The organism is Aquimarina sp. 2-A2 (assembly GCF_045505135.1).
Taxonomy (GTDB): Bacteria; Bacteroidota; Bacteroidia; order Flavobacteriales; family Flavobacteriaceae; genus Aquimarina; species Aquimarina intermedia.
On sequence record NZ_JBJKFI010000007.1, the window covers coordinates 57,672 to 173,014 of the forward strand.

Here is a 115,343-nt window from a genome sequence, read left to right on the forward strand (position 1 = left end):
TCACTTGAGCAACTAACGAGGAGGTAATAATCATACATATAACAACACAGAGTTGTCTGAGTTGAATTTGGTAATGCTTCCACTTGTAAAAAGCGGAGGGGGTTAAGGTTTTCATGATTTTTGTGTTTAAGTTAAACTTGATATATAATTATTATATAAAAGTTGGTTCTTCCTAAAAGTAAAGAGAAGCATTAAACACCAAAAATTAATTCGCTGAACGACGATAAACCACTGATTTTTGACCTGAAAATGAAGATGACGTGTAGATTATAGGAGAAAACACCAACTCTAAATTATCACTAGCTACTTCAATCAAACTTTAAAGAAGAGCTTCTTTCTAAAAAAGAAAAAAGCCAAAAGTGTATAAAATGAAACGACTACGAGTGCATAAAATAATGAAGCTAGCGTTCGATCTATGAAACTGTACATAAATAAATTCTCAAAAAGCCAACTATGTACGGAAACCTCGTTTTTGACCTTAATCAGATAAAATGCTTTTGTAATTAAACTGGAGGTGAAGTATATAAAAATAGCATTAGCTCCAACATATTTGACAATGGCACCAAAATCTCGTTTTTCCTGATCCATAAAATGGTAGAATATAGCCAATAACAATGTACTATAACCTGCAGTCACCAATACAAAACTACTTGTCCATAATGCCTTATTGATAGGAAAAACAATACTCCATATATAGCCGACTAAAAGTAGTACACTACCTATACCACTCAATAAAAAAAACTTTCGATTATTTTTACTGACAAGAATCTCTCCTATAAAAACGCCAAGTAAAGCCGACACAAGAGAAGGCAATGTACTCAAGATACCTTCGGGGTCATAATCCGGTTTCCATAAGTGGCCTTTCAACAGAGTTTGATCCAAATAGTTAACCCAATTATTCGGCGCACGATTTAGCGTGGGTAAGCTTCCATCTGGCAAAGGCACGTAAACCATCCACAACCAGTAGCCCAACAAAATAGTTGCTGCGAGACTAATTAATTGTATTCTTGTGCAGTTGAGATAGGCTATTGATACAATACAAAATACTAGACCGATACGTTGTAGCACTCCGGGTAAACGTAATCCTCCAAAATTAAAAAAGGGGATGTATGGTGTAAAGGCATTAATTATCAGTCCGAGTGCTATTATTTTAAAACTTCGGATTAAAATCTTTTTATAAGTAGCTCCTTCTGCAACTTTACTTTTATAAACCAAAGAAATTGAAATGCCCACGATGAATATAAAAAAAGGAAAAACAAAATCAGCCAGACTCAATCCATGCCAGGGAGCATGTAGTAAAATTTTATATGCATAAGACCAATCCCCGGGAGTATTGACCAATATCATTGTCATGATCGTAAGCCCTCTCAAGAAATCTACAGACTGAATTCTTTGTCTCATTTCTGATTAGGTTACCAGCCGCTTACCTGTGCTTTTCCAAACCAGTATTAATAAAACCCCGGCAGTTAAAGCAATTATCGTAGTAACACTTGCTGTAAGATACTGCCCATATATCCAGTTCCCTGTAGCAAACATGCAACTATACACCAATATACAGCCTAGGATCATAGCAAGGATCCCCGAAGGAACAAACCAAGATTCGTTGGACTTAACGATCTCAATATTTTCTTCTTTTGCTCGTTGCAATACGGTCTTCCACCCGGGACCCCCTGGTTGTATTCTTCTATAAAAATCAAAAAGTTTTGAATCATCATCAGGACTTGTTAAATAGGTAACCACGATCCAAATAATGGTCGTTAAAAGAACCACAAATGGAAATTCAAACCAGTCTGGAAAAATCCCCGGAGTTACTACGTCATTATCTAGTCCCCCGAAGAGATATCGATTCACAGCGGTAGTACTAATTACTATAGAGATCATTCCCGAGGCGAACATCGCAGAAATTTCACTCCATGCATTAATTCGCCACCAAAACCATCGCAAAATAAAAATGAGTCCTGTTCCTGCACCAAACATTAAAATATATTTGAAAATCTGAACTGCATTTGTTAGCGCTAAAGCAATCAATGTACTAACTACCATCAAAAAAATAGTTGCTATCCTTCCTACCGCCACCAATCTTTTTTCGGAAGCCTCTTTATTTACAAATTCTTTATACACATCGTTAACCAGATAGGATGCTCCCCAGTTTAGATGAGTAGAAATGGTAGACATGTACGCAGCCACTAACGAAGCTGCAACAAGACCTATCAGTCCGGAAGGTAACCTAGTAAGCATTGCCGGGTACGCAAGATCATGTCCTAACTTATCATCGGTAATTCCGGGAAAAGCTTCTTTTAAACTTGCCAAATCAGGAAAAACGACTAATGATGCTAAAGCTACAATAATCCATGGCCAAGGTCTCAACGCATAATGCATAATATTAAAAAAGAAGGTGGCTCCAATGGCATGATTTTCATTTTTTGCGGCTAACATACGCTGTGCAATATAACCTCCTCCACCAGGTTCAGCACCTGGATACCAAGAACTCCACCATTGTACAGCCAATGGAATTATAAATAAGGTAATCAATGCTTTTTTATCACTCCAACTTGGAATCAGCGCCAGCTTATCTTTAATTGCCGGATTGGAAATTAAATTACTCATTCCTCCCACCTCCGGAAGATTAACACAATAATAGGCAGCACCAATGGCTCCGGCCATCGCTACAAAAAATAATAAAAAATCAGAATATACTACCCCTTTAAAACCACCCACTGCGCTAAAAATTAAGGTTATTACCCCGGCATATCCAACAGTTTCCAAAGCAGATAACCCTAACATCACCTGACCAATTTTAATCGCTGCCAAGGTCACTCCAGACATGGCAAGAATATTAAAAATAAATCCTAAATACACTGAACGAAATATGCGTAAAAAACGTGCTGATTTGCCAGAATAGCGGAGCTCGTAAAACTCCATATCAGTTTTGACGTTGGAACGCCTCCATAATCGGGCATAAATAAAAACTGTAAGCAAGCCTGTGAGTAAAAATGCCCACCAAACCCAATTACCCGAAACTCCATTTTGACGTACAATATCGGTAACGAGATTTGGAGTATCCGTAGAAAATGTAGTTGCTACCATAGAGAATCCAAGTAACCACCAAGGCATATTACGACCAGATAAAAAATACTCGGTAGTATTCTTTCCAGACCTTCTGGATACGACTAACCCTATGATCAAAGTAGTTAAAAAAAAGGTTGCAATGATGCAATAATCGAGTGTTGATAAAACCATAGTATTATTCGTTTAATAAATTTCCTTTATTTTTAATGATTCGTTGTTTTGCGTGCATGACATAGTTTCTACCCAGAGGAATTCGTTTAGTCCCTATCTCAATTAAGTTTCCTTCTATAGATTTCACCTTATCTATAGCAATTGCGTAGGACTTATGAACTCTTATAAAATTTTCATCCGGTAACTCATCGCTTATACTGGACAGACTTTTATGGGAAACATAGGTGCCTTCAGTCGTACTTACCCGTATATAATCTTTTAGACTTTCGATATAAAGTATATCATGCAGAAAAATTTTGACCAGTTTCTTATCTACTTTTAAGAAAATATGCGGTGACTGCTCAAAATCAAGGGCCGTGTGTAGTTTATTTTCTATGATGAGTCTATTAGTAAGTTTATTGATCGCTTTGAGAAATCTACTAAATGGAAACGGCTTTACCAGATAATCCAAAACTTCTAATTCGTAACTCTCTATTGCGTATTCTTTATAAGCGGTTGTGATAATAATCTGGGGATACTTTGGGATGCATTTTAAGAACTCAAGTCCATTCATCCGCGGCATATTAATGTCCAAAAAAATAACGTCTACTTTACCTTCTTCAATGATAGAGAGCGCCTCTAAAGGTGTTCTGTAAGCTCCAACTATTTCAATATTCTTAAACTCATCAATAAATGATTCAATCACCTCTATCGCCAATGGTTCATCATCTATAATAATAGCTTTAATATGCATTATATTGGTATTTTAAGGATAACTTTAAATTCATGTTCAGTAGTATGTATGTTTAAATTATAATCTGAACCATATAGTAATTGTAATCTTCTTTCTACATTTTTAATTCCGATACCATTATTTAAATTTAAACTATCACAAGGAGCACATGTATTTATCACTTCAAAATGTAATACTTCTTGTGTAATTGTAAAATTCAAAGACATCTTCATTTTCCCAGTTTTTGATGGCCCATGTTTAAAAGCATTTTCTACAAAAGGAAGAAATAGCAAGGGCACTACCGCTACCTCATCGATATTGCCATTAATTTCAACCTTAGATGTAACATAATCCCCAAATCTAACCTTTTCTAGTTCTATATAATTATCGATATGATCAATTTCTTTGAGTAATGGAATTCTTTTTTTACTGGTTTCGTATAGCACGTATTTCATAATGTCCGAGAGCTTGAGAACTACATAGGGGGCTTTTTCTGATTTTTTGAGCGTAAGTGCATATAAATTATTTAAGGTATTAAAAAAGAAATGCGGTTGAATTTGGGCTCTTAAAAAATTGAGTTCCGTTTGAAACTGAAGTTCTCTTAAATCGGTATTTGCATCTTGCTCCTTTATAAAATCCACTGTAAATTTTATTGCAGTGGTAAGTCCCAGTACGTATAATTCCCCAATGGTTACCGCTAAAATATGATTTAGACCAAAAGGTGCCAGACGTCCCTCCACTTCCGGCCAGATATCTTCGGTTACCAACCATAAATTTAATCCTGATCTTATAATATAATGCAAAGCTAAACTCAGAAATATCCATAGAAAATACAAGGTGTACTTTTTCTTCAGAATTAAACGAGGAACTAGATAATACACATTGATATATACCAATATAATATGAAGCGGAAACTCAACTAAATTGGACTTAAAAGAATACATAAAATCTCCAAAATAACTTCCCCAACGCATTACGTTAAAAGCAAAGTATATCACCCAAAAATAAAAATGATAGCGTCTCTTTATCGTTCTTTTAACTCCGTTTCTTTGCATCTAAAAAGTTTTAAAAACATACAGATAATATAATTTTTAACAAAAAATTTTGAAAAATGTAAGACTATTTGAGAGATTACACAAGAAAAATAAAAATGGACCCACCTTTAAAAAACAGTTATCTTTTAATCCTAGTTATTGGTTGTATAAAAGGTGTCGTTGGTCTAAAAAAAAATATTAGCTGCATTATTTAATTTACTTTGAGGTCGATTCTAATACATATACCAATGAAATACTATTTATTTCGTATAGCAATTATACTTATACTTTTACCATATATAGGAACTGCACAAGAAAAAATATCGGTTGCAGGGACGGTAATCGCAGCAATAAATCAATCCCCTTTACCTGGGGTCAATATTACTATCAAAGGCTCCAAACAAGGAGTTCAGACCGACTTTGATGGGAACTATATGATTCAAGCACTTCCCAACGATGTTTTAATTTTTTCATATATCGGAATGTCTTCGCAAGAAGTGGCTGTAAACAATAGAAATCAAATTAATATCCAACTGCAAGAGGACGCACAGCAATTGGATGATGTAGTCATCACAGCACTCGGAATCAAAAAAAGCAGAAAATCCCTTACCTATGCTGCTCAGGATATTAGCGCAGAAGAACTTGTACGAGTTAAAGATGCCAATCCTATAAACAGTCTCGCGGGCAAGGTTTCGGGAGTTGTTATTAATAGGAGTGCTTCTGGAGTCGGTGGATCAGTTAAAGTAACCCTGCGTGGGAATACATCCACTCGAAACAATCAACCATTGTATGTTGTCGATGGAATCCCTTTACTCAACAACTCCTCAATACAACCAACCGACACCTTTGGAGATGTCGACAATGCAGGAAACCGTGATGGCGGAGACGCACTTTCACTTATAAATCCAGATGATATAGAAAGTATAACTGTTCTCAAAGGAGCATCGGCCTCTGTATTATATGGAAGTCAGGGTTCCAACGGAGTCATACTAATAACAACAAAAAAAGGGAAATCAGGATATTTTAAGACTTCTTTCTCCTCAAGTCTAACTGTTGACGAAGCCGCTTATATTGTAGATTTTGATTCTCAAGGGGAGCAAAGTATTGATGACTTTTATACTACCGGAACAACAGCAATTAATTCGATATCTATATCTGGCGGCACAGAAAATGCACAAACATACTTTTCGTATGCAAATACCTTTGTTACGGGAGTAATTCCAACACACGAGATAAAGCGTCACACTATAAACGTACGGGAAACAGCAAAACTATTTGACGCCAAAATGACTATGGATGCAAGCGTTTTATTGTCGACTCAGGACATCCTCAATAAACCTGTATCAGGTTTCTATTTTAATCCGCTAGTAGGAGTCTATGGCTTTAACGCAGAGAATGAATCTCTTAATGATTACGAAGATTTTGAAGTCTTTGATCCATCACGTAATTTAATGACGCAACGCTGGTATCAGGATACAAGTGACATTGAACAAAACCCATATTGGATTTTGTATCGTAATGCCAGTGAAGATATAAACCAAAAAGTATTAGCCTCTCTATCTCTTAACTATAAATTCAACACTTGGTTATCATTACAAGCCCGAGGTAGTTACGATCAGAATTTTTATAAGTTTCAACGTAAAGCGTATGCGACAACTAACGCTACTCTAGCTGCCACCAGAGGAAGATATGTTTATAATGATGTTGAAGACACTCAGTTATATGGAGACTTGATTCTTACCATCGATAAGAACATATCAGATTCATTTAACCTCACAGCAAATGTTGGTACCAGCATTCGCAAATCTGATTTGGGTAAATCCATTTTTTTAGATAGTGGGGTTAGTGGTAATCTTAAAGTGCCCAATGTATTTGTGCTCTCCAATTTTGAAGTTGGTGTGGAAGGCAGTAATCCTATTCTAAATGAAACTCAAGCCGCCCGAACTGAAGTGCAATCCCTTTTTGCAAGTACAACCTTAGGTTATAAAGAAATGTTGTATCTGGATCTTACCGCACGTAACGATTGGTCCTCAACGGTAGCAGACTCTTTTTTCTATCCATCGGTCGGTGTTACGGGGATCCTTACAGAACTTTTTGAAATGCCAGCATTTATTGATTATGGTAAAATTCGAGCATCGTATGCAGAGGTTGGAAATGGTGTACAGAGCTATGCCAATAATCCTCAAAGCATAATAGGTACCGGACAGGAACTCATTGTACGTCCTACAACTTTTCCTTTTGACGAATTGAAACCTGAAATACAAACATCTATAGAAATTGGAACAGAGTGGAAATTTTTAAATGATCGATTTGGGTTCGACATAGGTTTATACAAGACTAATACAAAAGATCAATATATGACTGTTCCCAGTGGAGGAGCTCCGACGTTAAATGGCGAAGATGCTCAGTTTTTTGCTATCAATGCAGGTGATTTTGAAAACAAAGGAGTTGAAGCTTCCTTTTTTATTAAACCCATACAAACTGAAACTATAACATGGGAGTCTTTCTTCAATTTTGCCACTAATAAAAACACCATTAAAAAACTTGATGATCGTCTGCCGTCTGACAATATCCCCCTTACCCCAATAAGTGTAAACTCTTATGCTTTGTTCATTAGAGAAGGAGGATCCTTTGGTGATATTTATGGTCGCAAGTTGAAAAAGAATGAACAAGGTTTACCAATTCGAAGTGGCGGTAATTTTAGTCTAGCCGATCCTTCAGAAAATACAATAGCAGGTTTTGATTACTTAGGAAATGCAAATCCTGATTTTAATTTAGGGTGGAGTAATACCATACGATATAAAAATATCACACTCGACTTTTTGATTGATGGCCGGTTTGGAGGAGAAGTAATGAGTTTGACACAAGCACAAGCAGATTTAAACGGAACAACTAAGAGAACAGGTACTATAAATATTTTTGACGAAGACTTAAATCAAGTGGTTTCTATTGAAGCTAAAGATTATTACAGAAGTATCGGAGGGCGTAACGGTTTCTCTAGTGAATATATATATGATGCTACTAACATCAGATTAGCCGAACTCTCACTAGGCTATAAGTTTAAACTAAAAGACACTAGCTTTTTCCGTTCTATCAATGCATCATTCATCGCAAGAAATCTATTCTTTTTTCACAAAGACGCTCCATACGATCCGAATGTCTCATTAAGTACAGCAGATGGTCTTCAGGGTGTAGATATTTACGGATCACCTGCGACGAGAAGTTTTGGTTTAAATCTTGGCCTAACCTTTTAAGCAACTATGTATCAACTACATTATAACATTAAAATTAGTAAAAATGAAAACTCTACTATATAACTTTTACATAGCTTCCTTCCTACTCGTATCTATTGTATCATGTACAGATGATTTTGAGGATGTTAATACCAATCCGTTCGGAGTGTCTCAAAAACAAAGTGAGGCAGACTTCTCCAATCTAAAAGCACCTTTTAAAAATATATTTTTAAATATTTATCGCTATACTCCGACATGGCATACACAGTTACAACATAACTTAAATGCTGATACTTTTTGTGGTTATATGACACCTCCACGACCTTTTGCAGGGGGAGCAAATACAACCAATTATGCATTTATTGATTTCTGGGATCAATGGGCTTGGGATATTCCTTTTTCTGAAAAAGGAGTGATGCAAAATTTTAACGATATCAAAAAACTTACAGAAGACCGATTTCCAACCATATATGCCGTTGCACAAATACTACGCGTAGAAACCATGCATCGAGTGACAGATGTTTATGGCCCAATTGTGTATTCTCGATATGGGGATCTTAGTGTATCTAATGCAGTATTTGACTCTCAAGAACAAGTATATGATCTATTTTTTGAAGAGTTGGACGCTGCAATCATACAGCTTGTTTCAGATAAAAACAATGGTCAACTTGCAAATTTTGATTTTGCTTATAGTGGCAATGTCAGTAACTGGATACGATTTGCAAACACGCTACGCCTTCGCCTTGCTATGAGAATAGTGAATGTAAATCCACAAAAAGCCAAGTTAGAAGGTGAAAAATCTATTAATCATCCTGAAGGCTTATTACTCTTAAATTCTCAAAATTTTATCGTTAATGGTGGAGCTATTCATCCTTTGACTGTTTTTAATTCGAGCTGGAATGATACGCGCATGAATGCCTCTATGGAATCATTTCTTGTAGGATACAATGATCCGAGAGGGGGCATTTTATTTCAAAATTCTGAGGTTACTCCGGGAGAACTTAAAGGTATACGGTCCGGCATGCCATTATTAAATCAATACAGCGATGAGATAAGTCAAAAAGAAGATTATACTCCATTTTCAAAATTAGGAAAAATGTTTGATGCGGATGAGAATCCTACCACTTCGATAACCCTAATGACTGCAGCCGAAGCTTATTTTCTTCAGGCTGAAGCAGCACTTAGAGGCTGGAGTGGAGCCGGTGATGCTCAAAGCAACTACGAAACCGGAATACAAATCTCGTTTGGACAAGTTAACGCTCCCAATAGTACCGAATATATATTGGATAACATATCAACACCATCAGATTACATTGATCCAGTGAATCCTGAACACAATATCAATAAACAAACCTCGCTCACTGTAGCGTGGAATGCAGGAGATGATCAAGAAACTAAATTAGAAAAAATAATAACTCAAAAATGGATCGCAATTTTTCCAGATGGCCAAGAAGCATGGAGCGAATTTCGTCGTACGGGTTATCCCAAAATTTTTCCCGTAGTTGTTAATAATAGTAATGGAACCGTTGATACTAATATTCAAGTGAGGCGTCTACCCTTTCCGGCAAGTCAAAGAACTGCAAATCCAATCGGAGTTGAACAAGCAAAAGGATTGCTAAAAGGACCAGATGGTGGGGGGACGAGATTATGGTGGGATGTTGAAGGCGGTAATTTCTAAAAAAAACTATTTCCAATTTTGACCTTAAAAAACAACCTATAAAAACAAGTATATGGTTCAAGAGATTGAATATAAACAAGTTGGTAAATTTGAAGAAACCAAATTTGAGAAAATACATAATGAAATTTTCTCAAGCTCTCTGCACGCTTCAAAACTAGTAGCCCATGAGATCGCTAAACTTATAAAACAAAAGCAACAAGAAGGATTACATTGTGTGTTGGGATTAGCCACAGGATCTTCTCCTATTAAAGTGTACGAAGAATTGGTAAATATGCACCGCTCCGGTGAACTTAGCTTCCATAACGTAATCACTTTTAATTTGGATGAATATTACCCAATTGATCGTGATCATCAACAGAGCTACTATCATTTTATGCATCAGCATTTGTTCAATCATGTGGATATTATGCCCGAAAACATTCATATTCCCGACGGTAGTATTTTATTAGAAGAAATGGATCAGTATTGTATTGATTATGAATTGAAGATAAAAAAATATGGAGGGCTGGATTTTCAATTATTAGGTATCGGTCGAACGGGTCATATCGGATTTAATGAACCGGGTTCACATCCAAATTCCGGAACACGGGTCATAACATTAGATCATATAACACGAAGTGATGCAGCATCCGATTTTAATGGCATTGAACATGTTCCTAAAAAAGCAATTACTATGGGCATCAATACCATTTTGAAAGCCAAACGTATTATTCTTCTTGCTTGGGGACATAAAAAAGCACCCATGATAAAAGATACGATTGAAGGTACTGTATCTTCAAGCGTTCCTGCTACATTTTTGCAAAATCATCAAAATATCACATTAATTTTGGATGATGAAGCAGCCTCAGAGTTAACAAGGATTAAAACACCCTGGCTTGTAGGTCAATGTATCTGGACTGAAAAACTTAGATTAAGGGCAGTTACCTGGTTAAGTGAATTATTAAATAAACCAATCTTAAAACTTACCGATAAGGACTACAATGAGCACGGGATGTCTGGATTACTAGCCATCGAGGGTTCATCCTATGAACTTAATATCAAGATATTTAACCATCTGCAGCACACTATCACCGGCTGGCCGGGTGGAAAACCAAATGCCGATGATACCCATAGACCAGAACGTGCACTACCTAAAAAGAAAAGAGTCCTTATTTTTAGTCCGCATCCTGATGACGATGTAATCTCCATGGGCGGTACATTCTTACGATTAATTGATCAAGGACATGATGTTCATGTAGTATATCAAACCTCGGGTAACATTGCCGTAACGGATCAAGAGGCCTTAAAGTTTGCTGAAGTTTTTAATGCCTTTACTAATAGCCCAAATTCTTCAAAATTTCAAGAAACTATCTCGTTTTTGAAGTCAAAAAAAACGAGCGATCGTGATTCGGATGCTATCCTAAAGATAAAGGGCTTGATACGTCGTATGGAATCCTTGGGAGCTATTCGTCATCTGGGTTTAAGCGATGACAAAGTTCACTTTCTGGATTTGCCTTTTTATGAGACCGGAAGAGTAAAGAAAAAACCACTATCCCGCGAGGATATTACGCTTACCAAAAATATTATTGAAAAAATTGCACCACATCAATTGTACGCTGCAGGAGATCTGGCCGATCCGCATGGTACACATAAAATATGCCTTGATGCAATTTTTGCTGCTTTAAAAGATCTTAAGTCGTCAACATTTATGGATGACTGCTGGGTTTGGCTCTATCGCGGCGCATGGCAAGAATGGGATGTTTCAGAAATAGATATGGCTGTTCCCTTGAGCCCCGATGAGGTAACCAAAAAAACAAACGCTATTCTTCATCATCAATCACAAAAAGATCGAGTGATGTTTCAGGGAGAAGACTCAAGAGAATTTTGGCTAAGAGCCAGAGAACGGAATAAGAACACGGCCATATTATATGATGCCCTAGGCCTTGCAGATTATGAGGCTATTGAAGCGTTTAAAAGATATATTTATTAGCCAATCAATATATTGTGTGTTTGCCAAAATAATCCCTTCTTTTTTGGAGAAGGGGTTATTTATAGCAACCTACTAACTAAGACCAGCAAATTTAAATATTCATATAACACCTAAATATCTATGATTTTAGTAGCTGACAGCGGTTCTACCAAATGTGATTGGGTACTATCTAATTATAACGGAAAGCCAATTCACAAAGTTCAGACTCCGGGATTAAATCCGTTAGTCTACACCACCAACCAGCTTCTACAGATAATTGAGAATTCAGTAATTCTTTGTCAATATAAAGAGCATATTGATCATATCCATTTTTATGGAGCCGGTTGCAACTCAACACGAACTAATCAAATAATTGAAAAAGTTTTGCTATCCATATTTACTAATAGCATAAGTATAACTGTTCAAGAAGACATCATAGCCGCTGTGCATGCTGTAACAGATAATCCAGGAGTAGTTTGTATTTTGGGTACAGGAGCAAACAGTTGCTTTTATGATGGGGTGGAAGTATTTCAAAAAGTCCCGGCGCTGGGTTATGTATTAGCTGATGAGGGTAGCGGAAATTATTTTGGAAAAAAAGTACTGAAAGATTACTACTTTAAAAAATTGCCCCTCCCTATTGCTTACAGTTTTGAACAGCTATGTTCACCAGTATTAGACACAATTCTCTCTAATATTCATAACAGTACGAATCCTAGTAAATATTTGGCCTCTTACGCAAGGTTTTTGTTCGAACATCGTGGCAATGCTTATATAGAAAACCTCTTAGAACAAGGTGTAGAAGAATTCGTAGCATTATATATCACGCCCTATAAAAAAGAGCTTGAACAACACCCTATACACTTCGTAGGATCAATTGCTTTTAATTTACAAGATATCATAAAAAAACAACTTAGCGGTCTTGGTTACAACGTGCAACGATTCCTTAAAAGTCCAATAACTAAACTCACAAATCAAATAATCACTAAAGGAATATAAGCATTTATGACTAGAAAGTTTTTTTATATAGCCTTACTCCTATCAACTCCCCTATGGACTGCTTGCAATCTTTCCTCTGGAAAAGACACGATACAATATGTAGATGTTTCTATTATTCCTCATCCTGAAATAGTTAAAATCTACAAAGGTGATTTTACTATAGACTCAAACACAAAACTTGTTTACAATAATGCTCAAAACCATGCTATAGTAAACCTCCTTAAACTAGAGCTAAAGAAAACTACTGGTTTGGTTTTAGAAACTTTCAAATCCGATACAGTTGACAAAAATGTGGTGGCTTTAACAATAGATGAACAATTACCAGGAAGTGATGAATCCTACACCCTTACTATTACTTCAAAAAATATCATCATTACAGCAAAAAAAGACAATGGTCTGTTTTATGGTGTGCAATCCTTTCTACAACTCCTCAAAAATTGCACTACTAAAAAGTCTCTCACGCTTCCCAATGCTAGTATTACAGATGCTCCGAGATTCCCTTGGCGAGGCATACATTTGGATGTTTCGCGTAATTTTTTTTCTGTCTCGTTTATAAAAAAACAACTTGATATTTTAGCTCAGTTAAAAATCAATAAATTTCACTGGCATCTTACGGATGATCAAGGATGGCGAATCGAAATAAAAAAGTATCCAAAACTCACAGAAATCGGATCTGTACGAAAGAACTATGATGGTACCACGCATCGTGGCTTTTATACACAAGAGGAGATAAAAGAAGTAGTAGCTTACGCCAAAGAACGGTTTATAGATGTCGTTCCCGAAATTGACACTCCCGGACACGCCATGGCCATTTTAGCAGCTTATCCTGAGTTTGCTTGTCAACATGGAAATTACCAAGTTCGAAATTTATGGGGAGTTGAGTCAAAAATACTTTGTGCCGGTAAGGAGGCTACCTTTCAATTTATCGATGATGTTTTTAAAGAAATAACACCTTTATTTCCTTACGAGTATATACACGTGGGAGGTGATGAAGTTCCTAAAACGGAATGGAAGAACTGTGACCGTTGTCAAAAAAGAATTGAAGCGCATTCCTTAGATAAAGAAGCCGGATTACAGAGTTATTTTATGTCCCGTGTTGAAGGTCTTCTCAAAAAATATAACAAAAAAATGATCGGCTGGGATGAAATTTTAGATGGTGGAATAACTTCAACAACAACAATAATGTCATGGCAGGGTGAAGATGGTGGTATAAAAGCTGCAAATAGTGGCCATGATGTAATTATGACTCCGATCAACTACACGTACTTTAATTTTTATCAAGGTGATCCGGTAGTAGAACCGCTAGCGTTTGGAGGTAATATTTCACTTCAGAAGGTTTACAATTATGATCCCATACCTTCCACTATAGATAAAAACAAAAGAACACATATCCTAGGAGTTCAAGGAAATATCTGGACAGAATATGCGTCTAACGAAGAAACAGTTGAATATTTAGCCTATCCAAGAATTGTTGCCTTAGCTGAAACCGCTTGGTCATCGAAAGAAAATAGAGTATATACTTCTTTTTTGAAGAGACTAAAAAAAATCTATCCCGTGCTCGATCGCGCAGACGTGAATTATCATATACCTCTTCCCGAGGGACCGGATGCGGATAAGTTAATATTTACGGATTCTATAACTATTCCTTTTACCACTTCCTATCCAATAAAAATGGTCTATACATTGGATGGAACAGCACCGACAAAAAATAGTATTATATATAAATCGCCTATAACTATTTCACAAAATTCTACACTAAAAATAGCATCCATCCTGCCTCATGGAAAAATGAGTGCTGTTCGTACACTTCATTTAAAAAAGGTAAATTATGTAGAAGCCACTGATCCAGGAAATACCTTAACACCAGGTTTGAACATAACAACGATTTATGGTTATTTTGAAACCATCCCTGACCTTTCCAAACAAAAAGAGGCAAAAACAACTACTATTACTGAAATCAAACAAGCAAATACAACCTATAATTGGGGACATAATATTGAACCAGATAATTTTAAGGCTGTAATATTGGAGGGCTTTATAAAAGTCTCTGATGATGGCATATATGCATTCTCAAGTGCTCAGGATGAGGTTTGGATTGCGAATGAATTGATTATTGAAAATAATAAAACAATAAAAAAACATCTTACCCAAGGTTACATAGCATTGAGAAAAGGCTTACATCCTGTAAAAATTATATTCCTTAATACTGTAAATGAAGGATGGGCCACAGATTGGAATCCTGTAGAATTAAAATTTAAAACTAATAAACAAAATGAATACACCCCGGTAAAAGGTGATATGTTATACCATAATGCTTCCGAATTGTAGATATATCTATGAGAAAAACCATTCCAAGTAGTTTCAAAAAATCTGTATTACCTCCAATTTATTTCCAAATACTTTAAAATTTTACAGTATTACGCAGTAGCACGTATAGGTGCCCAGTGAGAGCACAACATTCCAGGTGCTGCCTTTTGAGGGTTAGCACAGGTGGGTCCTTGATAACGAGAACAGGTTGTGCAGTTAGGGTCATCCTTCAACGAGGCTCTCATTTCAAAACTATCACAAGTATGACGATTACTCACGGTTGTTTGATGCGTTGTACAATATTCTCCTTCAATTAAGTGCGAACAGTTTAGACAACTGTTTCCAAGTCTGATAGCCATAACATTTGTTTTTATAATTACACTTAAATTTAAGACTTAAACAAAAAAGAAACAATATAAATTAGCTACTAATCTATTCGTTGCTGTTCTCTCAGTTTATCTTTCTTCAATATTTTATCTTTAAGTTTAGTATTACCAAAATTATACCTCAAACCTATTCTTACATATTGACTTTCATCATCAACCTCAGAAAAAATATCCTGATTCTGATATTGTGTTGTTGTGATAACGTTATCCGAGTTCAAAATATCATTAAAATTAAGTGTTAAAATCATTTTGTTATCAAATAGCTCCTTTTTAAAACCTAAAGAAAGTCTAATTCTTTCAGCTCTTTTATCGGCACCATTGAGATATGGTGAAAGATAAAAGAAAGTAAGGTCTCCGGTTAAAGTTTTGTCCTTTGATAAAGTTAAATAATTCCCCAAATAGGAATAAAAAACCCAAGAAGAGTTTGACTGATTTATGGACTGAGCAAAAGGAACCTTAAATACTATATCTTGATATTGAACTGTACTTTGAAAATAAATATTCCAGAAGCTCGTTATATTTGTATATGTGTTAAAATCTAAACTGTAAGCCACGTCTTTCTCTGTATTCAAATTTGTATATTCTAAAGTCTTCAATATATTGTCTTGAATACTAAATTCATAAATTGGATCTTTTTCATAGCTGTATGATATATCAAAATTATACTTATCATTTATAGTATATAGTAAACTGAATTCATGTATTATGGTAGGTTTGAGTTCTGGATTACCAACGTAATATGAATTATCATTTAAATAATATCTGAAAGGATTTAACACTCGGTATCTGGGTCTGCTTATTCTTTTTGCGTATTTGAGACTTATTACGTTATTTTCGTTTGCTTCGAATTGCATATAAACAGTTGGAAATATTTTAAAATAATCATTTTCATTTATTTCACTTGTCGTTTTTGATTCCCCCTGTAAATCAGTGTACTCGCCTCTTAGGCCTAATTTAAAGTCCCACTTTTTCCATGCAGCGCCATAACTACTGTAGAAAGCATAATTTGATTCTTTATAGAGGAAATTATTAGTTCTTGAATTATCTAAATTGTCGGTTCCATCAACTCTATTGAAATATTTCAAATCATTATCAGAATCAATAAAGGAAACTTTAGTCCCTATTTCTAAAATAGAACTATTTATAGGTAGTTCATAATCTATTTGTGATGAATAAATATCAATTTTTTGATAATTATCTATTAGAAACGTGTTATCTCTTATAAATTCTTTGGAGGGTAGGAAATAATCAGTATCGACAAGTTGGTCTTCTAATTGTTTATAGTCTGTAAAATGCGCATTTATATTCAGTCGTTCACCATCTTTTTTAAAGTTAATTTTGTAATCTAAATTATAAGAAAAATTTCGTTTATCCCTATCGATCGTATTATTGGTCACAAAGAGAGAATCTAGTATCAAAGAAGAGTTCAAAATATTTGTAGTTGACTCATTTTCTCCTTCCCAATCAGGAGAAATAAATCCATCAACTGTAAAGGATATTGAATTTTTGGTTGTTACCTGATAATTAGTTTGAAATCTAAAATTATGATCTTTCTTTCTACTGGATCGATTCCAATTGGCATTCCATCTTGAATTCAGAGAATTATCCTCTTCTAAGTAGTTAACTCGATTGAAAGTTTTTTGATTCCATCGCTGAGGACTGAATGTATAATTGAGGTTAAGATCGACTTTATTTAACTTAAAGAACTGACTTGTACCAATAGCATGTTTACCTAATCTAGCTTGTGTATAATTGTAGTTGATACTGCCTTTATAACCTTCAGATAGATTTTGTTTTGTGCGTATCAGAAGAATTGCGCCTCCTTCTGCATCATATCGGGCGGGAGGAGTAGTTATCACCTCTATTGCTTTAACCATAGTTCCAGATAAACTTTCTAAATAGCTCTTGATTTCATTAGCCGGAATTTGAACCTTTGTATCATTCATATAAACAGTTATGTTTGTAGAGTTTTTGATCATTATATTGTTTTGATCAATGATGACTCCCGGCGTATTTCTAATGATGTCCCAGGTATTATTTTCTGAGACTATGGTGTTTTCAACATTAAAAATTAATCTGTCTATTTTTCTGTCTAACGTAGGTTTTTTAGATATGACAACAACTTCATCTAAATTGTTTAATCTTTCACTCAAAGACACGTTTTGAACTGTATCTCCAATGATCTCTATAGGTAGCTGCTTCGTTTGAAAACCTAGACTGCTCACCTTCAACATATACGATCCGCTATATATATTATCTATTTTGTAATGTCCATTTTCGTCAGAAATGCTACCTTTATAAACACTGGAATCCTTTACCCTAAGTAGTATAACATTTACATAAGGTAAAATTTCATTTTTAGAGCTTGAAACCAGTCCTTCTAATGATATTGTTTGTGCTACCGTAACACTACAAAACAATATGGAAATTAGAACTATTAATTTTTTCATGATACAATTTTTATAAAAACAAAGATTGTAATTTTAAATACGGTTTCTGGTTAATGATCGGTTAACGATGAGTTAATCGATATTTTTAAAATGTTATCTAGCTATTTATATCATATTTTTGAGTAAATGAATAAAAAAATTAATGAGTTTTTAGTGTTGATTGTAACTATCGCAGTTATAACATTGTTTTCTATACAATATTATTTAGTCAAAAGCACCTACACTTATAGGGTAGCTCAATTTAGATCCGAAGTTGAAAAGAAAACTGACAAGATTATAAAGAATTTTACTGCAGAAAACAGAATCTTATCAGATATTGATATTTATCACAATAAACTCAATAATGAATATTTTAATAAAAAGATTTCTAGAAACAAACTAATGAAATCATTGGTAACATATAATCCGGGAGATTCTATAACTCAAATTCTTGACAAAGAGTTTAGGAGAGAAATCCCATTTATGGATATCGATTTTGCTTTAATAGCTAGAAAATATATAATTAAATACGACACTTCGAGTGCTGATACCATATTTAATAAAAGTTCTAATATGGATAACAAAATATATGGAACATTAGATAACCTGAACAGATCCTTTATATCCGAAAGTTTTATAGCGAGTACAAGTGGATTATTTACTAATAAAAAAGGCGAAGAAGTAAGGTATACTTTACTAACACAAAATGATTTTCATATATCAATAAAACGTTGGGAATGGATTGTTTTAAAAAGAATGAGTATGTTTTTTATACTCATTGTAATCTCGATTATAATTATTTTAGGTGCTATTTTTTACACTTTAAACGCATTGGTAAAACAAAAAAAGATTAATGATGTGAAATCCGATTTGATAGATAATATAACTCATGAATTTAGAACTCCACTGACTACATTATCAATTGCCGCCGATACCTTATACAGAGCTGAACTCATTGATAATAAAGACCTATTCATACAAGTTATAGATACTATTAAGCGTCAAAGTCTACATTTAAAAAAGTTAATGGATCAAGTGATACATAGCTCATTGGGAGCTCATGAAATTATATTAGAAAAAGCATTTTTAGACCATGAAACATATTTTAATGCTCTCATAGCTGACCAACAATTAAGTATGAAAGATGTTACCATAAAATCATCTGTAGCACCGATAACTTTGGACATCTTAATAGATAAGTTTCACTTTACAACAGCTATTATTAACATTGTTAACAATGCTGTCAAATATGGAGCAAGTAAAATTCTTTTTACGACTACTTATAATGATTCAACGTATACTATTGAAATTGAAGATGATGGCTATGGTATCGAAAAAGATAATTTAATTAGAATTTTTGATAAATTTTTCAGAGTTGAAACTGGAAATATTAGAAATACGAAAGGGCTCGGACTTGGATTATATTATGTGAAGCAAATTATTGAAGCGCATGATGGAACGATAATGGTAAAAAGTGTACTGACAAAAGGAACTAAATTTACAATTAATATCCCAAATCAACAGACATGATACATTTGTTATTAGCCGAAGATAATGTGGATCTAGGAGGTGTTTTAAAACAATATCTTGAAATGAACAATTTTAATGTTCACTGGGCGAAAAACGGGGAAGATGCTCTTGAAATATTTAAAAAAAACGAGCTTTCAATTTGCGTTTTAGATATTATGATGCCAATACTTGATGGATTCAGTTTAGCTGAAAAAATGTTGAAAATGAATTCTGATATTCCCTTTATATTTCTAACCGCCAAAGGTGCCAAACGAGAAAAAATGAAAGGGCTAAAACTAGGCGCTGATGATTATATCGTAAAACCATTTGAAGCTGATGAACTGGTAGCCAGAATTAATAACATTCTTAAAAGAACAAGGCCTCATAATGCTGCTGAAAAAGAAACTATTAAAATTGGCAATTTTTCCTTTAGCCGAAGTGATTTGATCCTTAAACATATAGACAAAACACAAAGATTAACACAAAAGGAAGCAGATCTGATTGCTTTTTTATATCACAACAGACATCAACTGATAAAAAGAGGAGATATACTCTCCACAGTATGGGGCAATGATGATTTTTTTTCTGGAAGAAGCATGGACGTTTTCATTAGTAGATTAAGAGGATATTTTAGAAAAGATTCCAATATTTCTATTAAAAGTATACGAGGTATCGGCTTCGAGTTCAATATTAAAAACAAAAATAAATAATATGAGAAAAGTACTTATATACATGTTTATACTATGTTATACTATAAATAATTATGCGCAAAATAATGAAACCTCACGCGATAAGACCCCTGTTAATCCAGAGGAGAATGACACATCTCTTTTGGTAAATATCAATCAAGGCAGTACACAGTTATCTATAAAAAATTCGGGTGATTTTTTTAATGTAAAGGCTACTTTTAAAGATAAAGAAAAGAAAAAAGTTCGCTTACTATTAGAATCGCACTTGGGTGATGGAATATTTGATAAATCGAATTATATATGGATTAAGAAATCAAGTGATCAGCTTTACTATAGAATAGTTTTATCGGATAACAAGCTTGATATGTTCTTTGATAAAGCTCTGAATTCGGAGATGTTTTATGAGAAGTTTTCTCAAATGAGTAATGACCTAAACAAAATTTTACTGAAAGAAAAGTCAAAATAACATTGATACTTTTTTATAAAAAAACTGAATTACAAACCTTTAATAAAGGTTTGCCTAATACATATAAAACTTATAATAACCTCTAAACTTCAAAGGAATATGGAACAAAATTTGAACATAGCAGAAAAATCATTTTCAAATGAATGGTGGGAGAAGTTCGTGACAGCCACAAATGGATTTAGTGGCTGTACCGTCAGAAAAAACATGTTTAATAAAAGTCAATTAGAAACTTTTCACAAATATGTTGTTAATACCATTAGAACTATAACTTCAAACGAGGATAGGATTGATGATGCCAGAGTAGGTTTATGGTTCAATCACGACCCTAATATTGATACCAAAACCTTTTTCAAAAATCATCCAATCCCTGAGAATTCTAATATACAGGAGTGGATTTACGCAATATTTCAGAGAGAGGTTACCTATGGTCTGACAATGAATTTTGCTGAGAGTCACAACGATGAACTTTCTGATGAGATACATCGCTATATCGCTCCATATTTAGAAAAGCATGGGATACCTGTTGAAGGAATTAACACGACCCTAATTGTTGGTAATTACGGCTGGACACCCATTGGCATCCACAATGACAAAAGAGGAGAATACATTATACACTTTCACTTAGGTCCGGGAGATAAAGATATGTATATATGGGATGAACAAAAAGCAATTAAAAAAGGTTTTGTCCCGCGGCAACCTGTAGAGAATGTTTCAGATTATATGAATGATTACGATAGAAAGTATACGTTTGGAAAAGGGGATTTATTTTCAATGCCAGGTAGATGTGTTCATATAGGAAATACAAAAGAATTTTCTGTAGGAATTATCATACAATTCAATATGTCCTCGTTGAAAAATCTATCCAAACGTCTATGGCTTGATTTAAATCATAAAATTATTAGTCATAAAAATGAAAAAAAAATATTACCGCTTCCACCCTATAAAGAAACAAGGCATCATGAGTATAATAAAATGATTATGGAGCATCTTAAATATTATAACGTAAATGCTAAAAATAAGGTAAGTGATATTTTAAAAGACAGTTATCGAGATCATAAACTAGGGTTGCTTAGTAATGGAGGGTATATCAGAGCTCCTTTTGTAAATAAGGAAAAATTATTAATGGCCTATAAAAATCAGGATAAAAAGAGTGACTTTAGATTAAGAAGCACTGCTAGAAAGATTTTATACTATATTAAAAATGATACAATTTATATTTTCTCGAACAATAATAAATTTTCTATCAAGAATCATCCGAGTTACACAAAGTTAATCGAATTACTGAACAATAAAGAAATTATAAACTACGCTGAAGTTATCGCTGATGAGAGAAAATTGATACCGTTTATAAAAATGTTATATATGAATTTAGGGGTGTCCTTTTTGTCTGAACCAGAATAAAATTCAATTCTCTTAATTTTAAGATAGCTCGAGCTGATTATGCACCAAATTAAAGTATCTACCCCGATTAAGTAATAATTGTTGATGACTACCAATCTCCTCAATTGTACCATTATCAGATAACACAATAATTTGATCGGCATTTTTAACTGTACTCAATCGATGTGCAATTAAGAGAACAGTCTTGCCATTAAAAAAAAGATCTAGCTTCCCAGAAATTTCTTTTTCATTTTTTGCATCTAATGCAGATGTGGCTTCATCAAATAATAAAAACTCCGGAGCCTTGTATAATGCTCTCGCCATTAGCAAGCGTTGTTTTTGCCCAGTACTTATGTCGACACCCTCACTACCAATTTTTGTCTTAAATCGCATAGGTAAATTATCAATAAAACTATATATATTAGACATCTCACACGCCTGAATTAATCGCTCTCTATTATATTTATGGGAAGTAATTATATTTCGTAAAATTGTATCGTTAAAAATATAACCTTCCTGCATGACAACTCCACAATTACTTCGCCATATTTCATGATTTAAGTGATTAAGTGGCTGGTCACCAATACGAATCTGCCCTCTTGTAGGGGCGTAAAATTTCAGGATTAATTTTAATATTGTGGTTTTACCACTTCCACTTGCACCCACGATTGCAGTAATCTTCTTTTGTGGAATTGTAAAAGAAATAGTATCCAGAACGTTAACCGATGTGCCTGAATAACGAAAAGAGACCTCATCAAAAATTATATCACCATTAATTTCAGATTTTTCATTCGCTGAAGCAACAAAAGTTTCTTCCTCTTTGTTGTGAATTTCCATTATTCGCCGAAAACCTAAGCGGATATCTTGAAAATTATTTAAAAAGGCAACGATCTGATTAATCGGTCCACTTAAACGTCCAATAACATAAGAAATAGCGAGTAACGTACCTAATGTCATTTCACCTCTTATAACTAATAATGCTGCAATTAATATAAGAGCTATATTTTTAACTTCATTGATAAGAGAAGCACCGTCTAGCTGAAATTGCTCTACCTTTAAACTTTCCATATCACGCGCGTAAAGTTTGGTTTTAACCTCTTCCCACTCCTCTCTTTTCAAGGACTCATAACTATTAAGTTTAATATCCTGCATTCCATTCATCAACTCAATTAGCTTACTATTTTCTTTACTTTTTAAAGAAAAGAATTTAAAATCAAGAACTTTACGCTTGTTAAAAAAAATCATGATCCAGAAAATGTGAACTACGGTTCCCGCTAGAAATACTGAAAATAAAATTGGGTTGTAATAAAGAAACAGACCGCTAAATAGTATGATATTGAGAATAGAAAATAGTGCTAAAATAGAGTTAGAGGTAAAAAACCTTTCAAGATTGTCATGATCCCTAATACGTTGAAATAAATCACCAGTTAATTTAGAGTCAAAATATGAAATTGGAAGCTTTGTAAGTTTTTGTATAAAATTTGAAATTAAATTTATATTCAGTTTCATACTAAGTTTTATGACTATCCAATTACGAATAATATTAGCAGTTTTATAGCCAATAAAAACTGCTATGTATGCTATTGACGCTAAGTATACGAAGTTAACATCTTTAAATTTAACTCCATCATCAATAATTTGCTGTGTTAAATAAGGAAATAAAAGTTCCAGACTACTTATTAGAAAGACTAACAAAACTATTCTTAAGAACTGCCATTTGTAATCTTTTAGCTGAGTTTTTAAAAAAGTAATTGATCTTTCCTTAAGATTATCAATATGTTTTTTACGGTAGAATTCGTCTAGTGGTTGAACGTGTAAGATGATCCCCTTTTTTGAGGTTTCTTTCTTATTTTTCACTCCTATCCAATTCTCAAAAAATGATGCTTTAGTATGTTTAATTTTTCCTAGTTCAGGATCAGAGACGTAGACATGACTATTAGTAATCTTATGTATGACCACAAAATGTTCCTGATTCCAATGTGCGATAATAGGTAAAGGAATTTCATTTTGAAGATCTTCATAACTTTCCTTTCTCGCTATTGCATAAAAACCGAGTTGTTCTGCTGCTCTAATAAGTCCTGTAAGAGATGTGCCATTACGTGTAGTCTCACTTAACTTTCTAATATATTCGATATCTATTTCTTGACCATAATGCTTACTAATAATTTTTAGACAAGAAGCTCCGCAGTCCTTTGATTCAGACTGTATATAGGATGGAAATTTGTTGAACATCATACAACTACATATTAAAGTATTCGTGTAAAAAGAAACTCTCTTACTTTACAATAAGAGAGTTCCTAATTTGATAAAAACTTAATTATTAAGCTTCTATTACAGTTACTTTAGAACCTTCTTTGATAGTGATTTTAATATCCTCATCAAATTTTGAAGCATTTCCACCGTAAATCTTGTCTGTATTCAGAGGCGTGTCAACTTTTTTCCCCAAGAATAAATCTAAATCTTTTTTACTCATCTTTTTAAATTTTAATTGTTAAACATTATATATATAAAATAGCTACTTTACTCTTTCTAGTCCGTCTTGATTTTTTTATTTGCGAGATCATTCTCATTTAAATTAATGGACTCCTTTTTATGAATTTCTATAGTTTAAAACCTCCGACGTATCTATCAAATACTATTAGCTTAAATGATATTTCTGAATTATTAGACTTTTGGATGTCAATCCACCACTATCATCTCATAACTTTATTCTCAATGCTACTTATTCATAGCAATTATTTTTGATCTTCAAAACATATTCCTTTATTCACAAATAGTAGTTCGATAAATTTTGAAAACTCTACTGTTTTATACTCGTCTCCTACTGTTACCAACTCTTTGTTGTTTAACTTTTCCAGCAAATCCACATACTCATGTCGATAGTCAACAGAAAATCTATTTTTTCTTACAAAAACAACTAACTTGTTTTTGTTTTTATAATATTGAAGGTTATAAGACTCTACAAGTTTTATTACAGGCTTATCTTTTTGCACTAAATAATCTTTCTTGACTTGAACTTTGTCAATATAGGGAGCTCTTACATAGCCTCCATTGCTTAATAATCCTAATTTGTAATCAGTAAAGCATTTGACTAAATGTTTTTGAATATCGGCTTTAGTATCAGTTGTTGTATATTTCAAATGTTCCATCAAATAGTTAATGTATTTTTCATGGTCATCTTCTTCATACGCCGGTAAAACGAGCGCTTTATCACCTTCAAAGTTTTTATCCATCAAAGTTTTTCCAATATCAAACCACATTTTCTTTGAAAAAGATTTTGAAGTATATCCATTGAACTCCAGCACCAATCCAATTGAAAAATCTTTCGTATTTCCTATATGAACACATCTACCAGGCATTGAAAAGATATCGCCAGTACCAAAAGTATATTTGGCATCATAATCATTCATGTAATCATCCTTATTCTCTACTTTTCTACGATGTATAAAACCTTTCTTTTTAGCGTTCTCTTCTTCCCATATATACATGTCTTTCTCTCCTGGCCCAAGGTGAAGATGTACAATATATTCACCCCTTTTATCATTATGAATTCCTAAAGGAGTCCACCCATAATTACCTAATATTAATGTCGCACTTATTCCCTCTAACGGTATTCCAAACTGGGACAAGTATGGATCAATAAGCTCATTTACTTTATTTGCTAAGTTTTCATTGTGCCTAGTTACAAAATTGATAAACATTCCGAATTTTTTACCATCTTGAAATGTTTGCTCGGCCCAATTTTCTACACTTTGATTATCTTCAATTGGATGATCTTGAAAAAATTTATTTGCATTTTCATCATATTTTCCATCCAACCAAATACGAGCACCTGTATTATCGATCCTTAGTGAATCTTTAGTTATTATTCTGATAGTATCAGCAACTAGTTCTTTTAATTCTGCAATTTGATATAAATCAAATACATCCTTCTTTACAGTATGTCCCTTAAAATGATTAGTTTCACTTACAAAGGACGTCCACCAATCATTTTTAAACGGAATCTCTCTTATGTCTACCTGTGCATCCATACCAAAATCAATTTTTTATAATAAAATTATTTTCTAGAAAAATCTCCAATATTCGCACTCCAATCTCATCGGGCCAATCGTTGAATTTTCCTTCTACCAGTCGTTGAACATTATGGGTTTGTTGGTCATTTACAGTTTCTATAATTCCTTCCAGATCTGCATGATGTAATAATGTCACTTTATTTCCTTGATGAAAGAAATGAAATTCTCCTTCTTTAATATAATAAACAATCTCTGATTTATTCAATTTGATAGTGTCAGTGCTTGTAAGCTCTGAATCCTCATTTTTAATATTCTTTTTTCCAATAATTCCATCGAACCAAGAATTACTTTTCAGAGCATATGCATAATCATCAATATGTCTGACAATAACATCTTCTAAAGGCTTTTCAGCAACCTCCTCATTTATTTGACTCAGTATTTCTTCAATAGCGCTATTATCCTCTATACTTCTGATTCCCGGTACCAGTTCATCATTGTCTAATTCATTTTGAAACATTGTAGTATAGGTATTTTCCCATACTCCATTTAAAACACCATCTACGGTCGTATAATTAAACCAAAGTGTTATGCCTATTGAGAATTCATCTGATTTACCGATATGATAATAATGCCAAGGCATAAAGAAGACATCACCTTCACCAAATTCATATGAATAATCAGCAAAAGGAATTAAGTCTTCTATATTGTCAGTTTGATTTTCTCGTTCCTGAAAATTTCTTCTGTAATTCTCCTGTTCCCACATATACATAGTCTTCTTTCCAGGACCTAAATGAAAATGCAATACAAAGGAGCCTTTATGGTCGTTGTGAATCCCTATAGGAGTAAAACCATAATTACCTAGAAAAATGGAACAGTTCATCCCTCCAAAAGGTATTCTTTCTTTTAAAAGAGGTTCCACGTAAGACATAATTTTTCTTTTAGCCTTATCACTGTACTCTTGACCTCCATTTAATATGATTCCGAATTTTTTGTCTCCAAATATTTCTTTCGTCCACGTTTCAAAATCATTATTTATCACAGGTGTATTAATAATCTTTTGCTTATAACTATCTCTCTTCTCTCCGTCTACCCACACTCTATAGCCCGCACTTAAAATATCTACATTTTGAAACATTTCACCAACCGCTGATCGCAATGCTAAGATATCATCCGGAAAGACCTGAGGAAAAACCTTAGGCACTGTTAACCTCGACGTTTGATTATAAAGATCTGTAATTGGATTTGTTAATGTTTCCATCGTTATGATTTTGTTGAAGCTAAATTAATCACAAATCAAAAAGAAGAAGAATGATGATCCATACAAAAAATAAGGATTACCCTTATTTCTAACTACAAACCTTACACAAACTTTAATTTTTTTACTAAAAAATTAAAGTAAATCAATTGCCTAAATAAGGATTCGAGCTTGTTGGGAAAGTTGGGTCGTATCGTTGTTAATTTTTTCTGACAGGATCTGCTATCAAAGAAACTCCGTGTTTGGAGAAAAGTAGTTTTGAACATATTGTATTTTAACCGCACTATCTGTTAGAGGGTAGGTAATTTTAATATCCTATAACAGACTTGTACCGCCTACATATTTCCAAACACTGCATAAAAAAACTCTCTTGCTTTGCACTAAGAGAGTTCTAGATTTGACAAAAACTAACTGCTAAGCTTCTATTACTTTCACTTTACTACCATCTCTAGTTTATATTTTAATATCCTCATCAAATTTTGGAGCATTCCCACCATAAATTTTGTCTGTATTGAGAAGTGCATTAACTTTCTTCCTCAGGAATAAATCTAAATCTCTTCTACTCATCTTTTAAAATTTTAATTATTAAACACTATGTAAATTAAGTAGCTGCTTTAATTCTTATTGATATGGATGGATTCCTCCATGAATAATTACGGTTAAATTAATTGCAAATCAAAGAGAATAAGAATAATGATGAATACAAGAGATAAAGTCAAACTCTATTATAATGAATAACAACCAACAAAATTTAACTATTCAACAATCACAGGAGTCAATCAGCGTTGCAAAATAGGGCTTTGAACCTTACATATACGAGGTGAGGATCATTGAAGTTATTTTTTCTAATAGTTTCTGCGATCATAGAGGACATGGTTTTTAAGTAAAATAATTATGGATAGAGTCTCTGTTAAATGAACCCCATTTCACGCGCTTTTAATAATAACTCCTTATCATCAACGCTCTTAACATTAAATATTTGTTTTAGATGACGTTTACGCTTTTCAATACCAGCGATTGATAATGGCAAGATTTTCGGAAGGTCTTTCATTTTAGCCCCTATAGATAACTCATACAAAAGTTTTCTATCTATATTATCCAATAGAAACTCATTTGAAACTTCTTTCCGCAATAATTTTACAACCGTCTTACTATAATAAGGGGGGTCCGAAATTATATTCTTGATCGTAGTTACTAATTCTATCGGAGTGATATCATTTTTTATCAAAAATCCATCTGGGTTTAAATTTCTAAAAATACTATGAATCCTATAATTATCGTTAAAGGTAGTTGAGACTATAACTTTTGTTTCAGGTAGAAGTTTATTTATTTTTATCCCTATATCTTCTCCAGATAATATCCTACCATCTTGTGATGGTGGTAATTTAATATCTAAAAATACAATGTCTAGCTTTTTATTATTAGTTGCAATTTCTTTAATTTTTGCATCCGCTGCTTCACAATTATTAGCTACGCTTATAGAAAACGAAATATCCGAGCTCTCTGAACTGATAACTTCAAAAGCACGTTTATAGGCTTCCGAAATCAAAGGATGATCATCAATTATTAAAACTGTAAGAAGCGTGTTTTTCATAATTATTAATAGGTATTAAGAGTGTGATTGAAGTTCCTTCACCAACTTTTGATGCAATTTTGAATGAACCATTCATTTTTTTGGACCTGGATTTCATATTTTTTATCCCTATGCCATTTTTATATTTAACTGTATTAAAGCCTTTTCCGTTATCGATTATTTCGACTAAAAGCATCTTATCTTTTCTGCATATTCGTAAAATCACTAAGGTAGCATGTGCATACTTTACAATATTTTGCAGTGCTTCCTGGAGTATTCTGTAAAGGTTGACTTTGGTTATTTCATTAATTTCTTGCCATTCAATATTCTCATCATTATCCACTAAATACTCAAAGCCCCCAATTTTACTTTTATTTTTTAAAAATTGATTAAGTATTGTTGTAAAATTTATTTCAGAAAAACTAAAATTAGTACTTAGTTTATGAGATACTTCCCTTATCTCTTTTTCTATTTCCTGCAATTCGTCCAAAAAATTCTGATGTTGCAATAATACTTCTTTATCTCCAGTTATATCCAAAAACCCCAACCCTAGACGTGTACCAAATAATTTACTTAATATTCCATCGTGTAATTCTTCAGATATCCTGTTGCGTTCAATTATTTTTTCCTCTTCTAACTTTGATTGCTGTTTTAATGTCAAAATGTAAATCTGCTCGTTTGCCTTTTGTTGTTCAGTTTCTAAATAAAGTTCAATATTTTTTGACTTTTGTGTTTTCAATGTGTAGAGCAACAACAATATGAAAAAACCACTGATACTTATGATAAGAATAACTATTTTCTGTTGTGATAAACGTTTTGTCTTTTCGATATATTCTTCCGTTTCATATGCTATTCGAGTGAACTTATTCTGAACTTTACGCTCATTACTTATAAGACTATCATTATAACTTATGTACCTATTAAGATAATTTTGCGAGTTTTTTGCATCAATAGAAGCTAAAAGCTTTAAGGATGCTAAGTAATCTCTATTATTCTTAATCTCTTTGGCAATTATATTGGCTTTTCTTGAAAATTTTAATGCGTGAAACAAATCATTAATATTTAAATAATATTCTGCCAGATGTAGATTATTGATTACCATCCCCGACTTATTCTTAAGGCTATCTCTAATACTTAGGGCTAAATAAAAGTCTGTTCTGACGTCTGTGGTATCCAGGTTTTTCAACCTACTATATGCACGATTATCAATCAGTTTAGCGTATAAATTTAAATTAAATTGTTTAATGTTTTTTAATCTTAATGCCTCGTCAAAAAAATCAATTGCTATTTTATATTGACCCATTTTATGATAAATTAGGCCTAAATTATTTAAGCTACCAACATATTTATTTTTTTTATCGTCTGACTTTTTTAGGTAGTTCAATCCCATTTTATGATACAACAGTGCCTTATCAAATTCTTTTAATTCTTCGTAAATCAATGCTAAGTGGTTATAAGCAGTGTAAAGAGATTCATAATCTTCTATATCTTTATATTTTTCGATAGCCCTAATGTTTAGAATTTCACTCCCCGTGTAATCTCTATATCTTGCCCTTATAAAAGACATAGCATATAACATTTTTGCAGAGTGATATTGATCATCTAAGGATTCAAAAAATCGATACGACGTTTTGAAATGATAGTATGCACTATCATAAATCTGCTGCTTATTATAATAACTTGCGTAATTCCAGTGCAAGTCACCAATAGCAAAAGAATCTTCAACTTTTATTGCATAGATAAGCGCATTCTTATTGGTTCTTTTAAACTCTATAGAGTCTTCGAGTTTCAAATAATGATACGCTACCTTACTTAGCACCTTATTTTTTAAGCTATCAGAGCCTTTTTCATTAATTAGTTTTTGAAGTTTAAAAAGTAATCGTCGTTTCTCTGAAATTTTAGTTGATGGGCTATCCAACATCAATTGCCATTTCTGTAAACTATCCTGACTTGACATTTGCCTATCCAATTTTTCATTTTTTGTAGAACACCCAAAAAACAAAAGAAAAGCTATGGTAAATATTATATTTGTAATTTTAAAAAACAAGTAGCGGCTTTTTTATGAGTCAAAAAGTTGGATGAATCAATGGAATACAAATCATTTAAGTGTTATTTCAAATACTAACTAACTGTATTAGCATTAAAGTTAATAGATTTTTTTATATACACTTCTATAGATCTGAAGTTTATTGAAATTGATAAGGATTGGTCTTATAAACAAGAACTGTCAATAGAAAAGTTTTAGGAAATGCTGAATGGCTCACAATAAAAGAAAAGTATAGGCTGACTTTAAGGTAAAAAAGTATTGTTATTGTACCCTTTGAAGCAGCTAACATTTTTAAAAATTGAGTCTCTATATCATTTTTATGAACCTAACAAATTGTTATAAAATATAAGGTCGTATACAATTCAAACTATACGACCTTATATTTTAAACCTCAGGTTTTAGTCTTTACTTCCATCGTCCGCTTCTTGATCATCTCCTGTTTGTTGATAGTACTCTTCAGATGTTTCTAACTCTTCTTCTAAATCAGTAGAAGAACATGAAATAATTGTTGAAACAAAAACAATTGCAGTAAGCATTTTATAAAAACTCATAATGATAATGTTTTAAGATTAGATAATAATTCGTGTAAAATCATCACTGACATCCCCCAAATAAGGCATTGATAATCAGTCGACAAATCTTTTAATGAAGCTTCGTTACGAATGTACTTTGACAAGGTGAAAACCACAATAACTATGTCACAAATGTTGTGATTTGATAATTTCTATTAGGAAAATTGTGCTGTTTAATAGGGAAATTCAATTTAGTGTTATTAAGGACTTCTCGGTAAGACTTTGATTAATAGAATCTACATTATCTAAAAAAGTTTTAGTAAAAGGAATTTTGAAAGAATGATTTTTAATAATACATAGCCCTTTACCATAATGTATTCTAGATATATATTTACTGTTAATTATGTAACTTTTATGAATCCTTACAAAGTATTCTGGAAGTGTTTTTTCAAAAATTTTTAATGTTTTAAAGGCACTAATGGTAGTACCATTGGACATATAAAAGTCTGTTGCATTATTATCTGCTTTTAAAAATAAAATATCTTCCGTGTTTAAATAATTATAGTCCTTATACGATTTAAGGCATATAATCTTATAACCCTTAGAAGGGAACTTCTTATTATACTTAAGAATACTTTTTTTTACGTCTAGTGTAGTAAGTGGCTTCAATAAAAAATCTAAAAAATCAAACTTAAATGCTTTGTAAGCATTTTCCTTTACTGTCGATAATGCTATAAAACTGGGCTGTTTCTTACAGTACTGATTAACCTCAAATAAAAATTCGAAAAGATTGTCAAAAAAGTCATCAATATTTACAAAGACAATATCAGGATGTGTCTCAAGAATTAAATCTATTGCGTTGTTTTTATTACTACTGGTACTTTCCAAATTAATTTCAGGAAACTCATGGATTACAGATGCAATAATCTCCATCGTATTCTTATCGTTATCTAGAATGATACAATTTTTCAAAGCAAAAGTTATTTATAACTATAAATTTAAGCTACAAAAAAAAGTTTCTATCAGGATTGTAATTACTTTTAATAAGGAGTTTACTTACTGTTTATTGAAAAATTCTAGTGATCATGTGCATCTCATTTCAATTCAATTCAATGAAATATGGGCTATAATTCAGACCTATTTAGTCGGGAATTATTTTTAGATTCACCACAGATACAGGTGGGTAAAAAGCAATAAGAGTGCTTTTGATTCCTAACGACTAAGATCTTTATGTATTTAAAATAATTTATACATTTCTCTTTTCTGATAATTTAAATAAAGAACATCTGTACTACTTCCATTCGTAAACAGCTACTATTGTTACATATAAACTATTGTCTTCTATGTGTTTTCCTCCTTCTCTTGTTTAAATTCATTATTTTATTTTGCAATTCGACTTAATGTATTATCATAAGCTAGACCACTTATTACTTGAAATATAAAAAAATAGTATGTATTTCAAAATTTACTCTTAAGCCAAAGCTTCTAACTTTTTAAGAATTGCTTCGGCTTCAGCGTACTTTTTATCACTCTCTGATCTGTTTGTACTTGAAAGTTGATGCCACTCGCTCATTAATTTCTCGTACTTCTTTTGTAATATTTCCTTTTCTGATTTCTTCTTAAATAAATTAAACATGGCGTTTCGTTATTAAAGTAAAGGTTATTGTAAGTGTTTCATGATCTTCGAACTGGTTGGATTCGTCGTAGAAAAATAATAGTCTATTAACGTACCATTTTCATCTACCAGATATTTCTGAAAATTCCATTTGACCGTTGAACTTTTGATACCGTTATGACTCTTTTGTGTGAGCCACCTGTATAGAGGGTGCTGCTCTGATCCTTTCACCTTTATTTTTTCTGTAATAGTAAAGGTGACACCAAAATTAATACTACAGAAATTTTCTATCGTCTCTGCATTGCCTGGCTCCTGATTTCCAAATTGATTGCAGGGTACACCTATGACGACCAATTTCTTATCATAGGAATCCTGCAACTTTTGCAAATCTTTGTATTGCTTAGTAAACCCACATTTGGAGGCTACGTTTACAAACAATATTTTTTTCCCTTTATATTCGGATAAATCAATAGGTTCGTTTTGCAAATTATGTATTGAGATGTCATAAATCGAGGTTTTCTCATAAGTTTTATCCTTTTTAGCAGAAAAAAGAAGAGGTATTTTAGCTTTATTACTAAGTTTCATTATGATTCTTTTAAAATTTTAATAAACTACTATACAGACATTATAACAAGCAAGCGCTATATGAGATGCTTCTTTTAAGTATTTAAATAGTTTTGCAGCTCTGCAATCTTACTTGTTGTATTAAAAGCTCCTCCATAATAAGAGGTTACGGTGGACGAGGTGTCATCTTTTATTCCTCTAGACGATACACACAGATGTTTTGCATCTATAATTACTGCGATATCTTCGGTCGAAAGGATTTGTTTTAAGTCCATCGCAATCTGGTTCGTTAAGCGCTCCTGAACTTGTGGTCGTTTTGCATAGTATTGTACAATTCGGTTGAGTTTGGATAGACCAATTACTTTACCCGAAGAAATATAAGCAATATGGGCTTTACCAATGATTGGCACAAAGTGATGCTCACAGTTAGAATAAAAAGTAATATTTTTTTCTACCAGCATCTGATTATATTGATACTTATTCTCAAACAGTGCTATTTTAGGTTTATTCTTTGGATTTAAACCTGAAAAAATTTCATCGATATACATTTTTGCCACACGATTAGGTGTCCCTCGCAAAGAATCATCGCTTAAGTCTAATCCCATCACACTCATAATTTGTCTGAACAACTCGGCAATCTGTTCCTTTTTTTCTTCATCAGATAGTAAGAAGGCATCAGAACTCATAGGAGTTTCAATCCCAGTAAAAATATGATCATCGCCTATTTCTTCTTCTGTAAAACTGCTAAGATTATTCTCTTTATAGAGGGTATTCAACATAGTTTCTTGGTGTTTCATATAATATTATTTTTATTTCCAACTCCGAATCTATCTGTTCAACCAGAATATTGTATATCACCATTGCTATATTTTCGGCAGTTGGATTCAAATTAGCAAACTCAGGCACATCGAGATTTAAATTTTTATGATCAAACCTGTTCAGTATATACTTTTTGATGATATCTGATATTATTTTAGTATCGATTACATAACCGGTTTCTGTATCGCAGTATCCAATAATTTTTACCTCTAGCTCATAATTATGACCGTGATAGTTTGGATTATTGCACTTTCCGAATATCCTCTGATTCTTTTCATCACTCCAGTGTGCATTATGAAGTCTGTGAGCAGCATTAAAGTGTTCTCTTCTTACGATTGCTGTCTTTCTTTTATTTCCTATTGATGTCATATAGATTTATTTGAAAAATCACGTAATTGCTTATCTGCTCAAAGCACATTTATAATGTTATAGTTCTTAAGTGAAGCAAAAGTAATTATTTTGTTTAATGATTTGTGTTAAATGTTAAACAAAATATTGAGATTATTTTGTGAATATGTTTGCGCAAGCTCTATCTACTTAGTAAGTTTTTGGCAAAAGAGTCTTGTTCTGGATGGTTTTCTGTAAATATGGTACAAATAATTTCTGTGAGTTTGAATGCGTATACTAAAAATCTTAAATGAATTCTCTTGATTCGCTTTCGATGGTTTTTTCTGAAATACTTTAATTCTTTTATACATTATTGATAAAATGTATCCGGGGCCTGTTGAGATGCAAGGATACTATATCGATCTTAACAGCTCTAATATTACGAAGAACTGGTTTGATGTGATAGCAGAAGTTTTGATACCTATTTTCATAGCACAGTCTATCTCTAAAATTAATATCTATCCAATAGGATGTGATAGCTTAGCTAAATCTGAAAACTTGAAGCCTTTTTAGAGAATGAACCAGCAACTTTTATTGTAATGAACTTAACTTTTGGACAACACCTTTTATAAGTACAAGTACATCATTATATTTATATCGTTTTGACATAAATTATTTTTCGCCATCCTGTGCGAGACCGGCGTGATCATAACTTAAAACAGCACTTAATTTCCATAGTTTATCTTCTAACACCCAAACCGAAGTGAATTTTGCAATTCCCGTCCGTAAATCTTCTTTACCGCTTTCTCTGATATAAAAATAATGTACTCCTGATTGAATAGCGCCATACAGTTCTCCATTGTCATATAGCGGATAAACCATTAAGCTCCCATCTTTCAATTTTCGGATTGGTTTTTTGCCGGACGTCACACAGATATTATCTCTAGTATTTTGCATAAACAATTGCGCATCCTGATAACCTCCTTTATCATGATAAAATTTGAGATCATCTGCAATATGTGTTTTAAGATAATTCAAATCACATTGATTAAAGCCTCGCTCAAAGAATATACTATCCTGTGTCTTGAGCTCAATAAATAGGTCAGAGGTTTTTGAAATTTGCGCCTGCGCACTTGTCAAGAAAACTGTGGAAAATACGAGCATTAAAAATTGTTTCATCATCTTATTATTTTTTATCAAAGATGAGAAATTGATACTTTTTGATATCAAAATTTAACCCGCCAATACCACGACAACATTGTGACAGCCCTAGATAACATTAAAACTTAAGTGAATTCTAAGCTTTTTTTGCTTATCAATTGCCGCTGTATTTCTAAGTATAATAAATACATTAATTAACACTAACAAAATCATAACAAGTATTGTAAATTCATTACCGGCACCAATCCATTTTTTTAAAAAAATACTTAGCATAAAAGTGATAATAGCAACTATCGTATATACGATTTGTAACGAAACAATTTGTCTGGTTAGAGGATTAAACTGCTTTACGAGAAACATGATTACTAACGGAAGTACAATGTTGGCCGGGGGCAAAAACGTAACCACTACTGAAGATAAATTGATGACTTTTATCCAAGTATAATTTGTAGTGTCTGGTAGCTCGCGAGTACTAAGTAGCTCATTCACTTCACTGTCAAGTGCTTTTGCCAGAGCTTTCAAGGTGTGTCCTTTGGGCTCCACACCCGATTCAATTCGCTGTATCGTTCTAATTGACAGTCCTGACTTAGTCGCTAACTCTTCTTGTGTTAAGTTTAGGTGTTCTCGTTTTCTTTTTAGCTTAGACATTTTATTCCTATGAATTCTACTGTGTTTTCAATCTTAAATGTGTTTATTGTAAGATAAAACGCTTGTTTTTCATCTTCCATTAGATAATAACTAGCTATTAATCACTGTACGTTTGTTTACAGGAAAAAGATATGTTATAGTTATACCACTAAACTACAAAGATTTTGTAAAAGATGTTGAAGTATCTCTTCAGGTTTTATTGCACTACCAAACTTAGATAAAAGGATAGTTTTGGCTGCAAGGAGTTGCATTTTCTAAAGAATCATCTCATGTGATCGCTGCCCTCTATTTTCTTTATAATCATAGTAAAAAAGTTTTTGAACGAGTCTGATAGAAAACTAGCTACGAGTAGAAATTTTTCCTGATGGACGCTACCAATAACAAACTAAAACCATCTTTAGTTCAAATATATATTGAATACGTGACTATAAAAAATTATCTAGCGTTTTTGGACTTATTCTGTTCGCTGTAGCTTTCGAGTGATAAAGCAAACTGCATTAGCTCCATATCTGCATGTATTCCATAATTACTACTTAAACACCCTTTGAGGCCATCATTGCAAGCAATCAAAAATAAAATGGAAGCGTCACTAGGGTCACTTAACCCTTCATGTCTGGAATACGATACTAATAAACAGTCGTGTTTGCTGTATCCTTTACCTGATTCCCGATTATAGATCATATCATCTTTGAATAAAAAATCTACGGTAAATCCCTGATTTTTTGCTGTCTGGATATCCTCAAGAAGTGTTTTATATGGTGATAGTTTCATGATTATTTAATTTCAAATTATATAAAAATACAGCTGATACTCGACTAAATATTGGTCATCTTTTGTTACAAATAAATTGAAATAACAATTTCGGAAATAAAAAATCGGTGAGGGCTTTTAAGGAAATGTGACCTTATCTAAAAATGATGTTATCGCAGGTTTCGAGATTCAATCTCTTTATAATTAATTGCACTACCTCCTCCGGATTTCTTGCAGCACCTAATTTTTCTTCATTCAAAAACAGTTCATTACTTTTGCTTTCCCAAATAAAAGTATTTCCACCAGATTTAATGATCCTGTTTTTGTCATTGGATGTAATCCGAAAGGCTTCAAACTTATGATCATATTTTACCCCTGCAGGATAATATAGCTCTGTTACAAACTGAGTATTTCCTTTTTCAAAAACATGACACACGCAATCTCCAATATCCTTACGTTCAGAAACCCGGACCATGTTATTCTGAATGATTTTCCACTGCCCTTTTTGTAAAGAAGCAACAATATTCATAAGAATTGTTCCTTTTTCTGCGATTTTATCGTCTATTAAAGATTCGAAGTCCAGTAATACAGAAAGGGTTCCTGCGGTTTCCTTCTGTACATTATACAGAACTTTATTCATCTCTAATTTCAGACTATAATTACTATCTTCTAAGATATCATTTAATTGAATTTTAATATCACCTTTAGTGTAACTTTTCTTTACAATAGCACCTGACAGCTTAACATACGTTGTATTTCCCAAGTACTGTTCACTATAGAGATTTAAAACTTTTTCAGCGGTATTATCCTTTTCCAACGAGTTCATATACTTTATATAGGATGCTACGATTTCGATCACAGGATCAGAGGTAACTGCACTCTTTGCAGATACGGTTTTACATAACAAAGTGACCATACAGCATAGTAAAATATAAGATTTTTTCATAGTTTTTACGTTTTAGAATTATAAGACATAACTTACTTATTTTTAGAAAGGTATCTTCTTAAAACACCTCCTTTAATGTGATTTACATCATATTCAATAACAAAAGCGTTAGGGTCAATCTGATCGATAATCTTATTAATCTTCCCAATCTCGATTCGGTTTATAATGGTATGGATTACTTCAAAATTTTGAGTCTTTCCTTGCTTGCCATATCCATGAACTGCGTTAAACACAGTCAAACCTGATCCTAACCTAGTTGTAATAGCTTCTTTGACCTGATCATATTTTTTAGAGACGATCATCACTCCAATGAAATTTTCGAATCCCTCAATAGTGAGGTCTGTTATTTTAGCAGTAACTAAAAATGCCAAAATAGAATACATAGCAGTTTCTTTTGAAACAATGATCGCCGTAATAATAAAGAGTATAGAATTAAAAAATAAGGTCACTTTTCCTATACCTAAACCAAAATGTCTATTAAGATAAATCCCTAAAATTTCGGATCCATCCAGAACGGCTTCATTTTTTATTGTTATTCCTATTCCTAAACCTAAAAAGAGGCCTCCAAAAATTGAAGTCAATAGTTTATCACTCGTGACTACTTCAAAATTTTCAAACTGAATAAAAACTGCAAAACTAATGATACTGATTAAAGATTTAAAAACCATATATTTAGAAATGGTGAAATACGCTAAAATCAGAAACGGAATACTAAGCAGTAGCAATACAATGGATATATTAATATCAAATAAGCTGTTCAATAAGATTGCGATACCAGTAACACCACCATCCAGAAAACCATTAGGTAAAAGAAAAGCCTTTAATCCAATACTAGCTAATAGTACGCCCAACGCAATTTGTATACACTCATAAAAACTTTGCGCAATTTGATCTCTATGGGTGGAAGTGTGTTTATTCATTTTATTTTTTATTCAAAAACAGTTATATAATCTGCTATGGCATCCGACTGTATTGGATCCATCTGTATGATCGGGATCGAATACAGAATAGGCATATTAGAGTGGTATATCTCTCTAAGGCGATCGTTTAAGTTATTGAATTGCAAAGACCTTATAATTCCTGAAACCACGGTCTTCTTTGATCGGCTTGTTTGGTTTTTAACATCAATTTTAGCTTCAATATAGTTTTCAATGATCATCGCCGTCAAAAGATATTTCCCTCTTAATAAAAATTCTATAATTTCATCAGCTTGCGATTTTCCCTCCGGGATAATAAACACTTTAACCATCGTATTTCGATTTAAGATTTATAGCTGGATATCTCTAAATTTTTCGATTTTAAAATTTGGGATAGTTCCTCTAACGGTATTTCAAGAAAGTAGTTCCCAGAATACGTAGGGCACACCGTGCAGTCATTAAAATAGAATTTTATATTAGTGGATTCAATAACAAAATTACTTTTAAATTCTTCAAATTTATCCTGAGTCAACTCCCAACAATCATAGAAAGAATCTTGCCCTCTTATTCTTGCTTGTAGCTCTTGATTTAGTTTAAATAGTAAGAAATCTTCACTATTATTCTTAAATAAATTGTTATAAGTAAGAAACGCACCTTTTTTTAAGTCATAATTTAAACCTTTGAACATAAATGAATTATGATGTTCATCTTCGTAGTAATTTGTTTTATACAAAAGAATGCTCAAGAAGCGATCGTTCTTGGTATAAATTTTATAATCAATATTTCTTCTCCTTCTTTCTGCATTTTGATACAAGGGATCACAAGATAGTTCATCATTTTGAAGTACTTGCTGGATGGATTTATCTGTTTTTAAATAATTTTCTTGTATAAAAGAATTGAAATTACTGAACAAGGGATTATAGCGTTCGTCTAAGTGAGGATATTTATAATCAAGTATCAAACTACTTTCAGCTGCATAGAATTTTTTAGTACTAAGAAAGTTATTGCCAATCACTTGATCCTTTTTGCCAGACCACTCTCCAGACTCGGTTTTAGCGTGTTTATCAGCTGTTGCTACTCTATTATTAATTTGGTCCAAAGAGCCTAAGCGAGTATCATTAAACTCTGATTTACAGGATAAAAGGAGGGTTATTGTTGCTATAAAAATAATCTTTTCCATTTTAATAGATTTTAAGTGTTCGTATATTTTAATGCAAACTTCTACAAAATGTTTTATATATTTTTATTTATATTTACAATACTTAACATAAAATAAATTTATGATAAATTCTAAACTAAGCATTACTATTTCCTAATCTGGGTATATTAATCTGAATAGGGAGATCTATAATATTTGCTCCTAAAAAAACAAGCTAACACCCAGAATACCTTATAAATAGAAATAGTTCCATACAAACTCGTGATGACTGATTATAGAGTATTGAATCTTTTTTCTATTACTAAATTCTTTTCTTGTCTCAAATACTCAAGAAAAGCAGAGGCAACCAACGAGAACTTTTTATTTTTGAGCCAAATCATATGCCAGGTAGATTTAATGGGAAATCCTTTTACGGGAATAATTTGTAAGTGACCTGCTTTAAGTTCATTTCGTATTCCTATTAATGGCATAATAGAATATCCAAGTCCCGAAATAACGGCTTGCTTGACAGCTTCATTAGAGGTGAGTTCCATTTTTTTACTTACGGGGAGATTGTTCTTTTCAATAAATCGTTCCATCGTGTATCTGGTTCCAGATCCCTGCTCACGATAAATTAAAGGAAATTCTGAAAAAATGGATGTATCGTAGGGGCCCTCTTTAAAGCTTTTATCCTTATTACCAACTAAAAATAGTTGGTTCTCCATCAATTCAATTTTTTCAATTTGAAGTTTATCGGGAAGTACAGATACTAATGAAAAATCTACAGTATTTTTTTCTAAACTACTAACGACTTTAGCTTTATTTGTTACATCAAGAATCAATTCAATCTCTTTATGTTGATTCATAAAATCAGATAGGAAATAAGGCATAATATATTTTCCGGTTGATACAACAGAAATTTTTAATACTCCTGATAATTTACCTTGATATGCCAAGGCCTTATAATTTATTTCTTTTACTTCTTCTAAAATTTTCTTTGCGGCTTGTGCTATTTCTTTTCCGAAATCAGTGACATATAATTTTCTTCCTATCACTTCTGTCAAAGGAATGGGAAATTGGTCTTGAAAATTTCTCAGTTGAATAGAAACCGCTGGTTGTGTAAGATGTAGCTCTTCAGAAGCTTTTGTTATACTCTGCTTTTCAACTATTTTGGAAAAAATATGCAATTGATGCAATGTGTAGTTCATAAAACAATTTTATATTAATCATTATAAATATAAATAAAAATAAATGAACTTTATTCTTTAATTTAGAATAATGAAAAATGGTTTTCAGGTAATTTAAAAACATACAAGATGAAAAAGGTATATAGCTTCTGGACGATATGTGTAGTTACGATCATGATTACTTACGGTAATATTCCCAATAATGAATTTACCCAAAACTCAAATATATGCAACGACAGTTTATTTCAGTTCAACGAACATAGACATGATGCTAATTTAAAATATGAGTTTGTCAACCATATAAAATTTAAAAAGATCGTATACTTTGTCAGTATCGAGTTAAGAATTTCTGAATCCAGTATTTCGACACTACTTAATTCTAAAATCAAAAAAGAATTAGATAAAATTAAAGCTCAAGATGATCATTTAAATAATTTACTCACTAAGAAGCGTTCTCAGTATCAATTATATAAAGTTGCTCTATTCGGACAAGCAACAAACCCGGTAAATATAGCCACAAACCCACATAAACTACAACCTCCAAGAATAGAAGGTGTTGGCCTTAGACTTAGATTTTAAAAATATTTTCAAAAGGTTAACAAATAATGAGTATGTAAATAAAAAAAATGATAGCTATGAAAACTAAAATTCTTCTTCTAATTGGGTTCTTGGGATTATACACCAATTGTGCAGTAATACGTCCCGGCGAAGCTGGGGTAAAACAAACGCTGGGTAAATTCTCAGATAAAGTTTCTACTCAAGGCACTATATTGTATAATCCTTTGATAAGCAAAGTAATCAAAGAATCGACACAGACTAATAATATAAAACTTATTCTTAGTCTACCGAGTAAAGAGGGACTTAGCGTAAACTCTGAGATCTCAATTCTATACCGTTTAGAACAAAACAAAATACCCTCGGTATTAGAAAATTTGGGTCAGGGATATGAATCCATAATCACCAGTGTTTTCAGATCTGCTTCTTCTGATGTGTGTGCGCAATTCTTTGCTAAGGATATGCATTCAGGCATGCGTGCGAAAATAGAGGAAGAGATAAAATTTAAAATGGAAGAAAATCTCAAAAAACAAGCTGATGGTATCGAGCTTATTGCTGTTCTAATGAAACGAATACAATTACCCAGAGGATTGGCTAATTCTATTGAACGAAAGTTACAAGCAGAACAAGATGCCATGCGAATGGAGTTTGTAATACAGCAGGAAAAATTGGAAGCTGAGAGAAAAGTAATTAGCGCTGAAGGTGAAAGAAACGCTCAAAAAATACTTTCTGAAGGATTGACACAAGAAATAATCAAAATTCGAAGTATAGAGGCTTTCAACAAATTATCTGAATCTCCCAATAGCAAGGTAATCATTACTGATGGAAAAACACCTCTATTGATCGATTCCGGAGAATAGAAAAAGAATTGTCAACTCAGTATCGGCTTATATTCTATTCAAAAAACATGTTCAAAAGATGTCTTAAAAGTTAGATTTAAGATGTTTTAAAAGGATTATGAATTTTATAATTCAATTGTAGCGGTAGTGTCAAAAAATTGTAAACTTCTCCTTATAGTGTGAAAGATACCAATGTTCAATTATTCAAAAACAATGTTTGAAATGAGTTTACTACCGTAATCAGTAAGATTAAAACATTTGACCACAGAGAGATTAACTATCGTTGACCTCTCTGTGTGTCTTTTTGCAAACCTGCCAGCAAGAAAATAGAAGACCACAAGTTATCGTTCTGGTTCTTTATTTGGTTCTCTGATTTTAGTAACCACGAGGTGACTAACTAATGTTGGTTCCTTTCAACATACGATTGCAGATAAAAAAGCTTTCTTTCTTATTACTGGATTCACTACGTTGATCCCTGCAACGCTCCGCGTTGAAAATCACAAAAAGAATTACTTAGCTATCTTCAAAAAAAGAAGCGAGCTTCATTTTTTGAAACTCGCTTCGCAATTCACCTTTTTTGTGATTTATTCGTGACCGCGGAGGGATTCAAACCCCCAACCCTCAGAGCCGAAATCTGATGCGCTATTCAGTTGCGCCACGCGGCCTAATATTTTGTTTTTAAGATAATTTTGCTTTTACTATTGTTGAGATCGTTTTACCATCTGCTTTACCCGTTAGTTGTGCATTTGCCCGCCCCATTACTTTACCCATATCCTTCATACCTTCTGCACCGGTTTTTGCAATGATATCCTCCACAACCTTCTCTATTTCAGCCTCGCTCAACTGCTCAGGCAAAAATTGAGAAATCACTTCGGCTTGTGCCAGTTCTGGTTCAGCCAAATCATTTCTATGCTGCTCTGTAAAAATTGCTGCGCTGTCCTTACGTTGTTTTACTAATTTTTGAAGTAATTTTAATTCTTCACCATCAGATAATGTCTCCTTGTTAGATCCACTTTCCGTTTTCGCTAATAAAATGGCAGATTTTATCGCACGTAATGACGTTAATGCGTTTGTATCTTTGGCTTTCATTGCCTCTTTCATTGCTGTCATTACTTTTTGCTCTAAACTCATGATGATAATTACTTTTAAACTAATTATTATTGGAATGCGAAGATAAAAAATAAACCGATATTCTAAAGGTAGAATATCGGTTATCTGCATTTTTTTACAAATGCTGAGTTAGTCCACATTATCATGAAGAAACGAATTGTTTCTTCGTAGTTGTATCTCATCATTTTCATCGGTCCCCAGACTTGTGCGTGACAAGCCTGAAGCATCCGGTCGTGAGTCTACATCTATGCCAGCTCTTTTATAAGCCGGTTCCTTCTCGATCTCCTCTATATTGGAGCTATTTCTGAATTTATAATTAAATTCTTTCATTTTTGCACGTCGTTCTGCAGCACGCGCTCTTAAGGTTTCTGAAATTGGTTGATCGACGGGATCTACGTTTTCTGTACTGGCTTTCTCCTCCGGTTCTTGTGTAATAGTTTTCTTTTCGAACACTATCTCTTCATCTTCTTCAAGAACTTGAGCTGCTGGTTTAGCTTCGGACAAACGTTTCTCCTCTTCCATATAGTCTTCAAGACTATACTTGCGCACCTCATTATGCTGCATCTCTGGCGTAGGTACAACTTCTATCGGATCGTTGACTTCAACATTTAAAATATCATCTGTTAAATCAAAAACAATTGGTTTTTCATCCTCAACTTGTCTCTTAATCTCAGTATGGGGTGTTTCCTTAGGCTCTTCAACCGATTTCTTATCTTGCTGTACAGGCATATCAAAAGCCAATGTAAATTGATCTTCCTTGCTCTGCTCTGCCTCTAATTCTTCTCTAGCATCTTTTGCATCATTCACTTCAATTTGATTGATAATATCTTGTGCATTGATAATTACAAAATCATCATCCTTAGAAAAAGGTCGTACCACCTCGTAATCCACGTCGATATTTTTCAAGAATTCTGTAGTTGGTATATATTCAGATTTGTTATTATTTTTCTTAGGCTCGTCTTCTTCGAGTAATGTATGTTTAATAATAGGATCTGGTTTCACTTCTTCCTTCTTGGGGAGCGGTGCATATATTGGGGTACTATTACTTGTTGATTTAGGAGTGAGATTTTGTGTTAATGCGCGTTGCTCATCATCCAGGGTATGGATAATCTTTTTAGTTTCAGTATTAACGATCTCATCTTGTTGCTCTACATTAAAACCAGTCGCAATAACAGTTACTGAAATAGCATCTTCTAACGATTCATCCTCTCCTACACCCATGATGATATTAGCTCCATGTCCTGCTTCTTGCTGTATATGATCATTGATTTCTCCTATCTCATCAATAGTAATTTCTTCTTTACCAGAAACAATAAGCAACAATACGTTTTTAGCCCCGGTAATCTTGTTATCATTTAATAAAGGTGAATCCAGCGCTTTCACAATAGCATCATGAGCACGTTTGGCACCAGAGGCATTAGCAGAGCCCATTATTGCCGTACCACTATTGCTTAGTACTGTTTTAGCATCACGTAAGTCAATATTTTGAGTATAATGATGCGTTATTACTTCGGCAATACCTCTAGAGGCCGTTGCCAAAACTTCGTCTGCTTTGGAGAATCCAGCTTTAAAACCTAGGTTCCCGTATACTTCTCTTAATTTATTATTATTAATTACTACAAGAGAATCTACTTGAGCACGTAATTTTTCTACTCCTAATTGTGCCTGCTCGTTACGCATTCGGCCTTCAAACTGAAACGGAATCGTAACAATCCCGACAGTTAAAATATCCAACTCTCTTGCCATTTTGGCAATAATCGGAGCGGCTCCGGTACCGGTACCACCTCCCATTCCTGCAGTTATAAAAATCATCTTGGTATTTGTATCCAACATTCTTTTTATTTCTTCATAGCTCTCTACTGCAGCTTTTTCTCCCACTTCAGGATTAGCCCCTGCTCCTAACCCCTCGGTTAAGGAAACACCTAATTGTATTTTGTTAGGAATCGGACTGTTGTCTAATGCCTGTGAATCTGTGTTACAGATGACAAAATCTACTCCTTTAATTCCCTGCTGAAACATATGATTGATAGCATTGCTACCGCCTCCTCCAACACCAATCACTTTGATCACATTAGATTGATTCTTAGGCAAATCAAACGAAATATTTTCAAATTCTTCATTACTACTCATAACTGCTAATTTTATGGTTCTCTTACTTTTCTTTTCCTTTTTCTTCTTTCTTTTTTTTACCTTAAAAATTAAGGTTATCTATTCCGCATTATCCAAAAACTCTTTGAATTTTTCGGTCCATTTTTCCAGTATATTTCTACGTGGTTTAGAAATAGTTTCGGTAGCGACGGGTTCCTCATGATGTTCTGAATCCATCGTTTGTTCTGTCTCTGTCTGAACACTTTCCTGTGCCATTGCTTCTCTTGAATCTATAGCACGTTGCTTTTTGAGATGGGTCAAACTATCCATAACTAATCCTACTGCTGTAGCGTACATTGGACTTGTGGTCTCAGAATCGCTATCACCCGCCAAATGTTCGTTTGGATACCCGATTCGTGTATCCATACCAGTGATATATTCTACCAATTGTTTTAAATGCTTCAGCTGTGCTCCGCCACCGGTAAGTACGATCCCTGCAATTAATTTCTTTTTTGGGGATTCGTGTCCATAATTTTTGATCTCCAAAAATACCTGCTCTACAATTTCAACGACGCGTGCATGGATAATTTTGGATAAATTCTTTAAGGTGATTTCCTTTGGCTCTCTACCTCGAAGTCCTGGGATCGAAACGATTTCATTCTCCTTGTTCTCACCGGGCCAAGCGGATCCGAATTTGATTTTCAGCAACTCTGCCTGTTTCTCAATAATTGAGCATCCTTCTTTAATATCTTCAGTAATTACATTACCTCCAAACGGAATAACCGCTGTGTGGCGAATGATCCCATCCTTAAAAATGGCTAAATCTGTCGTTCCTCCACCTATATCAATAAGTGCGACTCCTGCTTCTTTCTCTTCCTGACTTAATACAGCATTTGCAGATGCCAAGGGCTCCAAGGTAACATCTGACAATTCTAACCCTGAACTTTTTACACAACGTCCGATGTTACGAATTGAGGTTACCTGACCAACCACTACATGAAAATTCGCTTCCAAACGACCTCCATACATACCCACCGGCTCTTTAATTTCGGCTTGACCATCAACTTTATATTCTTGTGGTAAAACATGTAAAATTTCTTCGCCCGGTAACATTACTAATTTATGCACTTGATTACAAAGTGTGTCTATATCATTTTCATCGATTACAGCATCAGCATTAGGCCGTGTGATATAATCACTATGCTGAAGACTTCTGATGTGCTGCCCGGCTATACCAACCGTTACTTTTTCTATTTTGACTCCCGAAACACTTTCAGCTTCTTGGACTGCTTGTTGTATTGATTGAATAGTCTGAGTTATATTATTTACTACCCCGCGGTGCACACCTAAACTTTTAGATTTCCCTACACCTAATACCTCCATCTTACCGTACTCATTGTACCGTCCGGCCATAGCAACAATCTTAGTTGTTCCTATATCTAGACCTACCGCTATTTCCTTTTCTACCTCTTTCATTGGTATTATTTTTTTGTACACACAACTTGATTATCAAACTGAAGGCTTACTTTTTTGTAAGCATTTAAAGTTTTGTCCTTTAATGCTTTTTGATAGAAAGCTTTAAAATTGTCAATTTTATTGTCTAACAGTTCAATTTTTCCTAAAACGATGGTAAACGTGTATACCCGCAATCCCATTTCGTATGCTCCTTCTTGATTTTTAGTTACGCTTACTATATGCTTTTTTAAAAAATCATCCTCCTGAATTTTAATCAGTAAAGGATAAATTTCTTTCACTTCTCTTTCAGACACGTTATAAATCATAGGTACGTGTGCTGCATGGTTTTTGGATAATGGCATCATCTCTCCTGTAGCATCTACATAAAAAGGTGTTGTTGCATTAATCCTAGCAATTGGGGTGCGTTGCTTTATTTTAACCTTAAGTTCTCCACTTACAGTTAGATACACATCTGAATTTTCTATCATACGGTGTGCATCCAATTCTTTTTCCACTATATTCAAAACTAAAGTTTCTTTACCCACGCTCGTCACTCCATCAGAATTTTGTATCAACAATTTATTAACCGTATTTTCATTGATGTATGGATTCTGTTCTTCGATAAATTCTATGCGTACTTTGTTAATAGTTCTTTCCTCATTTCGCTTTTTTGTAAAAGCAAATAAGACGATTATTAATGTCAACAATCCTACGTATTTCAAATAGTGCATTATTCTCTTCATACAAGCAGGGCTTTTCTAATTGATGCTACTTCAGCTCCTATATCTCCCGCCCCGATGGTAACAATGACATCGGCATCAGATGCTGTTATTTCTGAAATTAACTCATGTTTTGCTATTACTTTTTTCTTTTCACCTGTCATCATCCCTGCCAACCACTCTGATGTCACTCCAGGTATCGCAACTTCTCGTGCGGGATAGATATCTAATAATAATATTTCATCAAACAAGCTCAAACTATCAGCAAATGCCTGTGCAAAATCTCTTGTTCTGCTATACAGATGGGGTTGAAAAACACCCAACACCTTTTTATCTGGATGCATCTCTCGTACCGCTTGATGCAATGCACTAATCTCTGTAGGATGATGGGCATAATCATCAATAAGGATCTTATCTTCATTTTTAAGCTGATAGCTAAATCTACGCTGCACACCTTTAAATGTTGATAAAGCCTTTACCAATTTTTCGGTTGGGGAACCGTATAATAGTGCTATGGCAAAGGCTGTAATCGCATTCAATAGGTTGTGATTGCCCGGTAGTGTAAGCTCAATATTTTCTATGTATTCTGAAGGTGTTTTAAGGTCAAAAATATAAGTTCCATTATCAATACGAATGTTTTGTGCACTATAATCAGATGCATCGTTTAAACCAAACGTTAATCCCTTCAAGGACACCCCGGAAGCTACTAAAAGATGCTCTTTGGTTCTATTAGCAAATTCTATAAAAGACTGTTCTAGTTGACTCGCTTCCTCGTATATATCGAGATGATCAGCATCCATTGAGGTTATTGCTGCTATATCCGGATAAAGCTGTAAAAATGATCGATCAAACTCATCTGCTTCTACCACTACCACATCGTTTCCTTCCAGAATCAGATTGGAATTATAATTTTCACTTATACCGCCTAAAAACGCAGTAACTTTGGCGCCACTTGCTTTTAACAGATGTGCCAAAATTGCCGTTGTAGTAGTCTTCCCATGAGTACCAGCTACTGCAAGCGTATAGGTCCCTTTGGTTATTATTCCTAATACTTCAGCTCGTTTTTTCACATTGAAACCTTTTTCTTTAAAATAATTGAGTTGCACGTGGTCTTTGGGTACCGCTGGCGTGTAAACAACTAAAGTATCCTCTTTGTTCAAAAATTCCTGAGGCACACTAGCCACCAAGTCGTTAAATTGAATCGTTATCCCCAATTCCTGAAGCTCAGAAATAAGAGGCGTAGGTGTTTTATCGTATCCCGCAACTGCTTTTTCGCTAAACTTAAAGTATCTAGCCAATGCGCTCATCCCGATACCACCGATACCGATAAAATAAATGTTTTTTATATGATCTAAAGTAGTATTCATTTTACTTCTCGTCTCGCTTCTTTTCTATAATTTTTTCAACTTCATCCACAATCTCCATGGTTGCATTGGGCAGTGCTAACTTTTGTATTGCTCTACTTAAATTTTTCTGTAATTCGGGGTCTTCAACAAGACCAGTGATTGTTTTTTCGAACGCTGCGTCCAAATCCTTTTCTCTAATTAATAATGCTCCTTTTTGATCTACAATGGCTTGAGCATTTTTCGTTTGATGATCTTCAGCTACATTAGGCGACGGAATAAAAAGTGTCGGCTTGCCTACCAAACATAGTTCCGATACCGACCCAGCGCCTGCTCTTGACAGGATGATATCTGCACTCGCATAGGCTAAATCCATCGTCTCGATAAATTGATGCACCTGCACTTCATCCCGATCATTATACTTTTTATATTCTTCAAAATATAGCTTACCACATTGCCATACAATTTGAATATTTTTTTCTTTAAAAAAATCCAGTTTTGACTCAATCAGTTGATTTATTCTTCGCGCTCCTAAACTCCCGCCCAAAATCAATAACGTAGTTTTACCTGCCATTAAGCCATATACTTCTCGTCCTTTTTGCTGCTTCCCCTCCAAATTCAAAAGATCTTGACGCACCGGATTACCTGTTACTTGTATTTTCTCCTTCGGAAAAAATCGCTCCAAACGTGGATATGCCACACATATTCGATCCGCACTCTTTGCCAACCATTTATTTGTGATCCCAGGATACGAATTTTGTTCCTGCAGCAGCGTAGGCACATCAGCACTTGCTGCCATTCTTAATAATGGTCCGCTTGCAAAACCACCTGTTCCTATTGCTATATCAGGCTTGAATTTTTTGATTATTTTTTTGGATGTGAACAAACTACTCAGCAATTTAAATGGAAACATTAGATTACTCCATGTCAATTTACGTTGTACACCACTGATCCATAAACCTTTTATCGGATATCCCGCATTTGGCACCTTTTGCATCTCCATTCTATCCTTGGCCCCAACAAAAAGTATTTCAGCTTCAGGATAACGACGCTTAATTTCGTTTGCAATCGCAATTGCCGGATAGATATGTCCTCCCGTTCCGCCTCCTGATAATATGACTCTTGGTGCTGTTTTCATACCACTTCACTTAATATTTCCAGGGCATCCTTGTCATCAGAGCTCTCTTGCATCATATTTTCTTTTTCCAAAATCTCTTCTCGGTTGGAACTAACGCTTAACACAATTCCTATAGCTAAGCATGTCATCCATATAGAAGATCCACCACTACTAATCAAAGGTAATGTCTGCCCTGTTACCGGAAACAATTCTACAGCCACGGCCATATTAATAAATGCCTGAAAAACGATTGGCAACCCTACACCAATAACCAACAATTTGCCAAATACATCAGCACTTTTATGGGCTACAATTACAATTCTAAATAATAAAAGTGCATATAAAAGCATCAAGAACAAGCCTCCAAAAAGGCCCCATTCTTCTACTATGATCGCATATATAAAATCTGAAGAGGATTGCGGTAAGAAATTGCGTTGTACACTCTTACCCGGTCCTTTACCTAATAACTCTCCGCGGGCGATAGCAATTTTCGCTCGTTCAATTTGATAGTCTTCCTCGGTATCCGTATCATCTACAAAATTTTCGACGCGACTAACCCAAGTATCTACCCGGTTAGGAAAGACGCCAGGAAAAGCTTTGGCAAAAAGCACAAAAAAAGCTAACACGACAAATCCTGATCCTAATACTACTGTTATATACCGTAACGGATAGCCTCCCAGAAAAACCAGAACAATTACCATTGCAAACAAGATCGCAGCAGTTGAAAAGTTAGCTGGAAGAATCAGCATTAAAATAATGAAAACCGGTAGCCACAATGGCAATAAAGTTTCTTTAAAGGTAACTGACTTATCCTTAATTTTTGTCAAATATCGTGCTACAAAAGCCATCAAAACAACTGCCGACAAGGTAGACGTTTGAAAAGTAACACCCACAAACGGTAATCTAATCCATCGACTTGCATTCGCGCCTTCAATAGTGGTGTTTTGTGCCATTGTAAGTAAAAGCAGTATTACTATGACCGGAAGCATAATAATCGAGAGGCCTTTAAAATAGTGATAAGGAATTTTATGAACCCAATACATTATTCCGAAGCCAAGAGCTAGATGGGCAAAGTGTTTTACTAAGAAACCGAACGTATCACCATCCCCATATAAATATGCCAGATTGCTACTCGCACTATATACAGGTAGAAAGGAGAAGATCGCCAATAAAGCAGCAACCGCCCAAATCATTCTATCTCCCTTTATATTTCTAAGCACGCTTTTCATATAGCTACTTCTTAATTTTTACTTTAACCTCTTAAAGTTCTCTTACAGCTTCTTTGAACTGTCTTCCACGATCCTCGTAATTTGTAAACAAATCAAAGCTTGCACAAGCTGGTGACAAAAGCACATTATCGTTTCGCTCCGCCATTTTATATGCATATTGAACAGCCTCTTTCATTGATTGTGTTTCGACGATATTATCTACGCAATTCCCAAAAGCATTGATGATTTTACTATTGTCGACTCCCAAACAAATAATAGCTTTCACTTTTTCATTAATCAAGGCATACAATTCTGAATAGTCATTACCCTTATCTACACCTCCAACAATCCATATGGTCGATGATTTCATCGCATCTAAGGCATAAAATGTAGCATTCACATTGGTAGCTTTGGAATCATTGATATACTGAACATTATTTATTTTCAATACATTTTCTAGTCGATGCTCTACCCCATGGAAGTTCTCCAAACATTCTCTAATAGTATTCTTTCTAATACGTAAAAGTTGCGCAACTGTGGCTGCTGCCATGGCGTTTTTTACGTTGTGATTTCCTTTTAAAGCTAAATCTGCTGTTGGCATAATAAATTTCTTATTATTAACTGTTATTATAATATTTTCGTTTTCTAAATACGCTCCTTCTTCAATTCTGTTCTTGAGTGAAAATGGTAACAATTTTGATTGAACGGGATGTTTTTTTATATACTCGTTTATTACTTCATCATCTGCGTCATAAATGAAATAATCAGACGGAGTTTGATTCTTTACTATTCTAAATTTGGAAGCGATGTACTTGTTAAAGTCATTATCGTATCGATCCAAATGATCCGGCGTGATATTAGTAAGTATCGCTATGTGAGGGTTAAAATTCACAATACCATCCAGCTGAAAACTACTCAATTCAAGTACATAGTGTGATGCCTCATCATTAATTACTTCTTCTGCGAAGCTTTTGCCAATATTTCCTGCTGCTCTACTTTTTAAACCAGCACCTTTTAGCACATGATGTATTAAAGCAGTTGTGGTTGTTTTACCATTACTCCCTGTAATTCCAATCAACATCGCTTCTGTAAAAGGATAAGCAAATTCTATTTCAGAAATTACGGGAATATTCTTCTTTTTTAGCTGAACAACCAATGGTGCGCTATCCGGAATGCCCGGGCTTTTCATTATAATATCTGCGGAAAGAATGTGAGCTTCGGTATGTTGCTTTTCTTCCCATTCAATGTCAAAACGTCTAAGAACTTCTTTGCTTTCTCCGCGTATCTCTCCTCGATCAGAGACAAACACCTCAAATCCTTGTTTTTTTCCTAGTAATGCGGTTCCTACACCGCTTTCTCCGGCTCCTAACACTACTAATCGTTTATTCCCTCTTTCTTCCATCACTCAACACTATTACCCGTTACCTCACTTTTAACGTTACTACAGTGAGGATCGCCAAAAAAATACCAATAATCCAGAAGCGAGCAACTATTTTGCTTTCATGAATACCACGTTTCTGATAGTGATGATGCAATGGAGACATTAAAAAGATTCTTCTTCCATCACCAAACTTCTTTTTGGTATACTTGAACCATCCTACTTGCATCATTACAGATAATGTTTCAATAAAGAAAATTCCGCAAAGCACAGGTATTAAAAACTCTTTACGTGTAGCAATTGCCAACACTGCAATAATTCCACCAATGGTCAAACTACCGGTATCCCCCATAAATACTTGTGCAGGATAGGTGTTATACCACAAAAACCCAACAAGTGCTCCTGCAAATGCTGTGATAAAAACTGTCATTTCTCCCGAGTTTGGGATATACATCACATTGAGGTAATCAGAAAAAATTATGTTTCCTGAAACCCATGCAAAAAGCGCCAGAGTTAACACAATAATTGCCGAAGAACCTGCAGCTAAACCGTCAATACCATCGGTAAGGTTAGCGCCATTTGACACGGCTGTAATAATAAAAATCACAAACGGTATAAAGATCAGCCAGGCATATTTGGCTAAATCAGGACTAATCCAAGTAATTAAATCAGCATAATCAAATTCATTATTTTTAAAAAAAGGAATTGTAGTTTTGGTAGATTTTTGCGCCGGCTCAAATTCTGGCGCATCTTTTCCGACAGCTACAACCTCCTCAATACCAGGTTTTGTAATTTCTTCTTTTACAGTAATATCATTATGAAAATACATAGTACAACCTACGATCAAGCCCAATCCCACTTGACCAATGACCTTGAATTTACCTGCTAATCCTTCTTTATCCTTACGTTTAATTTTGAGATAATCATCGGTAAAACCAATTATCCCCATCCATACCGTGGTAACAATCAATAAAATCACATAAATATTATCCAATTTTGCCAATAATAGTACGGGAACAAGCGTTGCCATTATAATAATAAGACCTCCCATTGTCGGTGTCCCTGCTTTTTCCATTTGACCTTCTAAACCTAGCTCGCGAATACTCTCTCCCATTTGTCTACGCTGCAAAAACCGTATAATACGCTTTCCATAAATAGTAGAAATCAATAGAGATAAAATGATAGCCATCGCTGCTCTGAACGTTAGAAACTGAAACAAAGTTGCACCAGGAAACTGGTACTCACTTTCTAGATATTCGAAGAGATAGTATAACATAGTTCGTCGTTTAATCCTCTATGACTAATGAGGAAATTTTGGGGTTTATTTTCCTACTTTCTTTAATTCTTCAGTTACTATTTTCAAATCATCAAAGTCTGTACGTTCATGATTGATCTCCTGATAGGTCTCGTGTCCTTTGCCCGCAATTAAAATAATATCCTCTGCATTTGCCAATTGACACGCCGTCTTAATTGCTTGCAATCTACTGGTAATAGCGAGCGTTTTTTTATAGTCCTGAGGCGCAACTCCTGACTCGATATCCTTTATTATAACATCCGGATCTTCGGTTCTTGGATTATCACTCGTAAACACAACCTTATCACTTAATTGCGCAGCTATTGCTCCCATCACAGGACGTTTGGTCACATCACGATCTCCACCACAGCCCACAACGGTTATCAAAGTTTCATTTTTGGTTCTTATATCATTAATGGTTTCTAATACGTTTTTCAAAGCGTCTGGGGTATGCGCGTAGTCCACAACTGCCGTCACTTTCCCTTCGGAAATTATGTATTGAAACCTGCCTGCAACACTTTCCAGTGTGCTCACTAACTGAAGTACTTCTAATTGTTCCAGCCCTAACAAGGTTGCGGTAGCATAAATTGCTAATACATTATACGCATTAAAACTTCCTATTAATTTACTCCAGACTTCATGGTCATTAAGCTTAAGTAATAATCCACCTAAACTATTTTCCAGAATTTGACCCCGATAGTCTGCATAACTCTTTAATGCGTAACTGTATGCTTTAGCTTTGCTATTTTGTAACATGAACATACCGTTCTTATCATCTTTATTCACCAAGGCAAATGCGGATGACGGTAATGCATCAAAAAACTCCTTCTTTACGTCACGATATTCTTTGAAGGTATTATGGTAATCTAAATGATCATGCGATAGATTAGTAAAAATCCCCCCTGCAAAGGTCAGTCCTTCAATTCTTTTTTGATGGATTCCGTGTGAACTAACTTCCATGAAACAGAACTCCACCCCCTCCTCATTCATAAGTTTCAAATACTTATTGAGCGTAACAGAATCAGGTGTAGTATGTGTAGCTTTATAGACCGTAGCATCGACCATTATATTTACGGTAGACAACAAACCGACTTTGAACCCGGCTTTTTTAAATAATTGATATAAAAGGGTTGCTATGGTAGTTTTACCATTTGTGCCCGTGACACCAACCAATTTGAGATTTGCAGAAGGATTCCCATAATAATTAGAGCTCATTATTGCTAATGCTACATGAGTGTTTTCCACCTTTACATAGGTGATATTCTGCTCTCTCACCTTAGGCAACCTTTCACAAACTACAGCGATCGCTCCAGAAGCAATTGCTTTGTCAATATAATCATGCCCATCAGATTGCACACCTTGTATTGCTACAAAAAGATCATCCTTACCAACTGCACGTGAATCAAATTCAATTTTTTGAATATCGCACCCGGTATCACCTGCCACCGTATCGATAGCAACTTTATATAATATGTCTTTTAACTGCATCATGATAACACCAATCTGATAGTTTGTTCTTTTTCTATTTTAGTCCCAGGAGCTATACTTTGTTCCCGGACTTTCCCTAAACCTTTTAACTCTACACGTAATCCCATATTTTCTAATAAAGAGATCACATCCATTGCTGACATGCCTTTGACATTAGGCATGATCGTTTTATATTTTTGGGCAGTACTATAATACTCTTCAAAGCTTTTTCTTACCGAGTTACTTTCGGTAACTAGCGGAGAAACTTCGTCAATCGTAGGTATATCGTTATAAATTTTTGTTGCAATAGCCTTAAATACAGGAGCGGCGACCGTATTACCATAGTATCCCTTTGATTTATTAGGCTTATGGATCACCACTATACATGAGTACATCGGATTATCAGCAGGAAAATACCCTGCAAAAGAAGCTATATACTCCCGTTCTTTATCTTTACCATAGTTCCCCCAACAAGTTCCTGTCTTGCCTGCTATGGTAAAATTGGTCGTTTTTATATTGTCTGCTGTGCCTCGCAACACCACGTTTTTCATCATCTCCTGCGCAATCTTGGCGGTTTCTTTTGAACAGATTGCCGGATTGAGCACCTGTTTATCAAAGCGCTCTTTCGTTTTATCCCAGGCACGGACTTCCTTTATAAATCTGGGTTTTACCATTTCGCCATCGTTTGCGATCGCGTTGTAAAAAGACAGCACCTGTAAAGGCGTCATTGCAACTCCATAGCCATGCGCCATCCAAGGTAGTGTCGTCCCATACCAATCATCATCCCCAGGGTACGGAATTTTAGGTTGCCCTTCGCCCTTAATCGACAACCCTAAATCCTTATCCAATCCCATATTGATTAAGCGGTTTACAAATTTATGAGGATTGTCCCGGTATTTTTCATCTATAATCTTTGCAAAAGCTGTATTTGATGAAAGCTCAAAAGCTCTCGCTGCCGAAATAATACCGTAACCACCCCACTTAGAATCTTTGACGGTACGGTCGTAAAATTTTACACGACCATTTTCAGTATCTACAGCATAACTAGAGTCAATAACCTTGTCTTCTAACGCAGCTACAAGTGTCATTAACTTGAACGTAGAACCTGGTTCATGAGATTCTCCAACCGCATAATTAAGTTTCTCATAATATTTTCCTGCACGTGTTCTGCCTAAATTTGATATAGCCTTAACCTCGCCCGTTTTTGTTTCCATTACGACAACCGTACCATGTTCTGCCTCAAACGCTTCTAGTTGAGCCAACAACGCATGATGAGTGATATCTTGTATATTCACATCAATTGTTGAAATCACATCATACCCGTCTAAAGGTTCAACTTCATTAGCATCACCAATAGGCTTCCATTGATTTTTTGCTATTTTTTGCTTCTTTCTCTTCCCTTCTTTACCTCTTAGATAGGGTCCGTAAGCTCCCTCTAACCCTACACGGGTATAGTACCCCTGTGCATCTCTACGCTCATAACCTACCGTTCGCTCAGCAATTTTCCCTATCGGATGTTCGCGTACCGTGCGTTGCTCTACGATAATACCTCCTCTATTAGAACCAAATTCAAAAAGCGGAAATTGCTTTACCCTCATATATTGCGAGTAGCCCAGATTTCTTTTGACAAGAACATACCTGTTTTTATTCGCTCTTGCTTTGCGCAACAAACGGTTGTAATACTCCGGAGATTGCCCAAATTCTTTTGCAAGTGCTTGCGTTAATGGCTTAATGTAGGTTCTAAAATCTTTATCCTTTACAGTTACCGCATCAAATCGTATATCATATTTAGGCACTGAGGTGGCGAGTAAATTTCCTTTACTATCATACAAATTCCCTCTATTGGCAGGAATATCAAATGTCTTAAACACGCGTTCCTGTGCTTTTTGACGATATAGATCCCCTTCAACAAACTGAATATTTACCAGCTTTACCATAATTACTACAGCAAAAACCAGCATCAGTCCGGCGATGACATACAAACGGTTTAATATGTTTTTCTCTTTGATTGCCAATTTATTCTGAACGTTTTACAATAATTTTTTTAGGTGGATTCTTAGGTTCTTTTATGCCGATTCTCGTCATCTTATCAATGACCGAAGACTCCATTTTAAGCTGCATCAATTCGGTACGACCGTCTACAAATTGTGTTCTCAATTCTCTAACCTCATCATTTAACTTGGCTATTTGATGCACTTTACTTTCTGCGTTATGAGAGCTTGCAATCATAATAATTGCCAGAAAAGAGAGAAACAAAAGCATCCTCCAGTTTTTGATAGCGTCATCCGCTATCAAAAACTTCCCTTTCAATATATCATACAAAGTCTGCTTCATAATACTTCATCATTTACTTCATAACCTCGTTGCAACACGAAGTTTTGCACTACGCGCCCTACTATTTTCTTTTATCTCCTTATCCGACGGAACAATTAAGCCCCCCACTTTTTTGAAAGGAACAGAAACATTACCATATAAATCCTTTTCCGGCTCACCTTCAAAAAGTCCGCTTCTTATATACCGTTTAACCAAACGATCTTCTAACGAATGGTAGGATATTAAACTAATCCTACCTCCTGCATCAAGTAAACCCTCCGTCTGCAACAGAAACTCTTTTAAAACTTCTATCTCTTGATTCACCTCAATACGTATTGCCTGATAAATCTGAGCAAGCAACTTATGCTCTTTATGTTTTACTAAAAACGGACGCAAAACATCTTTTAAGGTTTCACTAGTCTTTATTTTCTCATCCTGTCTGGCTGTTACGATCGCTTTTGCCAGTTTTGGTGCAGCCCGTAACTCTCCATACTCATAGAATACGTTACGCAACGCTTCTTCTTCATATTCATTTACCACGTGATAAGCTGACAATTCACTTCCTTGATTCATACGCATATCGAGATCAGCTTCAAAACGTGTTGAAAAACCACGTTCGGCAACATCAAACTGATGCGATGAAACTCCGAAATCTCCTAAAATACCATCAACTTTTTTCACTCCATACAATCGCAGAAAACGCTTGATAAACCTAAAATTCTCATTTATCAGAGTAAATCTAGGATCGTCAATCGCATTCTCTAATGCATCAGCATCCTGATCAAAAGCATACAGTTTACCCTCAGGACTCAACCTTGACAATATCTCTCTTGAATGACCCCCACCACCGAAGGTAACATCCACATACACTCCGTCAGGCTTGATTGCTAAACCAGCCACAGTTTCTTTTAATAATACTGGATTATGATATTCCATCTGTTTCATCTTCAAATCCCATTACTTCTTCGGCCAAATCAGCAAAATCATCAGCTGCATCATCAATAGCTTTTTCATATTGATCTTTATCCCATATCTCTACGATATTCACCGCTGATGAAAGCACCAACTCTTTTTTAATGCCTGCAAAACCAATTAAATCTTTTGGTATCAAAAGTCTTCCCGTTGCATCGATTTCAATAATTTTAACGCCGGCAGTAAACCTTCTGATAAAATCGTTGTTTTTTTTCTTGAATCGATTCAGCTTATTAATTTTTGCCATTAAAACATTCCATTCTGCCATGGGATATAATTCCAAACATGATTGAAAAACAGAACGTTTAAGCACAAAACCTTCTTGTAGGACCGGAGACAATTGCTTTTTAAAAGCAACAGGCAACATCAGACGCCCCTTAGCATCTGCTTTGCACTCATATGTCCCAATCAGGTTTACCACCAAGTCTTTATTTTTGTTTAATAATTCAAATATATTGAAAATATTACCACTTTTTACCACAATCTACCACATTGTTAATAAGTTATCTCTTTTGAACGTTAAAATTTGAACCTGATTTTTTTAAGAATTTGTCTATCAACACACTAGGTAAATCCTTGATTTTTCTTGGAATCATGTAATTCAGACCTGGCATTTAGAGTCCTGAAAAAAATCGTTATGTAGTATTTGTAAAAAATCTTTAAACTATTAATGAAAATGCTATATTTGCTTCTAATCCTCGTAAGAAGTATTAATGACGCATAAATTAAAACAAGACGGAAAATTCAGTTATCTTGAGTTAGGTGAAGGTACTCCAATCGTTATTTTACATGGACTAATGGGGGGATTGAGCAACTTTGACGGTGTTGGCACTTATTTTCCACAGCATGGTTACAAAGTTTTGATACCCGAATTACCCTTATACACCATGCCTCTTATTAAAACAAGCGTAGGAACGTTTGCAAAATATTTAAAAGAATTTATTGATCACTTAGGCTATGACGAAGTAATCCTTTTAGGGAATTCATTGGGTGGTCATATCGGTTTACTTTGCACTAAAATGTTTCCTGAAAAGATAAAAGCTTTAGTTATTACAGGAAGTTCCGGCTTATATGAAAGTGCTATGGGTGAAAGCTATCCTAAACGGGGTGACTATGAATACATCAAAGCAAAAGCTGAAAATGTATTTTATGATCCTGAAATAGCAACCAAAGAGATCGTTGACGAAGTATATGCTACGGTGAATGATCGCAATAAACTTATTAGAACTTTAGCTATTGCAAAAAGTGCAATCCGTCATAATATGGCTAAAGATTTGCCACATATGCATACGCCTACTTGTATTATCTGGGGTAAGGATGACAATGTTACGCCACCAGAAGTTGCCGACGATTTTAATAAGTTACTCCCAGATTCTGATCTTTATTGGATTGATAAATGTGGTCACGCGGCTATGATGGAACATCCAGAAAAGTTCAACACCCTACTACATACCTGGCTTCAGGAACGTAAATTTTAAGATCCTGTCATTATGAAAATTACGAGTGCAGAGTTTGTAATCAGTAACAGCGATGTCGCAAAGTGTCCTAAAGATAATTTGCCAGAATATGCCTTTATTGGCAGATCAAATGTTGGTAAATCGTCGTTGATCAACATGCTTACTGACCGAAAGAGTCTTGCTAAAACCTCAGGGAGACCCGGGAAGACGCAACTTATCAATCATTTCTTGATTAATAAAAATTGGTTTTTGGTTGATTTACCCGGGTATGGATATGCGCGTGTATCAAAATCTGCAAAAAAAGTTTTTCAAAAATTTATCACAGCGTATTTTAGCAAAAGAGAACAATTAATTACTGCATTTGTTTTGGTTGATTGTCGTCATGAACCTCAAAAAATTGATTTAGAATTCATGCAGTGGCTGGGTGAAAATCAAATTCCGTTTTCTATCATTTTTACCAAAGGCGATAAATTATCAGAAAACAAACTCTCCAAGCAAATTGAAAGCTACACCAAAGAAATGCTGGAGTACTGGGAAGAAATGCCTAATTATTTCATAACCTCCTCTTCATCCGGGATGGGCAAAGAAGAGGTATTAGCTTATATTACCGCGCTAAACGAACAATTTTCTACATAAGAAAATCGTTGGAGTGATTATTTTTGTTTGATCTCAAGTTTCTCGGCAAAATAATCACAAAAGTCTTTCATCGTTGCAGTCATCTTTTCATCTTGTGTTGCTCTATTAAAAGTATCACTCATCGATACTAGCGTCTGGTGAAAAAACACCTTCATTTCGTCAATCGGCATATCCTTGGTCCATAAATCGATACGAAGACTTTCTTGATGCGCGCTGTCCCAAACGGAAAGCAAAACCGCCTTGGTTTCCTCATTGACGATTCCTCCATCGGGAGCAGTCCAATGTAATTTTTCGGGAACCTTATTTTCGTCTAACTCAATAGAAATCTTTATTTCTGACTTTTTTGTAACTGACATTAGTTTCTTGGTTTGTATTTTGATTTATTAAAAATTGTTTCTGCATCCATCATTAACAATTGTCGCAAAGATACGTTGTTATTCTCCATATATGAAGAGACTATTCGCCAACCTATATACCTCCCAACACGATCCGGAGCTTCTTTATCAATTTCTTCAAGGTAAAATTTAGAAAAAGGGGCCGGATATAAAAATCTGGGTGACAGGTCCGTGTCTGTGCTGTATAGTGTTTCTTTGTCAATGAAATAACGCCAAATTTGTTCTTCATTCACTCGTACCCACTCCAATTGCTCAGGACTATACCCGAGCTTGGTATACTGCTCATATTTGGGAAGAAACAAATCTATCAAATACTGAACTTTTCCATAATATATCAGATTCGATAAAAACGTTCTGCTTTTTGATAAACTCACTAACTGTTTTGCATAAACTGTGGCAACATCAGGAATGATTTGATCTGATTTGAAATTACGCCGAATATACTCCTGAATGCTTTCATAAAAATAATGGTCCTCACCCAAATAAGTATCCAAAGCAATGAGTAATAGATCATCAGCCAAGATTATCTTATTATGATAATCAACATCATTGGTAATGGTAATAACACGAGGCTCTGTAATTTCAGGAAAATAATATTTGGCATGTTGCAATAATCCCTCCAATTTGATTTTCAGAGTATTTAGATCAGGATACTTTTCTGCTACCTGATTTGCTAATTCAATTTGCAGAGTATCCGCTACCTTTTGGATCCAAAAACTATCCTGGTACTTTTCTGGGAATAAAAAAGGATATTGCTGTTTTAATGCCGGCAGTGTTTTTTGATCCACTTTGGAAAAAGCCTTATCAAAACGTTCTATAATTATTGTAACCGGAATCTCAGCAATTTCTTTCTCTAACTTATCCTCTCTATTACAACTCGTAAGAAAGATGAATATTACAGAAAGTATCATCATTTTAATAAAAATATGAACCAAATTGTTTCTTTTATATAAATACATCATACCACTATACAACGCCATCTTTTTTTATTAATTTTATCAACGCAAAGATACGCGTATAGATTCTAAAAAAAACAACTATGCAAACTGAAAAAGTTATTGATCACATCGTTAATTGGTTAAAGGATTATGCTACAAAAGCGAATATGGAAGGTTTTGTAATCGGTATTAGCGGCGGCATTGATAGTGCAGTTACTTCATCATTATGTGCTAAAACAGGCTTACGTGTGCTATGTGTTGAAATGCCTATCCATCAAGCACCAAATCAGATCAGCAGAGGTCGGGAGCATATCGATCAATTACAAAAAAGATTTGCCAATGTTACCAATGTTGAAATGAATCTAACACCTGTTTTTGAAGCTTTTAAATCTGCAGCACCCGAACAAGAAGCTGATCCTACGTCAGATATGGCTCTCGCCAATACACGTGCCAGATTACGAATGACATCTCTCTATTACTTTGCAGGAATTCATAAATATCTAGTTGCAGGAACCGGAAACAAAGTAGAGGATTTTGGTGTTGGCTTTTTCACAAAATATGGCGATGGCGGCGTGGACTTGAGCCCAATAGCAGATTTATTGAAAAGTGAAGTATACGAATTGGCAGCCGCACTCCAAGTACCTTCCTCAATTATTGAGGCAGCTCCTACAGACGGACTTTTTGGTGATAGTCGAAGTGACGAAGACCAGATAGGTGCAACCTATGATGAACTGGAATGGGCTATGAAAATGAAAGATGAAGGAAAATCAGCGTCGGATTTTGCAGGAAGAGAAAAAGAAGTTTTTAAGATCTTTTTGAAACGAAATACGGTAAACCAACATAAAATGAACCCGATACCGGTGTGTAAAATACCCGTTGGTCTTAAATAAATACAATTTCATCGAGAATATAGTAAAAAGAGGATTACAACACTGATATCTTAGTAATTTTGCTACTATCAATATATAGCATCTATTGAAATATTGATGAAATAATTAGTGTAACCTCTTCAATACTATAAAAGAATGACTACCGTACTCATAGCAGACCATCACCCCATAACACGAAAAGGAATCGTATCGCTTTTGCGTAATTCTGAAAGTTATGATATCGTTGGTAAGGTTAGCAACGGTAACGAGCTTTATGAACTTTTAAAGGAAAAATCTCCTGACGTCCTCATCATGGAGTTAGACTTACCTCAGATTAATGGAATCATGGCTTTGAGAACCATTAAAAAAGAGTTCACTAAGCTAAAGGTGATTATTTTTAGTTCTCATCCAGAAGAAATGTATGCATTAAGCGCTATTAAAGCCGGAGCTTCAGCATACTTGTCTAAAACGGTCTCTACAAAAATTTTGAAAAAAGCTGTGGAACGCGTGGCAAGAGGAGGAATTTATCTAAACGACACCCTGACACAACAACTTGCCAATGGTACAACCAATGATAACAACATGGTTGTAAAGTATAAGAAATTATCTTCTCGTGAAATCGAAGTTCTCAACCTACTATCGTCAGGTAAAAGAAATAAAGATATAGCTAGCACACTTGCTATTAATGAGAAGACGGTAAGCACATACAAAACACGCTTACTCAAAAAACTGAAGGTAGATAATCTGGCTGATTTGATCCATCAATCTCGCTTATTGCACATAAGCTAAATGACTCGATTTAATTTTTGTGATAACATCTTTCTTAACCCAATATAATCGATAATATCCTGCATGATCTCATGATTTTGCGTTTGTCCTTCACTTTCTTTTATAGTTTGTGATAATTCTGCTATCTTTTGTTCTATGAGGAAGCGTCTTAGATTAAGAATAATATCACTTACGTATTGTGACACACTGTGAAGTTTCTGTTTCACATGAATTTCCTGATCAATCCATCGTGCCAGCGCATAACGTTCTTCATTCATGATAATCTCCGTAATTTCTGGTGTAATTTCAGGTGGAATTGTATTAATAAATGTGTCAATTTGAAAATCATCTACTTGATTGAGGTGATCGATGAGTACTGAATACGTTTTTCTGAAATTCTCTTGGGTAAATTCGATTTCATCATCCTGAAGATCCAGAAAGATCTTCTCAAACACCTTACTCGTATAGACTTCTGGTTCCATTACAAGTTCACCCGCTTCATTTTCTTTGAGAATAAGATCTTCAAACTCTTCTTCCTTACTTCCATAGAGAAGTAAAATTTCGATTACCTTACGTTCGAGTTCATATTGTTGATTAACCTTAATCTTTTCTTTTACTTCAGGCTTCACTACCTGCATCGAACCGCTAGTATTATCAACTTTTTTACTCGTGGTCTTTTGTTCTGCTGCTCCTCGAAGTTGCGCTAAAGCATTAAATAATACTTCTTCAGAAATATCCATTATACGTGAACATTCCTGCACGTAGATTTCACGTTTTATAACATCCGGAATCTTAGAAATGCTAGCAACCATGTCCCGTACGACTTCGGCTTTCTTAATGGGATCATTCTGGGTGTCTTCCTGTAGGATAGAGGCTTTAAAACGTATAAAATCCTGAGCGTTTTCCTTCAGGTACTGCTGAATATCTTCTAAGGTGTTTTTTCTGGCAAAACTATCAGGATCTTCGCCATCAGGAAATGTACATACCTTTACATTCATTCCCTGTTCCAAAATCAAATCAATTCCTCGAATAGATGCGCGCATCCCGGCTGCATCTCCGTCAAAAAGAACGGTAATATTTTTGGTAAGTCTATTAATTAAACGAATTTGATCCGAAGTTAGCGCCGTACCGGATGAAGAAACAACATTGGTAATTCCGGATTGATACAACTGAATTACATCTGTATACCCTTCAACCAAATAGCAGTTATCTTCTTTGGCGATTGTTTGTTTCGCATGATAAATACCATACAGCACCTTACTTTTATGATAAATGTCACTCTCCGGGGAGTTTAAATATTTGGCTGCCTTTTTATCATTTGTAAGTATTCTACCTCCAAATCCTAAAACCCGACCAGACATGGATTGAATAGGGAACATTACCCGTCCTTTAAATCGATCGAATTGTTTATTATCTTTAACAATAGTAAGCCCCGTGCTCTCTAGAAATTTAAGTTGATACCCCTTACGTATCGCTTGACTTGTAAGCGCGTCCCATGTGTCAGGAGAATACCCTAAATTAAATTTTTTGATGGTAGCATCGGTAAACCCTCTTTCTTTAAAATAAGTTAGTCCAATAGCTTTGCCTTGCTCAGTTTTATGCAATGAATTTTGAAAAAAAGTATTTGCATACTCGCTAACAAGATACATACTTTCCCGTTCATTTGCCTGCTCTTTTTGCTCATCGGTTTGCTGAGTTTCTTCAATCTCGATATTGTATTTTTTAGCTAAATACTTTATCGCCTCAGGATACGTGAAATGCTCATGTTCCATCAAGAATGCAACTACATTCCCTCCTTTTCCGCTTGAAAAATCTTTCCAAATTTGTTTTACCGGAGAGACCATGAAAGAAGGCGTTCGCTCATCACTAAACGGACTCAAACCCTTAAAGTTACTGCCTGATTTTTTTAACTGAACAAAATCACCAATAACCTCTTCTAACCGAGCGGTTTCAAAAACAGCATCTATGGTAGCTTTATGAATCATTAAATAACTCCTTTTGGAAATTTAAAATTATGAATTCTTTTTAATTATAGCATTACAATATTGGGAGGCTCTTTACATATCGTAACGCAAACCTAGCGATACGTTGTAATACTCGGGTAAAGATTTCTCAAAAACCGGAGAAAAATCATACTTTCCATAAAGCGATATACTTCCAAATCCGACATACGTTCCAATTCCGTAAACAAGACGTTTTACTTCTAAATCATTCTTCAATTTAGACTTTTTATCTCCTTCATCAGTTTTATACTTTATTTTTTGCATCGTATTAATGGTTGCTCCGACAAAACCACCAACCCCTAACTTAAAACGTCCTGATGTATCAAAATTAATACTTGTGCGGCTTGTTTTGTCTTTTGAAGGTCCAACTTCAAGATAAAAAGGTATAGTGAGATTATCAACTCTGAATTTGGACTTGGACAGCGACTTATCTGAGATGCTCAATAGCGTCTGTTCTCCGTCATACGCGAAAATTTGATCGTTTTTGCTTCGAACACCGTTGGATTGATAAGAAATCCCATACCGTAATCTTAACACATTACTATTTTTAAACACTCGAGTTGTCCACAACCAACCAATTTCAAAAAAACGGCTTCCGTATAATTCAAAATCCGTGTCATTATACGATTTCGATGTATCGCTAAAAGTATTTAGACCCGCAGCAAGAAACAATCCACTGGAGGTTCGTTGATCAAATTTTACTTCAGGTCTTAAAATGAATACTTCCTTTTCTTGTGCCTGCAATACATTTATAAAACTCATCACAACGCTAAGCGTGATGATCATAACCTTATACTTCATCTTCATTAAATCTTTGAAACAGGTGCCATTATTTTTTGCGATCGATCACATAATTAACCATCAATATCAGCGATTGTTTGTATTGGGAATCCTCATACTCTGACAAGATATCTAATGCCTTTATTTTAAACTCGTTCATTATTTTTACGGCATAATTGAGGCCTCCGCTAAGCTTAACAAAATCAATCACTTCTTTAACCCGCTGTTTATTTTTATTATGATTTTTAATCGAATTAATCAACCACTTTTTCTTTTCCTGAGAACAAGTATTAAGCGTATAGATTAAGGGAAGTGTCATTTTTTGTTCTTTGATATCAATGCCTGTTGGCTTACCTATAGCTGTATCTCCATAATCAAATAAGTCATCTTTTATTTGAAAAGCCATTCCTATTAATTCACCAAACAGCCTCATTTTCTCTACAGAATCAGAGTCCGGAGCTACCGAGCATGCACCTAAACTACAGCAAGCGGCAATAAGCGTAGCGGTCTTTTGCCTTATAATTTCATAATAGATAGCTTCAGTAATATCTAAATTACGTGCTTTTTCTATTTGTAAAAGTTCTCCTTCACTCATTTCTCTTACAGCGACCGAGATGATTTTCAATAAATCAAAATCGCCGTTATCAATAGAAAGTAATAGTCCTTTTGATAGTAAATAATCTCCTACCAGTACAGCTATTTTATTTTTCCACAGGGCATTAATTGAAAAGAAACCGCGACGACGATTTGAATCATCTACTACATCATCGTGTACCAAGGTCGCTGTATGAATAAGTTCGATTACCGAGGCGCCTCGATAAGTTCGTTCGTTTACAGATCCACCTGAAACCATCTTAGCTACTAAAAAAACGAACATCGGACGCATTTGTTTACCTTTACGATTAACAATGTAATGCGTTATTCTATTTAATAAGGCAACTTTGGAGGTCATTGATTGAGAGAACTTCTGTTCAAAAAGTTCCATTTCATCAACTATCGGGAGTTTTATTTGTTCAACAACTTTCAATACGAATTACTTACTTCTATTTGCTTAGTCTTGCGAAGATAGCACAAATAGTTTTTGCACGTAATAGGAATTTAAAAATTATAGTGCGCAGCGCACCACGATAGGAAAGCGACTCTGATTTGAGCTATTTAAAAAAGAGAAAAATTATTGCTTGTTGGCTAATTGACCGCATGCCGCATCAATATCTTTACCCCTGCTTCTTCTCACATTTACAACGATACCTCTGGCCTCTAAAGCACGAATGTAATTTTCTGTAGCTTGTTCGGACGCTTGCTGAAACATACCGTCATCTATTGGATTATATTCTATCAAATTTACTTTACAAGGAACATAACTGCAAAATTGAACCAACGCATCGATGTCTGCTTTTTTGTCATTAATTCCTTCCCAAACCACATATTCATAAGTAATTCTACTCTTAGTCTTCTCATACCAATAAATAAGAGCTTCTTTTAAATCTTTGAGCGGAAAATTCGTGTTAAAAGGCATAATTGACGTACGTACCTCATCAATTGCAGAGTGCAAGGATACCGCCAGCTTAAATCTGACTTCATCATCTGCCATCTTTTTGATCATCTTTGGCACTCCGGATGTAGATACGGTAATGCGTTTGGGGGACATCCCCAAACCTTCGGGAGACGTGATTTTATCTATTGCTTTAAGTACATTATTATAATTCATCAATGGCTCTCCCATTCCCATAAAAACTATATTGGATAACGGGCGCTGATGATACAACCGACTTTCATCATCAATAGCCTTGACCTGATCATAAATTTCGTCCGGATTAAGATTTCGCATTCGTTTAAGCCTTGCGGTTGCACAAAATTTGCAATCCAGACTACATCCAACTTGTGAGGAAACGCAGGCAGTAGTGCGGGTAGGTGTTGGAATTAGCACCGATTCTACGACCAATCCATCGTGTAATTTTACAGCATTTTTGATCGTACCATCAGAACTGCGTTGTATTTGATCTACAGAAATATGATTGATTACAAAATTATCCTCCAACATCTGACGGGTGTCTTTGGATATATTCGTCATCGCATCAAAATCATGTGCGCCTTTATTCCACAACCACTCATATACCTGACTACCTCTGAACGATTTATCTCCCTGTGACACGAAAAACGCCTGAAGTTCTTCTTTACTTAATGCTCTTATATCCTTTTTCTTCTCCTTCATTATAGCTATTTGTAAAGATTTACACTGTAAAACCTACTAATTATACGAATTGTAGTTACGTACTGTCAATATATTACTCGTCTTCTTTGACACGCTTCCACTGGTGGGTACCTCCACCACCTTTATACTTAACATTGAGCACGTCCATTTCTTCTTCATCTATCCATATATCGCAATCAGAAACTTCCCCAGTTCTAATATCTGTGAATTTTCCGTTCTCATATTTGAAATCCTTCGCATGCTTTAAGCGTTTCATAATAACCAAACCTTCTACATTTTGATTTTTGTCATCACCTTTACATTGATAGCAAACGGCATCTCGCTCTGATTGACGCAGCATACGTTGAATAGATCCAAAAATTTTGTTTTCGATCATATACAATTGAACGATGTTAATTGCTACACCTGTTTCCTTATCATAAGTTTTCCATCGACCTAAAATTGGATTTGGCGTATACGATGCTAAAACATCCTCTTTTAGTTTCTCGTCAACAGGATTTCCACCCAGCCATATTTTAAAAAGAGCCTTCTTAAACTTGAGACTATTAACCTGTCCCAGTTTATCTTTGTTCTTATACAATGATAGGTTACCTCCCTTTTTATAAACTATTTTGAAGATATCATATTTATTGATATCATTTGGCAAAAGATTGATAAAATCTCTAATTTCATTTTCTAAAAGATAACTATTACCGTCTGTTGCACGTTCAAGACCATTACGTAACATCTCTTTTAATTCGGCTCCATTAACTGCACTGGTTATCACCTTTATGGATATAGCCATATCGGCATCTTTATTAGCAACCCTTAATCCGTCTTCTACGCCTTCAACCTCAAAATCTAAGTACAAACCTAAAGCATACAAACGCTCTCGTTCACCTGCTCCATTTAGCATCAATTCTGCTCCTTCAAACGTATCAATGTCATTAAAATAAACCTCTCCGACCTTAGTCTGACTAAAGGTGATTAATGAAATTGCTCCAAAAAGAATTAAAAATAAATTTTTCATAAGTCATTTTAAATTAGGGGGCATGTTTGCTGCTAATAGCTAAAACGTGGTTTCTTTACACAAAGTATCTATTAGCGTGTAATGATATAAAAAGTTTAGGTTATTTTAAGATAGCAAAAACCCCACTTTATGCAGGCATAAAGCAGAGTCTTGTAATATGTAACGTATTGATGACCATGTTATATAATCAACATTGCATCACCATAGGAGTAAAATTTATATTTCTCCTTAACGGCTTCTTCATACGCCTTTTTCATAAAATCGTGTCCCGCAAAAGCAGAAACCATCATCAATAAAGTAGATTTTGGTGTATGAAAATTAGTAATCATACAGTTAGCAATGCTAAAATCATATGGAGGGAAAATAAACTTATTCGTCCAACCTTGAAATTCATTAAGTGTATGCTCAGAAGAGACAGAGCTTTCTAAAGCTCTCATTACAGTAGTACCTACCGCACAAATTCTTCTTTTGTTCGCAATCCCTTTGTTAATTACTTCGGTGGTTTTTGAATTGATATAAGCTTCTTCACTATCCATTTTGTGCTTAGAAAGATCCTCAACCTCAACCGGATTGAATGTCCCTAAACCAACATGTAAGGTTACCTCAGCAAAATCAACACCCTTAATTTCTAAACGTTTCATAAGATGTTTAGAAAAATGTAATCCTGCAGTAGGAGCAGCAACAGCTCCTTCGTTTTTTGCGTAGATAGTTTGATATCGATCTATATCATCTGGCTCAGCCTCTCTTTTGATATATTTTGGTAAAGGAGTTTCTCCCAGATCTGTAAGCTTCTGTCTGAATTCATCATAAGAACCATCGTATAGAAAACGTAGCGTTCTACCTCTAGAAGTAGTGTTATCAATAACCTCTGCCACTAGACTTTCATCATCGCCAAAGTATAATTTGTTTCCGATACGGATTTTACGCGCCGGATCCACTAACACATCCCAAAGACGTGTTTCCGGGTTAAGTTCTCTAAGTAAAAACACTTCAATTCTCGCTCCGGTCTTCTCCTTATTACCATATAATCTTGCAGGAAAAACCTTTGTGTTATTAAGTACCATAACATCATTAGGCTCAAAATAATCGATAAGATCTTTGAACTGTTTGTGCTCAATAGTCTGTTCTTTGCGATTGAGAACCATAAGACGAGACTCGTCTCTATTTTCTGCAGGATATTCGGCTAATAACTCTGGCGGAAGATTAAAATTGAAATGTGATAACTTCATTCTATATATTTTTTGAGGGTGCAAATATACGATCTACGGACAGGCGATGTCAAGTAAATCGACACTTATTTTGAAATCAACTAAATTTGAAGCCCAACCTTTCAAGATCATTCCAAAAATCAGGATATGACTTAGTCACTACGTCTGCATCATTGATACTCAAGCTTGTTTTTAGCGCTAAAGGCGCAAATGCTAAAGCCATACGATGATCATTATAAGTTTCAACAGTTATATCAGGGTGTATATGACTAGAAGGCTCCAAAAAAAGAGAATCCTCTGTAATATGAACTTTGCCTCCCAGTTTTTCAAGTTCTGTTTTAAGTGCAAGTAAGCGATCCGTTTCTTTGATTTTTAAGGTATGAAGACCTTTCAGATTACAGGAAATCCCTAAACCGAAACAGGTTACTGCTATCGTTTGTGCAATATCAGGAGCATCCACTAGATTGAGCACGATGTTATCAACCGTCTTTGACTTTTTTTTGAGCGTTATTGTATCATTTATAAATAGAGTTTCTACACCAAAGCTTTTATAAATAGTAGCTAATCTAGCATCTCCCTGATAGCTTTCTTTTTTGTAAAAACTCAACGTTACTTCACCGTCATTCGATAAAGCCATCATACTATAGAAATACGATGCAGAACTCCAATCCGATTCTATTGTAATTGTTTGTGATGCTACCTTTGTTTGAGGATTTATAGAAATTCGGTTCCCTTCAAATTTTGTTTCAATCCCAATTTGAAACAGCAATTGCTTAGTCATATTGATATATGGTACTGAGGTGACTTCTCCTTCAAGGTGAATCGTCAACCCTGCTGTCAGTGAGGATCCAATAAGCATTAAAGCAGAAATGTATTGACTACTTACATTTGCCTTGAGAGAAACGCTATTCTCTACTGGTACCACGCCCTGGATTTTGATTGGCGGATATCCTTCTTTTTTCAGATATTCGATCTGACATCCAATGGTTCTAAGTGCATCTACCAGTATTTTGATAGGACGCTGTTGCATTCGTTCACTACCTGTCAAAATAACGTCCACTCCCGGTTTCACTGCAAAATACGCAGTTAAAAAACGCATCGCTGTTCCTGCGTGATGCACATCGATCACACCGCTACCTTTTGCCAGCGCTTCTCGCATAGTGTTAGCATCGTCGCTATTGGAAATATTTTGAAGTAGTAGTTCCGGATAAAAAGCTTGCAATAAGAGGGAACGGTTGGTTTCACTCTTAGAACCTGTGATCTTAAGTTCACGACTAAGAATTGTGTCTAGTTGGGCTAATTTCAATTTCATTATTTACGTTTCTTTTTAAGCTTTCTGGATTCAAAATGATATCCTAAAATCATTCCATACATCAGCCCACCTATTACTCTGGATAGGGCGTAGCGCAGCCACTTGCCATCGTTAATTCGTTCAGTTATAAAAGCTGAAAAATTAAACCCTTGATACTGCATAATTAATTCTATCAGACTAAAAAGTACTATAAAACCTATTGCAAGTAGTGTTACCGATTTCCAATAGGATCTAGAAGAAAGTATAGTCTTGAACATTATTTTAATTTTTTATTATTCTGATGACGATCGTGATCTCTTTCAGTTTTAATCGCCAACTTTTTATCAAAAGCTTCTTGAAGATCAACGCCTGTTTGATTTGCTAAGCATAAAACTACAAAAAGTACATCTGCTAATTCTTCTCCCAGATCTTTGTTCTTATCGCTTTCTTTTTCACTTTGCTCTCCGTATCGGCGTGCTATAATTCTCGCTACTTCTCCTACCTCTTCAGTAAGTTGTGCCATGTTAGTCAACTCATTGAAATAACGTACTCCGTGCGTATTGATCCACTCGTCTACTATTTTTTGGGCATTTTGAATGTTCATTTTATATTTTTTTTAATACTACTTGTTCGCTTTGTTTTTCTAGCATCATATTATAAAATTCCTTAAGTGCTGCATAATATTCGGCAGGAATAAGCGAGTAATTAATAGAAGACTGCACAATTAACTGGATAACCCCATTATTTTCTTGTATCCTATAAGAAAAATTTCCAATGCCTTCCGGGAGTTTGAAACCAGTAGGTTTAGGTAATTCTATGACCGAATAATTAGCAGGGATTTTTATATTAACCATAAAACTATCTGAGACTCCATACCCATAGTCTACTGGGTATTCCCGTTTATCTAATTTAAAAATATTCTCTTTTGCTCCTAGAAATAATAAAGGGGAAAAATAAATCTCATCGTCAATCTTTTCAACAAAGCCCTCAACATTTTCAAAGGTAAAACGCTCTCTAACCCCTTTACTTAAATCATCGACTCCTGAAATTTCATAATTATCAATTTTAGAAAATCCATAATTTTCTCGGAGTCTGCGATTATTTTCGTTCTCACTATTGATTCCATTTTCCACCCTAAAGGTATGTGCATTATAATCTAAAAAATCAACATTTACTTTTCCGCTCATTGTTCCATCATCCGTAATTCTTGATTGCACACTAACTCGAAAATTAGATGGTTTAGCAGGCCTTAGATTTAAACGTTGTGAAAGTCCATTTTTTTTAATAACTCTGGCGGTTCCTTGAATAACTCGATTAGGGAGAATGTTGGGCACCCCAAATTTGTCCGTAGCATCCAAGTACAATATAACTCCTGATAAATTTACCCTTGTGATCACATAATTAAAGCCGCTCACTGTAGGAAAAAGGGAAACAATCCGATCTCCAGTACTAACAATAACTGGATCTGCGTCAATCCCAGCCTCTTTCAACATTGAAGTTAGCATAAGATTAATTTCGGCAACATTTCCACTGTTCTCTTTAAATGCTCGTTTAACGCCTTTAGAAGTACCCACTGCATATTCGTTATTCCACGTCAATTTATTTTTTACGAAATTAAAAATTTTCATAGTTTTACTTTGGGCATTTGTCTCACCCTGAACAAGTACAGCTAGCTCTTCTTTAAAATAATTTTTCTTAGCAAGCTCTCCCCCAAAATTGGCACTGTTATAAATCGTACTTACTACATTCTCCCAGGTCGATGAATAATTTTCAATTGAACTATTAGGAAATTTTGTATAAGCTAATTCAAATACTACAGCAGACAAATAGTTTTCTATATTTCCTGAAAAAGGCTCTTTACTAAATGCCGGAACATTTTTAGATTCAATCGTATATACATTTTTCTTATAATCTAACGTCCCTCTGGATGTGTAGCTTCTAACAGGCGTCCAACCCGCTCCACCACTTCTACCTATTGAAGTTAAACTAATTTTACCATTCACACTAGACTCTACCAAATTTATCGGAAGATACCCCAACGTAAACTTTTTGAAATAGAAATATTCTGGGATACTAATATGCACTACTGAATGCTTTACAGGTATTGTATATTGAAGTTTCACCCTATCAATATTAAATACAAAGGGGGATACAATTTTATATTTAAATTCAATTACTGAGCCTTCTTTTAAAGCTGGCATTGTGAACGTAGACTCCTCATAATTCTTAGTGAATTCTTTATGAAATATATCAGCCTTATCTAACTTATCGACAACAATCTTACCATTTACCAACGAGTACGTTCCTCCTTTTAGCCCTGAAACTTTTTCCTTTCCGCTGTTTTGTTTGTACAGATAAAACTTATGGGTTGCATAATCATACCCTTTCTTATTATACAGCTTAATTCTCTGATATACTTCGGTAACAAGCTGAAAGCCGTTATTTTTATCAAAGATATAGTACACTTTTTTACTGTTATGGAGAATTACCGCATTGGCCGTAGTATCTTTTAAATAAGTTGTTGCTGACAACTCTTCTTTAGAGACTTTTCCAAACTTATATTCCTGAGAGAAAACCTGTAAGGAAACTAGAAATAAGAATAAAAATACTGGTTTTAAGATAACATTCATAATGTAGATATTTAGTTGTTTTTTTGTAGAACAATTTTAGTTTTATCAATTTTACTAACATCGAGCCTAAATTTTCTGTAATCTGCATATTTTTCACTTGAATAGTTCCCGCTATAAAGGACAAATTTTCTTGAATATTTAACACTTGCTTCTTTAACTCTTTTCAAAGCATATATATAACTGCCAAACTCTGTGGTTAATACTTTTTTTTCGGGCAAGCTTTTAATGGTGAATCCTTCAGGAATATGAATTATATTCTCATCAATTTCAGTATAACCTCTTGAAATATCTAATGAGGAGTTTCTATCTTTATAACTAGGCAAATTTATTTTAGATTGGTCGAAGAAATTGGGAACTAACAAAAGTCTGCTTCCTGCCTTGATCAAATATTTTGATGCTGAAAGTTTTATTTTTTCGACGAAAATTACCTTTTCCTTATCATTGGATAATTTAATAGATTCAAAGCTCAAGTTTTTGAGATTTCCCCAATATTTTTTATAAAATATTTCTCTATCCTTAGGAGCTAGAGCTTCGATTCCATAGCGCTCAGCGTAGCAGTATCCCTGAGATTTTAAGCTTACTTCGGCCTCTATTGACATGTCTTCAGATAAAAAAACCTCTGCTTTGGTACTCTTAATATTTTCATTAAACAGGTACTGTTTAGTGTGTTTTATTATACCACCATTTGGGGTTACAACTAATGCTTTCCTGTTATCAGTAAAACCGGCAATAAAATTGAACGGAGCAGTTTGACTCGTGCATTCTAACCATATGTCTTGATCCTTAGTCGGGATATTTAGAATCACATGATTTCCTTGCATCGATGCAAAAGTTGAGTCAATGTTTTTGATGGTAGCACCTCCATATAATACCGTATAATATGATTTGATATTTTGAGATGAGAGTAATGCTTTAGTATAATTTGTAAGTGCCTTACAGTCCCCATAACCCACCTCATTTACTTGCTTAGCCGTAAAAGGCATCCAGCCACCAATACCTAATTGTATACTTATATATCTAGTTTTATTTTGCACATATTTATAAATAATTCGAGCTTTATCCATATCCGTTTTAGCATTAGCAACTAAATCGGAAACCTCTTCTATAATTTCTTTAGGTAATTCATCTCTTCCATATACTAAATTATCGTATTGCCATCGACCAAGAGATTCCCAATCAGCTGCTGTTCCTCTCACTCCCTCTAACGAAAAATTTTTCAATGCAACCTTTAATCTTGGTGCTAAATATGTGAGATCAGGACTGGAGTACTCAGGGGTATAAGCTATCCCCATAGATAAATTACTTGATAAATTATTATTGCTACTATCGAACGTTATTTTATGCTCTTCAAAATTTTCTTTTTTGATTCTAACATTATTATTATCAGGAAACGTTAGGCTGTAATTTGAGGCTTCTACACTAACAAAATAGTAAGAAACTGGTCTCCAGTCAGGTATAAAACCTGTAGAGAAATACTCTTTCTCACATTCATAAACTATGGTATAAGGATATTGAGTGGGAGTATGATCAACATAACTGAGGCGATCGTCTTGCATCAGCGAAATTCCATCTACAGCGCTCCTATCTTCAAAATCGGAAGCTTTATATTTTTTAATTTCATTTCCACTGTGATCATAAATGACCATTCTTTGATTTTTTATTTTTACTGATGGATCGTACCCTTCAACACCATTAGAAAAATAATCAGCATTTTTATTAAGAATCGTTACGATCAGCTTCTTTTTGAACAGCATTAAATCAATAGCTTTTATTTCGATCGTTGTTTCATCCAGCCTAACCACTGCATTTGCATTCTTGAGCAATGCCGAATCGATCCGATTGACATGTAGTTCCGGCAAATCCTGAGAAGAAACCTCAAAAAAAGGCATGAGTAAAAATACCCAAAAAGGGAAAAGTAAAAATCTAGACATACATTATAAAATATGGGGTAGTTACTCTTTATTTTTTGTGTCGATAAGTAAGGTAACGGGTCCGTCGTTGATTAAATTTACCTTCATATCTGTTCCAAATATACCCGTTCCAACTTTCTTACCCAAATCCAATTCTAACTGATTTACAAAACCTTCGTAAATTGGGATCGCTATTTCAGTACTCGCTGCTTTTATATAACTGGGTCTATTTCCTTTTTTAGTACTGGCAAATAAAGTGAATTGGCTTACCACGATAGCTTCTCCGTCTACATCCTGAATCGACCTATTCATCACTCCGTTTTCGTCTGCAAATATTCGTAGTCTACTAATTTTACCCGATAACCACTTACTATCTACATCGGTATCCTCAGCCTCAATACCTAAAAGAATTAATAGGCCATCTGCTATACTTGAAATTACTTCCCCTTCAACCGTAACAGAAGCTTTTGACACCCTTTGTATAATTACTCTCATGTAATGAATCTATTCTTCGGTATAATTATTTTTGCGATAATGTTCTTCCTCCCCCTCAATAATTTGCAAGTAGCTTTTATACCTTGACCAAGCAATTTCTCCATCATCCAATGCGTCTTTAATTGCACATTTTGGTTCATTAATATGCAGACAGTTATTAAATTTGCACTTAGATTTCAGTTGAAAAAATTCAGGGAAATAATCACCTAATTCTTCTTTTTCCATATCCACCACTCCAAATCCTTTTATTCCCGGGGTGTCTATAATTTTTGCATCAAAACTCAGATCAAACATTTCTGCAAAGGTAGTCGTGTGTTGCCCTTGTTGGTGTTGTTCGCTAATGGCTGTTGTCTTTAACATTAAATCCGGCTCAATCGTGTTGACCAAGGTTGACTTACCGACCCCACTATGTCCAGAAAACATACTAACCTTGCGTTGCATCATAGCCTTCACCTTATCAACATTCTTCCCGGTCTTGGCAGAAATACCAACACAGTCATATCCTATTTTTCTGTATAATGCAGCTAGATATTTGATCTCGAGCAACTCCTCCTCATTATAGGTGTCAATCTTATTAAATAAAAGCACGGCTTTTATTCCATAAGCCTCTGCCGTCACTAAAAATCTATCTATAAATGTGGTAAAAGTAGGAGGATTATTTAAAGTAACCAGTAAGAAAACCTGATCGATATTGGCAGCAATAATATGCGTTTGTTTGGACAGATTTACAGATTTACGAATGATATAATTTTTTCGATCATGAATCGTATTAATTACCCCACGTTCATTATCATTCTCGTCATTCGTTTTCTCCAATTTAAAATCCACCTTGTCACCAACAGAGACCGGATTTGTACTCTTAATCCCTTCTATTCTGAATTTTCCTTTTATTCGGCATTCGTACGTAATTCCGTTTTCAGCTTTTACGGTATACCAACTTCCAGTAGATTTATATACAATTCCTGTCATAGCTACAAAGATGCAAATTATATCCCAAATGCGCAGTTGTTCTAAACCTCCTTTCCCTTATTTAGAACTGTTTTTTTGATGATTAATAGACTCTTGGTGAATGGCCTTATAAATTCGTAAAATAAATTCTTCACTCAGTCCATTTTCATTTCCTTCAAGGATCATACGCCCCAAAATTTCATTCCAGCGTTTGGATTGCAAAATAGCAACATTCTGTTTTGCCTTTACCTTCCCTATTTCATCAGAAATTTTCATTCTTTTTGCCAACACCTCTAATACCTGATTATCCGCTATATCGATTTTAGCTCGTAATTGACTCAGTGCTTTTTGATACGCTTCATCTTCTCCGATTTCCTTACGAATTTTTAAATCCTTCATCATTTGAATTAAAGTGTCTGGGGTTATTTGTTGCTTAGCATCGCTCCATGCATTATCAGGATCATAATGTGTCTCCACTATCAATCCATCAAAATTGAGATCCAGTGCAGTTTGTGACAAATCAAAAATTAAATCTCTTCGACCTGCAATATGAGAAGGGTCTAAAATTAAAGGCAAATCAGGAAAACGATTTTGCAAGTCAATCGGAATTTGCCATTCTGGAATGTTTCTGTATTTAGTTTTCTCATAGGTCGAAAACCCTCTATGAATTACTCCAAGATTTTTAACATCTGCCGTATACAATCGTTCTACGGCTCCCAACCATAGTGAAAGATCCGGATTAATAGGGTTCTTTACCAACACCGGATTATCAATACCCCGACAAGCATCAGCAATATCTTGGACGATAAATGGTGATACTGTACTTCGTGCTCCTATCCATAGAATATCCACTCCATGTTCTAAGGCTAATTCTACGTGATGTGGATTAGCTACCTCGGTCGCTATTTTCATTCCGGTCTCCTCTTTAGCGCGTTGCAACCATTTTAGTCCTAAGGCGCCCACACCTTCAAAATTGCCTGGTCGGGTTCTGGGTTTCCAAATCCCGGCACGTAATACTGTAGCATCAGAATCTTTGAGCTGATGAGCTATTTTGACCACTTGATCTTCGGTTTCTGCACTACAAGGTCCGCCAATTACCAAGGGATGATCTAATCCATAAGCATCCAACCAGTTTCTCAATTCTTTTTTATTTTCCATAATTTCTTTTTTTATGCTGCTCAAATCATCAAATCTGTCGTTGATCAGGCTTCGATTCCGTTTAAAATTAATTTTATATGGTTGATATCTTCCATTTCTTTATGTAAACCTTCAAAATCGTCATTTTGAAGTAAACTCTTGAAATGAGAGAGATTATTAATATACTCAGTCAGTGTTTCTATCACATTTTCTTTATTCTGTTTAAAAATAGGTCCCCACATGGCAGGAGAACTTTTTGCTAATCTTACTGTAGAGGCAAATCCACTACCAGCCATATCGAAGATATCTTTTTCATTCTTTTCTTTCTGAATCACCGTTTTACCCAGCATAAATGAACTGATATGTGATAAATGGGAGACATATGCAATGTGCTTATCGTGCGACACAGGATCCATATACCGGATACGCATTCCCAAAGCTGTAAAAATTTTCATCGCTCGCTCTTGCAATTTGAAAGCTGTTTTTTCTACTTCACAAATAATGTTGGTCTTACCAAAAAACAACTTATCGACTGCTGCTTCAGGACCAGAAAATTCTGTTCCTGCTATGGGATGGATCGCTAAAAAATTACGCCTCTTCTCATGCGTTGCTATGGACTGACAAATTTCCTGTTTTGTCGATCCTACGTCCATGACTAATGTAGTATCCTGGATTCGATCTAAAACCTGAGGTAACAAAGTCACTGTTGTCGTCACAGGTATTGATATAATCACTACATCGGCTAGTCCTAACTCTTCTATGGTGGACGGTCGGTCAATAAACCCTATTTTTAATGCAGAATCCAAATGCTTTTCATTCGAATCTATCCCATAAATTGTAGTATCTGGCATGGATTGTTTAATATCTTTACAAAAAGACCCTCCTATTAAACCGACTCCAATCACAAACAGCTTCATATTGCCTTAAATTTTAGGGTTTCAATAGAAAAATCTACCTCTGCTATCCGATGTAAAGCTTCTTTAATCTGATCTGTACTCGCACATAAAGAAAACCTTACATACCCTGCTCCTTGAGTTCCAAAAATTGCACCAGGGGTAACAAAAATGTTATATTCATGCAACAGTTTTTCTATAAAGTCATATCCATTTACATATGCTGGTAATTTGGCCCAAACGAACAGCCCTACAGCTTTGTGATCCACCATACAATTTAATTTTTCAGCAAGTTTCCAGATTAATTTTCTCCTTTTCGCATATGTTATATTCAGATTTTCATACCACTGATCTGAAATTTGCAATGCAGCTAAGGCTCCGTGCTGAATTCCTAAAAACATCCCGCTATCCATATTGGATTTCACCTGAAGTATTGCTTGTATTTTTTCTGCACTACCCATAACCATTCCTACTCTCCATCCTGCCATATTAAAAGATTTACTTAGAGAATTTAATTCTAAAGCATGATCCTTAGCTCCGGCAACATTAAATATACTGATAGGTTCAGGGTTGAGCACAAAACTGTATGGATTGTCATTTATAACTAATATATTATGCTTTTTAGCAAAGTGAATGAGTCGCTCAAATAACGCTAGATTTCCTGAAGCACCTGTTGGCATATGGGGATAATTAACCCACATCAACTTTACTTTTCTTAAATCGAGTTGTTCCAACGTTTGAAAATCAGGCTCCCAATTATTTTGCTCGGTTAATTCATAAGCTATAGGTTCTGCATCCAGCAATTTGGTTACCGAAGCATATGTAGGATATCCCGGATTAGGAATTAATACCTGATCCCCAGCATTGAGATACGCCATAGAAACATGCATAATCCCTTCTTTTGACCCCATTAATGGTAGGATTTCGGATTCACTATCTAAATCTACACCAAATTTGTTTTGATAAAATTCGGCAATGGCTGTTCTAAGCTGAGGAACCCCCTGATAACTTTGATACTGGTGCACCCCTTTTTCTCGCATAGCTGATTGCATCGCCTGAACAACCTCAACGGGAGGCTCCAAATCAGGACTACCGATTGCTAAATTCAAAATTGGTTTCCCTGCACTGGCCAGTGCTCTCACCTCACGCAATTTTGAAGAAAAGTAGTACTCTTCTACATTGTCTAAGCGTTTTGCAGTTTGTACTTTCATCGTTGTTGGTTTTTATAAGTCCCTAAAATTTTTAGCTCTAGCGTCATGATTCTCAATAAGGTGATTGCCTTTTCAAAGTATTCAGACTTCTCAAATGTTACATCAATAAAAAATGAATATTTCCAAGGCTCGTTCAATACGGGGAGCGATTGTATTTTTGTTAAATTAAGGTTACAATCACTCATAACATTTAATAGCGTCGCCAGACTTCCTTGCTTATGCATCGCAATAATTTTTAAGGAGGCTTTATTAATTTCTTCTTTCCTTTCTAAAGTTTCGGATTTTCGCTCTAACACAAAAAATCGGGTACTATTAGTCGTTATAGTTTGAATATTATGAGCTAAAATTTCTAAACCATATAATATTGAAGCAATTTTGCCTGCTACCGCTGCAATACCTAAATTATTTTCTTTTTTAATACTTCTCGCTACCGCTGCAGTATCTGTCGCTTCAACCAATTTGATGCCTGGATATTGCTTAAAGAAATCTTTACACTGTAAAAGTGCCATCGGGTGAGAGTGCACTTCTTTAATATCTTTTATTTTTTGACCCGGAAGCGCCATCAGACAATGATTTATTGGGGCATAAAACTCTCCTATGATGTTAAAATCACATTCATCGATATATGCATAATTTGGGATAATTGACCCTGCAATAGAATTTTCTATAGCCATTATCGCATGTTCGCTATGCGCGTTTACCAAACTATTTGCCACTTCTGCAAAGGACATACATTCCTCTACCTCAACCAAGTCACCAAAATATGCTTGAGCTACTTGATGATGGTATGAACCTTTTATACCTTGTATGGCAACTTTTGATTTCATTCAAATTTGGGTAAAAAAAAATCCCGATTTGCATCGGGATTTTAAATTATAAACATAAAAATATTTACATAAGGATCCCGTTTCTCTCTTTAAAATAAAAGAAGAAAAAATAAAATCCGTTCCAAGTAAATAAATTATTCATTGTCTCTGTTGTAACTAGATTGCTAAAGTAAATAAAACATCGAACTTTCAAAACAAAAAGTAAATTAATTCTTTTTGAAGTTCAATTAATTATCAAACTCTTTATTTTTTGAGTTTTAAATAGGAATTATTCAAAATAGGATCCGCATATCTAAAAATCTTATCAAAATATAAGGTGCTATTAAATAACTTTCAGTTCTTTTCCTACCTTGGTGAATGCTTTAACCGCTTTCTCAAGATGCTCACGTGTATGCGCCGCAGATAATTGCACACGTATCCGTGCTTTTCCTTTTGGCACTACGGGGTAAAAGAATCCGATAACATAAATACCTTCATCCAGTAATTTTGACGCAAATTCCTGCGCTAATGTAGCTTCATACAGCATTACAGGAACAATAGGATGATCTCCCGGCACGATGTCAAATCCTGCGGCAGTCATTTCGGTTCTAAAATATTTAGTGTTCTCCTCTAACGTATCTCGCAGTGAGGTTGAAGCGCTTAAAAGATCCAAAACCTTAATTGAAGCGCCCACTATTGAAGGTGCCACAGTGTTTGAAAATAAATAAGGTCTAGATCTTTGTCTTAACAATTCTACAATTTCTTTACGTGCTGCGGTAAATCCACCGGATGCACCTCCTAAAGCTTTACCATAGGTACCTGTTATAATATCCACTCGTCCCATAACATCACAGTACTCATGCGTTCCACGACCTGTTTTACCAAGAAATCCTGTAGAATGGCACTCATCAATCATAACCATCGCATTATACACTTCTGCTAAGTCGCAAATTTTATCTAATTGAGCAATCGTACCATCCATAGAGAAAGAACCGTCGGTAACAATTAATATACGTCTGGAACCTTGTGCTTCTTTTAGCTGCTCTTCCAAGGAGTCCATATCGTTATGATCATACCTAAACCGTTTTGCCTTACATAATCTGATACCATCAATAATAGAAGCGTGATTAAGTGCATCCGATATGATAGCATCATCAGGCCCTAAAATTGGCTCAAAAAGTCCTCCGTTAGCGTCAAATGCCGCGGCGTATAAGATACAATCTTCCATTCCTAAAAATTCTGCGGTCTTGCGTTCTAATTCTTTATGAATATCCTGTGTACCGCAAATAAAACGAACTGATGAAAGTCCATAACCATGTGAGTCAATAGCATCCTTTCCTGCTTGAATTACGTCGGGATGTGACGAGAGACCCAAATAATTATTCGCACAGAAATTTAAAACCTCCTTTGAATTTGTAGTATCGATTTCTGCACCTTGAGGTGTAGTAATGATACGTTCGGACTTATACAATCCTGCATCCTTAATTTCTTCTATTTCTCTTTGTAAATCTTCTTTAATATTTAAAAACATAAATATGATTTTGTAATTAATATGTATCCTACGCTATTTCAGTTCTTTTAAAATTACACTATATGTTGTGTAACTCCAAGTGTCCCCTATGTTTCTTGAAAAATTCCTTTAAAATTGACAATGAACCATCCAAAAATATCTAAACGCCTTTAAGTTGGATTGATTTCGTATTGTAATTTTAATTTTTCGACCATAACTTGTGTCATACGTTTTAAATCGTACTCGGGTTGCCATCCCCAATCGTCTCTTGCACTACTATCATCTATCGAATTAGGCCATTTTGCTGCTATTTTCTGTCTGAAGTCAGGAGTATACTTAACCTCAAACTTAGGATATATCTTTTGCAATGCTGCGGCGATATCCTTGGGCGCAAAGCTTGCTCCTGCCAAGTTATATGACGTTCTCACTTTTATATGTTCTTTTGGCGCATCCATCAATTCCAAGGTTGCACGCACCGCATCTTCCATAAAAATCATTGGCAGCATTGTGTTTTCTTCTAAAAAGCAATTGAATTCTTCTTCTAAAACAGCCTTATGATAAATATCCACTGCATAATCTGTCGTACCTCCTCCGGGTAAGGATTGATAGCCAATAACTCCAGGGTAACGTAACGAACGAACGTCGAGACCGTAGCGTAAAAAATAATACTGCGCCCAGTTTTCGCCCGCAGCTTTACTTATACCGTACACCGTTGCCGGATCCAAATAGGCATCATTAGGTGTTTGAGTCTGGTTAGCTCCTTCTCCAAAAACAGCAATCGAACTAGGGTAAAAAACTTTATCGACTTCATTAAGTCGTGCAACTTCTAACACATTAAACAAGGTTTGCATATTAATATCCCACGTCTGTAACGGGTTTTCTTCACCTCTAGCTGATAATATGGCTGCCAAGTGATAGATCTGGGTTATCTTGTATTGTTTAACAACTGATTCAATTCTGTCACGATCGGTAGCATCAATAATTTCAAAAATCCCCTCGACATTTTCTTTTTCCCGCAAATCAGAAGCAACCACGTGTTCTATACCAAATTTTTCTTGAAGCGATTTTGTCAATACAGAACCCAATTGACCATTTGCACCAACGATTAAGATATTAGTATTCATATACATTTAACTATTAAGTAGTATTTACTTGCAAAAATAACAGTTGCAACTTTTAATTTTAAATTTTATTCTATCTTCAGTAAAAATTGCGACATTTATTTAAATTAGCAACTATTTTATCTTATTGAGATATTTTGAAATACAATTGCAGCTAAATTTACTAAGCTTATGGAAGATATAGACGAAATAGACCTCACAATTTTGAGAATTCTTCAAAAAGATGCAAAAAAAACGACCAAAGAGATCGCACAGCTCCTCAATCTAACGGCTTCTCCGGTCTATGAGCGGATTCGTCGTTTAGAAAAAAAAGGGTTTATTCAGAAATATGTAGCTATTTTAGATAAGAAATTAATCAATCGGTCAGTGACCACTATCTGTCAGGTCTCGATGCGTTACCATAATGAAGCTTTTATTCAAAAATTTGAAGAACAAATACAAAATTTAGAAGAGGTTCAGGAATGTTATCATATGGCCGGTCAAGTTGATTTTATTCTAAAAATAAATACGCCTAGTCTTGAAGCGTATCATGATTTTGTAAAGTATAAGCTTTCGACTATTGAAAATATCGGAGTATTAAACAGTACTTTTGTACTAAAAGATATCAAACACACCTCGGCTTTTTATATATAAATCGAGAACCAGCTTCGCATACTAAATTCAAGTTTCTTAAGTTACTAATTAGTATTTTTGATAAAATTAAAAAACATGTCTATATCCGTCTCCCATATTTCTAAAACGTATCATCAGGAAAAAGCAATTTCAGATATTTCTTTTACGATAAAAGAGGGCGAAATTGTTGGATTTCTTGGTCCAAATGGAGCCGGAAAATCGACTATGATGAAAATTCTGACCACCTACCTGCACCCCAACCAGGGTAGTGCTATGGTAAACACATTTGACATCATAAAAAATCCATTGGATGTTAAAAGAAGTGTAGGGTATCTGCCTGAGCATAACCCATTGTATGAAGAGTTATATGTGCGTGAATACTTATCCTTTAACGCAAAAGTATATAATGTACCTGCCAATCGTATTGAGGAAGTTATCACAAAAACTGGATTGACTAATGAAGCTTCTAAAAAAATTACTCAACTTTCAAAAGGGTATCAACAGCGTGTGGGCTTAGCTTGTGCTTTGCTACATGATCCAAAAGTTCTTATTCTCGACGAGCCAACCACCGGATTGGATCCTAATCAGTTAGTGGAAATACGATCGCTAATAAAGGCTCTGGGAAAAAATAAGACGGTTTTATTATCCACTCATATCATGCAAGAGGTAGAAGCCATGTGTGATCGAGTCATTATAATCAATAAAGGAGAACTGGTGGCCGATAAATATTTAAAGGATTTAATTGACACCAACGAACAAATAATTGAAGTTGAATTTGACTATCGCATTGAGGAGGCTTTCTTAAAAAGAATTCCGCATGTCACTCGGGCAATAAACAAACATAATTTTGTGTACGAAATTACATTTGATACGAGTATTGATATGCGCCCAAAGGTTTTTGACTTTGCACACGATAACAAATTAAAAATTTTACAATTATCACGGAAAAACAAAAATTTGGAAAGTCTGTTTAGAGAGCTAACACAATAATTATAAACCAATGCTTGAATGCAAGATCAGCTCTGAGATGTTTCAAACTCTTTCAGAATTTCCTTGAGGCGTTTTACTGATATTGGTTTAACGATATAATCACTTACTAATTCATACGACTTGGCCTTAGCTACGTCCTGAGGATCTACCGATGATGTAACAATATAAATAGTTATTTTCTTACTGCACGGTATTTTCGTGAATTCTTCCAAAAATTGCCACCCATCAAGGATGGGCATATTGAGATCCAGTAGTAAAATATCAGGTAGTTTTTCTCCACTGGATATAATTGCTTTTAACTTATCCAGGGCTTCCCTTCCATTCTTAAAAACTAAGAAGCCATTACAGAAATTAGCTAATTCCATGACCTTTTTAATACCGAAAACAAAAATCGGATCATCATCTACAATACACGCTAAATCAATTTTCTTCATTTCTTAAAATATATTTTAAAAACAGTTCCTACATTAACTTCACTTTTGACTTCAATAGTACCTCCCATAGCTACTATTTGATTTTTAGTAATAAAGAGTCCTAAACCGCGAGATTTCTCATGATCATGAAATGTTTTATACATGCCAAACATTTTAGCCCTATGCTTTTCCAGATCAATACCTAAACCATTGTCTCTCACTTCCAAAACCTGAAACTCATTTTCAACATAGCTATTTAAGGTTATAAAGCTGTTTCGCGTTTTAGCCCTATACTTTATGCCGTTAGTGATCACATTAAGACAAATACTTTCAACATATGCGGCAATGCCTAAAACTTGTGTTGAAGTATCTATATTGTTTTCAACGCGTACATCAGATTCAAGATGCATCCCTGCAATATTCTTTATCGTTTTTTGAACTGCTTCAAACAAGTTGATATGCTCCATGTTTGATTCTTCCAAAGAATTCATTACAACCACATCATTTAAATGATGTATTGTTTCATTAAGGTTCCCGGATGCTTCACACAATAAGCCAATATATTCGTTCGATACTAACTCTGGATGTTCATCAGTTAACAAATCTAATAACATCTGAAAGTTCCCGGAATGAGATCTTAAGTTATGTGAAACAATGTGCGCAAAATTCAAAAGCCTGCTGTTTTGATCCTGGGTTACTTCAAGTAAAGATTTTAGGTCATTCTCAACTTTTTTGATTTCTCTGATATCCGTTGCAATAGCCAAATAACCAGTTACCTCTTCATCTTGCTTTAAGGCAGTCATTGTTACCAGGACAGGAAAGGTGGTGCCGTCACTACGTCGGTGTGTCCATTCTCTGGTATCTATTTCATTTCTAAATGGTAATATTGTAAAGATTTCGAACCCTTTAATACTACATTGATACTCCTGAGATAATTGTATTTCTCTTTTTTGTATTTCTTCGGGAAGATGCAGATCGATATAGGAACGCTTTAGAATCATTTCATCGCGATTGTATCCTAATAAATTTTCTGCTCCCTTATTAAACGTGGTGATTTGTCCATATTTATCGGTTCCAATAACACTTACTTGTGTTATATCTTCCAAGATGTTTTCTAATTTCTGTAAAGCTTCAGATAACTTTTTTCTGGTTTTAACTCTCGGAGTGATGTCCACTATTTGAGATATGAAATACAAAGGATTATCCTCTTCATCTTTTACTAATGAGACCGAAAGAATAATATGAGCCAGTTTTCCACTCTTTTGAAAATAACGTTTTTCCATTTGATAGAACGATCGTTTACCGGCTAAGAGTTCTTCTAACAATGCTAAGTCCTTATCTAAGTCATCCGGATGTGTTATGTCCTGAAACGTTAACTTTCGAAGCTCTTTGGCTGTATAGCCTACAATATCACACAAACTTTGATTAACCTCTATCCATTGCCCTTGTATATTAAGGATCGCCATACCAATAGCGGCATTCTCAAAATTACCTCTAAAAGCTTCTTCACTAATCTTTAATTTGATCTCTGCTTCCTTAGCTCGGGTAATATCTGCCGTATGCATAATCACACCTCCAATATTATTATCGTGCGTGTGCCAGGGCCTTAATTCCCAACTTAACCATTGCAACGATCCATCTTTCTTTAGAAAACTATCCTCGTCGGATTTGAGAATTTCACCCTGAAGTGCAGATTTAAAAATTTCTTTCCATTTTTGACTTATGGTGGGGAAAATAGCAAAATGAGATCTTCCAATAATATTTTCATTTTTCAGGCTGTAATCCTCCAACCATTTGGTTGACACAGCCAGATACCTCATATTATTGTCAAACATTGCAATGGCTGTTGGAGCTTCTTCAATAAACAAGCGATTTTTTTCTAGTTCATTTTTACTAGCCGTTATTTCTTGGTGTGAGCCAATAATCCATTCCGGAGCATCATTTTTATAACTCACTACTTTTCCTCTAGTAAGCACCCAGACCCAATGCCCCTTTTTATGACGCATTCGCACTTCGCACTCATATATGGGCGTAGATTGCTCGATATGTTCCTTTAAAAGTTTTTCCGTCTTTACACGGTCTTTAGGATGCACTGAATTTTTCCAGGTTTGAATTGAAACAGGTTCTATTTCCAATAAGGAATATCCAATAATTTCTGCCCAGCGCTCACTGAAGTATGTTTCACCAGTTTGTAAATTCCACTCCCAAACTCCGAGGTTTGCCCCTTCAATAATATGTTGATACCGGTCCAGTTGTCTTTGCAACCGTAATTCTGTTTGTTTTAGTTTAGTGGTGTCGGTAAGAGCAATCAACAAACGATTTGCAACGTTGTTCTCATCAAAAATTCCAATACATTTACATTGTATCATTACCTTGTGACCTAACTTATGTACAAAATCAATATGTTCAACATATGGAGAGGTTTCTGTTCGAAAATGTGATATAGCGTTGTCAAAGAGTTGACGCAATACAGTAATGGGTAACGAAGTTTGGCTCAAAAGACAGGAAGAGGACTCATATCCGACAAAATGACCAAGCGTATTCCAAAATTTATCGCTAATCCATATTCGTTCAAAGGTTGACAAATCCCAATACCATAAACCATCTAAGGCTATATCCTGTACAAAATCAAAGATAGCAGTATCCCTTTGCACCAAAGCATATAATTCGTCTTTTAAATGATTGCGGCTAGGGTACGAGGACACCTGTAGTCGCTTAGTTTTTTTTTGAATCATTCTATTGTAGGTTTACTAGGCTGCAGATGGGGATTATAAATGTAAAGAAAAATAAATTACTTACTGCCAATTCTTTTAATTGAACTTACTAAATATTTCTTAATATTTATTTTATCTCACGAATCGTAACGTAAATACACTTTAAAATTAGACCCTTTATTCACTTCACTCTCAACCGTTATTTTACCTCCCAAAGCTTCGATTTGATTTTTGGCAATAAACAATCCAATGCCTCTAGCGTCATCATGTTTATGAAAGGTCTTATACATTTTAAATAGTTTGGATCGATTTCTATTCAAATCAATTCCTAAGCCATTGTCTTCAAAATTAATCACTACAAACCCATCCTTTTTTGTAGCACTAATCGACACTGTACTTTGACATTCCGGTCTACGGTATTTGATTGCATTGGTAGTCAAATTAAGAATAATACTTTCTAAATATGCCGGTAAAGCAAGTACCTCGATATCTTTTGGCACAGTTACTTTAATCTTAACATTGTTCTCGCAGGCACTAGGCACTAATCCTTGTAAGATACTATTAACCACCTTAAAAAGATTTATTTTGTTCAAATTTTGATCTACAGATGCGCTCATTACAACAACTTCACTAAGATGTCCTATTGTTTCAGCTAAACTATCTGAGGCATTTTTAAAAAGTTTTAGAATCTCATTATCAGAAAATTCCGGATATTCTTTATGAAATAGATTTAAAAGCATTGAAAAGTTTCCCGAATGCGAACGTAGATTATGGGATACGATATATGCGAAATTTTTCAAGCGTTTATTTTGATCTTCTGCGACTTCAAGCAGAGATTTTAATCGGGCTTCTACTTTCTTAATCTCACTAACGTCAGTAATTACAAGAAGATATCCCGAAATATTGAACTCATCTTTGAGGATGGTCAGCGTACTTTGTGCAGAAAAAGTCGACCTATCCTTACGTACATATTCCCATTCGCTTGTATCACCAATTTCATCGGTAGACAACGCCGTTAACACATCAAAATCGACGTATTTCGTGTCATGCAATTCACAAAGTTCTTTTGATCTTTTTATAAGCTCTTCTTTCTTATAAAAATCGACAACCGATTTACCTTCTATCTCTTCAAAAGAATACCCTAATAAATTTTCGGCTCCTTTATTGAACGAAGTAATAGCACCCTTTTTATCCAATCCGATAATTCCTACTTGCGTATTAGAATCTCTCAAAATTTTTAGTTCTGCCAAAGTTGACATCATCTTATTCTTGGCATCAATTCTCGGACTGATATCTATGATCTGAGACACAAAAAATAATGGAGAACCCTCACTATCTCTAACTAAAGAGACCGCTAAAATTACATGAACACTGTACCCTTCTTTATGAATATACCTTTTTTCCATGTGATAATGTGTGCGAATTCCTTCTATAAGTTCATTCAACAACTGAAGGTCTAAGGCAAGATCGTCTTCGTGCGTAATATCCTTAAATGTCATTGCTTGCAATTCTGAAATCGTGTATCCTACGATTTCACTAAAAGCTTGATTTACCTCTATCCACTTATATTGACGATTAGAAATTGCCATGCCAATCGCCGCATTCTCAAAATTGCCTCTAAAAGTTTCCTCACTAATGCGCAATTTTTCTTCAGTGTTTTTACGCTCGGTTATGTCATGCATCGCCACTACTGCTCCAAAAACCTCACCATCGAGACTTCTAAGCTGTGAGCCATTTACCGATACATAACGCTTGGTTCCCTGTTTAGGTTTGATGATAATTTCATCAGCTTCTAATGAACCATTTTTTAGAGTACGTAGTAGCGGTATTTCTTCCGTTTCTAAGGGTGTTTTACCATCAGGTCTGAATAATCCATAATATCCGGAAAGCTGTGAGGTAGGTAAAACCTCAGGTGGTAAGCCATGCCAATTCTTAGTGGTTTTATTGAAAAGTGTTAATATCCCTGATTGATCACATGAAACGATACCAACCTCAATACTGTCTAATATTGCTTCCAAAAAAGTTTGCTTTTGCTGATTGGCGTGCTCTATTTCCTTCAGTTCTGTTATATCGGAGACATGCATGATGATACCTCCAATTTTCATGGCATCAGTAAACCATGGCTTCATTTCCCACGACAACCATTGTACAGAACCATCTTTTTTATAAAACTTATCTTCCTTACTTTTTAAAATTTCTCCTTTAAGACACCTTCGATGCTGTTCTTTCCATTCTTCACTAATGTGAGAAAACACTTCATAATGTGATTTTCCAATAATCTCCTCCTCGCGAATGTCATAATCTGTAAACCATTGTCTGGAGGCTGCCAGATAACACATATCTAAATCAAACATGGCTAACGCACTTGGGGCTTGCTCAATGAAAGCTCTATAGCGTTCTATATTTTTTTTACTTTCAGTAATTTCTTGGCGAGACCCGATCATACGTTCTGGATTACCCTCTTTATCCCAGCTCATAACCTTACCTCGGTCTAAAACCCAAACGTAATTACCGTTCTTATGTCGTACTCTGGTTTCAAATTCAAAAATAGCTTCACTGGATTGCAACGATGTTTTTAATTTTGAACGAAATTTTTTCACATCGATAGGTTCCATACCATTGAGCCACGTATCCATGGATAAAGGTCTCAATTCGATTAATGTATACCCTATCATTCTGGCCCATCCTTCATTGAAGACTACTTCGTCAGTTTTTAGATCCCACTCCCAAGTCCCGATGTTTGAACCTTCAATTATGTGCTCATATCTCTGTAATTGTCTCTGTAGCTCAAATTCTACCTTTTTAAGTTTAGTAATATCGGTATGAGCTCCTAACATCCGTATCGGTTTACCCTCAGCATTTCTAATTACTAAACCACGACACTGTATCCATAATGTATGACCTAATTTGTGGGTATAACGCACTACCTGATCGTAGCTGTGCGAGGGGTCGTGAAGATGCCTATTTGCATTCTCCATAGCTAGCGCTAAGTCCTCCTGATTAATAATATCTTGCCACGCTGAAGATTTATGGGGCATTAATTTAGGATCATACCCCAAAACTGTCCAAAATTTGTCATCCATCCATTCATTCTCAGGATCTTCTAAATCCCAAAACCATAAACCGTCCAGTGCTGCTTTTTGAATAAAATCAAAAATTAAATCATTTTCTTTGATCAGCGTATTCAGCTCATCTTGCAAATAATTTTTGGTGGAAGTACTTTTCTTACTGTCTTGAATAGATAATTTTATTGGCATACCTAACGTTTGAGGTTATTAGAATTTGGGGGAATTCTATAAAGTTAGGCATAAAAAAGATGATGATTCTGCGTTTTAACCACAATAATGTTACGCTAAAAACATAAAAACCAATTACTTACACTTACTCCAGGTCGAATATAAGTCTACCGGTATAGAATTGTTTTACCGCTACCTCCTCTGGTTCGAATACGCTTATTACATCCCCGGTACTTCGAATTTCTCCCTTTAAAGAAACTTGGGGATTTACTATTATTTTATTTGCTCCGCGATGATATACTGTAACATAATCCGCCATAAGCGACTTTCCTTCAAAACGACCGGTACCGGAATAGAGTCCGACCGTAAGGTTGTTTACAAATCCTTTTATTTTGAAAGATGCAATATTATTTCCAACAATATTTAGTTTTTCTGAATCAATGGTAAGCTCAAAAATACCTGTTGTATTACCTTCTGCATAACCAACATCTTCAGACAGTAAGGTCAGACTATCAAAACGCAATACTCCTTCTGATCTAATGGCAAATTGAGTTGCACTTCTAATTACTGTGAGCTTTGGTACACTAATATAAAATTTGGTTTGATTAAAATCTCTAACAAAATTACAATCATTTACATTACTCAAAATAAGCTCCCCATTTATCACCTCTGCTGAGACTTCATTAATTAAGTTCTCACCAGTCTCTACTACAACTTGCGTTGTATCTCCTTGCTTTAAAACAAGTTCGATATTTGGACCAACCAGAATTTTTGTAAAAGGCGTTACCTCCATTCCCCGACTCACGAGATTCCCCGTTCGTTGAAAACAATCTGGTGCATTCTCTGTATCACACCCTAATATAACTGTTAAAAGCAATAGGAAAAGTAATGTGTGCGCTTGAATGTTAATAAATCTGTTCATAATCGATATCCAATTGAGTATTCAATAGCTTCTGCTTTGGCTGCATGTGAACGAACGGTTATTGCACCAAAAATAGAGGACGTAAAGTTGTATTTTAGTCCAGCTCTGTTATACATGGTCCCTTCAAAGTCATAAGGGTAGTAAAAATAATATCCCAAGTTTATAAGTATAGCTAATTTATTAATGGTTAGTTCATGTCCAACATATACTCCCGCTCTTTTTGAATCCTCGTCCCCTGTAGTCCCATCCCCAAAATCCCCAACTGCACGATAATCGATATAGCGTTCCAGAGCTTTTGAGAAAAATAATTCTGACCCAACAACGATAGTACTTTTTTTGTTCAACTGCTTATGTGCAAACAACCCAACCGTAAGAAAAGGATATCTTCCCGAACCGACCAAGTCACTTTCATTGAAACCTCCACTTAACATTACTCCAAGGCCAATAGGTCTTGACCCTCTTAATAAACCTTCTTCTTTCGCATTATATTGTTTTGGTTGCTGACTCAAATTATAATTTACTGCGAAATTGGCAAAGAGGGTATTGGTACTTTTATTAGGTGCTTTGGAGTTGCCATTAGAGTAATGTAAAATACCTATACCCAATTGTAATCCAATATGCTGTATAACATTTTGATGGCGATAATTTAAAAGGGCATAACTAGCACTCATAATATGAGATCCATAGGCGATATTGCGGTAATTATCATCAATATCATACGGCTTCGAAGCGTAGGTTACTCCTTGGGCTATCCTAAGCTGTAGGTATCGTCTTAAAAAATAAAAGTTATAATGTGCAAATGCTCCAATACTGATTCCTAAAAAATCATTCTTTAAATCCTGATACACTAATGAAACTCCGTAATCCGGATAATTATACAGTCTCTGCCACTCTTTATCCCCATAAGTTTGACGATTAATTGCCAGTATGAGACCTGATGGATGACTAGTGATCAGATGAGAAATATCAGGATTGTGTTTTAGTATAGTACCCTGAAAAGCATTGATATCAATGCTATATGATTTATTAGCTACAGTTTCTTTATCAACCGATAATTTCATCGGAGTCTGAGCGTACCCCATACCCATGACCACAATTACAAAAAAAATGATTCTCCTTATCATGCGGCTAAAGTACTGTACCCTCCACTGCTACACAAGTTTTTAATCTGAGTTGTTTTTCATATAAACTCAAAACTACTTAAAATATGGCTGCAGCTATTTTTTTTATATTATCGGACTTTCCCATAGAATAATAGTGCAGCACAGGAACGCCATACGTCATTAATTCCTTGGACTGTTGAATAGCAAATTCTACTCCCACTTCTCGCACCTCTGCATTTGTCTTACACTTTTCTATGGCCTTCACTAATTCGTCCGGCATATCTAATTTAAAAACCTGAGGTAGTAAATGAAGATGCTTTTTTACTGAAACCGGTTTAATCCCCGGAATAATAGGCACAGTAATTCCAGCAGCTCTTGCCTCTTCTACAAATTTAAAATAGCGTTGATTATCAAAAAACATCTGAGTAACCACATAATCCGCCCCTGCATCAACTTTTTCTTTTAACCTTCTCAAATCTGAATTTAACGAAGGCGCTTCGACATGTTTTTCGGGATAACCGGCTACGCCGATGCAAAAATCCGAATTGGTCTCAGTCTCGACAACCTCATGTAAAAATTTTCCTTGGTTCATCGCTACAATTTGTGATACCAGCTCATTAGCATAGCAATGACCTCCGTTTGTAGGTGTAAAATACTTTTCTTCCTTCATGGCATCTCCGCGTAAGGCCATTACATTGTCAATTCCTAAATAATGGCAGTCAACCAACAAATATTCTGTTTCTTCTTTGGTAAATCCTCCACATAAAACATGTGGTATAGCATCCACATTGTATTTATGAGTAATAGCTGCACAGATTCCTACAGTACCCGGACGCATTCTGGTCAGTTTTTTATCTAATAAACCCTTCTTATTTATATAAATATATTCTTCTCTCGAGGTCGTTACATCTATAAACGGAGGATTGAACTCCATCAACGGATCAATATTATTATACAACTCTTGAATATTTCTACCTTTTTGGGGCGGAATCAGCTCAAATGAGAATAGTGTTTTACCCTTTGACTGTTCAATGTGTTCTGTAACCTTCATATTCTACTATACTATTAAGTGCTTTTTATAATCTTTATTTCAATTCTCAGAGAGGTTAGGATTCAACCATTTTTTTGCTGATTCCAGGGTGATGTTCTTTCGTTCTGCAAAATCTTCTACTTGATCCTCTTTGATTTTACCCAGTCCAAAATAGCGAGCCTCTTCATTTCCAAAATAGTATCCGGACACAGAGGCAGCAGGCCACATAGCTAAACTATCGGTAAGCTCTACACCAATCCGCTCCTTTACGCTGAGAATTTTCCAGATTTCTAATTTTTCTAAATGATCAGGGCAAGCCGGGTAACCCGGAGCAGGCCGTATGCCTTTGTAGCTCTCTTTAATCAAAGCTTCATTGCTCAAATGTTCATCGCTGGCATATCCCCAATGTTCTTTTCGAATTTTTTCATGCAGATATTCTGCAAAAGCCTCAGCCAATCGATCGGCGAGTGCTTTAATCATAATAGCATTATAATCATCAAGCTCCGATTCGAAACGCTCCGCTAATTCTTTGGTACCAAACCCGGTTGTTACGCAAAAGCATCCTATATAATCTTTCCTGTCAATATCGGTGGGCGCAATAAAATCGGCTAATGCAAAGTTTGGTTTCCCTGCATGTTTTTTTAACTGTTGTCTTAATGTTCTAAACGTACCTATCGTTGTTCCATCAGCATAAATATTAACGTCATCATCGTTAATTGTATTAGCTTCAAAAAGACCAAAAATACCTTTCGCTTTTAACAACTTTTGATCAATCACAGTGCTCAATAGCTTTTTTGCATCTTTAAAAAGAATTGTTGCCTGTTCTCCAACCACTGTATCGGTTAAAATATCAGGATACTTACCATGTAAATCCCAGGATCTAAAAAAAGGAGACCAATCAATATAAGGCTCTAATACATTTAGGTCCAAAGATTCGATACATTGCACTCCAAGTTGATTTGGTTTTTTTATCATAGTTGACGACCAATCAATCTGAAATTTATTTTTTCTGGCTTCGGCAATGGATAAATATTCTTTGTGCTTTGTTCGTTTCTGAAAACCAATTCTAAACTTTTCATAATCAGCCTTTAGATCTCCTACGTATTTCTGATTGTTACGCTGATTGAGTAGATCTCCCACAACGGTAACTGCTCTTGAAGCATCATTCACATGTACCACTGCATTTTTATATTGGGGATCAATTTTGACCGCTGTATGCGCCTTAGAGGTTGTTGCGCCACCAATTAGTAACGGAACCTTAAAATTTCTTCGTTCCATTTCTTTAGCTAAAAAAACCATTTCATCCAGTGACGGAGTTATTAGTCCGCTCAACCCGATAACATCTACTTGCTTATCTATAGCTGTTTGAATAATCTTTTCAGGAGCTACCATAACACCCAAATCAATTATTTCATAATTATTACATGCCAAGACAACCGAAACGATATTCTTACCAATATCATGAACATCCCCTTTGACAGTAGCCATTAATACTCTACCTGCACCCTTAGTTTCCTTTCCGGTTTTGGGGTTTTTCTTTTTTTCTTCTTCAATAAACGGCAATAAATAGGCCACTGCTTTTTTCATTACTCTTGCAGACTTCACTACCTGTGGTAAAAACATTTTACCGGAGCCAAAGAGATCTCCAACCACATTCATACCTGTCATTAAATGACCTTCGATAACCTCAATCGGTTTTGTAACAGATAATCGTGCTTCTTCTATATCCTCGAGCACGTAGGTATCGATTCCTTTTACAAGCGCACGTGTTATTCGAGCTTGCACCGGTTCTTCCCTCCAGGATAGGTCTATCGTACTTTCTTTTGCTTTTCCAACTACGGTTTCTGCAAAATCTAAAAGTCGTTCTGTAGCATCATCTCTTCGATTTAGCATTACATCTTCTACACGCTCCAGTAAATCTTTAGGGATGTCGTCATATATTTCCAGCATAGTTGGGTTCACAATCCCCATATTCATCCCCGCCTTAATAGCGTGATATAAAAACACTGAATGCATCGCCTCTCGTACCGGGTTGTTACCTCTGAAAGAAAAAGAAACATTACTTACACCACCACTAACACTACAATAAGGCAAATTTTCTTTGACCCAAGCCGTAGCTTCGATAAAATCCAACGCATTTCTTTTGTGTTCCTCCATCCCTGTGGCTACGGGAAAAATGTTTAAATCAAAAATGATATCCTCTGGAGGAAACTTTACCTTATCGACAAGAATATCATAAGACCGTTTAGCTATTTCTATTCGTCTTTCATAAGTATCTGCCTGACCTACCTCATCAAAAGCCATAACAATCACTGCCGCTCCGTAACGTTTAATAGCCTTTGCATAGTTGAGAAACTCTTCTTCTCCTTCTTTTAAACTTATGGAATTTACAACACATTTACCCTGAACCACGTGTAAACCGGCTTCAATAATTTCCCATTTTGAACTGTCAATCATGATGGGAACCCTTGCTATATCAGGCTCTGAAACGATAAGATTCAGGAATTTGACCATGGCTTCTTTACCATCGATCAAACCATCGTCCATATTAATATCAATGATTTGAGCTCCGCCTTCAACCTGATGTCTGGCTATGTCTAAAGCTTCTTCAAATTTTTCTTCCTTAATCAATCTTAAGAACTTCTTAGAACCAGCTACATTGGTTCGCTCTCCTACATTGATAAAGTTAGTATCGGCTGTTACGACCAAAGGTTCTAGTCCGGATAATTTTAAAAGTCTATGCTGTTCAGTCATGGTGTTTAAATACTTTTTATAGTACGCACTTGTCTTGGTTGATATTTTGAGGCTATCTCAGCAATGGCTTTTATATGTTCTGGTGTGGTTCCGCAACAGCCCCCAACTATATTCACTAATCCTTTTTCCAAATATTCCTTAATTTGGGATGCCATCTGTTCGGGAGTTTCGTCATACGCTCCAAAAGGATTAGGTAGACCGGCGTTCGGGTGTGCAGAGACCCCAAACGATGTTTTTTGAGCCAGAACTTCCAGATGCGGGGTGAGTTGACTGGCACCAAGTGCGCAATTGAATCCAACAGAAAGCAGTGGAATATGGGAAACAGAGATTAAAAAAGCTTCTGCCGTTTGACCAGAAAGCGTTCTCCCACTAGCATCTGTTATCGTGCCACTTATCATTATAGGAATACTACTATCTCGCTCCTCTTTTATTTCTTCAATCGCAAAAAGAGCTGCTTTTGCATTGAGTGTATCAAATACGGTTTCTACCAACAACACATCCACTCCTCCGTCCATTAAAGCATTTACCTGCAAAGCATAGGCTTTCTTTAGTTCATCAAAAGTTACTGCACGGTAGCCCGGATCGTTTACATCAGGCGACATACTTGCTGTTCGATTCGTTGGTCCTATAGATCCGGCAACAAACCTGGGTTTCTCAGGTTCCTTTTCTGTAAATTCGTCGGCAGCTTCTTTAGCAATTCTAGCGGATTCAAAATTGAGTTCATATACTAAATCTTCCATTTGGTAATCAGCCATGGCAATGGTAGTTCCAGAAAAAGTATTCGTCTCAACGATATCAGCCCCAACTTCAAAATAATAGGAATGGATATCTTTAATCACTTTTGGCTGGGTAAGACTCAATAAATCATTATTACCCTGTAATGGCACAGGCCAATCTTTGAACCGCTCACCTCTAAAATCTGCTTCGCTAAATTTATGACGTTGTAACATGGTGCCCATGGCGCCATCCAAAATTAAAATTCGATCCTTTAAAACTTTAGAAATATCTTTCATACACAACTTTGAGGGCTCAAAAGAGACCTATTAATATTAAAAAAAACCACAACAAATTAGTATATGGTTATCATGCGTATCAAGAAAAAACAAGGAAAAGCATAGTATACAATACTATGAATCTGAGTTATCTATTCCCTAAGGGATAGAATGTAGCACCTTCTTTAACAGATAAAGGGTTGCTAAGGCTTCGCAGGGTCTATTCCCTCCGCCTTTCTTGATAACATTTAAATATACTTAAGAACTAATCAATATAACTATTGATCTTATAGCACAAAGTAAGGATATAGCTTTGTGTTATGCAACTTTATTTTGAATTATATAAACGTATAGTTTTTATAAACTATGTTATTATGATTCTGGCGCTAATTCAATCTCCAATCCATCCAATTCCTGAGTAATCGGAATTTGACACCCTAAACGACTGTTATCTTCAACATAGAAAGCCTCTGCCAGCATCATATCTTCATCGTATCCCATCTCTGGTAATGGATGATCTGATAAAACATAGCATTGACAAGAAGCACACATTGCCATCCCGCCACAAGTTCCTTCTACCGGTAACTCGTATGCTTTACAAACCTCCATAATATTCATTGCCATATCGGTTGGAGCCTGCACTTCGTGTACCACACCTTCTCTATCTTTTATTTTTATCGTGATATCTGACATCTAGTAATAACTTGTAGGTAACTAAAATATTTTGATTTCTTATTCAAAGATACTGAACTCATCTTGACTTTTAGATTATCACCAGGAATGAGTTCATTAAAAAGAAGGATTCTGAGATAGAATCCTTCCTGCATGTATGCTAGTATTTTATTGTCTAGTTGATAGATTTCACAACTTCTTTTTTGGCTTCTTTTTTAGTTCCATCAAAACCTTCTACTCCACCAACTGTTGTATATTTCATCACATATTTTTTATCCGGAAAAATACGTTGGTAAGCGCTTTGACACATAATAGCAGCTTCATGAAAACCGGACAGGATTAGTTTCAGCTTTCCTTTATATGTATTTACATCTCCAATGGCGTATATCCCGGGAACATTGGTTTGATAATCGTACGAATTATCGACTTTGATAGCATTCTTTTCGATTTCTAACCCCCAATCTGCGATAGGTCCTAACTTTGGAGATAATCCGAATAAGGGAATAAAATAATCAGTCTCAAAATGAATATCTCCTTCAGTTTTATGACGAATTCCCACGGCGGTTAATTTCTCATCTCCTTTCAACTCCTTTACTTCTGCTTCAGTAATAAGATTTACTTTCCCTAGTTTTGATAATTCTGCAACACGTTCGACAGAGTCAAGTGCTCCACGAAATTCGTTACGTCTATGAACAAGAGTTACTTCACTGGCAACATCTGCCAAAAAAATGGACCAGTCTAATGCTGAATCACCCCCACCTGCAATAACCACTCTCTTATCACGATACACCTCTGGATCTCTAATAATGTAGGCTACTCCATTATCTTCATATAGATCAATATTTGGAATCGGTGGTTTACGTGGCTCAAAAGAACCTAATCCTCCTGCAATAGCTATGACAGGTGCATTATGTTTTGTTCCTTTATTTGTAGTTACAACAAAAGTGTCATCTTCCAGTCTCTCGATTGTTTGCGCCCTTTCGCCCAGTGTAAATCCAGGCTCAAAAGGTTTGATTTGTTCCATTAAATTGTTGACCAGATCTCCCGCTAAAATCTCAGGAAATCCGGGGATATCATAAATCGGTTTTTTAGGATAGATTTCGGCACACTGTCCTCCTGGTTGTGGTAAAGCGTCAATTAGATGCGTTTTAAGCTTAAGTAACCCTGCTTCAAATACTGTAAATAAACCTGTAGGTCCGGCGCCAATTATTAATATATCAGTTTTGATCATTTTCAACTTCTTTTTTTCCTATTAATCCTTTGGTGAATTCGTTTAATATTTCAACTTTTTGTTCAAAATCACCTTGTATTGTTTTTCTATATTCGTTCAAATTTTTTACCAGGTCATCTATGTTTTCGGGAATCACTTCCTCAAAAAATTGACGTAACCGCTTTGCTGTAGTCGGTGATTGTCCATTCGTGGATATTGCGACCTTAACATTCCCCTTGGTTACAATTCCTCCCATATAAAAATCACAATAGGGTGGATTATCTGCAACATTCACTAAGATAGCTCTTTTTCGACAATCTCTATATACCGTCGTATTGACCTCTGGTTTGTCTGTCGTAGCAATCACGATATGCTTACCTCTGAGAAAACGTTTTTTATAATTTTTGGTTACCAATGTAACTCCAAAACGATCTGCTAAAGTTTTTGTTTCTTCTCTAAACATTGGTGAAATCATAGTTACCTGAGCATCAGGACTTGATTTTAAAAGAAACGTAAGTTTTTCTAAAGCTACATTGCCCCCACCAACAATTAGAACTTCTAATTGCTTAACTTTTAGAAAGATTGGATACAAATTGTTACGGCTAGAGTGAGAATCCTCCTGTAGTGTAGTATCTTTATTATGCTGTACAGCTTCTTTCATCACCAACTCCTTACTTTACTATCATGATACACTTCTGCTTGTAAATTTTGAAGAAATCTATCTTTCACAGACAAAAAACTTCTTTGAGCAACCACTTCTCCTATGACGATTATTGCCGGGGAAGAAAAATTTTTCTCTTCCACAATATGCTCAATAGAATCAATCGTTCCTATCCCAAACTTCTCGTGTATGGTTGTGCCATTTTGTATAACAGCGACCGGCATATTAGCTTTATTTTGGGCAGCAAAGATACTAACTATTTCACTCAACTTACTCATTCCCATTAAAATTACCACCGTCGCATTGGATTGTGCTGCCAGTTGCACATCGCCAGATAGTTTATGAGATTTTGTAGTTCCTGTAATAACCCAAAAGCTTTCTGCTGCTCCGCGTTTTGTCAGCGGAATCCCCTGATATGCAGGAACAGCAAGGGCTGAAGAAATACCAGGCACCACAGCCGTCTCGATACCATGTTTTTGGGCTTCGTCAATTTCTTCCGCACCACGACCAAAGATGAAAGGATCACCTCCTTTGAGACGGACTACATGTTTGAGGCTTTTTGCACGATCAATAATTAATTCATTGATTTGTGCTTGTTGATACGCATAACAACCTTTACGTTTACCAACAAAAATCTTTTCGCTATGCTTGGGCGCATATGCTAGCAAAGCCTCATTCATCAGTGCATCATATAGTACTACATCTGCACTACGTAAAGCATGAATTGCCTTCAATGTGATCAGTTCAGGGTCTCCCGGTCCTGCACCAACAACGGTCAATACTCCTTGACGATCTGTATCCACATTACTATTTATCTTTGTTTTCATAGTCAATTGCTCTAAATTTTAGCTAAGCGGTAATTTCTGATGTTCTCAAACTTCTAGCCTTTGCTATAAATTCCTGGGTTGCTTTTATATAAGAAAGTGCAAACTCTTTTGTCGGCGCATTCTCCTTAATTTGATATGCCAGCGACGAAAATGTAGTACTCAAGGCAATTTTACCGGTTGTTACAAACTCTTCATCAAATTGACTGATGATTCCTGCATGGGTATTGGTTTTTTTATTCTCTGCCAGTAGCAAGGCTTTTGCAGAATTTACCAACGCGCTATACGCATGATAAATAGCGTCAGAATAAATATTGTCAACTAAAGATTCTTCTGCATTTTCTACTTTCTCTTCACTCTCCAGAAATAATGTTTCTATCAAATCGATTACTACACCTGCACATTCGCCAATCCCTATTTCTTTTACATATTTCTCTTCATTACCCCAGTCAATAAAATCCTCCTGCGTTAGATTCTCAATATTTGATAAATCGGTAAGTAACTCATAAAAGTATTTCTCTCCTTTCTGTTGATAATAGTCCATAAAGGGAATACCGGAACTATTTTTCTCAAAATCATCCAAAATTCGACGCAAAGCTTCCGGTCCTCTTCTACTGGGAATCTTAACTACTTTATCTGCAAAACGTCCGTTTCCATCACCCATATTTCCACCCCCAAGCAATACTTGTAAGGCCGGTGCGACTAATTTATCTTTGGTACGAACGGACATTCCCTGAAAGCCAATATTGGCCATATTATGCTGTCCACAAGCGTTCATACAGCCACTGATCTTGATAACCATATCATCTTTTTCCAGATATTGCGGGTACTCTAATTTGATTATACGCTCCAATTCCTCGGCGATCCCTGTACTACTTGCAATACCTAAATTACATGTATCCGTTCCCGGACATGCTGTAATATCAATCGCTTTGTTATAACCGGGAGCGGCAAAGCCTAGTTTTTCTAAAATTGTATAGACCCCAGGTACCAAATCCTCATGGACATGCGGAATCAAAATATTTTGGCGTAAGGATAAACGTAGCTCTCCTGCAGCATATTTATCAATTAAATCTGCGAGCAAGCGTGCTTTATCAGTATAAAAATCCCCGAGAAGCACTTTGATACCAATAGCTACATATCCCTCTTGTTTTTGCGGTATTACATTGGTTGATTTCCAAAGTTCAAACGCTTTTTGGTCTGCAATTTCAACCTTGGGAGCAACTATCTTTTTGGGCACTGAGATTTTATATGCCTCAGCATCAATAATCACACTTTTTTGCGGAATAGCAAGTTGTTCTTCTTCAACAAGTCTTCTGAAAGCCTCCAGACCTATATCCTTTATTAGAAATTTCATTCGCGCCTTCGCCCTACTTTTTCTTTCGCCATGACGGTCAAAAATACGTACGACGCCTTCCATCAAAGGGATTATTTTATCGGTAGCTAAAAATTCATAAAAAACATCTGCATGACGTGGTTGTGAACCGAGGCCACCACCTAACATTACTTTAAATCCTCTAATTCCATTCTCCATTTTGGCTATAAACCCAAGGTCGTGCATGTAAGAAAGTCCTGTATCTTCATCGGTTCCGGAAAAGGAAACTTTAAACTTACGCCCCATTTCCTGACTTATTGGATTTCTAAGAAAATATTGAAACACAGCATGAGCATAAGGGGAAACATCAAACGGCTCGTTTGGATCTATCCCTGCGGTCTCTGAGGCGGTCACATTACGCACTGTATTACCACATGCTTCTCTAAGAGTAATATCGTCTTTTTCTAACGCTGCCCACAATTCTGGAGTACGATCTAGATCCACATAATGAATCTGAATATCTTGTCGTGTAGTAATATGTAAGCGTCCCCGTGAATACTCGTCAGACACTTCACTAATTCTTCTTAGCTGATTAGACGTTACTTTACCGTATGGTAACTTGATACGGATCATTTGTACGCCTTCTTGTCGTTGTCCATACACCCCTCTGGCTAAACGAAGACTTCTAAATTTTTCTTCGTCCACCTTGCCATTCTTGAAAAGTTCGATTTTATTGGCTAATTCCAAAATATCCTTTTCAACTACGGGATTTTCTATTTCAGTTCTAAAACTTTGCATTTTGTTTTGATATTTTTTCCTTAAAAAAGGATGTATGTATGACTTTTGTATATGAACTATTCCTACTTATAAATTCATTAAAACACTTGGATTATCAGCATGATATTCTAATCAATAAAACCAACACCTGCAGTAGTATTTGTTTGTGCGTCAATAAGTATAAAAGAACCTGAAGCCTTATTGTTTTTATAACTATCAAAAGCCAAAGGTTTACTTAATTGAATTGTTACACTTCCAATTTCATTGAGCTGTAACGCATTAGTTGATTCATCAATGTTAGAGAAATCGGTGGCAACCTGTCCATGAATTGCTTTGATCTTAGACAGTATTCTGTTACTTCCACTCTGCAGAAAATAATTAGCTCCGGGAACAAGGTTTTTACTATCCATCCAACAGACAGTGGCAGTGAGTTGCTTAGCTACTTGTGGCTTCTCATCGGATTTAACAATCATATCCCCTCTACTAACATTCACATCATCATCTAAAGTCAGCACAAAGGAGCTGCCACGACTTGCCGTGTCAAACTGCTTATCAAAAAAATGAATTTCTTTGACTTTTGAAGTTGTCAAGGAAGGTAATACGGTAATATCATCCCCAACAGAGAGATCGCCCCCATATAATTTACCGGCATAGCCTCTAAAATCATGAAATTCATCCTTTTTGGGACGGATAACGGTTTGTACTGGAAAACGCACCTGCGATACTTCGTAAAGATCTTGAGCGTTCAGTGCTTCTAAATGCTCTAGTAAGGTTTCTCCAGAATACCAAGATGTATTTGCTGATTTCTCAACGACATTGTCGCCTTGTAGAGCGCTGACAGGAATAAACGTTATATTCTGCTCGGCGTAGGCACTCTTGTCAATCAATTTTTGAAAGTCTGCTTTTACAGCGTTAAATGTATCTTCAGAAAAATCTACTAAATCCATTTTATTAATGGCAACAATAATATCTTTTACGCGAAGTAAATTATTAATAAAGAAATGTCTGTAGGTCTGTTCGATCACTCCCTTTCTTGCATCCACTAAAATAATGGAAGCTTGAGAAGTAGACGCTCCCGTAACCATATTACGTGTATATTCAATATGACCAGGGGTATCGGCGATGATATAACTTTTTTTACGTGTAGAGAAATAGATATGAGCCACATCAATCGTTATTCCTTGCTCACGCTCTGCTACCAAACCATCGGTTGCTAATGAAAAATCTAAATAATCGAAACCATTGGCTTTACTTTTAGTTTCAATGGCTTCCAGTTTATCAGTAGTTAATGATTTGGTGTCATATAAAATTCTACCAATCAAGGTACTTTTACCATCATCTACACTACCAGCTGTCGCTATTTTTAATACGTCCATAGCTTTTATATTTGTACTCTATTGAGTTTGTATTTATAAATATTTGTTGGAGATTTTCTGTTCTTATAGAAAAGAGAACCCTAGAAGTATCCTTGTTGTTTACGTTTTTCCATTGCAGCCTCAGAACGTTTATCATCGATTCGTGCACCACGCTCAGAAATTTTAGAATCTCTTATTTCGGCCACCACTTTTTGAATGGAAACAGCATCAGAGAGTACAGCTGCGGTGCATGACATATCACCAACCGTTCTAAAGCGAACCATTCGCTCCTCTACCACTTCATCAGATTCCCGATATACCACTGCATCTTCGGCAGACCAAATCATCCCATCCCTAAGAAATGTTTTACGCTTATGTGCAAAATATATTGATGGAATTTCAATGTGTTCTTCTTCGATATAGCTCCAAACATCAAGCTCTGTCCAATTACTAATTGGAAAAACACGTACATTTTGACCTAACTCAATTTTTCCATTTAGATGATCAAATAATTCGGGACGTTGATTTTTTTCATCCCACTGCCCAAAATCATCCCGTACCGAGAATATACGTTCTTTGGCTCGTGCTTTTTCTTCATCACGTCGTGCCCCACCAATAGCAGCATCAAATTTAAATTCTTCTAAAGCATCGAGCAGCGTCGTCGTTTGCAAACTATTACGACTTGCATACTTCCCTTTTTCTTCGACTACTTTGCCTTGATCAATGGCATCCTGAACATTACGCACAATAAGTTCGACACCTAATTCTTTAACTAATCTATCGCGAAACTCTATAGTTTCAGGAAAATTGTGTCCGGTATCGATATGAAGTAAGGGAAAAGGAATTTTTGCAGGATAGAAGGCTTTCTGCGCCAAGCGAACTAAAGTAATCGAGTCTTTTCCACCAGAAAAGAGTAACACGGGTTTTTCAAACTGAGCTACAACTTCTCTAAATATATATATAGCTTCACTCTCAAGATGCGCTACATTTAATCGGGCACCTGTATCTGTTTGAGCCTCTAAAACTTTTTTTTCTAATACTTCCATAGTTGGTCTATTCTTCATCTTGGTTAGTTGGTGTGTATCCCACATTCTCTATTCTCTAATACTTTGGTCGGGTCAAAATATTTAAATTCATTAGGCAAATCATTCTTTGACAAGTAGGCATCTAGCTCGGCATCACTATAATGATAAAAAGGGCTTACTTTGAGTACGCCATCTCCCCCATAACTCAAAATATCTAAACTATCTCTCAACGCGGTTTGACCTTTTCTTAAGTTTGTAAACCAAACATCAGGTGTATACTCGCTCATAGCGCGTTTAAACGGTTCTAACTTTACTTGTTCTGTGAATTTTTGATGTTTTGGATCATCAATTCCGGGAACTCCCAAAACAACATCACGATGTGCAGTTGTTTGTTTGGGTACGTATAATTTAATATTCAGTCCGAGCTGAGCAATTACTTCCTCAGCATGCCTATATGTTTGAGGCGTATTGTAACCTGAATCGCACCAGATTACAGGAATATCTTTTTTAGCATCAACACAAACCTGTAAAATTGACGCTTCATAGGGTCTGAAATTAGTAGTAACAACGGGGCGATCCGCATGACTAATGGCCCATTGTGCTACTTCTAAAGGTGTTTTATTCCTAAAACTTTCATTTAATGCTACTAATTCGTTTTCAGTAAATTTCATGCTGTTTCTTTTTCTCTCTTTTTCTTTGCAATTTATTTCCCAAGGTGTTTCAGAAAATCAAAAAAAATGGATTCTTCTTGTTTTTGCCTAAGCAATTACTTCCCCCATTTTATCAAGTTCCATAAACGTTCGTGAAAAAAATATAAAATCATTTTTGTAACAAAATCAACGGATGCAATAGATGTTGCCAAAACTATTTCTCCCGTCAATATATAGGATATCAATAAGGTATCTAAAGTTCCAATGACCCTCCAACTAACTGCTTTCGCAATACTACGCACCGGAGATTCTGAAACGCTATCCTTTTGATAGGTAGTCTTTTTTGCAGCTACTTTTTCTAATATCATTTGATCTAAAATCATCTTATTCCTTCATTAACCCTATTACCCTATCGGATTAGTAGGATAACAAATGTAGTATATTTTATTTGAAACTCTTTAGGAAAATAAAAAAAAATGATCTCTACCTCAAAGTATGTAGGAAAAATCGATTTTTAAACTAACTTTGGAGCTTTAAAATTATTTATGATGAAAAAATCAACTTATCTTATTACCTTATTCTTAGCATTAACTTTTATTTCTTGTAGTAAAGACGATGGAGATTCAGAGCCGAACACCTCTGCTTCACTAATTGCTGGAGATTGGGATCTTACAAACTTTGAAATTGCTGATGGTAAAAGTACGCTAAGCGTTCAAGGCCAAACATCGGTAATGGATTATTCCTCAACCGGTAAGAATTTTGCGAGCGTAATCACTTTTTCTGAAAATCCGAATACACTTATTAGTAGTGGAAGTTTTGATACGGTTATAGAAATGTCAGCAGATGGAGTCACCGCATTTACCCAAGAGGTCCCTGGAGAAGACTATCTTATCACAGGTACCTGGAAATTAGAAGGGGACAAACTCACTATTACTAATGAAGCTTTGGAGCAAACAGATATTGCGAATGTTTTGACATTGGACACTACTACTTTAATATTTGAAATTAAACTGAACCGAACGTTACAAGTATCTGGTTTCCCTTTTGAACTTGAGGGAACAGCAGTTTATACTTTAAAAAGAAAATAAAATTTACAAATGATATAAAAAAGGTTGGGTTATACTCAACCTTTTTTTATGCCTTGTAACGCCCGATCAATATCTCCAATAATATCATCAATATGCTCTAGCCCTACTGAGCATCGTACCAAGCCGTCAGTAATACCCACGGCATTTTTATCCTCCTGTGCTAATTTACTGTGCGTTGTTGACGCGGGATGCGTGACAATCGTTCGGGTATCTCCTAAATTCGCTGATAACGAACATAGTTGGATGGCATCAAAAAAAGTTTTACCGCCATATACACCTCCTTTTACTTCAAAAGAAATAATATTGCCCCCTAAAAGCATTTGCTTCTTGGCAATTTCAAATTTGGGATGAGACGGTAGAAAAGGGTACTTCACCCAATTAACATTAGGATGTTGCTCTAAAAACTTAGCTAATGTATGCGCATTCTGACAGTGTTTTTCAACACGCACTGCGAGTGTTTCCAAACTTTTTGATAACACCCAAGCATTAAAAGGGGATAATGCCGGACCTGTATTGCGAGAAAATAAATATATCTCCCGAATTAATTCTTTACGCCCCACGGTAACCCCTCCTAATACTCGTCCCTGACCATCAATTAGTTTGGTAGCCGAATGGATTACCAAATCTGCTCCAAACTTGATAGGTTGTTGGAGGTAGGGCGTTGCAAAACAATTATCAATAATCAGTAGTAGATTATATTTTTTGGCTATTCTCGACAATAACTCCAAGTCTACAATATCAACCCCTGGATTCGTGGGTGTTTCAGCATATAACACCTTGGTGTTGGGCTGAATTAAGGTTTCTATCTCATCTACCTGATCAATAGTATAATAGCTAGTTTCAATATTCCATTTTGGAAAATATTTAGTAAACAAGGTATGTGTAGATCCAAAAACAGATCGACAAGAGACAATATGATCCCCACTACTTAGTAATGCTGCGAACGTCGAAAAAACGGCTGACATGCCCGTTGCAAAAGCAAAACCATCTTCAGCACCTTCTAACTGACACATTTTTGCCACAAACTCTGAAGTATTTGGGTTGCTAAAACGACTATAAAGGTTACGCTCTTTTTCTTCGGCAAATGCTGCACGCATTTCTTCAGAATCTTCAAAAACGAATCCCGACGTTAAATAGAGCGGTGTCGAATGTTCAGAAAATTGTGTTTTTTCATTCTGTATACGCACTGCCTGGGTTTCAAAATTGTCATATTTTAGTTTCATACTTCCTTCTTATTGAGCACTGTTTTATATATTATTTTAGCTGTTGGTTCCAGCGTTTTAGAAACTGAACAATATTTATCAAAAGATAATTGAGCTGCTCGCTTTGCTTTTTCAGGATCAATATCGCCTTCAAGAAAAACAGTCACTGTAATTTTTTTGAAGGGAGACGCTCCCCCAATTTTTTCTCTTGCCCCCTCGACCTCGGCGCTATAGGATGTGATATCTTGTCGTTGTTTTTTAAGAATAGAAATCACATCGATCGCACTACATCCTGCAACCCCCATTAGCACATATTCCATCGGACTTGGTGCTAGATCATGCCCTCCTGTTTCTGTCTTGTTATCGATGTAGGTTACATGTCCTCTTTCATTACGCAATTCAAAGTGATAATCTTCATTTAATCGTTTCAGTTGTATTTTCATATGTTTAAATTTTATAGGGAGTAGTACCCAGATGTATAGTTATTGTGAACATCAAAGTTACTCTTTATTATCCTCTTTCTGCCAATCGTAAGATGTCACCAAATACACCTCTGGCAGTGACAGAGGCTCCTGCACCCGCCCCCTGAATTACAATCGGTTGATCACCATAAGATTCTGTGAATATCTCAAAGATAGAATCTGAGCCTTTTACTTGTCCCAAAGCACTCTGCACGGGTACTGATACTAGTTTAACTTCTAAAATTCCTTTTTCTCGAGATAAATCCCCATGCAATTCTCCTACATACCGTAATACATGCTCCTTCTTTTGATCATTTTTAATTTTTGCAAATTCTGCATCGAGTGTATGTAAGTTAGAGAGGAAATCTAAAACCTCACCACCTCGCAACGATTCCGGAATCAAATTCTCAATTAAAACTTCATCAAGTTCATTGTGCAAATCCAACTCTCTGGCTAATATTAAAAGTTTACGCCCTACATCATTACCAGATAAATCTTCTCTCGGATCGGGTTCTGTAAAACCGTTATCGATTGCCTCTTGTAATACTGTACTAAAAGATTTATCCTGACTTGAATATGTATTAAACAGATAACTAAGTGATCCGGAAAAAACACCTTTAATTCTCGTGATATTCTCACCTGAAAGATGTAATAATTTAAGGGTATCTATTAAAGGAAGTCCGGCGCCTACATTCGTTTCATACCGATATTGTTTTTGATTTTCTTCTAAAATCTGCCTTAACTTTCTATAAGAATCAAAGCTTAGGGTGTTAGCTATTTTATTAGAAGACACTAAATCAAACCCATTGCAGACGAGTTGTTCATAATGATTTGTAAAAATTTTGCTTGCTGTATTGTCAATCGCAATCAAATTCGCCAAGTGATGCTTCTTAGCATACTCAATGACATCCGTTACGCTATAGCTCCTTCCATCGTTCTTTATTCGTGTTTTCCAGTTTTCTTCAATTCCATGTTTATCAAGCACTATTTTCGTTGAATTTGCAATGGCTATAATATTTAGACTAATCCCTTTTCGCTTTTGGATTTCCTTTGTAGAGCCTAATATTTGATTAATTAACGCTCCCCCAACCAATCCATGTCCGAATATTGCAAGGTTAATCTTTTTAGCCACCCCAAAAATTTCGCTATGCATTACATTTAACGCTTTATGCAACTCATTGCTTTTGACAACTAAACTTACTGTCGAGCCAGCTAGAGTATTACTAAATAATAAAGGTGTAATTTGATTTTTGATTAATGCTGTATAGGGTTTATGAAAGGTACTAAGTTGTTGTCCAATAATCGAAATAACTGAAACATCTTTTTCAACAGTGATTTTATGGACATCCCGTTTATAAAAATCACTCTCAAACTCTTTTTCCAATACTGTTGCTGCCTGATGGGCTTTATTTGTTTTTACAGCAAATCCAATACTACGTTCTGAAGAGCCCTGAGACACCAAACTCACACTAATATTTTCGGCTGCCAAGACTTTAAAAATTCTTGCATCCACTCCAACTTTATGGAGCAATCCTCGACCCTCGAGATTTATCAATGTCATATCTTCAATTACTGAAAGTGTCTTGATACCGGTATTACTTTGAGCAGCCGTTATTAAGGTCCCCTTATTTGAAGGGTCAAAAGTGTTTAATATTCGTAAAGGAATACTCTTATTAAGCAGCGGTATGATCGTCTTTGCATGAAGAATGTCTGTTCCAAAAGAGGCTAGCTCATTGGCCTCTGCAAAGGATAATTGATCGATCTGTTGCGCATCAGCAACAAGCTCGGGATTTGCAGTATAAATTCCGCTAACATGTGTATAATTTTGAAGCTCTTCTGCATCCAGATAATTTGCCAACAAGGAAGCGGTGTAATTGCTTCCATTCCTACCCAAGGTAGTCGTGTCATTATTCACACTAGAAGCAATAAAACCAGTTACAACATTAACCGTTGTCCCATTATACTGCTTAAAATGTTGGAGGACATTGCTTTTCGAAATTGCATCCAATGGTTGCGCTTCACCAAACCTTGCATCTGTTTTTATTAAGAGTCGGCTATCCGTATAATTTGCATTAATTGCTCTCTCCTTAAGTAAAAAGGTCACCGTCTTTGCGGAAATCACCTCTCCCAGTGACAATACCTGATCTTTTATACGCTCACTATAATCTCCTAAGAGTTGAACCCCATCGAAAATTCTTTGCAGTAACTGAAAATCTTCTACCAGCAACTCTTCATCTAAAATGATATTTTGATATGTTTTAAAACATTCCCAGTCATTTTTATAATCATCCCCTTTTACTGCCTTATCAAGAATTTTTTCTAACTCATTGGTTGCATTTCCCCTACCCGACAGAACCACCGCGATTTGCTCCTTTTTATGAGCACATTCGGCAATAATCGAAAGTACCGCATTGATACCTTCACCGTTTGCTAAGGATTTTCCTCCAAATTTTAAAATTTTCATTATTTAATCTTTAAATATTGTATTCAGGCAAGCACTCAATTGTTCAAACTCTATAAGAAAAGCATCGTGTCCATGAATTGAATCTATAATATGATGTGTAATGTTTTTATTCAACGACCTCAATCTTTCTACCGTTTCTACATCCTCCTCCAGTGTAAAAAACACATCCGAATTGATGCTTACTATGTGTATATCACTTGTAAGATTGCTTACAGAAGCTTCAAAATCATCGGTCCCCTTTGTTATATCAATAGATGATAAAATGTAATTTAACATTTTGTAAGAAGCCAAACCGAAACGTGATTTTAATCTTTCTCCATGATGAAATAACCAGCTATCTACCGTATACTTTCGTTTACTTTCCGTGTTATTTTTAGAAAATTTAGCTTTCATCGATGCCGGTGTTCTGTAAAGCGTCATGGCATGTAATCGGGCGTCATGAACGGGATTTGCAGAATTCAGTAAAATCTGCTCTTGTATGGTGCAGTTCGCCTTTAACCAGTTGGTTGCTTTCCAATCAGTTGCTATGGGGATCAGATTCTTAATTAAATCCGGTTGCAACACAGCTAATTCCCACGCGATTCCCCCGCCTACAGAGCCTCCGATAAGTGCAAATAACTCAGATACTTCCAAAATTTGTAATCCCTTCAAAAAAATAGAAGCGATATCACGTGCTGTAAGGACTTTATAGTTAAGAAAGATATCAGAGTTTCCTTCTAGATAACCGTTTCCTGGTATATTAAATGCCAGAACTGTAAATCGATCGGTGTCAATGCACTTTTTGGAACCTACAAAATCGTTCCACCATCCGTCAAATCCGCACACTGTGCTATTTCCGGTTAGCGCATGATTCACCATTACTACCGGAGCGGTATGCAATGGTTTTCCAAATATTTGATACGAAAGATTAAATCCGGGCAATATGATTCCTTTGGACGTTTTATAACCTTCAATTGTAACCTTGTTCAATTTAACGCTTGTTATTTGATCTACTCCACTCATCCTGATCGCTGAAACTTTTTTAAATACTCACTTTTAATTTTCCAAAAGCGACTTTAAGATCTTGTTTAAGATCCTCTATATCCTCTAAACCTATCGATAAACGAATCAAATCTTTGGTTACCCCTGTAGTTTTTTGTTGCTCTTCATCCAACTGTTGATGCGTAGTGCTTGCCGGGTGAATGATCAGCGATTTGGAATCTCCAATATTTGCAAGTAATGAGAAAACTTGTGTTTCATTAGCTATAACCTTAGCCGCTTCAAACCCGCCTCTACTACCAAAAGTGATAATACCACTTTGACCCTTTGG

The 115,343-nt window shown here is 35.3% G+C and carries 102 protein-coding genes, 1 tRNA gene and 1 riboswitch (2 of these 104 cut by a window edge); of the genes, 18 read left to right on the forward strand and 85 right to left on the reverse strand.

All coding sequences use genetic code 11. The annotated features are described in order from the left end of the window. The 5 genes from ACJRPK_RS15170 to ACJRPK_RS15190 all read right to left on the reverse strand — a co-directional run. On the reverse strand, window positions 1-115 hold the beginning of the coding sequence (locus ACJRPK_RS15170; RefSeq protein WP_407141203.1) for an Ig-like domain-containing protein. 5,891 nt of this gene lie to the left of the window's left edge; only the first 115 of its 6,006 coding nucleotides appear in the window; the start codon lies at window positions 113-115; the stop codon falls past the left edge of the window. A gap of 197 nt (window positions 116-312) precedes the next feature. Then, window positions 313-1,401, reverse strand: coding sequence for an acyltransferase family protein (locus tag ACJRPK_RS15175; RefSeq protein WP_407141205.1), 1,089 nt, complete (start codon window positions 1,399-1,401; stop codon window positions 313-315). A gap of 6 nt (window positions 1,402-1,407) precedes the next feature. Continuing rightward, window positions 1,408-3,240 (reverse strand): sodium:solute symporter family protein, encoded by a 1,833-nt coding sequence (locus tag ACJRPK_RS15180; RefSeq protein WP_407141206.1) that lies wholly within the window; start codon window positions 3,238-3,240, stop codon window positions 1,408-1,410. A gap of 4 nt (window positions 3,241-3,244) precedes the next feature. After that, a complete protein-coding gene (locus ACJRPK_RS15185; RefSeq protein WP_407141208.1) occupies window positions 3,245-3,973 on the reverse strand; it encodes a LytR/AlgR family response regulator transcription factor in 729 nt (242 codons plus the stop codon). Next, window positions 3,973-5,007, reverse strand: a complete 1,035-nt coding sequence (locus ACJRPK_RS15190) for a sensor histidine kinase (RefSeq protein WP_407141210.1) — start codon at window positions 5,005-5,007, stop codon at window positions 3,973-3,975. The genes ACJRPK_RS15185 and ACJRPK_RS15190 overlap by 1 nt, the downstream gene beginning before the upstream one ends. A 227-nt stretch (window positions 5,008-5,234) precedes the next feature. Here ACJRPK_RS15190 and ACJRPK_RS15195 point away from each other — a divergent pair, with 227 nt between their 5' ends. The 5 genes from ACJRPK_RS15195 to ACJRPK_RS15215 all read left to right on the forward strand — a co-directional run bounded on the left by ACJRPK_RS15195 (window position 5,235) and on the right by ACJRPK_RS15215 (window position 15,169). Continuing rightward, entirely contained in the window at window positions 5,235-8,240 is a 3,006-nt protein-coding gene (locus tag ACJRPK_RS15195; RefSeq protein ID WP_407141212.1) for a carboxypeptidase-like regulatory domain-containing protein, read from the forward strand. Window positions 8,241-8,283: 43 nt separating this feature from the next. Next, entirely contained in the window at window positions 8,284-9,897 is a 1,614-nt protein-coding gene (locus ACJRPK_RS15200) for a SusD/RagB family nutrient-binding outer membrane lipoprotein (RefSeq protein WP_407141213.1), read from the forward strand. Window positions 9,898-9,949: 52 nt separating this feature from the next. Beyond that, window positions 9,950-11,866 (forward strand): glucosamine-6-phosphate deaminase, encoded by a 1,917-nt coding sequence (gene nagB, locus ACJRPK_RS15205; protein WP_407141215.1) that lies wholly within the window; start codon window positions 9,950-9,952, stop codon window positions 11,864-11,866. A 120-nt stretch (window positions 11,867-11,986) separates the two neighbouring features. Next, window positions 11,987-12,841, forward strand: coding sequence for an N-acetylglucosamine kinase (locus tag ACJRPK_RS15210; RefSeq protein WP_407141216.1), 855 nt, complete (start codon window positions 11,987-11,989; stop codon window positions 12,839-12,841). A 6-nt stretch (window positions 12,842-12,847) separates the two neighbouring features. Beyond that, window positions 12,848-15,169 carry a family 20 glycosylhydrolase gene (locus ACJRPK_RS15215; RefSeq protein ID WP_407141217.1) on the forward strand — a complete coding sequence of 774 codons (2,322 nt, stop codon included), beginning with the start codon at window positions 12,848-12,850 and terminating at the stop codon, window positions 15,167-15,169. Window positions 15,170-15,258: 89 nt separating this feature from the next. Here ACJRPK_RS15215 and ACJRPK_RS15220 read toward each other — a convergent pair whose 3' ends face one another. Beyond that, window positions 15,259-15,507, reverse strand: coding sequence for a hypothetical protein (locus tag ACJRPK_RS15220; protein ID WP_148781476.1), 249 nt, complete (start codon window positions 15,505-15,507; stop codon window positions 15,259-15,261). Between the two features lie 68 nt (window positions 15,508-15,575). Further along, complete coding sequence (locus ACJRPK_RS15225) at window positions 15,576-17,984, reverse strand: outer membrane beta-barrel protein (protein WP_407141219.1); 2,409 nt, start codon at window positions 17,982-17,984, stop codon at window positions 15,576-15,578. Window positions 17,985-18,110: 126 nt separating this feature from the next. Between ACJRPK_RS15225 and ACJRPK_RS15230 the strand changes: the two genes are divergently transcribed. The 4 genes from ACJRPK_RS15230 (at window position 18,111) to ACJRPK_RS15245 (ending at window position 22,028) form a co-directional block, all read left to right on the forward strand. Next, window positions 18,111-19,493: a sensor histidine kinase gene (locus ACJRPK_RS15230; RefSeq protein ID WP_407141220.1), complete on the forward strand. Its 1,383-nt coding sequence runs from the start codon at window positions 18,111-18,113 to the stop codon at window positions 19,491-19,493. Then, a complete protein-coding gene (locus tag ACJRPK_RS15235; RefSeq protein ID WP_407141222.1) occupies window positions 19,490-20,182 on the forward strand; it encodes a response regulator transcription factor in 693 nt (230 codons plus the stop codon). The genes ACJRPK_RS15230 and ACJRPK_RS15235 overlap by 4 nt, the downstream gene beginning before the upstream one ends. A gap of 1 nt (window position 20,183) precedes the next feature. Then, window positions 20,184-20,627 (forward strand): hypothetical protein, encoded by a 444-nt coding sequence (locus tag ACJRPK_RS15240; RefSeq protein WP_407141224.1) that lies wholly within the window; start codon window positions 20,184-20,186, stop codon window positions 20,625-20,627. A 99-nt stretch (window positions 20,628-20,726) separates the two neighbouring features. Continuing rightward, a complete protein-coding gene (locus ACJRPK_RS15245; RefSeq protein ID WP_407141226.1) occupies window positions 20,727-22,028 on the forward strand; it encodes a hypothetical protein in 1,302 nt (433 codons plus the stop codon). Window positions 22,029-22,046: 18 nt separating this feature from the next. Here ACJRPK_RS15245 and ACJRPK_RS15250 read toward each other — a convergent pair whose 3' ends face one another. The 20 genes from ACJRPK_RS15250 to ACJRPK_RS15345 form a co-directional block, all read right to left on the reverse strand. Next, complete coding sequence (locus ACJRPK_RS15250) at window positions 22,047-24,242, reverse strand: peptidase domain-containing ABC transporter (protein ID WP_407141227.1); 2,196 nt, start codon at window positions 24,240-24,242, stop codon at window positions 22,047-22,049. An 85-nt stretch (window positions 24,243-24,327) separates the two neighbouring features. Beyond that, window positions 24,328-24,480 (reverse strand): hypothetical protein, encoded by a 153-nt coding sequence (locus ACJRPK_RS15255; RefSeq protein WP_407141228.1) that lies wholly within the window; start codon window positions 24,478-24,480, stop codon window positions 24,328-24,330. 262 nt (window positions 24,481-24,742) lie between these two features. Beyond that, window positions 24,743-26,038, reverse strand: coding sequence for a hypothetical protein (locus ACJRPK_RS15260; protein ID WP_407141230.1), 1,296 nt, complete (start codon window positions 26,036-26,038; stop codon window positions 24,743-24,745). A 7-nt stretch (window positions 26,039-26,045) separates the two neighbouring features. After that, window positions 26,046-27,278 (reverse strand): hypothetical protein, encoded by a 1,233-nt coding sequence (locus ACJRPK_RS15265; protein WP_407141232.1) that lies wholly within the window; start codon window positions 27,276-27,278, stop codon window positions 26,046-26,048. 907 nt (window positions 27,279-28,185) lie between these two features. Continuing rightward, window positions 28,186-28,869 (reverse strand): response regulator, encoded by a 684-nt coding sequence (locus ACJRPK_RS15270; RefSeq protein WP_407141233.1) that lies wholly within the window; start codon window positions 28,867-28,869, stop codon window positions 28,186-28,188. Continuing rightward, the gene (locus ACJRPK_RS15275) at window positions 28,835-30,805 is read right to left on the reverse strand and encodes a sensor histidine kinase (protein WP_407141235.1); all 1,971 of its coding nucleotides are present in this window, start codon (window positions 30,803-30,805) and stop codon (window positions 28,835-28,837) included. The genes ACJRPK_RS15270 and ACJRPK_RS15275 overlap by 35 nt, the downstream gene beginning before the upstream one ends. A 488-nt stretch (window positions 30,806-31,293) precedes the next feature. After that, window positions 31,294-31,446: a hypothetical protein gene (locus ACJRPK_RS15280; RefSeq protein WP_407141236.1), complete on the reverse strand. Its 153-nt coding sequence runs from the start codon at window positions 31,444-31,446 to the stop codon at window positions 31,294-31,296. A gap of 207 nt (window positions 31,447-31,653) precedes the next feature. Continuing rightward, window positions 31,654-32,379 carry a LytR/AlgR family response regulator transcription factor gene (locus ACJRPK_RS15285; RefSeq protein WP_407141238.1) on the reverse strand — a complete coding sequence of 242 codons (726 nt, stop codon included), beginning with the start codon at window positions 32,377-32,379 and terminating at the stop codon, window positions 31,654-31,656. 499 nt (window positions 32,380-32,878) lie between these two features. After that, the gene (locus ACJRPK_RS15290; protein WP_407141240.1) at window positions 32,879-33,043 is read right to left on the reverse strand and encodes a Lacal_2735 family protein; all 165 of its coding nucleotides are present in this window, start codon (window positions 33,041-33,043) and stop codon (window positions 32,879-32,881) included. Between the two features lie 24 nt (window positions 33,044-33,067). After that, on the reverse strand, window positions 33,068-33,607 hold the full coding sequence (locus ACJRPK_RS15295) for a glutathione peroxidase (RefSeq protein ID WP_407141241.1): 540 nt from the start codon (window positions 33,605-33,607) through the stop codon (window positions 33,068-33,070). A gap of 74 nt (window positions 33,608-33,681) precedes the next feature. After that, a complete protein-coding gene (folE, locus tag ACJRPK_RS15300) occupies window positions 33,682-34,383 on the reverse strand; it encodes a GTP cyclohydrolase I FolE (protein ID WP_407141242.1) in 702 nt (233 codons plus the stop codon). Then, window positions 34,346-34,774: a 6-pyruvoyl trahydropterin synthase family protein gene (locus ACJRPK_RS15305; RefSeq protein WP_407141244.1), complete on the reverse strand. Its 429-nt coding sequence runs from the start codon at window positions 34,772-34,774 to the stop codon at window positions 34,346-34,348. The genes folE and ACJRPK_RS15305 overlap by 38 nt, the downstream gene beginning before the upstream one ends. Before the next feature lie 630 nt (window positions 34,775-35,404). Next, a complete protein-coding gene (locus ACJRPK_RS15310; protein WP_407141246.1) occupies window positions 35,405-35,914 on the reverse strand; it encodes a nuclear transport factor 2 family protein in 510 nt (169 codons plus the stop codon). Between the two features lie 87 nt (window positions 35,915-36,001). Next, window positions 36,002-36,541, reverse strand: coding sequence for a helix-turn-helix domain-containing protein (locus ACJRPK_RS15315; protein ID WP_407141248.1), 540 nt, complete (start codon window positions 36,539-36,541; stop codon window positions 36,002-36,004). 435 nt (window positions 36,542-36,976) lie between these two features. Continuing rightward, a complete protein-coding gene (locus ACJRPK_RS15320) occupies window positions 36,977-37,312 on the reverse strand; it encodes a hypothetical protein (RefSeq protein ID WP_407141249.1) in 336 nt (111 codons plus the stop codon). Window positions 37,313-37,445: 133 nt separating this feature from the next. Then, complete coding sequence (locus tag ACJRPK_RS15325) at window positions 37,446-38,237, reverse strand: hypothetical protein (protein ID WP_407141251.1); 792 nt, start codon at window positions 38,235-38,237, stop codon at window positions 37,446-37,448. 32 nt (window positions 38,238-38,269) lie between these two features. Next, window positions 38,270-39,157, reverse strand: a complete 888-nt coding sequence (locus ACJRPK_RS15330; RefSeq protein ID WP_407141252.1) for a YitT family protein — start codon at window positions 39,155-39,157, stop codon at window positions 38,270-38,272. Between the two features lie 8 nt (window positions 39,158-39,165). Continuing rightward, window positions 39,166-39,486: a hypothetical protein gene (locus ACJRPK_RS15335; RefSeq protein ID WP_407141254.1), complete on the reverse strand. Its 321-nt coding sequence runs from the start codon at window positions 39,484-39,486 to the stop codon at window positions 39,166-39,168. Window positions 39,487-39,497: 11 nt separating this feature from the next. Further along, a complete protein-coding gene (locus ACJRPK_RS15340) occupies window positions 39,498-40,334 on the reverse strand; it encodes an RsiV family protein (RefSeq protein WP_407141256.1) in 837 nt (278 codons plus the stop codon). A 251-nt stretch (window positions 40,335-40,585) separates the two neighbouring features. Continuing rightward, window positions 40,586-41,500, reverse strand: a complete 915-nt coding sequence (locus ACJRPK_RS15345) for a LysR family transcriptional regulator (protein ID WP_407141258.1) — start codon at window positions 41,498-41,500, stop codon at window positions 40,586-40,588. A gap of 108 nt (window positions 41,501-41,608) precedes the next feature. Here ACJRPK_RS15345 and ACJRPK_RS15350 point away from each other — a divergent pair, with 108 nt between their 5' ends. Both ACJRPK_RS15350 and ACJRPK_RS15355 read left to right on the forward strand, forming a co-directional pair. After that, a complete protein-coding gene (locus tag ACJRPK_RS15350; protein WP_407141260.1) occupies window positions 41,609-42,058 on the forward strand; it encodes a hypothetical protein in 450 nt (149 codons plus the stop codon). 56 nt (window positions 42,059-42,114) lie between these two features. Further along, window positions 42,115-42,894, forward strand: coding sequence for a prohibitin family protein (locus ACJRPK_RS15355; RefSeq protein WP_407141261.1), 780 nt, complete (start codon window positions 42,115-42,117; stop codon window positions 42,892-42,894). 570 nt (window positions 42,895-43,464) lie between these two features. On the opposite strand, the gene ACJRPK_RS15360 is transcribed toward ACJRPK_RS15355, so the two are convergent. From ACJRPK_RS15360 to mraZ, 15 genes are all read right to left on the reverse strand, one after another. Further along, window positions 43,465-43,538 (reverse strand) — tRNA-Arg (locus ACJRPK_RS15360). Window positions 43,539-43,551: 13 nt separating this feature from the next. After that, window positions 43,552-44,004, reverse strand: a complete 453-nt coding sequence (locus tag ACJRPK_RS15365; RefSeq protein WP_407141426.1) for a GatB/YqeY domain-containing protein — start codon at window positions 44,002-44,004, stop codon at window positions 43,552-43,554. A gap of 108 nt (window positions 44,005-44,112) precedes the next feature. Then, window positions 44,113-46,113 (reverse strand): cell division protein FtsZ, encoded by a 2,001-nt coding sequence (ftsZ, locus tag ACJRPK_RS15370; protein WP_407141263.1) that lies wholly within the window; start codon window positions 46,111-46,113, stop codon window positions 44,113-44,115. Window positions 46,114-46,191: 78 nt separating this feature from the next. Further along, a complete protein-coding gene (ftsA, locus tag ACJRPK_RS15375; RefSeq protein WP_407141265.1) occupies window positions 46,192-47,547 on the reverse strand; it encodes a cell division protein FtsA in 1,356 nt (451 codons plus the stop codon). A 5-nt stretch (window positions 47,548-47,552) separates the two neighbouring features. Next, entirely contained in the window at window positions 47,553-48,269 is a 717-nt protein-coding gene (locus ACJRPK_RS15380; RefSeq protein WP_407141266.1) for a cell division protein FtsQ/DivIB, read from the reverse strand. After that, window positions 48,266-49,612 carry a UDP-N-acetylmuramate--L-alanine ligase gene (murC, locus tag ACJRPK_RS15385; RefSeq protein ID WP_407141267.1) on the reverse strand — a complete coding sequence of 449 codons (1,347 nt, stop codon included), beginning with the start codon at window positions 49,610-49,612 and terminating at the stop codon, window positions 48,266-48,268. The genes ACJRPK_RS15380 and murC overlap by 4 nt, the downstream gene beginning before the upstream one ends. A gap of 1 nt (window position 49,613) precedes the next feature. Continuing rightward, the gene (gene murG, locus ACJRPK_RS15390) at window positions 49,614-50,726 is read right to left on the reverse strand and encodes an undecaprenyldiphospho-muramoylpentapeptide beta-N-acetylglucosaminyltransferase (RefSeq protein ID WP_407141268.1); all 1,113 of its coding nucleotides are present in this window, start codon (window positions 50,724-50,726) and stop codon (window positions 49,614-49,616) included. Beyond that, the gene (locus ACJRPK_RS15395; protein WP_148781483.1) at window positions 50,723-51,934 is read right to left on the reverse strand and encodes an FtsW/RodA/SpoVE family cell cycle protein; all 1,212 of its coding nucleotides are present in this window, start codon (window positions 51,932-51,934) and stop codon (window positions 50,723-50,725) included. Before ACJRPK_RS15395 ends, murG begins: the two co-directional genes overlap by 4 nt. Before the next feature lie 31 nt (window positions 51,935-51,965). Next, window positions 51,966-53,315: a UDP-N-acetylmuramoyl-L-alanine--D-glutamate ligase gene (gene murD / locus ACJRPK_RS15400; protein ID WP_407141270.1), complete on the reverse strand. Its 1,350-nt coding sequence runs from the start codon at window positions 53,313-53,315 to the stop codon at window positions 51,966-51,968. Between the two features lie 19 nt (window positions 53,316-53,334). Then, window positions 53,335-54,567 carry a phospho-N-acetylmuramoyl-pentapeptide-transferase gene (gene mraY / locus ACJRPK_RS15405; RefSeq protein WP_407141272.1) on the reverse strand — a complete coding sequence of 411 codons (1,233 nt, stop codon included), beginning with the start codon at window positions 54,565-54,567 and terminating at the stop codon, window positions 53,335-53,337. A gap of 45 nt (window positions 54,568-54,612) precedes the next feature. After that, a complete protein-coding gene (locus ACJRPK_RS15410; protein WP_407141274.1) occupies window positions 54,613-56,076 on the reverse strand; it encodes a UDP-N-acetylmuramoyl-L-alanyl-D-glutamate--2,6-diaminopimelate ligase in 1,464 nt (487 codons plus the stop codon). After that, window positions 56,073-58,067, reverse strand: coding sequence for a penicillin-binding protein (locus ACJRPK_RS15415; RefSeq protein WP_407141275.1), 1,995 nt, complete (start codon window positions 58,065-58,067; stop codon window positions 56,073-56,075). Before ACJRPK_RS15415 ends, ACJRPK_RS15410 begins: the two co-directional genes overlap by 4 nt. A gap of 1 nt (window position 58,068) precedes the next feature. Further along, entirely contained in the window at window positions 58,069-58,386 is a 318-nt protein-coding gene (locus ACJRPK_RS15420) for an FtsL-like putative cell division protein (protein ID WP_148781487.1), read from the reverse strand. 18 nt (window positions 58,387-58,404) lie between these two features. Next, entirely contained in the window at window positions 58,405-59,301 is an 897-nt protein-coding gene (gene rsmH, locus ACJRPK_RS15425; protein WP_407141427.1) for a 16S rRNA (cytosine(1402)-N(4))-methyltransferase RsmH, read from the reverse strand. Beyond that, window positions 59,288-59,758: a division/cell wall cluster transcriptional repressor MraZ gene (gene mraZ / locus ACJRPK_RS15430; protein WP_148781488.1), complete on the reverse strand. Its 471-nt coding sequence runs from the start codon at window positions 59,756-59,758 to the stop codon at window positions 59,288-59,290. Before mraZ ends, rsmH begins: the two co-directional genes overlap by 14 nt. A 292-nt stretch (window positions 59,759-60,050) precedes the next feature. Here mraZ and ACJRPK_RS15435 point away from each other — a divergent pair, with 292 nt between their 5' ends. Beyond that, on the forward strand, window positions 60,051-60,815 hold the full coding sequence (locus tag ACJRPK_RS15435) for an alpha/beta fold hydrolase (protein ID WP_148781489.1): 765 nt from the start codon (window positions 60,051-60,053) through the stop codon (window positions 60,813-60,815). A gap of 12 nt (window positions 60,816-60,827) precedes the next feature. Further along, on the forward strand, window positions 60,828-61,430 hold the full coding sequence (yihA, locus tag ACJRPK_RS15440) for a ribosome biogenesis GTP-binding protein YihA/YsxC (protein ID WP_407141278.1): 603 nt from the start codon (window positions 60,828-60,830) through the stop codon (window positions 61,428-61,430). A 17-nt stretch (window positions 61,431-61,447) separates the two neighbouring features. Here yihA and gldC read toward each other — a convergent pair whose 3' ends face one another. Together gldC and gldB are read right to left on the reverse strand one after the other, a co-directional pair. Continuing rightward, window positions 61,448-61,786, reverse strand: a complete 339-nt coding sequence (gldC, locus tag ACJRPK_RS15445) for a gliding motility protein GldC (protein ID WP_407141279.1) — start codon at window positions 61,784-61,786, stop codon at window positions 61,448-61,450. Then, window positions 61,786-62,805, reverse strand: a complete 1,020-nt coding sequence (gene gldB, locus ACJRPK_RS15450) for a gliding motility lipoprotein GldB (RefSeq protein WP_407141281.1) — start codon at window positions 62,803-62,805, stop codon at window positions 61,786-61,788. Before gldB ends, gldC begins: the two co-directional genes overlap by 1 nt. A gap of 59 nt (window positions 62,806-62,864) precedes the next feature. On the opposite strand from gldB, the gene nadE reads away from it, so the two are divergent. Further along, window positions 62,865-63,653: an NAD(+) synthase gene (gene nadE, locus ACJRPK_RS15455; RefSeq protein WP_407141283.1), complete on the forward strand. Its 789-nt coding sequence runs from the start codon at window positions 62,865-62,867 to the stop codon at window positions 63,651-63,653. Between the two features lie 135 nt (window positions 63,654-63,788). Next, a complete protein-coding gene (locus ACJRPK_RS15460; protein WP_148781493.1) occupies window positions 63,789-64,421 on the forward strand; it encodes a response regulator transcription factor in 633 nt (210 codons plus the stop codon). Here ACJRPK_RS15460 and dnaG read toward each other — a convergent pair. The 19 genes from dnaG to ACJRPK_RS15555 all read right to left on the reverse strand — a co-directional run bounded on the left by dnaG (window position 64,418) and on the right by ACJRPK_RS15555 (window position 85,567). Next, window positions 64,418-66,385: a DNA primase gene (gene dnaG / locus ACJRPK_RS15465; protein WP_407141285.1), complete on the reverse strand. Its 1,968-nt coding sequence runs from the start codon at window positions 66,383-66,385 to the stop codon at window positions 64,418-64,420. The genes ACJRPK_RS15460 and dnaG overlap by 4 nt on opposite strands. Before the next feature lie 72 nt (window positions 66,386-66,457). Beyond that, window positions 66,458-67,204: a hypothetical protein gene (locus ACJRPK_RS15470; protein ID WP_407141287.1), complete on the reverse strand. Its 747-nt coding sequence runs from the start codon at window positions 67,202-67,204 to the stop codon at window positions 66,458-66,460. Window positions 67,205-67,232: 28 nt separating this feature from the next. Beyond that, a complete protein-coding gene (locus ACJRPK_RS15475; RefSeq protein ID WP_407141289.1) occupies window positions 67,233-68,210 on the reverse strand; it encodes a polyprenyl synthetase family protein in 978 nt (325 codons plus the stop codon). 144 nt (window positions 68,211-68,354) lie between these two features. Further along, window positions 68,355-69,395: a 23S rRNA (adenine(2503)-C(2))-methyltransferase RlmN gene (gene rlmN, locus ACJRPK_RS15480; protein ID WP_407141291.1), complete on the reverse strand. Its 1,041-nt coding sequence runs from the start codon at window positions 69,393-69,395 to the stop codon at window positions 68,355-68,357. A gap of 73 nt (window positions 69,396-69,468) precedes the next feature. Next, window positions 69,469-70,404 (reverse strand): chalcone isomerase family protein, encoded by a 936-nt coding sequence (locus ACJRPK_RS15485; protein ID WP_407141293.1) that lies wholly within the window; start codon window positions 70,402-70,404, stop codon window positions 69,469-69,471. Between the two features lie 179 nt (window positions 70,405-70,583). Next, window positions 70,584-71,633, reverse strand: a complete 1,050-nt coding sequence (gene queA, locus ACJRPK_RS15490; RefSeq protein ID WP_148781499.1) for a tRNA preQ1(34) S-adenosylmethionine ribosyltransferase-isomerase QueA — start codon at window positions 71,631-71,633, stop codon at window positions 70,584-70,586. Between the two features lie 76 nt (window positions 71,634-71,709). Further along, window positions 71,710-72,924, reverse strand: a complete 1,215-nt coding sequence (locus tag ACJRPK_RS15495) for a 3-phosphoshikimate 1-carboxyvinyltransferase (protein ID WP_407141295.1) — start codon at window positions 72,922-72,924, stop codon at window positions 71,710-71,712. Beyond that, window positions 72,924-73,181: a hypothetical protein gene (locus ACJRPK_RS15500; RefSeq protein ID WP_407141297.1), complete on the reverse strand. Its 258-nt coding sequence runs from the start codon at window positions 73,179-73,181 to the stop codon at window positions 72,924-72,926. Before ACJRPK_RS15500 ends, ACJRPK_RS15495 begins: the two co-directional genes overlap by 1 nt. Then, window positions 73,181-73,507, reverse strand: a complete 327-nt coding sequence (locus ACJRPK_RS15505; RefSeq protein ID WP_148781502.1) for a nucleotide pyrophosphohydrolase — start codon at window positions 73,505-73,507, stop codon at window positions 73,181-73,183. Before ACJRPK_RS15505 ends, ACJRPK_RS15500 begins: the two co-directional genes overlap by 1 nt. A gap of 1 nt (window position 73,508) precedes the next feature. Continuing rightward, a complete protein-coding gene (locus ACJRPK_RS15510) occupies window positions 73,509-75,533 on the reverse strand; it encodes a DUF3857 domain-containing protein (RefSeq protein ID WP_407141299.1) in 2,025 nt (674 codons plus the stop codon). 11 nt (window positions 75,534-75,544) lie between these two features. Beyond that, entirely contained in the window at window positions 75,545-77,464 is a 1,920-nt protein-coding gene (locus ACJRPK_RS15515) for a DUF3857 domain-containing protein (RefSeq protein ID WP_407141301.1), read from the reverse strand. Between the two features lie 21 nt (window positions 77,465-77,485). Continuing rightward, the gene (dtd, locus tag ACJRPK_RS15520) at window positions 77,486-77,938 is read right to left on the reverse strand and encodes a D-aminoacyl-tRNA deacylase (protein WP_407141302.1); all 453 of its coding nucleotides are present in this window, start codon (window positions 77,936-77,938) and stop codon (window positions 77,486-77,488) included. Window positions 77,939-77,947: 9 nt separating this feature from the next. Then, window positions 77,948-78,907 (reverse strand): ribosome small subunit-dependent GTPase A, encoded by a 960-nt coding sequence (gene rsgA / locus ACJRPK_RS15525; RefSeq protein WP_407141304.1) that lies wholly within the window; start codon window positions 78,905-78,907, stop codon window positions 77,948-77,950. Window positions 78,908-78,964: 57 nt separating this feature from the next. Beyond that, window positions 78,965-80,044 carry a chorismate mutase gene (locus ACJRPK_RS15530; protein WP_407141306.1) on the reverse strand — a complete coding sequence of 360 codons (1,080 nt, stop codon included), beginning with the start codon at window positions 80,042-80,044 and terminating at the stop codon, window positions 78,965-78,967. A gap of 44 nt (window positions 80,045-80,088) precedes the next feature. Then, window positions 80,089-80,940 (reverse strand): prephenate dehydrogenase, encoded by an 852-nt coding sequence (locus ACJRPK_RS15535; RefSeq protein ID WP_407141308.1) that lies wholly within the window; start codon window positions 80,938-80,940, stop codon window positions 80,089-80,091. Further along, the gene (locus tag ACJRPK_RS15540; protein WP_407141310.1) at window positions 80,937-82,127 is read right to left on the reverse strand and encodes a pyridoxal phosphate-dependent aminotransferase; all 1,191 of its coding nucleotides are present in this window, start codon (window positions 82,125-82,127) and stop codon (window positions 80,937-80,939) included. The genes ACJRPK_RS15535 and ACJRPK_RS15540 overlap by 4 nt, the downstream gene beginning before the upstream one ends. Next, on the reverse strand, window positions 82,124-82,954 hold the full coding sequence (locus tag ACJRPK_RS15545) for a prephenate dehydratase (protein WP_407141312.1): 831 nt from the start codon (window positions 82,952-82,954) through the stop codon (window positions 82,124-82,126). The genes ACJRPK_RS15540 and ACJRPK_RS15545 overlap by 4 nt, the downstream gene beginning before the upstream one ends. A 322-nt stretch (window positions 82,955-83,276) precedes the next feature. Next, entirely contained in the window at window positions 83,277-84,464 is a 1,188-nt protein-coding gene (kbl, locus tag ACJRPK_RS15550; RefSeq protein ID WP_407141313.1) for a glycine C-acetyltransferase, read from the reverse strand. 149 nt (window positions 84,465-84,613) lie between these two features. Further along, the gene (locus ACJRPK_RS15555; RefSeq protein WP_407141315.1) at window positions 84,614-85,567 is read right to left on the reverse strand and encodes an NAD-dependent epimerase/dehydratase family protein; all 954 of its coding nucleotides are present in this window, start codon (window positions 85,565-85,567) and stop codon (window positions 84,614-84,616) included. A 168-nt stretch (window positions 85,568-85,735) separates the two neighbouring features. On the opposite strand from ACJRPK_RS15555, the gene ACJRPK_RS15560 reads away from it, so the two are divergent. Next, window positions 85,736-86,197 (forward strand): Lrp/AsnC family transcriptional regulator, encoded by a 462-nt coding sequence (locus ACJRPK_RS15560; RefSeq protein WP_407141317.1) that lies wholly within the window; start codon window positions 85,736-85,738, stop codon window positions 86,195-86,197. A 75-nt stretch (window positions 86,198-86,272) separates the two neighbouring features. Further along, window positions 86,273-87,166, forward strand: a complete 894-nt coding sequence (gene gldA, locus ACJRPK_RS15565; protein WP_407141319.1) for a gliding motility-associated ABC transporter ATP-binding subunit GldA — start codon at window positions 86,273-86,275, stop codon at window positions 87,164-87,166. A 26-nt stretch (window positions 87,167-87,192) separates the two neighbouring features. Here the strand turns inward: gldA and ACJRPK_RS15570 are convergent, their stop codons facing one another. From ACJRPK_RS15570 to ACJRPK_RS15650, 17 genes are all read right to left on the reverse strand, one after another. Further along, window positions 87,193-87,600, reverse strand: a complete 408-nt coding sequence (locus ACJRPK_RS15570; RefSeq protein ID WP_407141320.1) for a response regulator — start codon at window positions 87,598-87,600, stop codon at window positions 87,193-87,195. Next, window positions 87,597-90,314 carry a PAS domain S-box protein gene (locus tag ACJRPK_RS15575; protein WP_407141322.1) on the reverse strand — a complete coding sequence of 906 codons (2,718 nt, stop codon included), beginning with the start codon at window positions 90,312-90,314 and terminating at the stop codon, window positions 87,597-87,599. The genes ACJRPK_RS15570 and ACJRPK_RS15575 overlap by 4 nt, the downstream gene beginning before the upstream one ends. A gap of 116 nt (window positions 90,315-90,430) precedes the next feature. Next, the gene (locus ACJRPK_RS15580; RefSeq protein WP_407141324.1) at window positions 90,431-93,550 is read right to left on the reverse strand and encodes a PAS domain S-box protein; all 3,120 of its coding nucleotides are present in this window, start codon (window positions 93,548-93,550) and stop codon (window positions 90,431-90,433) included. Between the two features lie 124 nt (window positions 93,551-93,674). Then, window positions 93,675-94,451 (reverse strand): head GIN domain-containing protein, encoded by a 777-nt coding sequence (locus ACJRPK_RS15585; RefSeq protein WP_407141326.1) that lies wholly within the window; start codon window positions 94,449-94,451, stop codon window positions 93,675-93,677. Beyond that, window positions 94,448-95,575, reverse strand: a complete 1,128-nt coding sequence (locus ACJRPK_RS15590) for an acyloxyacyl hydrolase (RefSeq protein WP_407141328.1) — start codon at window positions 95,573-95,575, stop codon at window positions 94,448-94,450. Before ACJRPK_RS15590 ends, ACJRPK_RS15585 begins: the two co-directional genes overlap by 4 nt. Before the next feature lie 76 nt (window positions 95,576-95,651). Continuing rightward, a complete protein-coding gene (metF, locus tag ACJRPK_RS15595) occupies window positions 95,652-96,605 on the reverse strand; it encodes a methylenetetrahydrofolate reductase [NAD(P)H] (protein ID WP_407141330.1) in 954 nt (317 codons plus the stop codon). A 39-nt stretch (window positions 96,606-96,644) separates the two neighbouring features. Further along, a complete protein-coding gene (gene metH, locus ACJRPK_RS15600; RefSeq protein ID WP_407141332.1) occupies window positions 96,645-99,338 on the reverse strand; it encodes a methionine synthase in 2,694 nt (897 codons plus the stop codon). Window positions 99,339-99,343: 5 nt separating this feature from the next. Beyond that, entirely contained in the window at window positions 99,344-100,351 is a 1,008-nt protein-coding gene (locus ACJRPK_RS15605) for a homocysteine S-methyltransferase family protein (protein ID WP_407141333.1), read from the reverse strand. Window positions 100,352-100,475: 124 nt separating this feature from the next. Beyond that, a riboswitch (SAM riboswitch) is annotated at window positions 100,476-100,578 on the reverse strand. A 124-nt stretch (window positions 100,579-100,702) separates the two neighbouring features. Further along, a complete protein-coding gene (locus ACJRPK_RS15610) occupies window positions 100,703-101,023 on the reverse strand; it encodes a 2Fe-2S iron-sulfur cluster-binding protein (protein ID WP_148781521.1) in 321 nt (106 codons plus the stop codon). 154 nt (window positions 101,024-101,177) lie between these two features. After that, a complete protein-coding gene (locus tag ACJRPK_RS15615; RefSeq protein ID WP_407141335.1) occupies window positions 101,178-102,233 on the reverse strand; it encodes an NAD(P)/FAD-dependent oxidoreductase in 1,056 nt (351 codons plus the stop codon). Beyond that, window positions 102,220-102,873 carry a bifunctional precorrin-2 dehydrogenase/sirohydrochlorin ferrochelatase gene (locus ACJRPK_RS15620; protein WP_407141337.1) on the reverse strand — a complete coding sequence of 218 codons (654 nt, stop codon included), beginning with the start codon at window positions 102,871-102,873 and terminating at the stop codon, window positions 102,220-102,222. Before ACJRPK_RS15620 ends, ACJRPK_RS15615 begins: the two co-directional genes overlap by 14 nt. Continuing rightward, window positions 102,873-103,700, reverse strand: coding sequence for a uroporphyrinogen-III C-methyltransferase (gene cobA, locus ACJRPK_RS15625; protein WP_407141339.1), 828 nt, complete (start codon window positions 103,698-103,700; stop codon window positions 102,873-102,875). Before cobA ends, ACJRPK_RS15620 begins: the two co-directional genes overlap by 1 nt. 22 nt (window positions 103,701-103,722) lie before the next feature. Next, a complete protein-coding gene (locus ACJRPK_RS15630; RefSeq protein WP_407141341.1) occupies window positions 103,723-105,810 on the reverse strand; it encodes a HEPN domain-containing protein in 2,088 nt (695 codons plus the stop codon). A 107-nt stretch (window positions 105,811-105,917) separates the two neighbouring features. Further along, the gene (locus tag ACJRPK_RS15635) at window positions 105,918-107,165 is read right to left on the reverse strand and encodes a sulfate adenylyltransferase subunit 1 (protein WP_407141343.1); all 1,248 of its coding nucleotides are present in this window, start codon (window positions 107,163-107,165) and stop codon (window positions 105,918-105,920) included. Between the two features lie 80 nt (window positions 107,166-107,245). Further along, the gene (cysD, locus tag ACJRPK_RS15640; RefSeq protein WP_407141428.1) at window positions 107,246-108,190 is read right to left on the reverse strand and encodes a sulfate adenylyltransferase subunit CysD; all 945 of its coding nucleotides are present in this window, start codon (window positions 108,188-108,190) and stop codon (window positions 107,246-107,248) included. A gap of 23 nt (window positions 108,191-108,213) precedes the next feature. After that, window positions 108,214-108,840: a phosphoadenosine phosphosulfate reductase family protein gene (locus ACJRPK_RS15645; RefSeq protein ID WP_407141345.1), complete on the reverse strand. Its 627-nt coding sequence runs from the start codon at window positions 108,838-108,840 to the stop codon at window positions 108,214-108,216. Window positions 108,841-108,935: 95 nt separating this feature from the next. Next, the gene (locus ACJRPK_RS15650) at window positions 108,936-109,202 is read right to left on the reverse strand and encodes a DUF2061 domain-containing protein (protein ID WP_211356686.1); all 267 of its coding nucleotides are present in this window, start codon (window positions 109,200-109,202) and stop codon (window positions 108,936-108,938) included. 165 nt (window positions 109,203-109,367) lie between these two features. Here ACJRPK_RS15650 and ACJRPK_RS15655 point away from each other — a divergent pair, with 165 nt between their 5' ends. Next, the gene (locus ACJRPK_RS15655) at window positions 109,368-109,907 is read left to right on the forward strand and encodes a lipocalin family protein (protein WP_407141347.1); all 540 of its coding nucleotides are present in this window, start codon (window positions 109,368-109,370) and stop codon (window positions 109,905-109,907) included. A gap of 35 nt (window positions 109,908-109,942) precedes the next feature. On the opposite strand, the gene ACJRPK_RS15660 is transcribed toward ACJRPK_RS15655, so the two are convergent. The 5 genes from ACJRPK_RS15660 to ACJRPK_RS15680 form a co-directional block, all read right to left on the reverse strand. Beyond that, a complete protein-coding gene (locus ACJRPK_RS15660) occupies window positions 109,943-111,130 on the reverse strand; it encodes a trans-sulfuration enzyme family protein (RefSeq protein ID WP_407141349.1) in 1,188 nt (395 codons plus the stop codon). Next, window positions 111,127-111,552 carry an OsmC family protein gene (locus tag ACJRPK_RS15665; RefSeq protein WP_407141351.1) on the reverse strand — a complete coding sequence of 142 codons (426 nt, stop codon included), beginning with the start codon at window positions 111,550-111,552 and terminating at the stop codon, window positions 111,127-111,129. Before ACJRPK_RS15665 ends, ACJRPK_RS15660 begins: the two co-directional genes overlap by 4 nt. 67 nt (window positions 111,553-111,619) lie before the next feature. Beyond that, window positions 111,620-114,034, reverse strand: a complete 2,415-nt coding sequence (thrA, locus tag ACJRPK_RS15670) for a bifunctional aspartate kinase/homoserine dehydrogenase I (protein WP_407141353.1) — start codon at window positions 114,032-114,034, stop codon at window positions 111,620-111,622. 3 nt (window positions 114,035-114,037) lie between these two features. Next, window positions 114,038-115,036, reverse strand: coding sequence for an alpha/beta fold hydrolase (locus tag ACJRPK_RS15675; protein WP_407141355.1), 999 nt, complete (start codon window positions 115,034-115,036; stop codon window positions 114,038-114,040). A gap of 19 nt (window positions 115,037-115,055) precedes the next feature. Continuing rightward, on the reverse strand, window positions 115,056-115,343 hold the 3' portion of the coding sequence (locus tag ACJRPK_RS15680) for an O-acetylhomoserine aminocarboxypropyltransferase/cysteine synthase family protein (protein ID WP_407141357.1). Its footprint extends 999 nt past the window's final position; the window shows 288 of its 1,287 coding nt (coding positions 1,000-1,287); its start codon lies beyond the right edge, outside the window; its stop codon occupies window positions 115,056-115,058.

Bases quoted from the DNA above. Each gene is read 5' to 3' on its own strand.
- ACJRPK_RS15175 (WP_407141205.1), bottom strand. From the start codon at position 1,401: ATGAGACAAAGAATTCAGTCTGTAGATTTCTTGAGAGGGCTTACGATC.
- ACJRPK_RS15180 (WP_407141206.1), bottom strand. From the start codon at position 3,240: ATGGTTTTATCAACACTCGATTATTGCATCATTGCAACCTTTTTTTTA.
- ACJRPK_RS15185 (WP_407141208.1), bottom strand. From the start codon at position 3,973: ATGCATATTAAAGCTATTATTATAGATGATGAACCATTGGCGATAGAG.
- ACJRPK_RS15190 (WP_407141210.1), bottom strand. From the start codon at position 5,007: ATGCAAAGAAACGGAGTTAAAAGAACGATAAAGAGACGCTATCATTTT.
- ACJRPK_RS15195 (WP_407141212.1), top strand. From the start codon at position 5,235: ATGAAATACTATTTATTTCGTATAGCAATTATACTTATACTTTTACCA.
- ACJRPK_RS15200 (WP_407141213.1), top strand. From the start codon at position 8,284: ATGAAAACTCTACTATATAACTTTTACATAGCTTCCTTCCTACTCGTA.
- nagB (WP_407141215.1), top strand. From the start codon at position 9,950: ATGGTTCAAGAGATTGAATATAAACAAGTTGGTAAATTTGAAGAAACC.
- ACJRPK_RS15210 (WP_407141216.1), top strand. From the start codon at position 11,987: ATGATTTTAGTAGCTGACAGCGGTTCTACCAAATGTGATTGGGTACTA.
- ACJRPK_RS15215 (WP_407141217.1), top strand. From the start codon at position 12,848: ATGACTAGAAAGTTTTTTTATATAGCCTTACTCCTATCAACTCCCCTA.
- ACJRPK_RS15220 (WP_148781476.1), bottom strand. From the start codon at position 15,507: ATGGCTATCAGACTTGGAAACAGTTGTCTAAACTGTTCGCACTTAATT.
- ACJRPK_RS15225 (WP_407141219.1), bottom strand. From the start codon at position 17,984: ATGAAAAAATTAATAGTTCTAATTTCCATATTGTTTTGTAGTGTTACG.
- ACJRPK_RS15230 (WP_407141220.1), top strand. From the start codon at position 18,111: ATGAATAAAAAAATTAATGAGTTTTTAGTGTTGATTGTAACTATCGCA.
- ACJRPK_RS15235 (WP_407141222.1), top strand. From the start codon at position 19,490: ATGATACATTTGTTATTAGCCGAAGATAATGTGGATCTAGGAGGTGTT.
- ACJRPK_RS15240 (WP_407141224.1), top strand. From the start codon at position 20,184: ATGAGAAAAGTACTTATATACATGTTTATACTATGTTATACTATAAAT.
- ACJRPK_RS15245 (WP_407141226.1), top strand. From the start codon at position 20,727: ATGGAACAAAATTTGAACATAGCAGAAAAATCATTTTCAAATGAATGG.
- ACJRPK_RS15250 (WP_407141227.1), bottom strand. From the start codon at position 24,242: ATGATGTTCAACAAATTTCCATCCTATATACAGTCTGAATCAAAGGAC.
- ACJRPK_RS15255 (WP_407141228.1), bottom strand. From the start codon at position 24,480: ATGAGTAAAAAAGATTTAGATTTATTCTTGGGGAAAAAAGTTGACACG.
- ACJRPK_RS15260 (WP_407141230.1), bottom strand. From the start codon at position 26,038: ATGGATGCACAGGTAGACATAAGAGAGATTCCGTTTAAAAATGATTGG.
- ACJRPK_RS15265 (WP_407141232.1), bottom strand. From the start codon at position 27,278: ATGGAAACATTAACAAATCCAATTACAGATCTTTATAATCAAACGTCG.
- ACJRPK_RS15270 (WP_407141233.1), bottom strand. From the start codon at position 28,869: ATGAAAAACACGCTTCTTACAGTTTTAATAATTGATGATCATCCTTTG.
- ACJRPK_RS15275 (WP_407141235.1), bottom strand. From the start codon at position 30,805: ATGTCAAGTCAGGATAGTTTACAGAAATGGCAATTGATGTTGGATAGC.
- ACJRPK_RS15280 (WP_407141236.1), bottom strand. From the start codon at position 31,446: ATGAGTTTTTATAAAATGCTTACTGCAATTGTTTTTGTTTCAACAATT.
- ACJRPK_RS15290 (WP_407141240.1), bottom strand. From the start codon at position 33,043: ATGTTTAATTTATTTAAGAAGAAATCAGAAAAGGAAATATTACAAAAG.
- ACJRPK_RS15295 (WP_407141241.1), bottom strand. From the start codon at position 33,607: ATGAAACTTAGTAATAAAGCTAAAATACCTCTTCTTTTTTCTGCTAAA.
- folE (WP_407141242.1), bottom strand. From the start codon at position 34,383: ATGAAACACCAAGAAACTATGTTGAATACCCTCTATAAAGAGAATAAT.
- ACJRPK_RS15305 (WP_407141244.1), bottom strand. From the start codon at position 34,774: ATGACATCAATAGGAAATAAAAGAAAGACAGCAATCGTAAGAAGAGAA.
- ACJRPK_RS15310 (WP_407141246.1), bottom strand. From the start codon at position 35,914: ATGATGAAACAATTTTTAATGCTCGTATTTTCCACAGTTTTCTTGACA.
- ACJRPK_RS15315 (WP_407141248.1), bottom strand. From the start codon at position 36,541: ATGTCTAAGCTAAAAAGAAAACGAGAACACCTAAACTTAACACAAGAA.
- ACJRPK_RS15320 (WP_407141249.1), bottom strand. From the start codon at position 37,312: ATGAAACTATCACCATATAAAACACTTCTTGAGGATATCCAGACAGCA.
- ACJRPK_RS15325 (WP_407141251.1), bottom strand. From the start codon at position 38,237: ATGAAAAAATCTTATATTTTACTATGCTGTATGGTCACTTTGTTATGT.
- ACJRPK_RS15330 (WP_407141252.1), bottom strand. From the start codon at position 39,157: ATGAATAAACACACTTCCACCCATAGAGATCAAATTGCGCAAAGTTTT.
- ACJRPK_RS15335 (WP_407141254.1), bottom strand. From the start codon at position 39,486: ATGGTTAAAGTGTTTATTATCCCGGAGGGAAAATCGCAAGCTGATGAA.
- ACJRPK_RS15340 (WP_407141256.1), bottom strand. From the start codon at position 40,334: ATGGAAAAGATTATTTTTATAGCAACAATAACCCTCCTTTTATCCTGT.
- ACJRPK_RS15345 (WP_407141258.1), bottom strand. From the start codon at position 41,500: ATGAACTACACATTGCATCAATTGCATATTTTTTCCAAAATAGTTGAA.
- ACJRPK_RS15350 (WP_407141260.1), top strand. From the start codon at position 41,609: ATGAAAAAGGTATATAGCTTCTGGACGATATGTGTAGTTACGATCATG.
- ACJRPK_RS15355 (WP_407141261.1), top strand. From the start codon at position 42,115: ATGAAAACTAAAATTCTTCTTCTAATTGGGTTCTTGGGATTATACACC.
- ACJRPK_RS15365 (WP_407141426.1), bottom strand. From the start codon at position 44,004: ATGAGTTTAGAGCAAAAAGTAATGACAGCAATGAAAGAGGCAATGAAA.
- ftsZ (WP_407141263.1), bottom strand. From the start codon at position 46,113: ATGAGTAGTAATGAAGAATTTGAAAATATTTCGTTTGATTTGCCTAAG.
- ftsA (WP_407141265.1), bottom strand. From the start codon at position 47,547: ATGAAAGAGGTAGAAAAGGAAATAGCGGTAGGTCTAGATATAGGAACA.
- ACJRPK_RS15380 (WP_407141266.1), bottom strand. From the start codon at position 48,269: ATGAAGAGAATAATGCACTATTTGAAATACGTAGGATTGTTGACATTA.
- murC (WP_407141267.1), bottom strand. From the start codon at position 49,612: ATGAATACTACTTTAGATCATATAAAAAACATTTATTTTATCGGTATC.
- murG (WP_407141268.1), bottom strand. From the start codon at position 50,726: ATGAAAACAGCACCAAGAGTCATATTATCAGGAGGCGGAACGGGAGGA.
- ACJRPK_RS15395 (WP_148781483.1), bottom strand. From the start codon at position 51,934: ATGAAAAGCGTGCTTAGAAATATAAAGGGAGATAGAATGATTTGGGCG.
- murD (WP_407141270.1), bottom strand. From the start codon at position 53,315: ATGGAAGAAAGAGGGAATAAACGATTAGTAGTGTTAGGAGCCGGAGAA.
- mraY (WP_407141272.1), bottom strand. From the start codon at position 54,567: ATGTTATACTATCTCTTCGAATATCTAGAAAGTGAGTACCAGTTTCCT.
- ACJRPK_RS15410 (WP_407141274.1), bottom strand. From the start codon at position 56,076: ATGATGCAGTTAAAAGACATATTATATAAAGTTGCTATCGATACGGTG.
- ACJRPK_RS15420 (WP_148781487.1), bottom strand. From the start codon at position 58,386: ATGAAGCAGACTTTGTATGATATATTGAAAGGGAAGTTTTTGATAGCG.
- rsmH (WP_407141427.1), bottom strand. From the start codon at position 59,301: ATGGAATATCATAATCCAGTATTATTAAAAGAAACTGTGGCTGGTTTA.
- ACJRPK_RS15435 (WP_148781489.1), top strand. From the start codon at position 60,051: ATGACGCATAAATTAAAACAAGACGGAAAATTCAGTTATCTTGAGTTA.
- yihA (WP_407141278.1), top strand. From the start codon at position 60,828: ATGAAAATTACGAGTGCAGAGTTTGTAATCAGTAACAGCGATGTCGCA.
- gldC (WP_407141279.1), bottom strand. From the start codon at position 61,786: ATGTCAGTTACAAAAAAGTCAGAAATAAAGATTTCTATTGAGTTAGAC.
- gldB (WP_407141281.1), bottom strand. From the start codon at position 62,805: ATGGCGTTGTATAGTGGTATGATGTATTTATATAAAAGAAACAATTTG.
- nadE (WP_407141283.1), top strand. From the start codon at position 62,865: ATGCAAACTGAAAAAGTTATTGATCACATCGTTAATTGGTTAAAGGAT.
- ACJRPK_RS15460 (WP_148781493.1), top strand. From the start codon at position 63,789: ATGACTACCGTACTCATAGCAGACCATCACCCCATAACACGAAAAGGA.
- dnaG (WP_407141285.1), bottom strand. From the start codon at position 66,385: ATGATTCATAAAGCTACCATAGATGCTGTTTTTGAAACCGCTCGGTTA.
- ACJRPK_RS15470 (WP_407141287.1), bottom strand. From the start codon at position 67,204: ATGAAGTATAAGGTTATGATCATCACGCTTAGCGTTGTGATGAGTTTT.
- rlmN (WP_407141291.1), bottom strand. From the start codon at position 69,395: ATGAAGGAGAAGAAAAAGGATATAAGAGCATTAAGTAAAGAAGAACTT.
- ACJRPK_RS15485 (WP_407141293.1), bottom strand. From the start codon at position 70,404: ATGAAAAATTTATTTTTAATTCTTTTTGGAGCAATTTCATTAATCACC.
- queA (WP_148781499.1), bottom strand. From the start codon at position 71,633: ATGAAGTTATCACATTTCAATTTTAATCTTCCGCCAGAGTTATTAGCC.
- ACJRPK_RS15495 (WP_407141295.1), bottom strand. From the start codon at position 72,924: ATGAAATTGAAATTAGCCCAACTAGACACAATTCTTAGTCGTGAACTT.
- ACJRPK_RS15500 (WP_407141297.1), bottom strand. From the start codon at position 73,181: ATGTTCAAGACTATACTTTCTTCTAGATCCTATTGGAAATCGGTAACA.
- ACJRPK_RS15505 (WP_148781502.1), bottom strand. From the start codon at position 73,507: ATGAACATTCAAAATGCCCAAAAAATAGTAGACGAGTGGATCAATACG.
- ACJRPK_RS15510 (WP_407141299.1), bottom strand. From the start codon at position 75,533: ATGAATGTTATCTTAAAACCAGTATTTTTATTCTTATTTCTAGTTTCC.
- ACJRPK_RS15515 (WP_407141301.1), bottom strand. From the start codon at position 77,464: ATGTCTAGATTTTTACTTTTCCCTTTTTGGGTATTTTTACTCATGCCT.
- dtd (WP_407141302.1), bottom strand. From the start codon at position 77,938: ATGAGAGTAATTATACAAAGGGTGTCAAAAGCTTCTGTTACGGTTGAA.
- rsgA (WP_407141304.1), bottom strand. From the start codon at position 78,907: ATGACAGGAATTGTATATAAATCTACTGGAAGTTGGTATACCGTAAAA.
- ACJRPK_RS15530 (WP_407141306.1), bottom strand. From the start codon at position 80,044: ATGGAAAATAAAAAAGAATTGAGAAACTGGTTGGATGCTTATGGATTA.
- ACJRPK_RS15535 (WP_407141308.1), bottom strand. From the start codon at position 80,940: ATGAAGCTGTTTGTGATTGGAGTCGGTTTAATAGGAGGGTCTTTTTGT.
- ACJRPK_RS15540 (WP_407141310.1), bottom strand. From the start codon at position 82,127: ATGAAAGTACAAACTGCAAAACGCTTAGACAATGTAGAAGAGTACTAC.
- ACJRPK_RS15545 (WP_407141312.1), bottom strand. From the start codon at position 82,954: ATGAAATCAAAAGTTGCCATACAAGGTATAAAAGGTTCATACCATCAT.
- kbl (WP_407141313.1), bottom strand. From the start codon at position 84,464: ATGTTTTTAAATATTAAAGAAGATTTACAAAGAGAAATAGAAGAAATT.
- ACJRPK_RS15555 (WP_407141315.1), bottom strand. From the start codon at position 85,567: ATGAATACTAATATCTTAATCGTTGGTGCAAATGGTCAATTGGGTTCT.
- ACJRPK_RS15560 (WP_407141317.1), top strand. From the start codon at position 85,736: ATGGAAGATATAGACGAAATAGACCTCACAATTTTGAGAATTCTTCAA.
- gldA (WP_407141319.1), top strand. From the start codon at position 86,273: ATGTCTATATCCGTCTCCCATATTTCTAAAACGTATCATCAGGAAAAA.
- ACJRPK_RS15570 (WP_407141320.1), bottom strand. From the start codon at position 87,600: ATGAAGAAAATTGATTTAGCGTGTATTGTAGATGATGATCCGATTTTT.
- ACJRPK_RS15575 (WP_407141322.1), bottom strand. From the start codon at position 90,314: ATGATTCAAAAAAAAACTAAGCGACTACAGGTGTCCTCGTACCCTAGC.
- ACJRPK_RS15580 (WP_407141324.1), bottom strand. From the start codon at position 93,550: ATGCCAATAAAATTATCTATTCAAGACAGTAAGAAAAGTACTTCCACC.
- ACJRPK_RS15585 (WP_407141326.1), bottom strand. From the start codon at position 94,451: ATGAACAGATTTATTAACATTCAAGCGCACACATTACTTTTCCTATTG.
- ACJRPK_RS15590 (WP_407141328.1), bottom strand. From the start codon at position 95,575: ATGATAAGGAGAATCATTTTTTTTGTAATTGTGGTCATGGGTATGGGG.
- metF (WP_407141330.1), bottom strand. From the start codon at position 96,605: ATGAAGGTTACAGAACACATTGAACAGTCAAAGGGTAAAACACTATTC.
- metH (WP_407141332.1), bottom strand. From the start codon at position 99,338: ATGACTGAACAGCATAGACTTTTAAAATTATCCGGACTAGAACCTTTG.
- ACJRPK_RS15605 (WP_407141333.1), bottom strand. From the start codon at position 100,351: ATGAAAGATATTTCTAAAGTTTTAAAGGATCGAATTTTAATTTTGGAT.
- ACJRPK_RS15610 (WP_148781521.1), bottom strand. From the start codon at position 101,023: ATGTCAGATATCACGATAAAAATAAAAGATAGAGAAGGTGTGGTACAC.
- ACJRPK_RS15615 (WP_407141335.1), bottom strand. From the start codon at position 102,233: ATGATCAAAACTGATATATTAATAATTGGCGCCGGACCTACAGGTTTA.
- ACJRPK_RS15620 (WP_407141337.1), bottom strand. From the start codon at position 102,873: ATGAAAGAAGCTGTACAGCATAATAAAGATACTACACTACAGGAGGAT.
- cobA (WP_407141339.1), bottom strand. From the start codon at position 103,700: ATGAAAACAAAGATAAATAGTAATGTGGATACAGATCGTCAAGGAGTA.
- ACJRPK_RS15630 (WP_407141341.1), bottom strand. From the start codon at position 105,810: ATGCAAAGTTTTAGAACTGAAATAGAAAATCCCGTAGTTGAAAAGGAT.
- ACJRPK_RS15635 (WP_407141343.1), bottom strand. From the start codon at position 107,165: ATGGACGTATTAAAAATAGCGACAGCTGGTAGTGTAGATGATGGTAAA.
- cysD (WP_407141428.1), bottom strand. From the start codon at position 108,190: ATGGAAGTATTAGAAAAAAAAGTTTTAGAGGCTCAAACAGATACAGGT.
- ACJRPK_RS15645 (WP_407141345.1), bottom strand. From the start codon at position 108,840: ATGAAATTTACTGAAAACGAATTAGTAGCATTAAATGAAAGTTTTAGG.
- ACJRPK_RS15650 (WP_211356686.1), bottom strand. From the start codon at position 109,202: ATGATTTTAGATCAAATGATATTAGAAAAAGTAGCTGCAAAAAAGACT.
- ACJRPK_RS15655 (WP_407141347.1), top strand. From the start codon at position 109,368: ATGAAAAAATCAACTTATCTTATTACCTTATTCTTAGCATTAACTTTT.
- ACJRPK_RS15660 (WP_407141349.1), bottom strand. From the start codon at position 111,130: ATGAAACTAAAATATGACAATTTTGAAACCCAGGCAGTGCGTATACAG.
- ACJRPK_RS15665 (WP_407141351.1), bottom strand. From the start codon at position 111,552: ATGAAAATACAACTGAAACGATTAAATGAAGATTATCACTTTGAATTG.
- thrA (WP_407141353.1), bottom strand. From the start codon at position 114,034: ATGAAAATTTTAAAATTTGGAGGAAAATCCTTAGCAAACGGTGAAGGT.
- ACJRPK_RS15675 (WP_407141355.1), bottom strand. From the start codon at position 115,036: ATGAGTGGAGTAGATCAAATAACAAGCGTTAAATTGAACAAGGTTACA.